We start from the raw sequence: 113,902 nt of genomic DNA on the forward strand, positions 1-113,902 counted from the left end.
GTCGTACAACAGTGGTGCGCACCTGAACCGTCGTACAACAGTGGTGCGCACCTGAACCCGGCCGTGACCCTGGGTCTGGTCGCGAATGGCGCGACCGAGTTCGGTTCCGGTGTACCCGTGAACATCGYGTCGATCCTCACCTACATCGCAGCKCAGCTGCTGGGTGCGATCATCGGTGCCGTGTTCGTGTGGCTCGCGTACAAGCAGCACTTCGACGAGGAACCCGACGCGGCGAACAAGCTCGGCGTGTTCTCGACGGGACCGGCGATCCGCTCCTACGGCTGGAACCTGGTCACGGAGATCATCGGAACGTTCGTGCTGGTGTTCGTGGTCATCGGTTTCGGCGGCGGACGTCAGGGCGAGGGCGGGCTTGCGGCGCTGGGTGCTCTTCCCGTGGCGATCCTCGTGATCGCGATCGGCGCATCCCTCGGTGGCCCGACCGGGTACGCCATCAACCCGGCCCGTGACCTCGGCCCCCGCATCGCGCACGCGCTTCTCCCGATCAAGGGCAAGGGGTCCTCCGACTGGTCCTACTCCTGGGTCCCCGTCGTCGGCCCCATCATCGGAGGCGTCCTCGCCGGCCTCGCCGCCGTGCCGCTTCTCCCCCCCATCCTCACGTAACCGGCCGTCTCGGCCGAAGCAGAACACATAACGAAGGAGTTAGTCATGAGCAAATACGTCATTGCGATCGATCAGGGAACCACGAGTTCCCGCGCGATCATCTTCAACCACGAGGGCGGAATCGTCTCGACCGGTCAGAAGGAGCACGAGCAGATCTTCCCGAAGGCGGGCTGGGTCGAGCACAACCCGAAGGAGATCTGGGACAACGTCCGCGAGGTCATCGGCCAGGCCCTCTCGAAGGCCAACCTGACGCGCCACGACATCGTCGCGGTCGGCATCACCAATCAGCGCGAGACCGCCGTGGTCTGGGACAAGAACACCGGCGAGCCCGTCTACAACGCCATCGTCTGGCAGGACACCCGCACCCAGTCCATCGTCGACCGACTGTCGGCAGACGGCGGCGGAGACCGCTTCAAGGACACCGTGGGTCTTCCCCTGTCGACGTACTTCGCCGGCACGAAGATCGTGTGGATCCTCGAGAACGTCGAGGGCGCCCGCGAGCGCGCCGAGGCCGGCGACCTCATCTTCGGAACGACCGACACGTGGGTTCTCTGGAACCTGACCGGCGGCGTCAACGGGGGAGTGCACGCGACCGACGTCACCAACGCCAGCCGCACGCTGTTCCTCGACCTCAAGACCCTCGAGTGGGACGACGAGATCCTCAAGGCGTTCGACGTTCCCAAGTCGATGCTCCCCGAGGTGCGCTCGTCCTCCGAGGTCTACGGCACCGTGTCCGACTCGAGTCTGCTGCGCGAGGTTCCCGTCGCGGGAATTCTGGGCGACCAGCAGGCCGCCACGTTCGGCCAGGCCGCCTTCGACAAGGGCGAGGCGAAGAACACCTACGGCACCGGCAACTTCTTGATCTTCAACACCGGAACCGACATCGTCAAAAGCGAGAACGGCCTCCTCACCACCATCGGCTACAAGCTCGGCGACGGCGAGACCCACTACGCCCTCGAAGGCTCCATCGCCGTCACCGGCTCCCTCGTGCAGTGGCTGCGCGACAATCTGGGCATCATCCAGAGCGCTCCCGACATCGAGGTCCTTGCGAAGACGGTCGACGACAACGGCGGCGCCTACTTCGTGCCGGCGTTCTCGGGCCTGTTCGCCCCGCACTGGCGATCGGATGCCCGTGGTGCACTGGTCGGACTGACCCGGTTCGTGAACAAGGGCCACATCGCCCGCGCAGCGCTGGAGTCCATCGCGTTCCAGACGCGCGAGGTGCTCGACGCGGTCAACGCCGACTCCGGCGTGCCGCTCACCGAGCTCAAGGTCGACGGCGGAGCCACGGCCAACGACACCCTGCTGCAGTTCCAGGCCGACATCCTGAACGTGCCCGTCGTGCGCCCGGTGGTCGCCGAGACCACGGCCCTCGGTGCCGCCTACGCGGCCGGCCTCGCCGTGGGCTACTGGGACAACCTCGACGACCTGCGCAAGAACTGGCAGGAAGACCAGCGTTGGACTCCCAACATGGACGACGCCGAGCGCGAGCGCCTCTACCGCAACTGGAAGAAGGCCGTCACGAAGACCCTCGACTGGGTCGACGAGGACGTCATCGAGTAACCACGGCTCGACAGCTCAGGCCGTTCCCTGAGCCCGTCGAAGGGCATCCCTTCGACAGGCTCAGGGAACGACTTTGTTAAGGGGGGGGAACGAGTCCGTTAACGGGGGAACGAGTTCGCTAGAGGGCGAAGATCGTCCAGCCGGCGGTGTGCTCCTCGCCGGGATCGAGCACGACGAGGTCTGTGCCCGTGTTGAACGCGTCGGGCGGGCACGTCATCGGCTCGACCGCGAGGCCGAGCCTGCTGATCGACGGCTCCGGCTGGTCGGCCGTGTGGATCTGAACCCACTGGCACTCCGTTCCCCAGCTGATGCCGACGCCCGACGAGCCGTCATGGGTGGTGACCCGCACGGTGGCGAGACCCGAGGCATCCCGCTCGAGCTCGGTGAATGCGTGGTCGATGAACGTCGAGTCGATGGGCCGGGATGCGACGAAGTCGAATGCCCCGTCGTCTTCGAGCTCGACGTCGGCCAGGTCGACGGGAATCAGGCGGTCGGGCGTGACGGTGAGAACGGCACGGGCGGGCAGCTCGAGCGACCAGTCGTCGACGCGGCCCGGTCCCGCGACGAGATACGGATGCGGGCCGGTTCCGTAAGGCGCGGCAGCGCGGCCCGAGTTCGTCGCGCGGATGGTCGTCGACAAGCCGTCGGCCGTGAGCTCGTAGCGAGCGATCAGGTCAATGCGGAACGGGTAACCCGACTGCGCCTCGACGCGGAACGCCAGTTCGACGAACGCCTCGCCGGCCTCCACGAGCGACCACTCCTGCCAGGCGGCAAGGCCGTGCAGCGCGTGGCCTCGCTTCGGCTCGGTGAGTGCCAGCTCGTACTCGGTGCCGTGGAAGGTGTATCGGCCGTCGACCACGCGGTTCGGCCAGGGGGCGAGCACGGCGCCGCGGAACGCAGGACGCACCTCGTCGGCATCGAACGGAACGACGAGGTCGCGGCCCCGGTATCGCAGCGTTCGCAGGCTGGCACCCACTCCCGCAATGTCTGCGGTGTAGTCGCCGAAGGTCAGTGTGTATTCGGTTCCGGACAGCGGGACGTCGGACCGGGTGGAGGCAGTGTTCATAGTGCCTCCACCGTAGCGGCTCGGGCTCAGCCCAGGTGAACCGCGTCGGGCACGTTCATCAGCTCGTCCTTCGACGGGCGCACGAGGAAGAACGAGATCGGCGCGGCCAGCAGAATGAGCCCCGCAGCCCAGAGGAACGCGGTGGAGTAGCCGCTCACGAAGGCCTCGAGCTGTGCCGTCTCAGATGGCGGATTCGCGGCCAGGTACGCGGAGATCGCCGCGGTGTAGAGCGCCGTGAACAGGGCCGTTCCGATCGATCCGCCGATCTGCTGGGTCGCCGACACGGCCGCGCTGGCGACACCGGCGTCGTGCTCGTCGATGCCGGAGAGCGCCACGTTCTGCAGCGGAACGAAGATGCAGGCGAGTCCGATACCGAGCAGGATGACGCCGGGCAGCACCTGGACGACATAGTCGCCCTCGACCGTGATGAACGACAGCCAGCCGAGGCCGGCCGCGGCGATGACCGGGCCGACCGTCATCGGAATGCGCACGCCGATCACGGGGAGGAACCTCGACAGAACGGTGGCGCCGATCATGATGGTGAACGTCATGGGCAGCGAGGCGAGTCCGGACTGCAGGGGAGAGAAGCCGAGAACGATCTGGAAGTAGAACGTGAGGAAGAGCAGGCCGCCGAGAAGCGCCGCCCCGGTGAGGAGTGATACGAGGAACGCCCCGCCGCGAACGCGGTTGAGGATGACGCGCAGGGGAAGCAGCGGGTTGGACGCCCGCGATTCGACCCAGACGAAGGCGGCGAGCAGAACGACGCCGAGGGCGAGGAAGCCGATGGTCTCCCAGCGGCCCCATCCGTTCTCGGCCTGCGAGAAGCCGTAGACGAGCGATGCGAGACCGCCCACGACCAGCACGGTTCCGGGCAGGTCGTAGCGGGTGTTGCCGTGTGCGCGGCTCTCGCGGATCAGGGGGAAGCCGGCGACGATCGCGATCACGGCGATCGGTACGTTGACCAGCAGGCACCAGCCCCAGCTCGCGTACTCGGTGAGCACGCCGCCGAGCAGCAGGCCTACGGCCGCGCCGCCTCCACCGATCGCACCGTAGACGGCGAAGGCCTTGATGCGGTCTTTGCCGTTGGGGAAGGTGATCGTGAGGATGGCGAGGGAGGCGGGGGCGAGCAGCGCTGCGAATGCGCCCTGCAGGCCGCGGGCGATCAGCAGCTGCTCGGTCGTCGCGGCGAATCCACCGATTCCCGAGGCAATGGCGAAGCCGACCATGCCGAGCATGAACGAGCGCTTGCGGCCCCAGTAGTCGGCGATGCGTCCGCCGAGCAGCAGGAGCGATCCGAAAGCGAGCGCATAGATCGTGACGACCCACGTTCGGTCTCCATCGCTCATGCCGAGCTCGACCTGCGCGTCGGGAAGGGCGATGTTCACGATCGTTCCGTCGAGCACGACCATGAGCTGCGCGAGTGCGAGGACGGCGAGCAGCCACCACCTGCGGGGGTGTGCGGCGTGATCGTGGACGGCCTCGGTCGAGGCGGTGGAGGGGGACGTCATAAAGAAGCGGGATCCTATTCGTACGAACTGGTTGGTTGGCTTAGCTATGCTATACCCATGAGAAGCGACGGCGAGGCGACCAGACAGCGAATTCTCGATGCCGCGCGCACGGAGTTCGCCGACTTCGGACTCGCGGGGGCGCGAGTCGACCGGATCGCCGCGGCGGCCAGCGCGAGCAAGGAGCGGCTGTACGCCTACTTCGGCGACAAAAAGGCCCTGTTCCAGGTGGTGCTGCAGTTGAATCAGCGCGAAGTCGCCGAGGCGAATCCGATCGATGTCGATGACCTGCCGGGCTTCGTGGGCGGGGTATTCGATCACACGATCTCGCACCCCGAGCACATACGCATGCTGCACTGGGCGCGACTGGAGGGTGTGTCTCCGTCGCTCTCCGACGATGACAGCTCTCGCCTCTTCCCCGAGCGGCAGCTGATCCTCGATGCACAGGCGGATGGAAAACTCGATGACGAGTGGGAGCCCGAGGATCTCATCACGATGCTCTTCGGACTCGCCTTCGCCTGGGCGAGTGCGCCGAGCACCTTCTCCGGTCCCGGCGACGCACGATCGACCGCCGTCACCGCGCGGAGACGGGCCTCAGCGGTTCGGGCAGCGCAGAAGCTGGTGCAGCCTTCTACGACACCCCGAAATGCCGATCGAGCGAGAAGTTGAAGACCCCCGAGTCGAACGAGTTGTACGCCTCGTAGTCGAGAACCTCGTAGAGCCTGGCGCGGGTCTGCATCTCGGGCAGCATCGAGGTCAGCGACCCCTCCCGCGTGATCGTGTCGAGCCCCCTCTCGGCCGCGCCCATGGCGAGCCGGAGCAGCGAGACGGGGAAGATCACCAGGTTGAGGCCGACGTCGGCGAGCTGCTGCGTGGTGAAGAGCTCGCTCTTGCCGAACTCGGTCATGTTCGCGAGGATTGGCACGTCGACGGCGGCGCGGACGGCCTCGAACTCCTCGAGCGAGGCCATGGCCTCCGGGAAGATCGCGTCCGCTCCCGCGTCGACGAGAGCCTTGGCGCGATCGACCGCGGCCTGCAGACCGTCGACCCCACGCGCATCCGTTCGGGCCATGATGAGGAAGTTCGGGTCGCGGCGCGCCTCGACGGCGGCCTTGATGCGTTTGAGGGCGGTATCGAGGTCGACGACCTGCTTGCCGTCGAGGTGACCGCAGCGCTTCGGGTTGACCTGGTCTTCGAGGTGGAGCCCTGCGACGCCGGCGTCTTCGAGCGTCTGGATGGTGCGGGCCACGTTCATGGGCTCGCCGAATCCGGTGTCGGCGTCGACGAGTGACGGCAGATCGGTCATGCGGGCGATCTGCTGGGAGCGGCCGGCGACCTCCGTGAGGGTGGTCAGCCCGATGTCGGGGAGGCCGAGGTCGGCGGAGAGCACGGCGCCCGAGATGTAGACCCCGTCCATGCCCTTTTCCTGGATCAGCTTCGCCGACAGGGGATTGAACGCGCCGGGGAAGAGCTGCAGCCTGCCGCTCGAGAGTCCCGCGCGGAGGGCGATGCGCTTGTCGGCCGCGGTGGTGGGGGCGTAGAGCATCAGAAGAGTCCCTTCGGGGTCGTGACGCCGTCGAACAGGCCGGGCCTCGCCGTGATCGTGAGCCCCCCCAGTTCATCGGCACCGAGTTCGGGCAGTCGCGCCGCGACCGAGAGGAAGCGCTCGATCTCGGCCTGCTCGAGCACGCCGTCGGCCAGGGTGCGGAATTTCGCGACGTACTGCTCGCGGGCGAAGGGACGAGCGCCGAGCGGGTGCGCGTCGGCGACGGCGATCTGGTCGGTGATGACCGTGCCGTCGGTGAGCAAGATCTCGACCCGGCCTCCGAACGCCTTCTCCTGCGGGTCGATCGAGTGGTACCGCCTCGTCCACTCCGAGTCCTCGACCGTGCGCACGGTCTTCCAGAGGCGCACGGTGTCCTCCCGGCCGGCCCGCTCCGGCGTGTAGGAGTCGACGTGGTGCCAGGCCCCGTCCTGCAGGGCCACCGTGAAGATGTAGGGGATCGAGTGGTCGAGGGTCTCCCGCGACGCGGTCGGGTCGTACTTCTGCGGGTCGCCGGCACCCGAGCCGATCACGAAGTGCGTGTGGTGGCTGGTGTGGATCGTGATGCTGCCGATCCGCTCGGGGTGCTCGACAAGAACCGGATGCTCGTTGTGCAGTCTGCGCGCCAGGTCGATCCAGGCCTGGGCCTGGTACTCGGCCGAGTGCTCCTTCGTGTAGGTGTCGAGGATTCCGCGCTTCCATTCGCCGGCGACGGGCAGCGGCACCTCGTAGGCGGCGTCGGGGCCGTCGAGCAGCCACGCGATCACCCCGTCTTCGCCCTCGTAGATGGGTGTCGGGCTGGTCTCGCCGCGCATGGCCCGGTCGACAGCCTCGACGGCCATCTTGCCGGCGAAGGCCGGCGCGTGGGCCTTCCATGACGAGATCTCGCCCTTGCGGGACTGCCGCGTCGCGGTGGTGGTGTGCAGCGCCTGGCCGACGGCCTGGAAGATCGTCTCGACGTCGAGACCCAGGAGGGTGCCGATGCCGGCCGCGGCCGACGGGCCGAGGTGCGCCACGTGGTCGATCTTGTGGGCGTGCAGGCTGATGGCGCGGACGAGATCGACCTGGATCTCGTAGCCGGTGGCGATGCCGCGCACCAGTTGCGCGCCGGTGCGACCGGCGTGCTGCGCCACGGCCAGGATCGGCGGGATGTTGTCGCCGGGGTGGGAGTACTCGGCCGCGAGGAACGTGTCGTGGAAGTCGAGCTCGCGAACGGCGACGCCGTTGGCCCAGGCCGCCCACTCGGGCGAGAATCGCGCATCCGATGCCAGGCCGAACACCGTCGAGCCGGGGGAGTAGGGGTGGCGTTCGGCCTGCGAGCGCGCCGACACGACCGGCCTGCGCGTGAGCGAGGCCGCGGCGACCGCGGCGTTGTCGATCACCCGGTTGATGATCATCTCGGTGACATCGGCGTCGACCGCCACCGGGTCGGCGGCGACCTCGGCGATGGCGTGCGCGAGCTGGTCTGCGCGCTCCAGGGAATCGGAACTGGGGTGGACGCGAACGGAGTGGAGCTTCACGGGGTGCGATGTCCTTTCGAGAAAACGGCGCGGCCGTGCGGCGGCTACAAACAGGCTAGGCCACCCTCCCTGCCGTCGAGTCTCCTCAGCGGCGGTAGACGCGCACCTCCCACGGCTCGAGGGTCGTGTCGTTCCATTCCGCGTAGTTGCCGATCGGGTGCTCGCCGGCATCGGCGGTCAACCCCGCGGGCAGGTTGAGCGGCTCGCCCGACCAGTTGCCCACAACGAGAAGCCGGTCGTCGCCGCGGGTGCGTGTGAATGCGTAGAGCGTCGGATGCTCGGGCTCGAGCAGGGCGAATTCGCCCAGCGCCACAACCGGCAGCTCGTGCCGCAGCGCGATGAGGCGCCGGTAGTAGTCGAAGATCGACCTGTCGCCGGCCTCCCGGTCCGTCTCGACGTTGATCCGGTCGGCATTGCCGGTGACCTCGATCCAGGGGCGTCCCGTGGTGAATCCGGCCTCCGCTCCCGGAGTCCACTGCACGGGGGTGCGGACGTTGTCGCGACTGCGGAACGCCAGCTGCTCGAGCACAGTGGCCGGGTCGGCGCCGGCGGCGACGACCTCGGCGTAGTGGTTCACGCTCTCGATGTCCTCGTACTGCTCGATGGCGGTGAAGCCTGCGTTCGTCATGCCGATCTCGTCGCCCTGGTAGATGTAGGGCGTTCCGCGGTGCAGGTGCAGGATCGTCGCCAGCAGCGTCGCGGACTCGTAGCGGTACCGTCCGTCGTCTCCGAAGCGGGACACGGAGCGCGGCTGGTCGTGGTTGCCGAAGTAGAGGCTGTTCCAGCCCGTCGACGCGAGGCCCGTCTGCCACCGGGCGAGAGACCGCTTGAGGGCGAGGAGATCGAACGGGAGGTTGTCGAACTTGCTCGTCTCGCTGTGGTCGAGCCCGACGTGCTCGAACTGGAACACCATGTCGAGCTCCTTCCTGTCGGCCCCGGTGAAGAGGGCGGCGTCGTCGACGGTGACGCCGGGCATCTCTCCCACCGTGATCAGCTCGGCGTCGCGGCCCGCGAACACCCGCCGGTGCATCTCCTGCAGGTACTCGTGGATCTGCGGCCCCATCGTCGGGCGGAGGCTGGTGCCGACCAGCTCCGACTCCGTCTTGGCGATGAAGTTGATCACGTCCATGCGGAAGCCGTCGACGCCGCGGTCGAGCCAGCGGTTCATCATTGCGAACACGGCGTCGCGCACCTCGGGGTTCTGCCAGTTGAGGTCGGGCTGCTTCGCGGCGAAGAGGTGGAGGTAGTACTGGCCCGTCTGCGGGTCGAGATCCCAGGCCGGACCGCTGAAGGCGCTCGTCCAGCCGTTGGGCTCCGCTCCGTCCTGCCCATCACGCCAGATGTACCAGTCGCGCTTCGGGTTGTCACGCGACGAACGCGACTCGACGAACCAGGGATGCTCGTCGCTGGTGTGGTTGACCACGAGGTCCATCACCAGCTTCATGCCGCGCTCGTGCACCTCGGCCAGCAGCAGGTCGAACTCCGCCAGCGTGCCGAAGAGCGGGTCGATGTCCTCATAGTCGCTGATGTCGTAGCCGTTGTCGGCCTGGGGCGAGCGATAGATCGGCGACAGCCAGATCACGTCGACGCCGAGCTCGGCGAGATGGTCGAGCTTCGAGCGGATCCCGCCCAGGTCGCCGACGCCGTCGCCGTTCGAATCGGCGAAGCTGCGCGGATAGATCTGGTAGACAACGGCGCGGGTCCACCAGGCGGTCGATTCGGGTGCAGTCTCTGTCATGGTCACTTGACCGATCCCCTCATCACGCCGGACACGACCCACTTCTGCGCGGTCACGTAGACCACGAGGAGGGGCGCCAGCGCCATCAGGTACGACGCGAAGGCGACGGTGTAGTTGGTGTTGAACTGTCCCTGGAAGACGAACTGGGCCAGCGGCAGGGTTCGCGCTGACGGATCCGACAGGATCACGAGCGGCAGGAGGAAGTCGTTCCACGCCCAGACGCAGGTCAGGATGCCGACGGTCGCGTTCATCGGGGTCAGCAACGGGAAGACGACCTTCCAGAAGACGCCCCAGGTGCTCGCGCCGTCCATACGCGCGGCCTCCTCCAGCTCGATCGGAATCGACTGGATGTAGGCCACGAAGATGAAGATGTTGAACGACAGCCCGTAGACCGTGTACAGCAGGATCAGACCGACGGGGGTGTCGAGGCCGAGCAGCGCGGTCTCCTTCACCACGGGGAGCATGATGATCGGGAACGGCACGAAGATCGCCGCGAGGAAGTAGAAGTACAGCCCCTTGAAGAACTTCTTGTGCATGTTGCGCGCGATGGCGTAGGCCACGAGCGAGTTCGTCAGCAAGGTCAGCACGACCGCGCCCACCGTGATGAGCGCCGTGTTCATCAGGGCCTGGGGGAAGTTCGTCAGCTGGTAGGCGTCGGCGAAGTTCTCCCAGCGCACGCTGGTGGGCCACTCGAACCCTGTTCCACCGAGCTGGTCGGGTGACTTCAGCGCCGTGACGATCGTGAAGTAGAGCGGAATCAGCACGGTCAGCGAGCAGACCGCGATGAGGGCCGTCACCCACCAGTTGGTTCCGCCGTTCACGCTGCTGCGGCGGCGCCGCCGACGCGGGCTCGGGGTGGGCACGGTGCGTAGGGCTTCGGTGCCCTGGATTGCTGCAGTCATCAGTAGCTCGCCTCCCTGCGCTGGAGGAAGCGCAGTTGAATGAATGACACGAGGATGATGACGAAGAGGTACACGACCGCGTTCGCCATCTGGTAGCCGTATTCGCCACCCTGGAAGCCGCCGCGGTAGATCACCATGGCGATGGATTCGGTGCTCGTTCCCGGTCCGCCGTTGGTGAGGGCGATGATCTGGTCGAAGACCTGCAGGAACGACTTGAACGACAGCACCATGTTGATGGTGAAGTAGGCGCCGATGAGCGGGAACGTCAGCGAGCGGAATCGCCGCCAGGCCGACGCACCGTCGATACCGGCAGCCTCGTAGATCTCACCGGGGATCGTCTGGAGCCCCGCGAGGTAGAGGATCACGTTGAACGCGGCCGCCTGCCAGACGGTCGTGATCACGATGCCGATCCAGGCGTAGTTCGGGTCGGCGAGGATGTTCCCCGACAGCCCGGAGAGCCCGAGGCTCTCGAAGATGGCCGGGAACGAGTTCGCGAACAGGTAGTTGAAGACGTAGCCGATGATCAGGATGGCGAGTACGTACGGAATGAAGAACACACCGCGGAAGGCGGTCTTGAACTTGATCCGGGCGTTCAGGCCGAGCGCGATCGCCAGGGCGATCACGTTCACGAGAACGGTCGAGACGATGGCGAAACCGAAGGTGAACCCGTAGGAGTTCAGCACGCGGCTGTCCTGGAACAGGTTGATGTAGTTCGACAGGCCCACGAGGTCCCACGTGCCGTAGCCCGCGTAGTTCGTGAGGCTGAAGAACATTCCGGTGAGCACGGGGATGGTGTGCAGGCCGAAGAAGATCACGACGGCGGGAACGACCATCCAGAAGAAGGCCCTGGGGGTCCGTTCGATCCGGCGCCTGGCCGGTGTGCGGGTGGTGCCGGATGCCGTGGGCGCGCTCATGACTTTCCCTTTCGCGAGGTTGCGGTGCGGGCCGCGACCTTGCTCCACTCGGAGTCGAGGTCTGACAGGAAGCGCTCGGTGTTGCCGGTGAGCACGAGGGTCTGGAGCAGGTTCACGAGCGGGATCGATGCGGGGATCTGGTGATCGATGAAGCCGATGATGCGCCCGTCGGTGAAGTACGGTTCGAGGCCGGCGAGGGCCGGGTCGGAGTTCGGCACGGCGTTCTTGAGAGGTGAGAACGTGCTCTGCGATTCGGAGTAGGCCTGCACGACGTCGGGTGACATGAGGTAGTCCACGAACCTCTGGGCCTCGGCGCGGTGCGGTGTGTCCCGGCCGATCGAGATGCCGACGTCGACGCCGGAGACGACGACGCGAGAGTCCGCGTCGTCGGTGACGGGGTACGGGAACGTGGCGATCTGCGCATCCGGGTTCGTCGCCCGGATCGCGGGGATCGCGTACGAGCCCTGCAGGTACATGGCCGATTCCCCGGCTGCGAACGCGGCGTTGCCGGCGTTGTAGTCGCGGCTGGCGAAGTCGTCCTGGCAGTAGCTGTAGAGCTCGACCTCCTTGTCGATGGCGTCGCCGAAGTCCTTCGAGAACGAGACCGTGTCGAGGTCGGAACCCTCGGCGCGGAGGTCGTCGAAGAAGCCCTCCGGCATGAGCGCGCCGCCCAGGTTCACGAATGCGGGGCCCGCGGTCCAGGCATCCTTCATCGTGCAATAGAAGGGCGTCACTCCGTTCTGCTGGAACGTCTGCGCCGCAGCGATCAGCTCGTCCCAGGTGGTCGGAACCTCGACGCCGTTCTCTGCGAAGATCGCCGGGTTGTAGATGATGCCGGACGCGTTGCTGGCGAACGGCAGGGCGTTGACCTCTGAGCCGTCGCCCTGGTCGCAGCTGCCGAGGTCCTGAACGATCTTCTGCACGGCCGGGTTCACCGTGTCGGCCGACCCCTCGCCGCTGAGATCCGCGAAGACGCAGGCTCGGGCCAGTTCGGCGAAGTTGCCGCTCACGTTGAGCGTCAGCACGTCGGGCACCTTGTTCTTCACGAGCAGGGTTCTGATGGCGGTGTCGGGATCGGGGACAGCGTTCTGCACGACGCGGATGTCGGGGTTCGCGGCCTCGAAGTCGTCGATGATGGCAGCGAAGTCCTTCACCGCCTCGGGCTTGAACTGGAAGAAGTCGAGGGTGACGACGCCGTCGTCGGAGCTCGAGCAGCCGACGAGCGCGGAGCCGGCGAGCACGAGCCCTATTCCTGCGGCCAGTACGCGCCTGATCGGGCGGCCGTTCCTCCTCGAGGAACGAGCGGGTGGTGGATGAAACACGAGAACGCCTCCTTGCGTCGTGCGTAACGCGGTCCGGGGTCAGATCGCGATGAATTCGATCAGCCGAAGCTGTTCGGGAAAGAGAACGGGCGCCTGGATGCCCGTGGTGCGGAGCGCTAGGCCGGTCAGGGCGACGGGATGCTCGGCCCACGCGAGCGCGGACTGTCCCGCTCCACCGAGGGGAGTCGTCGGCGACGCCAGCGAGACCCGGTAGACGCGAGAGTCGTCGAGCCCGGGGAACGCGAGGGGTCCCGGCGGGTAGCTCGTGCTGGTGGTGACCTGCGTGTAGGTGAAGACGGCGTGGGCGCGGTCGATGGACACCACGCCGCGCAGGTCTGCGGATGCGTCGGGCAGGTCGGCGTGCACGGCACGACCGGTGTGCACCAGGTCGCGCAGGCGCTTGTGGGCGGTGACCCACTCACCGAGCTCTACGAGCTCGGCGTCATCGAGCTCGGAGATGTCCCACTCGATGCCGAAGTGTGCGGGAAGCGCGACGCCTGCGCGCAGTGCCAGGTCGTGGCGGCGGCCTGTCGAGTGCGAGTGGGGACCGCTGACGTGCGCTCCCATGAGCTCGTAGGGCACGACGACGTTCGTGTACTTCTGGATGGTCAGGCGTTCGAGCGGGTCGATGCAGTCGCTCGTCCAGATGCGGTCGGTGTGCTCGAGGATTCCCAGGTCTACGCGGGCGCCGCCCGATGCGCAGCTCTCGATCTCGAGACCCGGGTGGCGAGCCTTGAGTTCGTCGAGCAGTCTGTAGAGCGCGAGAACGCCGGCGTGCACCGCCGCGCGGCCGGTGACCGTGCTGCCGGCGTCGAGCAGATCGCGATTGTGATCCCACTTGAGATAGGCGATGTCGTACTCGGTGAGCAGGGAGTCGAGTCGTTCGAGCAGGTAGTCGAAGACCGCGGGGTTCGAGAGGTCGAGAACCTGCTGCTGCCGGCCCTCGACGGGCAGGCTGCCGCCCGTCTGGAGCATCCAGTCGGGGTGCGCGCGAGCGAGGTCGGAGTCGGGATTCACCATCTCGGGCTCGACCCAGAGGCCGAACTGCATGCCCAGCGCGGTCACGTGGTCGACGATCGGTCCGAGGCCCTCCGGCCAGACCGAGTCGTCGACGAACCAGTCGCCAAGGCCGGCCGTGTCGTCGCGTCTGCCGCGGAACCAGCCGTCGTCGAGAACGAAACGTTCGGCGCCGACCCGCGCACCGGCATCCGCAAGCCGTGTCAGCCGGTCGAGATCGTGGTCGAAGTAGACGGCCTCCCACGTGTTGAGGGTCACGGGCCTGGATGCGACGGGATGGTTCGGCCGGGCACGGAGCGATTCGTGGAACCGTGCCGACAACGCGGTGAGACCGTCGCCCCACGAGCCGATCGCATCCGGGGTCGTGTAGCTCTCGCCCGATGCGAGGATCACCTCGCCGTTCGCGAGCAGCTCGCCGGCCTGCACGAGGGCGTGCGCCGCCACGGTGCGCTCCGCGGCGAGGCGCTGGTTGCCGCTCCACGCGAGGTGGACGGCGTGCACCAGTCCGCGCTCGAAACCGAAGCCGGGGGTGCCCGCGGCGATGAAGAGGGTGGAGTCGGCGCCGGGACGCCCGCGGCGGCTGTCGCGCACGTGCCGTCCTGTCGTGAACTCGTGGCGCTGGGGCGAGCGCTCGCGCAGGTGGCGACCTGTGGTGTCGAGGAGCTGCCTGGCTGTGTGTGGCACGGGGAAGGTGGCGACGAGCTGCTCGAGCGCGTAGTCGTCGGCGCCCAGGTTCGTGATCGTGTGGCGCTGGCGCAGCAGGCCGGCCTCATCGACGGAGAGTGTCGCGGTGAGGCGCAGCTGCGCGAGCTCGTCGTCGGCGATGAAGGTCACCGAGGTCGCGCTCAGGTCGTGTACGTCGGCAGCCGCGAAGCGTGGGGAGAAGTCGCGGCCACGGCGCGAACCGATGAGGCCGGGTTCGTTCTGCCAGCCGGCGGATTCGAGCGGGACGATGGTGAGGCGCGCCGGCGTATCGAGCGCCCCGGAGACGCGCTGCGGCCGTGCGGCGACGGCCAGGTCGGCGAGTCGCGATTCTGAGAGGGCCCCGAGGTCGTCGCCCCAGTGGATGATCGCGGGGAATCCCGGCGTGGCGAGGTCGATGACCACGCTCGTGCCCCCGGCTCGGAGGTGGATGACGTCGCTGCGGCTCTGCATGGATAATTTCTACCGCGAAACTAATTACGCTGTCAACTGCGAATTCGTGGGGACTCCGGCCGTGTTCTTCTCGCGCAACTGGCTGATTTCGTTGATAATCGAAACAAATGAACGAGACGATCCGAGAATTCGAGACCAGGGACCCCGCTCGCGAACTCGCGCGCGAAGTGCTGATCCACGGTCCGATCGCGCGCGGCGAGCTCGGGCGCAGGCTCGGGTTGTCGCCCGCGAGCCTCACGCGCCTCAGCCGTCCGTTCCTCGACCACGGCATTCTCGTCGAGGGGCAGGAGCGCCAGGACGGCGCCGTCGGCAGGCCCGTGAAACCCCTCGACGTGAGGGTCGACGCGCAGCGGATGCTCGGGGTCAAGATCACGGGCGAGTACGTCTTCGGCGTCGTCACCGACCTGCGCGCGACCGTTGGGGCGTCGGCGACCACACGACTGGCCGGACACGGCGTCGACGACGTGCTCGACGGCATCCAGAACCTGATCGACGACCTCGACGCCCACGACGTCGCGGCGATCGGCGCCAGTATCGGTGGCAAGGTGACCGGATCGTCGCTCGTCGTGCGCGCGCCGTTCCTCGACTGGCACGACGTCGCCCTCGGCACCGCGATCGAGGAGCGCTTCGGTCGGCCCGCAACCGTCGAGAACGACGTGGTGGCGCTCACGACGGCCGAGCAGTGGTTCGGGCACGCCCGCGGAATCGACAACTTCTCGGTGATCACCATCGGAGCGGGAGTCGGATACGGGCTCGTCGTGCACGGACGCCAGGTGATCACCTCGGATACGGGCCTCGGGCTCGGAGGACATTTTCCCCTCGACAACACCGGCCCGCTCTGCGTCGACGGGCATCGGGGCTGCTCGTCGGCCATGCTCTCGATCGGAAGCATGTGCTCGTCGGCCGGTGTCGGCCTCGGACGATCCGTGGAATACGACGAGCTGCTCGCGCTCGCGGCCGAGGGCAACGCCGTCGCCCGTCAGGTGGTCGACACCTCGGCCCGGGCCCTGGGAAGGCTTATCGCCGCCAGCGCGAACCTCGCCATGGTCGACATCGTGGTGCTCTCGGGGGAGGGCATCGGGCTGCTCGAGGTCGCAGACGGCGTCGTGCGCGCCGCCGTCGAAGCGGATCGCGACCCCGACGCGCTTCCCGTGCAGATCAGACGCACCGACGCGGACTTCACGTCGTGGGCCCGCGGCGCCGCCGCGGTCGCGATCCAGTCGGGCTTCGGCCTCATTCCAAGCGCGGCGGCGCTTCGCTAGGGTGAGGGGATGACCCTCACCTCCGGCCCGGTGCACGAGATCGACCAGGTCGCCGGTCTCGGTGTCGCGATCGCCCAATTCGCCCCCGGCGCAGACAAGGGTGCGAATCTGGCCGCCATCACGCGACTGGCCGAGCGCGCGGCGTCGCGCGGCGCATCCATCGTCGTGTTCCCCGAGTACTCGTCGTACTTCTCCGATCCGTTCGGCGACGGTTTTCTCGAGAACGCCGAACCGCTCGATGGCCCGTTCGTCACGGCGTTGGGCTCCTTGGCCGCCCGCCTGGGCATCCATGTGGTCGCGGGCATGATCGAGACGACAGACGCCGGCGAGCGGTTCTCGAACGCCGTCGTCGCCGTCTCGCCGACGGGCGGGCTCGTGGCCTCGTATCGCAAGCTCCACCTCTACGACGCGTTCGGGTCGCGTGAGAGCGACTTCGTCGAACCGGGCGTCATCGAGGCTCCAGAGACCTTCGCCGTCGGGCCGTTCACCGTGGGCCTGCAGACCTGTTACGACATCCGCTTTCCCGAGGTCTCGAGGCGCCTGGTCGACGCCGGAGCCGACCTCGTGCTCGTGCCCGCCGAGTGGGTCAGGGGAGTGCTGAAGGAACATCACTGGCGCACGCTCGTCACCGCGCGCGCCCTCGAGAACACGATCTATGTCGCCGCGGCCGATCACACGCCGCCGATCGGGGTCGGGGCCAGCCTCGTCGTCGATCCGATGGGAGTGACGATCGCCTCCCTCGCCGAGAACGAGGACGTCGCCGTCGCGTGGATCGACCGGGGTCGCGTCGACGAGGTGCGGCGCGTGAATCCTGCGCTGGCTCTCCGTCGCTTCGGAACGCGAGAGCTGTAGGAGGCGATCGAAGTGGCTGCGGAACGGGAGAGCCTGCAGTTCTCGTCGCGTGAGGAGTTCCGCGACTGGATGCTCGAGAACCAGGATCTCGAGGTCGGCATCTGGCTGATCGTGGCCAAGAAGGGCGCCCCCTTCACGACGGTCACCTATGCCGAGGCGCTCGACGTGGCCCTCGAGTTCGGATGGATCGACGGGCAGTCGCGCTCACGAGACGAGCACACGTCGTTCCGCGGCTTCACGCCGCGCAGGGCTGCCAGCCCGTGGTCGATGCGCAACCGCGTGGCTGCAGAAGCGATGATCGCCGACGGCCGGATGTCGCCCCGAGGCCTGGCCGAGATCGAGCGGGCGAGGGCGGATGGCCGGTGGGACAGGGCCTACGCGGCCTCGACCAATGCGCAGCCGCACCCGGATCTACTCAGCGCCCTCGAGCAGAACCCGGCCGCGAAGGCCTTCTACGCGACCCTCAATGCGCAGAACCGGTTCGCTGTGTACTACCGCATCCATGCGCTGAAGACGGAACAGGGCCGGGCCCTGGCCATCGAGCGCATGGTCGAGAAGCTCGCGCGCGAGGAGAAGCCCGCGGGTTGACGTCAGCGGCTCTCGCGGCCCGCGCGGGCGAGCTGGGCGGCGGCACGCTCGAGCACGTCGACCTTCTTGCAGTAGGCGAATCGCACGAGCGACGAGTACTCGCCCGCGAGCTGTTCGCCGCAGAAGGCGCTGATAGGGATGCCCACCACTCCGGCGAGCTCTGGCAGGTCTCGGCACAATGCTGCCGCATCCTTGTAGCCGAGCGGCGCGGCATCGGCCACCACGAAGTAGCCGGCCTGAGGGGTGAACACCTCGAAGCCCGCCTTGGCGAGACCGGTCGAGAGCAGGTCGCGTTTGCCCTGGAGCGTGCGCGCGATGCCCTCGAAGAAGTCGTCGCCCAGGCCGAGCCCCAGCGCGATCGCGGGCTGGAACGGGGCGCCGTTCACGAAGGTCAGGAACTGCTTGACCGCGAGGATCGCCGTGACCAGCTCGTGCGGCGCGGTCAGCCATCCGATCTTCCAGCCGGTCGTGTTGAACGTCTTGCCGCCCGACGAGATCGTGACCGTGCGCTCCCGTGCGCCAGCGAGCGTCGCCACCGGGATGTGCGGAACGCCGAAGGTGAGGTGCTCGTAGACCTCGTCGGTGACGATGATCGCGTCGTGCTCGTGGGCGAGCTCGACGATCAGTTCGAGGGTCTCGCGCGGCAGCACCGTTCCGGTGGGGTTGTTCGGGTTGTTGATCAGGATGACGCGGGTGCGGTCGGTCACGGCGGCGCGCAGGTCGTCGTGGTCGGGCAGGAATGCCGGCAGTCGCAGGGGAACGGTGCGGTGGATGCCTCGGGCGAGGGCGATCACGGCGCCGTACGCATCGTAGAAGGGCTCGAGGGTGACGACCTCGTCACCGTCGTCGACCAGCGCGAGGAGCGTTGCGGCGAGCGCCTCTGTCGCGCCGGCCGTGACAAGGACCTCGCGTTCGGCGTCGACCTCGAGCGCGTAGAACCGCTTCTGGTGCGCGGCGATCGCCTCGCGCAGCACGGGCATGCCGAGCCCTGGCGGGTACTGGTTCAGTCCGTCGCTGATCGCGCGGCGCGCAGCTTCGAGGATCTCGGCCGGGCCGTCCTCATCGGGAAAACCCTGCCCGAGGTTGATCGCGCCCGTCGACGTGGCGAGGGCACTCATCTCGGCGAAGATCGTCGACCGAATCGAGCCGTCGGGCGACAGCAGGCCCGCTCCGCGCGCTGTGCGCTGCCAGGAACCAGAGATAGTCACGAAGATCAAACCTACCGCCAGCCACCATGTGGATAACTTTCCGCGTCACGCGCCGACATCCTCTACGGTGTTCCCATGTTCCGTCAGAAGCGTGCGTTTGTAAGCGCGGTGTGCCTAATTGTGGTTTGCCCACTGATATTCGCTCTTGCCGGATGCGAGGCGAAGACACCTCGAATCTCCTCCTCACCCAAGCCATCAGTCAAGTCAAACGTGGCCGTGACTGATGATGAAGCGGCGCGTTTGGTAGAGAGTGCATACGCGGACTATCTGAGTGTCAGTGATCAGATCTATTCGGAGGGCGGAACGAACGCGAACCGGATCGATGAGGTAGCTCGCGGAGACGCGGCTGAGGAATTCAAGAGCGCTGCGTCCGACTTGTCGGCAAAACAATTCCGCACTCTGGGAAAAACAACTGCTGACTCCGTTCAGATTCAGACCATCGATAGCCACTCCGGCGGAGTCAGTTCAATTACCGCCTACTTATGCAGCGACGTTTCGGCAGTTGATGTGGTCGACGTCGACGGCGCCTCCATGGTGAGTCCCGATCGCAATGCGCGAACGCCGTACCAAATCGTCGTCGAGATTCAAGACTCGAAGGCTCTCATCTCATCAAGGGTCGTTTGGGTCGGAGACAACTTTTGTTAAGGCTGCTGACTTTACTGCTGTTCGGTGGAGTGTCGCTAACTGCTCCTGGAATCGCAACAACTTCGGGGTGCTCTGATATCGACGCCCTGCTGACAGGGTGTGGGGCGGTTTCCGGGGGTGGGGTCGATGTGGGGCTCGGTAGCGCCGAGGGCGGGGGAAGCGGCTCCGGCGGGGGATCGGGCGACGGAGGTAGCGTCGGTTCCGCGGAGGGCGGCTCCGGTGGCTCCGACGGCTCCGGCGAAGGCGCGGTGGAGGTGCCCTGTGCCTCCACGAACGTCGTTCTGTGCTCGGAGATGAGACGTGTCGCTCCGGATGAGCAGACCCCCAGGACGACGACGCCGGTCGTAACGACTCGGGAGATCGCCCATCTGGTTCCCGGGGCCGCCGGCCGGGGAATGGAGCCGAACGGCTGGATGGTCGTGGGGCTCCCGACGAACTTCTATGCCGACGCGGTTCCGAGCGTCGTGTCGACGACCCTGCTCGGGAGCCCGGCCGAGGTTCGATTCACTCCGGTCTCGTTCACGTGGGACCACGGAGACGGCACGTCGACGACGAGCGCGACGGGCGGAGCCCGGTGGGCCTCCCTCGGCGTTGCCGAGTTCTCCGAGACGGCGACAAGCCACGTCTATGACCGGCCAGGCGACTACACGATCACGCTCACGATCCTGTACGCGGCCGAGTACCGCATCGGCGGTGGTGAGTGGCGAGCCCTGGCAGGCACCGTGCCCTCGACGGCACCGCCGATCACCGCGTCGGCCAAGGCCGCGAAGACCATGCTCGTCGCTGACGACTGCGGTCGACGTCGCATATCTCCCGGGTGCTGACGGCGCGGAATACGGTTCCAGCGTCGGCGGTTGCCAACTCCAAGCTTCGCCCGAGCGATACGGCAGTTCGTTTCCAGCCCACGCATAGACAACGTCCAGCTTCGATGGCGATGCTTACTGAGCTTGGAAGGAGCACCCATTGTCTGAGAACACCGACAACCCGATCAACCCGGCGGCAGCCGAGGGCATTGACCGCGACGACACCACGAACACCGGTTCGAGCCCCGCCGCCAGCCAGAACGCCCCCGCCTTCCCCAACTACGCACCCGGCGTCTCCGCAGAGACCCCGCCCACGACATCCGCCCCCGAGGCCACCAACGAACCGCGCACCCCGCAGGTCCCGGAGCGGCAGCAGGCCACCCCGCAGGCAGTGCAGCCGACCGCACCTCAGCCGGCGGCCGTCCAGCCGACCGCACCGCAGCCGACCGCACCTCAGCCCATCGTCGCCCAGCCGTCCGCCGCGCCTCAGCCGGCCGCGACGCAGCCGACCGCGCCTCAGCCGTACAACCCGGCGTACTCTCAGGCCCCGGCACCGCACCAGTCGGCCGCCCCGACCCAGCCGCACCCCCACCAGACGCAGCCGACGCTTGCCTACGCCCCGGCCCAGGGCAACTACGGCAACGGCGCCTTCGGACAGCCGCCGCAGCAGCCCCCCGTCGCCGGCGGCGACACCGCGGGTTCGCGCGCCCCGAAGCGGCGCGGAGGCCCCGTGCTCATCGCCGCACTGGCCATCGCCGCTCTCGTGGGCGGTGGATCGGGCGCAGGCATCAGCGCGTGGGTGATCAGCCAGAACCAGCAGTCCAGCAGCACCACGGCCACCGGTCCGCAGACCATCACAGTCAACAATGCCGACGACGCCTCGCTTGCAACCGCCGTGGCCGCCAAGGCCTCGCCGTCGGTCGTCACGATCTCGGTCAACGACGGGTCGTCGGGCGGCACCGGTTCGGGTGTCATCCTGTCCGACGACGGCTACATCCTCACCAACACCCACGTCGTCACCCTCGATGGCGCGACCGCCACCCCCACCATCCAGGTCACGACCAACGACGGACGTCTCTTCACCGGCACGCTCGTCGGCACCGACCCTGTCGCCGACCTCGCGGTCATCAAGCTCGATAAGGCCAGCGACCTCACCCCGATCACCTGGGGCGACTCGACCAAGCTGAACGTCGGCGACTCCGTTGTGGCGATCGGTGCCCCGCTCGGCCTGTCCGGCACGGTCACCACCGGAATCGTCAGCGCCCTCAACCGCGCGATCACCGTCGCCTCCTCGGCCGCCCCGAAGGGCGACAACACCGACGAGACGGCCCCGGACAGCAACGGCGATTCCGGAGACGGCTCGCAGGACAACCCCTACGACTTCTGGAACTTCGACATCCCGGGCCAGGACGGCTCGCAGTCGCAGGGCCAGGCACAAGCCACGTCGAGCATCTCCCTGGCGGTCATCCAGACGGATGCGGCGATCAACCCGGGCAACTCCGGTGGCGCGCTGCTGAACGACAAGGGCGAGCTCATCGGAATCAACGTGGCCATCGCGAGCGCGGGCTCCACGAGCGCCGACAGCCAGTCCGGCTCGATCGGCGTGGGCTTCTCCATTCCCGCCTCGCTCGCACAGCGCATCGCGGAGGAGATCATCAAGGACGGCTCGGGAAGCCACGGTCTTCTCGGAGCCTCCGTCGGCGACGCCAGCGCGGACCAGGCGCTCGCGAGCGTCACAGCCGGAGCCCTCGTGAAAGAGGTCTCGTCGGGCGGCGCGGCCGAGAAGGCCGGTATCAAGGCCGGTGACGTCATCACCGCGTTCAACGGCATCGCCGTGGCCAGCGCCACCGATCTCACGGCGCAGGTGCGCAGCCTCGCCGCCGGATCCGATGCCAAGCTCACCGTCTACCGAGACGGCAAGAGCCAGGACATCGACGTGACTCTGGGAGAGCTGACCCAGTAGCGCGTCGAGCGACACACGATCCCCGGACGGCCTCGGCCGCCCGGGGATCGCTGCGTGCTCCACGTGGCGACCGATCGATGCCTCGAGACGGCCCTGCGATAGGCTCTATCGGCCAGCGTCGGCGCAGCAGTATCGAATCCCGCGTGCGACACGGCACCCGAACACAACGAGTGGATGCCATGACCCCGAACACCCCCGCGAGCTCCCTGCCCGGCGTCTCCTACGTCATGCCGGTGCTCAACGAGGTGACTCATGTCGAGGCCGCTATCGACAGCCTGCTCGCGCAGGACTACCGCGGCCCCTTCGATGTGATCGTCGCTCTCGGACCGAGCATCGACGGCACCACAGAACTGGTGGAGCGGCTCTCCCGGGTCGACCCGCGCATCCAGGTCATCGACAACCCGACCGGCTCGACCCCCAGCGGACTGAACGTGGCGATCAACGCCTCTCAGAACCCGATCGTGGTGCGGGTCGACGCCCACTCCGTTCTCCCCGCCGACTACACGCGCATCGCGGTCGAGACGATGGCGAGAACGAACGCGGCGAACGTCGGCGGAATCATGCAGGCCGAGGGCACGACGCCGTTCGAGAACGCGGTCGCCACAGCGTACGGCTCCGCGATCGGTCTCGGCGGAGGTCAGCACCACCTCGGAGGCGCCGAGGGCCCAGCAGAGACCGTGTACCTCGGGGTGTTCCGCCGCGAATGGATCCAGCGCGTGGGCCTGTTCAACGAGGAGATCCGCCGCGGCCAGGACTGGGAACTGAACCGGCGCCTGCGCGAGGCGGGGGGAGTCGTCTGGTTCACTCCGAAGCTCACCGTCACCTACCGCCCACGTCCGACGCCCGAGAAGCTCGCCCGGCAGTTCTTCTCCACCGGGCTCTGGCGCGGTGACCTGGCGCGGCGCTTCTTCAGCTCGAACGCACTCAAGTACTTCGTGCCGCCCGTCGCCGTGCTCTCGGTCGTGCTCGGCCTGCTGCTCGGATGCTTCGGCTACTTCGGGCTCGTCGGCAATGCCCAGGGGGCGGCGCTGGTGATCTCATGGATCTTCACCGCCCTGTTCGTCTTTCCGATCCTCTATGTGCTCCTCGTGATCGTGGCCTCGATCGTCGTGACCGCCCGCCGCGGTTTTCGCACGGGTGCCTGGTTTCTCGTAGTCTTGCCGTGCATTCACTTCAGTTGGGGAACGGGCTTCATCCTGGGGTTCCTGAAGCTCACGAGCAACATCACCGCGCACACCGGAAGGTAACCGTGTCACCCACGTCTTCGCGAGGACGACCGTCCTCGATCGCCGAGCTGCGCGCGGTCGCCCAGCCCCCCGAGGTTCGGGGACGCCGCAATGCCGAGCACTGGACCGCGTCGCTCTATCTCCGCAACATCTCTCCCTATCTCACGTGGCTTCTGCTCAAGACGTCGATCTCCGCCAACGGCGTCACCGGCCTGATGATCCTCGTCGGCTGGTCGACCGCGGCCGCGCTGCTGATTCCCGGCATCGGCGGAGCCTCCCTCGCCCTCGTGCTCGGCCAGCTGCAGATGCTCGTCGACTGCTGCGACGGCGAGGTCGCGCGGTGGCGGGGAACGTCGTCGCCCGCCGGGGTTTTCCTCGACAAGGTCGGTCACTACACGACGGAGTCCCTGATCCCGATCGCCCTCGGCATCCGCGCAGCCGGCTTCCCCTTCGACGCTCCGGCCGACTATCTCTGGACGACCCTCGGGTTCGCTCTGGCCCTCGTGATCGTACTGAACAAGGCCCTGAACGACATGGTCCATGTGGCACGCGCGAACGCAGGGCTCAGCAAGCTCGCCGACAAGCAGGGCGAGTCCGAGCCCTCGCAGCGCCTCGTGGCCCGTCTGCGCAGGCTCGCCCGATTCGTGCCGTTCCACCGGCTGTACCACTCCGTCGAGCTGACGATGCTCGCGTTCGCCTTCGCCGTTCTCGGCCTCTTCATCGGCGGGCCGCTGGCCGACCGCATCCTGCTCAGCGCGCTTCTGCCCCTCGCCGTGCTGGCGCTCATCGGCCATTTCGTGGCGATCATGGCGTCGAAGCGGGTGCGCTCATAGCCGACGACGCTCGCGCCACGGTCGGAGTCGTGGTGCTCACCCAGGGCACACGGCCCGACGATCTGCGCCGCGGGCTCGAGTCGATCCTGGCTCAGACGGGGGTGACCCTCGATGTGGTGTGCGTGGGAAACGGATGGGTGCCCACCGGCTTGCCCGAGGGCGTGGCGGCTCTCGCGCTGCCCGAGAACGTCGGCATCCCGGCGGGCCGGAACGCCGGCGTCGGCCAGGTCTCCGGCGAGTTCATCTTCTTCCTCGACGACGACGCGAGCATCCCGTCGCCCACCTTCCTGATCGACGCGATCGAGCTGATCCGAGCTGATCCGCGCATCGGACTGGTGCAGCCCCGGGTCGTCGACCCGACAGGCGTCACGAACCCTCGACGCTGGACCCCGCGCATCCGCAAGGGCGACCCGAGGGTGTCGTCGCCCGTCTTCTCCGTCTGGGAGGGGGCGGTGCTGCTGCCCCGTGCGGTGTTCGACGCCACCGGGGGATGGGCGGCCCCGTTCTTCTACGCCCATGAGGGCATCGAGCTCGCCTGGCGTGTCTGGAACGAGGGACTCGTGACCTGGTACGCGGGCAACCTGGTGGCGAACCACCCCGCGATCGAGCCCACCAGGCACTCCTACTATTTTCGGCTCAACGCGCGCAACCGCGTGTGGCTCGCTAAACGCAATCTGCCCGCGGTTCTCGTGCCGATCTATGTGGGCTCGTGGACCGGCATCCAGATTCTGCGCTGGGCACGGCGACCCGCCCAGCTGCGCGCCTGGTTCGGCGGCTGGATGGCCGGGTGGCGGGAGGATGCCGGCGAACGTCGGCCCATGCGGTGGCGCACGGTGCTCCGGATGACCATGGCCGGCCGGCCGCCGATCGTCTAGTCGCCGTCGCGCCAGCCGAGCCTCGGCGTCTTCATCACGATTGGCTACCGGAACGGCCCTCCGGTCGGGGGCCTTCGCAGACGCTGAGTACCCTTGAATCGTGGGAATTCTTCGTGACGCCAGACTCGGTCTCAAGGTCGGACTCGACCTCCTGAAGTCACGCCGCACGCGGGGCGAACTGGTCCACAAGCTCGCCGGTCGGCCGCCATTCGCCCCGGGCACCTTCGAGATCGCCGTGTACTTCGCCGACGGCGACGTGAACCTCTACCAGCTCCGCCAGTGGTACGAACCACTGGCCGAGCTCGCGAAGACCTGGCCAGTCGTCATTCTCAGTCGCAGCCCGTCGGCAATGAACACGCTTCTCGACGAGTCGCCCGTTCCCGCGGCGTACGTGCGCAAGGTCATCGACCTCGAGAACATGATCGAGGAGCAGCCGCTCAAGATCGTCTTCTATGTGAATCAGAACGCTCGCAACTTCCAGATGATGCGCTACGGGCGCCGCTGGCACGTTTTCATCAACCACGGTGAGAGCGACAAGATGTACATGACCACGAACCAGTTCAAGGCCTACGACTACAGCCTTGTCGCGGGCGAGGCGGCGGTCGCTCGGCTGAACCGTGTTCTGTGGGACTACGACTTCGATAAGCGGGCCATCCGCATCGGACGGCCGCAGGCCGACCACTATTCGGGTCCGGTGCCGTATACGCCCGATGAGCGACGCGTGGTGCTGTACGCGCCGACGTGGGAAGGCGACAGGCCGTCGGCTGCCTACGGCTCGATCGCGACGCACGGGGTCACCCTCGTGTCGCAGTTGCTCGCGACGGGACAGCACAGGGTGATCTACCGGCCCCATCCGCGGAGTGGCGTCGTCGACCCCAGCTATGCCGCGGCGAACCAGCAGATCATCAGAATGATCGCCCAGGCCAATGCCGCAGATCCGAGGGCGCAGCACGTCTTCGACGACGGACCCCAACTCGGATGGCAGCTCGCGGCCGCCGACATGGCGATCGTCGACATCTCGGCCATGGTCTACGACCGTCTCGCCAGCGGAAAGCCGCTCTTCGTCACCAGGCCGGCGAACGCGTTGGCCGAGATCGATTCGAGCGGGTACCTGTTCGAAGCCGAGTGGCTCGACGCCGACGAGTCCGCCGACATCGTGGCTCGGATAGACGCCTTGGAGCACGATCCCGAGGCGGAGGCGCGTCTCGCCTTCTGGGTAGAGCGCTATTTCGGAGACACGACGCCCGGTGCCACGACCCGCAGGTTCCACGAGGCTGTCGACGGACTCATGAGCCAGTGGCAGCGCAACGCCGACCTTCACGCCGACGACGGTCCTGTCGAAGAGCACGCTCCGGTCACTGACGAGTCGCTGTAGCGGCGGCTCAGGTCAGCGGCGCGGATTCAGCGGTCGACGCGGGCGAGGCGCATGCGCACGAGCACGACGGCGACACCGATCACGACGAGCACGACGGCCGCGGCGATGAGCATGGGAACGAACGCCACCCCCGTGTCGGCCAAGGTCGTGCTGACGGGAGTGATCTCCGCCGTCAATCGTGTGAACAGTGCTCTCACCTCGCCTTCTGCCTTCATGTAACGAATCGATAACTTCGTCACAGCTTAGCAGTCGACTCTCAGCGATTCACCATAGAGGTGTGCGAGTCGCGGATACGGCGCAGAATAGAGACCATGATCGACATCGCGGATACCGGCCATCGCTACGAGTTGAGTATCGACGGCGAGGTCGTCGGTCGGTGTTTCTATCGCGACGCAGGGCCGCGCAGGATCTTTCTCCACACCGAGGTCGACGCCCAGCACGCCGGACAGGGGCTGGCGACGAAACTGATCGAATACGCACTCGGCGACTGCCGCACACAGGGGATGCGCATCGTCTCGCGCTGCCCGATGGTCTCTGCGTACCTCGCGAAGCACGACGATTTCGATGACCTCATCGACACGCCCGCCGGAGTCGACAGGCCGACGCGCGGGCAGTGACGTCGGTTGACGCCGCCGAACAGCCTCGGTTAGTGTGTGCAGTCTGCGTCGACCGGCGCGGGCCCCGAGCGCGATGCGCGCCGAAGAGTCGAGAGGACGAGTGTCATGACGATCAACGTCAATTCAATGAAGTCGAACGCACGCTACCTGTCCTCGGCGACCCTCGAGCAGCGTCCGGCAGATCGACTCCAGTCGGAACAGCGCATCACCCTCGTTATGGCACACGTGCTGTAGACGCTTCTCGTCTTCAGCCCCGTGCCTCCTGAGGCGCGGGGCTATTTTTATGCCCTGCGGCCCGGGTATCACCAGCACACCACACAGAGAAATGGATCATGGAAACGCTTTCCAACCGGCTCATCTCGTGGGCGAGCATCCTCGATGAGAAGACCATCGAGCAGGCACGCACCGCGTCGACGATGCCGTTCATCTACCCGCACCTGGCCCTGATGCCCGACGCCCACCTGGGCCTCGGCGCAACGGTCGGTTCGGTCATTCCCACGCTCGGCGCCATCATTCCGGCGGCCGTCGGCGTCGACATCGGCTGCGGCATGATCGCCGTGAAGACCCAGTTCACTCGGCCCCAGCTGACCGGGGCTCTCCGCGAGCTCCGGGAGCAGATCGAGCGGGCCATCCCTCTGTCGGCGGGTCGCTACAACCGCACCGTCGTCGCCACCGCCGAACCGCGTGTGGCACAGCTCGAGGAGCTGGCCGAGGCTGCGGGGTTCGATCCCGCGTCCTACGCCGGGAACTGGCGACTGCAGCTCGGAACGCTCGGGTCAGGCAACCACTTCATCGAGGTCTCGCTCGACGAGCACGACGATGTGTGGCTCTTTCTGCACTCGGGCAGCCGCGGCGTCGGAAACAAGATCGCGCAGAAGCACATCAGGGTCGCCCAGCAGGTCGCCAAGAAATACTGGATCGACCTGCCGCATGCTGATCTCGCCTACCTCGTGGAGGGAACCCCGGAGTTCGACCGCTACATCGCCGAGCTGCGGTGGGCCCAGCACTTCGCCCTGCTCAACAGGGAGGAGATGATGGACAGGGTCATGCGCCAGATGTCGGAGTGGATCGGGACGCCGGTGATCGAAGAGGAGCGGATCAACTGCCACCACAACTTCACCGAGAGCGAGGTGCATTTCGGCAAGCGGGTGTGGCTATCGCGAAAAGGTGCCATCAAGGCCGATTCCGGTCGCCCCGGCATCATCCCCGGGTCGATGGGCACGGCGTCGTACATTGTGGAAGGCCTCGGCAACCCCGTCGCCCTCAACTCGTCGCCGCACGGCGCGGGCCGGGAGTACTCCCGGTCGGCGGCGCGCAAGACGTTCACCCACGAGCAGCTCCGCGAGGCGATGGTCGGCATCGAGTTCCGTGACACCGACGCGTTCATCGACGAGATCCCGCAGGCCTACAAGCCGATCGACAGGGTGATGCTCGACGCGGCCGACCTGGTGTCGGTGAAGCACACGCTTCGCCAGATCGTGAACGTCAAGGGCGACTGACCGGGTGGCCGGCGTTCGGATCCGATCAGATCCGAACGTCCGGCCACTCCGAGCCCGGCGCATCCGGAGCCAGCACCTCGGGCTCGGATGCTTTCTTCGAACGGGTGAGCATGCGCGGCAGCCGCGACGGCTTGCCCGTCGTGATCTCCTTCTGCTTCGGCGCCTTCTTCTCGCGGGGCACCACGACCTTCGGTTCCAGGCTCGCGGGGAAGAACGGCGGCGGAGGACCGAACGCGTAGCGGGCGCTATGCACGACCTTGCGGCCCAGGATGTGGTTTCCGGTTCCACCGATGACGGCGCCCACGCCGAAGGGCACGAGGCGCCCGACCGCTCCGGCGCCCGTGCGGGCGGCGAGGTGCTTGAGGAACGTGGTCTTCAGCCGGTCGGCGATCGGTCCGACGGCGAACTGCGGGAGGCTGCGTGTGACGAGGGTTCCCCAGTACTGGGTTCGCGGTGCACCCGTTCCCGCCACCTGGCCCGCGAGCTGCCTCACGAGGTCGGCGCCGGCGGTGCCCATCATCATCGACATCACGAGGGTGCGTGCTCGGTCGGGATCGTCGACGGCGATGCCGTGCACCTCGGTGATCGACTGGGCGAACAGGGCGCTCGCCTCGAGGAAGCCGGCTGTCTCGACGCCGGTCAGGGCCAGCGACACTCCCACGCCGATGCCCGGGATCACGGCACTGGCGCCGACCGCCGCGCCCCCGGTCGTCACCGCGGCCAGGTATCTGTTCTCGAGGATCTTGATGATCTGCTCGGTCGATGCGTTCGGGTGCATCTTTCGGATGGACTTGATGTGCGCGATCACCACGGGGCGGTGCACGCTGAGAAGCCCATCGATTCCGCGGGTGAACTGGGGGTGTAGGTCGGGATCGTAGACCGTGGGGCCGGGTTGCGGTTCGCCGATCTGCTTCTGCTTCTTCGCCACTGATGATCCTTCGTTCGGTCGGTGGGGTGATCATCCTACGATCCGTACCCGGGAGAGCGTAGTTTCGACACATGAGTCCACGACCCTCGAACGCCCAGACACCCGCCGACGGCCAGGAATCGGTGTGGGACTACCCGCGCCCACCTCGCGTCGAGAAATCGACCGAACGCATCCGGATCACCCTCGGCGGGGTCGTCATCGCCGACAGCGTCGACGCGGTGCGTGTTCTCGAGACGAGCCATCCGCCCGTCTACTACCTGCCTCGGGCCGACTTCGCCGACGGCGCACTCAGCCCGGCGCCCGGCAGCTCGTTCTGCGAGTTCAAAGGATCGGCGAAGTACGTCACGGTGCGCGGCGGCGATGTCGTCGCCGCCGGCGCGGGCTGGTTCTATCCTTCGCCGACCGCGGGCTTCGACGAGCTGCGAGACCGGGTCGCCGTCTACCCGGGGGCGATGGATGCCTGCACCGTCGCGGGCGAGACGGTCACGCCCCAGGAGGGCGACTTCTACGGCGGGTGGATCACGTCGCGCGTCGTCGGCCCGTTCAAGGGCGCGCCCGGCACTCTCGGATGGTGAGGCCTGCGGCTGCTCGGCGCTATTCTGCGGCTATTCGGCGGTGACGAAGTCGATGAGCTGCTCGACCCGGCCGAGCAGCTGCGGTTCGAGGTCGGTGTAGGTCGACACGCGCGACAGGATGCGCTGCCATGCGCGCGCGATGTCGGCCTGCTCGGCGTGCGGCCACCCGAAGGCTTCGCAGATGCCGTGCTTCCACTCGATCGACCGGGGGATCACGGGCCATTCGGTGAGGCCCAGCCGCTGCGGCTTGACCGACTGCCACACGTCGACATAGGGATGCCCCACCACGATCACGTTGGCGCTGTGCGGGCCGCGCGCCACCTTCTCCGCGATGCGGCTCTCCTTCGAGTTCGGCACCAGGTGATCGACCAGTACGCCCACGCGCCGACCGGGGCCGGGGCGGAACTCGGCGAGAACCTCCTCGAGGTGGTCGACGCCCTCGAGATATTCGACGACGACGCCCTCGGAGCGCAGGTCGGAACCCCAGACTTTCTCTACCAGCTCCGCGTCGTGGCGTCCTTCGACGAAGATGCGACTGGCGCGGGCCACGCGGGCGCGCTCCTGGGGCCCGGCGATCGATCCTGAGGCGGTGCGGCCGAGTCCGGTCTGCTTCGTGCGGGGCGCGCGCACGGCCACGGGTGTTCCCTCGAGGAGGAAACCCGGTCCGAGAGGGAACATGCGGCGACGGCCCTTGCGGTCCTCCAGCTCGACCATGCGACCCTCGATGCGCACGACGGAGCCGCAGAAGTCGCTGGCGACGTCTTCGAGCACGAGGTCGGTGACCGCCTCGACGACCGGGAGGTCGATCTTCGCCGGGCGTCGTGAGAAGTCGGCCAGCACATCGGAGCCGTAGCGGTCGTCGTTGTTCATCTGGTCGACGCTAGCAAGACGCGAGCCGCCGACCCGCGAGGCTCGCTGGGTGGGCTGCGGCGATCGCAACCAGACAGGCGCGTCGGCGCCGAGCGGATGCGCGGGGGCCGCGTAGTCGGCGAATTCCGCGAGGGCGGGTCGCGCCGTCGTGACATCGCCGTGCGTGACCACCACGTCGTCGCCCAGCGCCGGCCGCTCGGGAGCACTCGTGTACCGGTCACCCTGGAGGAGCTCCGCGGCCACTCCCGCGAGCGACACCGAGATTCGTCGACCCCGTGGGTCGTCGATCTGGTCGGTCAGCGCACGCACCACGGCCGCGGCGAGCATGTACCCGGCGGAGTGGTCGAGCGCCTGCACCGGCAGAGCGCCCGGAACGGACGGCCCGGGGCCGGTGGTCTTCGACTCGATCATCGAGATGCCCGTGACGGCCTGCACCAGGCTGTCGAAGCCTCGTCGGTCTTGCCATCCGGGCGTGTCGCCCCAGGCATCCACCGTGGCGTGCACCAGGCCCGGAGGCAGCTCGAGACCGAGCGCCTCTATCGATTGGGGTCGGTAGCCGCTGACGAGAACGTCGGCGTCGGCCAGCAGGGCGTTGATCGCCGCGAGCCCGGAGGCGGTCTTCGCGTCGAGGAGCGTGGACCTCTTGCCCTGGCCCGTGTCGACGTGCTGCACCGCGATCTCGGGCATCGTGGGCGGGTCGATGCGCAGCACGTCGGCGCCGAGCAGGGCGAGACTGCGGGTGGCCACGGGCCCGGCGATCACCCGGGTCAGATCGAGAACCCGGATGCCGGACAGGGGAGCCTCCTGCGGGGCGTGCGGTCGCCGAGGGCTCGAGCGCCGCCCGGTAATCGCTTCGCTGCCGGAGCGGGCCGCGGAGGGCGTCCACTCGCCGGGTTCGCGCACCCGAACGGCCAGGGCGCCGGCGGCCCAGGTTGCCTCCTCGATGGCGTGAGCGTCGAAGGCCGCGACGGTCGCCGCGAACTCGGCGGCGGCCGTGTCGTGCGGCAGACCCACGGCGCGACAGAGGCGCTGGCGGTGATGGGGATAGTTCGCGTGTGTCCTGATCCAGCCGTCGCGCGTGGGGAAGAATCCCGAGAGCTCGGCGAACATCGAGACGGGCTTACCGTGCAGCCGCAGGAGTCGATCGCTGCCGTAGGCAGCGGCGATGCGGTCGGCGTCGAGTACCCACCGTCGGGGTCGGCCACCCGAGGCGAGCAGATGGGCGGACACGGCGCCGGCGAAGTCTGTCACGCTGCGCGAAGCCAGCCCCGCGACATCCAGGGCCGACGGTAGAAGCCGGCGAAGTCGCGTCAGGTCGGGCGGGGTCACTCCGGTGTCTGGCGACGGCATGTCAGCACGCTACTCCGGTTCTTGCGATGCGTCGGCCAGCACACGGCCCCGCACGAGGGCAACCCCCGCCCGCGCTGCTCGGGCGGCTCGTAGCGTGGAGGGAAAGCGACGAGAAAACCCATGAGAAAGGCGCATCGATGACACGGTTCGGCTACACCCTGATGACAGAGCAGAGCGGCCCGAAGGAGCTGGTGGGCTACGCGGTCGACGCCGAGCGGGCCGGGTTCGACTTCGAGGTCTCGAGCGATCACTATTCTCCGTGGCTGACAGAGCAGGGGCACGCGCCCTACGCCTGGACGGTGCTCGGAGCCGTGGCGCAGGCCACCGAACGCGTCGAGCTCGCGACCTATGTGACCTGCCCCACGATGCGCTACCACCCGGCCGTGATCGCGCAGAAGGCGGCGACGATGCAGCTGTTGAGCGACGGCCGCTTCATCCTCGGACTCGGATCGGGCGAGAACCTCAACGAGCACGTCGTCGGCGAGGGCTGGCCGTCGGTGGCGCCACGCCAGGACATGCTCGAGGAGGCCGTCACGATCATCCGCGAACTGCACACCGGCGAGCTGGTCACCTGGGAGGGCGAGTACTTCAGGGTCGACTCCGCACGCATCTGGGACGCCCCCGACGGAGGCGTTCCGATCGGCATCGCGGTGTCGGGCGAGAAGTCGATCGAGAGGTTCGCCCCGCTCGGCGACCACCTCATCTCGACGGAGCCGTCGGCCGACCTGATCGCCGGCTGGACGAAGGCCCGATCGGGCGGAGCGCCGTCGCGCTCGATCGGCCAGATCCCCATCAGCTGGGCGCCCGACAAGCAGGATGCGATCGCCCGGGCACACGACCAGTTCCGCTGGTTCGCGGGCGGCTGGGCGGTGAACGCCGACCTGCCGACGCCGGCGGGCTTCGAGGGGGCGAGCCAATTCGTGCGGCCCGAGGACGTGGCCGAGCAGATCGCCTGCGGTCCCGACCTCGACGAGCTCGCCGAGAGCGCCCGACCGTTCCTCGACGCCGGATACACCGACCTGGCGATCGTGCAGATCGGCGACGAGCTGCAGCAGCGGTTCCTCGACGAGGTCGCCGAACCGTTGCTCGAGAAGCTCCGCGCACTCTGACCCGGCGGATCGGCGGAGGGGGCCATCGGGCATAAACTCCCGGTCGGAATGGTTGCGCCCACGTGGTTGCGAACCTGCACCCTCTTTTCGAAAGGCACCACCCGGCCTATGGCCCCCTCTACCGACGCCCCCGACGAATCCACCAACCAGACCGCACGAGAGCGACGGCAGCGCGCGAGACTCACGCGCACCCCGAGCGAGCGGGCGATCGTCTTCACCCTCGCGCTCACCGGCCTGACGGCCGCGGTCATGCAGACGCTGGTCACGCCGATCACCCCCGAACTCCCGACACTGCTCGACACGTCGAGCTCCAATGCCACGTGGGTGCTCACGGCCACCCTCCTGGCCGCGGCCATCACCACCCCCATCTCCGGTCGCCTCGGCGACATGTTCGGCAAGCGCCGCATCACCCTGCTCCTGCTGGCGATCACGGTGATCGGTTCGATCGTCTGCGCGCTCGCCCAAGACGTCACCGTGCTGATCGCGGGCCGCGCCCTGCAGGGTGTGGGACTCGGCGTCATCGCCCTCGGAATCAGCATTCTGCGCGACGTGCTGCACCCCAAGCGGCTCGGCGCCGCCGTGGCCCTGGTGAGCTCGACCCTGGGAATCGGGGGCGCGCTCGGACTGCCGCTGGCCGCCTTCGTCGCAGACACCTTCGACTGGCACGTGCTGTTCTGGATGGCGACCGCGCTGTCTGCTCTCGCCTTCGTCCTCGTGCTGTCGATCGTTCCCGTCTCCACCCTCCGCACCGGCGGCTCGTTCGACTACATCGGCGCCATCGGTTTCGGAATCGGGCTCGTGGCACTTCTGCTCGCGGTGTCGAAGGGCAACGAGTGGGGCTGGGCGACGCCGGGCACCATCGGCCTGTTCGTCGGGGGAGCCGCCGTGCTCGTCGTGTGGGGCGTCTACGAGCTCCGCGCATCCGATCCCCTGATCGATCTGCGGATCGCTGCGCGACGGCCAGTGCTTCTGACGAACCTGGCGTCGATCACCGTCGGATTCGCCTACTTCGCCAGCGTGGCCGTGCTGCCCCAGCTGCTCGAGGCCCCCACCGACACGGGAGTCGGCCTCGGCCAGACGCTGTTCATCGCCAGCCTCTGCCTGATGCCCAGCGGAATCGTGATGTTCTTCCTCTCGCCGATCGCGGCGCGTCTGTCGGCGAGCAAGGGGCCGCGCACGTCTCTCGTGCTGGGATCGGCAATCATCGCGGTGGGCTACGTCGTGGCCGTCGGCCTGATGACCGAGGTCTGGCACGCCGTGCTCGTCGCGACCGCGGTGGGATTCGGTGTCGGCTTCGCGTACGCCGCCATGCCGACGCTCATCATGCACGCGGTGCCCGCATCGGAGACGGCAGCGGCGAACGGATTCAACTCCGTGATGCGCACGCTGGGGTCGACGATCGCCGCGGCGGTCATCGGCGTGATCCTCTCGTCGCACGTCGACATCGTGGGGGAACGCGCCATCCCGACGGCGGCCGCCTTCCAGTGGTCGTTCGGGCTCGCCGCCGCGGTCGCCCTGGCCGGGGCCATCCTCGCGCTCTTCCTGCCGCGGCGAGAGACGGTGTATCAGACGGCGAGCATTCCCGTGGTCTCACCGGGCAAGGACTGATCACTCACTGCGCGCGGCGCGTGCGAGCCAGTCGTTGAGCTCGGCCGTCAGCTCCTCGTCGACCGGCATCGAACGACCGTCGAGGATGTGCACGGCAACCGCCTGGCGCACGCTCGACACCAGCCAGAGCGCGTCGTAGTCGGCGAGGTCTCGGGCGCGGATCGGCGCGAACCGCGTTCGCAGACCTCGTGACTCGAAGAACCGGAACGCCGTCGCCTGCGTCGTTCCGGCCAGGATCCCGCTCTCGACGCCGGGGCTCTCCACGACGTCGCCGCGTCGCACGACGAGGCTCGACGTGGGCCCCTCCAGGGCGAGTCCGTCGGTCGACGTGAAGATCACGTCGTCGGCACCGCGACGGGATGCCTCGCGCAGCGCCGCCGCATTCGTCGCGTACGACAGGTGCTTGGCCCCCAGCAGCAGCCAGGGCGCGCCGTCCGCCGCGTCGCTGGCATAGCCGCGATCGAGCGTGACGACCGAGACGCCGCTGCGCCGGATGCCGGTGAAATCGCGGGCGGGTCGGGCCAGCAGCCACGCCGTGGGCGTGCCGTCACCGCCTTCGATGCCCCGTGTCATGGCGAGAGTCACGGCCAGGCGCTCCACCGGATCGTGCTCCTCGATCGACATCGCCAGCGCCTCCGTCCAGCGGGCGCGATCGATGAGGGGCAGGTCGAGCGCCCTCGCCGACGCCTCGAGACGATCGAAGCGGGCGTCGAGCGGAGGCATCCGGCCGTCGATGATGCTGACGCTCTCGAAGACGCCGTCGCCCCGGGTCGCACCCCAGTCGGTCACGGCCAGCTGGGGCTCCCGGGGATCGACTTTCCTGATGCCCGACGGCTCGAGAAGAAGAACGACGGGTGAGCTCGTCATGACGGGTCCCTGTCGACGATGTGCAGTTCGACGTCTCGCAGCTCGCCGGAGTCGGCGACCGCGGTGAGGTAGGTGCAGTGGGGTTGTCGTCGACGATCGGTCGGCGATCCGGGATTGAGCAGGCGCAGGCCGGTGGCGGCCGTCGTGTCCCACGGAATGTGGCTGTGGCCGAAGACGAGCACGTCGGTATCGCCGAACATATCCGCCATGCGAGCCTCGCGGCCCGTCGCCGCCCCCGTCTCGTGGATCATCGCGAACCGCAGGCCCTCGACCTCGAGCCGTGCGATCTCGGGCAGACGCGATCTGAGGCCGTCGCCGTCGTTGTTTCCGTACACGCCCACGAATTGCTTCGATCGGGACTGCACATCGTCGAGGGTCGCCTCGTCGACCCAGTCGCCCGCGTGCAGCACGAGGTCGGCGTCGTCGATGGCCTGCCACACCGAGCGGGGGAGAGCCTTCGCCCGTCTGGGCAGGTGCGTGTCTGCGATCATCACGATGCGAGTGCTCATCCGTTCAGTCTGACAGTGCGAGTGGGATTGAATAAGGGGGTGACTCATCCCCAGCGCGACCTCATCGCGGCCCTCCGTTCCGATCTCACTGCCGCGGGGTTCACCGTCTCCGCCCTGTCCGGGCTCTGGGGTCCCGACGCCGATACCGCGCTGCACCGCAATCAGCGCGTACCAGCACTGCGTGCCCTCGCCCGCCTGCGCAGCACCCTGGGTCGCTCGACAGCGACGGCGACGCTCGCCGAACTGTTCGTTCTCGGTCTGCCGGTCGCGCCTGCCCTGCTCGCCGAGGCGCTGCCCAGCCTGGGTATCCAGGGCGCCGCGGAGCTCCGCCTGATCTCGTCAGTAGACGAGCACGACGAGAGCGTGCGACCCGTTGCAGACCTGCGCCCCTACAGCTTCATCGACCAGCTCGGCGTGGGCAGCTGGTGGATCATGTCCGATCTGGGAGAACTTTCGCTCGGGCATGCGGTCGGCGAGGATCACGTGCTCGGCGTCGGTGGTGCATCCCTGACTCTGAGCGGACTCATGATCCAGCGCACCGTCGACAGCGCCCTCGACCTGGGCACCGGCTGCGGCATCCAGGCCATGCACGCCGCACGTCACGCGCGCCGGGTCGTCGCGACGGACATCTCCGCCCGCGCCCTCGACATCGCCTCGCTGAACGCCGAGCTCAACGGCTTCGAGAACATCGAGTTCCGTCTGGGCAGCCTCTTCGAGCCCGTCGCCGACGAGACGTTCGACCAGATCGTCTCCAACCCGCCGTTCGTGATCACCCCGCGGGCAGAGGGAGTGCCGAGCTACGAGTACCGAGACGGAGGCATGGTCGGCGACGCCCTCGTGCAGCACGTCGTGCATCACGCGGGGGAGCATCTCGCACCCGGCGGAATCGCCCAATTCCTCGGCAACTGGGAGTACACGCACGCCGAGGCGGGGCTCGATCGCGTGCAGGGGTGGCTCGACGAGACGACGGATCCGGTCGTCGACGTCTGGGTGATCGAACGCGACGTTCAGCACATCGACGAGTACGCGGAGACCTGGATCCGAGACGGCGGCACGACGCCCGCCTCGCCGCAGTTCGATCGGCTCTACGGCGCGTGGCTGAACGACTTCGAGCACCGCGGTGTCGAGCAGGTCGGCTTCGGCTACGTGATGCTTAGGCGACCGGATGCGGCGTCGCCGGCGACGCCGTCGCCGCTCCGCCGTCTCGAGCAGCTGCATGGCCCGCTCGGAGGCTCCGGCTCCGGTCTCGGTGCACATCTGAGCGACTGCCTCGCCGGCCACGACTGGCAGACGAGGCGGAGCGACGCCGAGCTTGCGGCGTCGACGCTGGTCGTCGCATCCGATGTGACCGTCGAGCGGCACTACTGGCCGGGCGACGACGATCCCACCGCCATGATCCTCAGGCAGGGAGGCGGCTTCGGTCGTCAGACCCCGATCGATACAGGGCTCGCGGCCCTCGTGGGCGCCTGCGACGGCGAACTCACCATCGGCGCGATCTGCGGCGCACTGGCGCAGCTGCTGTCGGTCGATGAGACGGCTCTCCTCGACGAGCTGCTGCCACGGGTGCGCGCGCTTCTCGACGACGCCATCCTGCTTCCGACGGCCGAGGTCTGACGGGCCGAGAGACACGCCCCCGCATCAGGGGTGTCGAGCCTCAACCCTTGCCGCCGCGATCAGCCCGAAGGCGATGAGTGCCAGCACCGAGCCGGCGACAACGAGCAACGGTGCCGACCATCCGTCGGAGACCTCGTGCACGGCGCCCACGATCGTCGGTCCGGTCGCGGCGAGCAGGTATCCGCCGCCCTGAACGAACGCGGACATGCCCCGAGCCTGGTCGTCGCTGCGTGACATGCGCACGATGATGATGAAGACGATCGTGATGCCGCCGCCCTGAGCTGCGCCTCCGAGCACCGACCAGAGGGGCCACAGGCTCGGATTCACCAGCAGCCCCACCGGCATGGCGAGCCAGAGCACACCCACGAGCGCGACCACGGAGCCCGGGCGCCAGCGGCCAGCGAGCAGGGGAACCCCGAGCGCGCCGACCACGGCGAGGATCTGGAACACCGCGGAGCTGGCCCCCGCAGATCTCGCGTCGAGCCCCTGGAGGTCATGCAGGATCGTGGGAAGCCAGGTGGTGATTCCGTAATACGAGAACGCCTGCCCGCCGAACGCGAGCATCAGCAGCCACGCGGTGAGGCTCCGCCACGATGCGGAATGCGGGGTAGGGGCGTCGAGAACGTCCAGCGCCGGACCGCGGTCGCCGAGGATGGACCTGCGCCATCCGGCTGCCTGTCCCCACACGATGATGGCGACGACGATGAGCACGGCCCAGGCGGTGATTGCGGCCCGCCAGCCCAACCAGTCTGCGAGTGGAGCCGTGCCGAGGGAGGTCAGCATCGCGCCGACATTGAGGGTCGCGGTGTAGACACCCGTCACGATGCCGACCCGCGCGGGCGGGAAGTCTCGGCGCACGACCACGGGAACGACGACGTTGCCGATCGTGATCGCGACACCGATCACGACTGTGCCGATGACGGCGACGGCGAAGCCGCCCTGGGCGCGGATCAACGTTCCTACCAGGATTCCCGCGAGCGAGATCAGCACGGCGCGTTCCGGTCCGGCACGACCGATGAGAGCCGCGGCCACGGGTGTCGCCAGGGCGAAGCACAGCACGGGGAGACTCGTGAGCAGCCCGGCGGTCGCGGCAGAGAGGTGGAGGTCGTCGCGGATCTGGCCGATGACGGGCGCGATGGCCACGATCGGGCCTCGCAGGTTCAGTGCGAAGAGGACGACGCCCGCCAGGAGGAACCACGGCATCGCGCGGGAGGTGGACATGGAGCCGCGCGAACTGTTCACTCTCCATTATCTCGGATGCCGCCGGTTCAGCCGGGCCACAGGCTCGGTCGCAACAATGGATGCCTGAGTCGATCGAAAGGACATGTCGTGGGATTCATCGACAAGCTTCTCGGACGTGAGCCGGAGCAGCCCTCAGCTGCAGCTGCGCAGGCGGCGCCCGACTATGGAACGCCGCCCGGAGCGGTGCGCGATGCACAGGCGGGCGGCCGCTCCGAGGACGACATCGCCATCGAGCGCTACCGCTACCTGCTGCGTACGGCGCCGCCCGAGACCATCGAGCAGGTGCACGAAGAGGCCTTCGCTCGGCTGACGCCCGAGCAGCGTGCGCAGCTGTTCGCTCAGCTCAGTGCCGAGGCACCGACCGGCGAGGCTCCGCGCGATCAGAGCGCCCCGGCGCTCGCGCAGGCCGCAACCCGTTCCGAACTCCGTAACCCGGGCACCCTCGAGCGTTCCCTCTCAGCACCGGCCCAGGGCGGATTCGGAATGGGCATGGGTTCGATGTTCGCCGGTTCGCTGCTCGGCAGTGTGGCCGGCATCGTCGTCGGCTCCGCGATCGCGCAGGCGTTCATGCCCGACCTCGGTGGAGGCGAGGCATCGGGCGCGGATGCTGGCGGCGCGGACGCGAGTGGCGCCGATTCGGGCGGTGCGGATGCTGCCGGTGCCGATGCTGGCGGCGCGGATGCCGGTGGCTTTGATGGCGGTGGCTTCGGAGACGCCGGCGGGGGAGATTTCGGAGGCGGCGACTTGGGCGGGGGCTTCGACTTCTAGGCCTGCTTCTTCGGTGCGACCGAGACGGGGTAGTCGGCGGCGTACCGGGCGAGAACGTCCGACACCGGCGCATCCATGACCAGGGAACCCTTGTCGAGGTACAGCCCGCGGGTGCAGAAGCGCCGCAGGTCTTTCTCGTTGTGCGACACGAAGAACAGCGTGCGGCCGCCGGCGAGCAACTCCTCGATGCGTCGGTAGCACTTCTCGCGGAACGCCTTGTCACCGACGGCCAGCACCTCGTCGACGAGGATGATCGGCTCTTCGAGCTGCGAGATGACGGAGAAGGCGATCCGCACCTTCATGCCGCTGGAGAGGTGCTTGTAGGGCGTGTCGAGGAAGTCGCCGATCTCAGCGAAGTCGATGATGCGCGAGAACCGCTCGTCGATCTGCGCCTTGGTCATGCCGTGCAGGCCCGCGGTGAGGTAGACATTGTCGCGAACCGACAGGTCGTCGACGAAGCCGCCGGTGATCTCGATGAGCGGTGCGACCCCCTCGTGCACCCGAACCGAACCCTCGTCGGGCAGAACGACCTCGGCGACGAGTTTGAGCAGGGTCGACTTGCCCTGACCGTTGCGCCCGATGACACCGATCGCCTCGCCCTGCTGCACAGTGAAGCTCACGTTGCGGAGGGCCCAGAACTCGCCGGGGCGTGATCGGCGGAGCCTGCCGGCGAACAGGTCTTTGAAGTTGCGTCTCGAACGTCGGTTGCGTTTGAACCGGATGCCGGCGTCGGCCACGGTGATGACGGGGGAGTCGGTCATCAGATCTCCTTCAGCACGGCACGTTCGGTGCGTCGGAACACGAGGATGCCTACGAGAAGCAGAAGAACGGACATCGCCGCGCTCACACCGACGAGATACCAGTCGAGCTGCTCGGGAAAGAACGCGGCGCGGTACAACGAGAAGATTCCGCTCAGAGGGTTGAACGCGGCGACGACGTGCAGCTGCTCGGGCAGGTCGGCCGTGCTGTAGATGATCGGAGATCCGTAGAACAGGGCACGGAGGGCGAGCTTCACGGCGCGCTCCAGGTCGCGGAAGAACACCACGAGGGGGGCCACGATGAGGCCGACCCCGACCGTGAGGACTCCCTGGATCAGGATGGCGAGCGGGAAGAGGAGGACCTCGACGTGCAGGGTGGCGCCGGCGAAAATGGCGAATGCCGCAAGCACCGGCAGGCTGGCGACAAACTCGATGCCCTTGGAGAGCACGAGGCGGTTCACCCAGATCGTGCGGGGGATCTTGGTGGAACGAATGAGCTTCGCCTCGCGGAGGAATGCGCGCGTTGCGTCAGCGGTCGTGCCGTTGAACCACATCCACGGCAGCAGGGCGGCCAGCAGAAAGACGATGTACGGGTCTTCGCCCACCGACTTCTGGAACACCTGGGTGAAGACGAACCAGTAGATGAGCGCCATCACGAGGGGATCGAGGATCGACCACACGTATCCGAGCGCAGACGTCGAGTAACGAACTCGGAGATCGCGGCGGGTCAGCAGCCAGAGGGCGTTGCGATACCGCGCGAACGGGGTGCGCTGGTTCGGCCGCACCTCGCTGAGCGTCGTCGTCACGTGCCGTTTCTCATTTCTCTGGAAGAACAACGCTCCACTCTATCCCGCACACGAATCATGCCCCCTCGCTCCGATCGATGATCGGCGCGAAGGGGCATGGACTCGAAGCTGGTGCCCGAATGGATTCGGACGCTGGGACGCGTCAGACGAAGAGGTTGGCCCGCTCCAGGTCTTCGGCGAAGTCGACCTCGACTGCATAGAGGTCTGAGATGTCGACAGGCTCGACGAGAAGCCGGTTCTGCTCGATGGCGAGCTCGAGGCCCCGCTCGAAGTAGTCCTGGTCGCCGACGACCTTCAGCTGGCGCAGCAGCGTGGCCTTGTCTGCGGCGGAGATGTAGTTGATGCCGACGGCCTCGCCCAGACCGCCCTTGACGGTCTTCGACAGCTCCTTGATGTAGCCCTCGGCGCTGGTCGTGTACTTGACCTCTTCGTCGGAGACCTTCGATGTGTTGACCGTGACGAAGGACTGCTCGCGGGCGATCATCGCGGCGGCGCGATCGAGAACGGCCGGGTCGAAGACGACGTCGCCGTTCATCCACAGCACACCGCCGGGGCCCGACGCCTGCAGGGCGCGCATGAGGCTCTTCGACGTGTTGGTCTGGTCGTACTGCTCGTTGTAGACGAAGGATGCCTGCGGGAACGCCTCGATGATGTGCTCGAGCTTGTAGCCCACCACGATGGTGACCTTGGCGCTGTTGCCGAAGGCGTGGTGGATGTTGTCGAACTGCTGACCCATGATCGTGCGGCCATCGTTGAGTTCAGTGAGAGGCTTCGGAAGGCTGCGGCCGAGGCGGCTGCCCATTCCTGCGGCGAGGATGACTACCTGGGTGGTCATGATGATCTCCTTGATGGTGCGAAAGTAATGAGGACAAGACTGCGCATCGGCCCAGGAATCGAGTATTCAGAAACCGTTAAGCCGATTGAGAGGCGCTGGACACTCCGTTATGTCGCACTTCACTGTATCGTGTCCCTCTTTTCGGGTCACGTGAGGATCGACCATTGTTTCGTGTTCGTGATATAACCTCCAGCTGTTTCCCGGGGAGTGAAGTCGGGGATGAAAGCGCATCAGTGTGTGTCCTTCATGAATGCGAGTGTCGGTCTCGGCTGATACCTTAAGTTCGGTGAGCTCAGAGTCAGATATTTCAACGACCGGGGGCGAAGGCGACGACGAGTTGAACGAGGAGCTGAAATCCTCTGACGCAGAACCCGTGGCCGGTGCCCGCACCGCACGTTCTGAGACCACGAATGCATCGACATCAGCACGAAAGCCTTCATCTGCTCGAACAGCCAAGACTCGTTCGGCAGGTGCGGCAAAATCCACCACGACGGTTCGCCCGTCACGCACGGCGAAGCCGCGCAATCCAGTCCGACCGGTGAAGCCCGCCGACCCCGGCGTCGACGCGATCGGCGCAACCAGCGAAGAGGACGACGTGACACCCCAGTCTCCGACCGATGTGGCCGACAGCGACGTGGCCGACGACGCGCAGACGACCGGTCCGGGCAGCGCGTCCGAGCCGACCGGTGTCGATGACGCTTCTCCCGACGTGTCCGCCTCTCCCGATGAGACCGCCTCTCCTGACGACGCCGGCACCAAGCCGCGTCCTGCTTCTCCGCGATCTCCCCGTGCGCGAAGCGCCGCTGCCACGAAGGCCGCGTCCGGCTCGGCTCGCGTGCCCTCCGCCCCCCGTGCGCCGCGCAAGCCCGCAGCGCCCCGTTCGAAAGCCGCACCGTCGGCATCCGACGCGCCGATCGTGCTCGATCCGTCAGCGACTCCGATCAGCGCACCCGCGAAGAAGACGACACCCAAACCCGCGAGGATGACTGCGGCGCAGAAGAAGGCCGCAGCACTCGCCGAGGCCGAGGCCGCCGAGCGTGCCGCATTCCGCGCACAGCAGCCCGTCGTGCTCTCGATCGAGCGACTCATCAAGAAGTTCGGCAGCACGATCGCCGTCGACGGAATCGACCTCGAGGTGCGACAGGGCTCGTTCTACGGAATCGTGGGCCCGAACGGGGCGGGCAAGACGACGACGCTCTCGATGGTCACCGGACTCCTGCGACCCGATTCGGGAACCATCTCGATCAACGGCCTCGACGTCTGGGCGAATCCGGCCGAGGCCAAGAAGATCATCGGTGTCCTTCCCGACCGTCTCCGCCTGTTCGATCGCCTGACCGGGCGTCAGATGCTCTACTACGCCGGCACTCTCCGCGGCCTCGACAACAAGACCGTCAGAGAGCGCAGCGACGACCTTGCGGCGGCCTTCGGCCTCGAAGACGCACTCGGGCGCCTGGTCACCGACTATTCGGCCGGCATGACGAAGAAGATCGCTCTGGCCGCGGCCATGATCCACTCGCCTCGCATCCTCGTGCTCGACGAGCCCTTCGAATCGGTCGACCCGGTTTCGGCGGCGAACGTCATCGAGATCCTGCAGAAGTATGTGGAGACGGGCGGAACGGTTGTTCTGTCGAGCCACAGCATGGACATGATCCAGCGGGTGTGCGACGGCGTCGCCATCATCGTGCAGGGACAGGTTCTCGCACAGGGAACGGTCGATGAGGTCAGGCGCGACGGCACCTTGGAAGACCGCTTCGTCGAGCTCGCCGGTGGGCGCAAGGCAGCGGAAGGCATGGAATGGTTGCTGAATTCCTCAAACTGAAGTTCGCGCTTCTCGCCAACACCTTCAACCGCACCGCCAAGCAGAACGCAGGCATCGTCGTCGCGACCCTGGTGGGTCTTGCGCTGACGGTCGCGTGCGTGATCGCCCTCTCCTCGCTCGACGCGGGATCCGATGGGGCCCGCACCGCGGTGATCCTGGGCGGCTCGGTCGTCGTTCTGGCCTTCATCGTCGTGCCCCTCGTGTCGTCGGTTCCCGACCCGCTCGACCCCCGCAGATTCGCGCTGTTCGGCATCCCCGCGGCGACCCTGGCCAGGGGGCTGGCCATCGCCGGCGCGGTCAGCGTGCCCGTTGTTCTCACGCTCGTGGCAGCCGTCTTCACCGTGCCGGTCTGGTCTGAGAACGCCGCCACCACGCTTCTCGCCGTTCTGGCCGCACTGATCGCGGTTTCGACGATCGTGCTCGCTTCGCGCGTGGCCGCCCTCATCGCCGCAGTGGGTCTCTCTACTCGCCGATCGCGCGAGACCGCAGGCCTCATCACTGTTCTGCTGATCGTTCTCGCCTCTCCCGCCGTGGTGCTCTGGTTCAGCGTCAATTGGGGTCGAGACGGCTCGGGTCTCGTCGGCGCCGCGGCAGATGCCCTCAGCTGGAGCCCCTTGGGCGCCGCATGGGCTCTGCCGGCCGACGTCGCGACGGGCGTCTCCGGCGGCGAGGTGACGATCAAACTGCTGATCTCGCTCGCATTCCTCGCTCTGCTGTGGCTGTCGTGGCGTGCTCTCGTCGCGCGAGTTCTCGTCACGGCTCAACGATCCGTGCCCGAACGCGAACACGCGAACCTCGGCTGGTTCGCCCGCACGCCATCCACCCGGTCGGGCGCCGTCGCCGCCCGCAGCTTCACGTATTGGGCACGCGACGCCCGGTATCCGGTGCCCGTGATCGGAGTCTTCGGGTTCCTCGTGGTCGTCTTCCTCGCGTTCGTCATCGCAGGCATTCCGCTCACCTATCTTGTTCTCCTCACCGTGCCGGCGCTCTGCGCCACCCTGGCCTTCTCGGTGCACAACGATGTGGCGCTCGACAATTCGGCGATCTGGCTGCACGTGTCTGCAAGTCGTGTCGGTTTCGCCGACCGGCTCGGGCGCGTCGTGCCAGTTCTCGCGATGGGAGTCCCCCTCATTGCCGTGGGGTCGGTGGCGGCGGCCTTCTTCGCAGACGATTTCGAGGCGCTGCCGGCGCTCCTGGGCGTCAGCACGGTGCTGCTCCTGGCCGGGCTCGGTGTCGGAAACCTCCTCTCCGCCGTCTTCCCCTATCCGGCCGTGCGACCGGGCGACGGGCCGTTCTCGCAGCCGCAGGTCGGCGGCGGAACCGGATTCGTGGTGCAGATCGCGTTCGCTCTGTTCACCGCATTGTTCGCGGCCCCCTCCGTCTACTACGCCATCCTCGGCCTTCTCGGCGACGAGTCGGCGTTCTGGCCGTCGCTGTGGTGGGGCGCGGGCGCCGGCTTCGTCGTGCTCATCGCCGGCACCGTCATCGGCGGGGCGATCTTCGATCGACGCGGTCCCGACATTCTGGCCGCGGCGCTGCGCAACTGATCGGCTGCCGAACGACAGGGTCGTGAACGCATCCGGTGAAATTAGACTGGACGCATGAGTCACGTTTCGTCAGCCCGTCCGTCAGCCAGCATCGCCGAGCCGGGCGGTCCCCGCGAGGGCGGTGGAACCTCGACCCTCGATCGCGAGCTCGAAGAGCTGCTCGAGCAGGAGGCCATCGAGCCCGGCGATCACGAGCGCTTCTCGCACTACGTCAAGAAGGAGCAGATTCTCGAATCTGCGATGACCGGCAAGCCCGTCAAGGCTCTCTGCGGCAAAAAGTGGCTGCCGGGCCGCGACCCCGAGAAGTTTCCGGTGTGTCCTGACTGCAAGCGCATCTACGAGGGACTGAAGCCGGAGTAGTCCCGGCCGTTCCGGTCACACGTACAGCGTCGGGATCACCGGCTCGCCGCGGCCCAGACGGAACGCCTGGTCGGGGAGCTCGGCGATCGCATCCGCCCTGTGTGCCCGGGCGCGCTCGACGCCGCCGGGCCCGGTGAACTCCTCGTTCACGACTCCGTTGTCGATCAGGGTCACGAGCAGAGCGCGATCGGATGCCTCCGGCTGCGTGGTCTCTCCGACATGGATCGCTTCGGTTGTCGCGCGCCCGGACGAATTGATTCGACGAACCGGGTTCTTGCGACCCCCGACCGTGGCCTTCTCGGCCGACTTCTTGGCGACGGAGACCCACTCGCCCTCGGCATCGGTGTGCGCGACGAGCTTGTAGACCATGCCGGCCGCGGGGGAGCCCGACCCGGTCACGACCGAGGTTCCGACCCCGTACGAGTCGACCGGTGAAGCGGACAGCGCGGCGATCGTGTACTCGTCGAGGTCATTCGTGACCGTGATCTTCGTGTCGGGGTTGCCGAGCGAGTCGAGCTGTTCGCGCACGGCCTTGACGAGCGAGGGAAGATCTCCGGAGTCGAGTCGGACCGCCCCGAGGCGATCTCCGGCCACCTTGACGGCGAGCTCCACGCCGCGGTGCACGTCGAACGTGTCGACCAGGAGCGTGGTCGATGGGCCGAGCGCGTCGACCTGCGCCTGGAAGGCGGCCTCCTCGCTGTCGTGCAGGAGGGTGAACGCGTGGGCCGCCGTGCCCATCGTCGGGATGCCCCAGCTGCGGCCCGCTTCGAGGTTCGATGTGGCGCCGAAGCCCGCGATGTAGGCGGCGCGCGCAGCGGCGACGGCCGATCTCTCGCCCGTGCGCCGCGATCCCATCTCTGCCAAGGGTCGACCGGCCGCGGCCGACACCATGCGCGACGCCGCACTCGCCACGGACGAGTCGTAGTTGAGCACGCTCAGAATCAGGGTCTCGAGGATCACACCCTCGGCGAACGTGGAGTCGACGACGAGAATGGGGGAGTTCGGGAAGTAGACCTCGCCCTCGCGGTATCCCGAGATGGTGCCGCGAAAACGGTAGTCGGCGAGCCAGTCGAGTGCCGCCGTGCGCACGATGCCCTGCTCCGCGAGCCAGGTGAGTTCGGCATCGCCGAAACGGAAGGCCTCGATGAGCTCGAGGAGGCGCCCCGTGCCTGCCACGATGCCGTAGCGCCGGCCCTGCGGCAGGCGACGCGCGAAGGCCTCGAAGACGCATTCGCGCTCATGGGTGCCGGCCTGGATGGCCGCATCGAGCATCGTGAGTTCGTAGCGGTCGGTCAGAAGCGAGGATGCGGCGGTCACCGGGCAAGCATATCCGCGGCTCGTGCGCGCAGTAGTCTTGACGGGTGAGTGATGCGCCGATCGGAGTCTTCGATTCCGGTGTCGGCGGATTGTCCGTGGCTCGATCCATCCGCGATCAGCTGCCCAGGGAGTCCATCACCTACATCGGAGACACCGCCCGATCGCCGTACGGTCCCCGTCCCCTCGCCGAGGTGCGGGAGTTCGCGCTCGAGGCCCTCGACACCCTGGTCGACCAGGGCGTCAAGATGCTCGTCATCGCCTGCAATACGGCATCCGCCGCCATGCTGCGTGACGCCAGGGAGAGGTACTCCGTTCCCGTCGTCGAGGTCATCCAGCCCGCCGTCCGTGCTGCGGTGTCGTCGACGAAGAACCTCAGGGTCGGGGTGATCGGCACCGAAGGCACGATCCGGTCGAGGGCGTACAACGACGCGTTCGCCGCCGCTCCGCACCTCGAGCTGTTCACCCAGGCCTGCCCCCGCTTCGTCGAGTTCGTGGAATCCGGCGACACGACGAGCCGTGAACTCTTCGCCGTCGCCGAGCAGTACCTGGCCCCGCTTCGGGAGCACGACATCGACACCCTCGTGCTCGGGTGCACCCACTATCCCTTCCTTAAGGGCGCCATCTCCTACGTCATGGGCGATGGCGTCCGGCTGGTCTCCAGCGACACCGAGACGGCCAACGACGTCTACCGCGAGCTCGTGAGTCGTGGCATCGAGCGCACCTCAGCCGCGCCCGCCGTGCACAGATACGAGGCCACAGGAGACAGCGCCGACGAATTCATGCGCCTCGCCGATCTGATGCTCGGCCGACAGGTGTCGAGCGTCGAGCTGGTCGAGACCGGCGTCATCACACTTCCCCCCGCCCGCTGAACCACCAGGAGAACCCATGTCGAACGACACCCGCAAAGACGGCCGCACCGCGCAGCAGTTGCGCCCCATCACGATCGAGCGCGGATGGAGCGACCAGGCCGAGGGCTCGGCGTTGATCTCCTTCGGCAAGACCCGGGTGCTCTGCACCGCCTCGTTCACCAACGGCGTTCCCCGCTGGAAGCAGGGCAAGGGCCAGGGCTGGGTCACGGCCGAGTACTCGATGCTTCCCCGCTCCACGAACGACCGCATGGACCGCGAGGCCGTCAAGGGCAAGATCGGCGGTCGCACCCACGAGATCTCGCGACTGATCGGCCGCAGCCTGCGCGCGGTCGTCGACATGAAGGCTCTGGGCGAGAACACGATCGTGATCGACTGCGACGTGCTGCAGGCCGACGGCGGCACGCGCACGGCGGCCATCACGGGCGCCTACGTCGCCCTGGCCGACGCCATCGAGTGGGCTCGCACCAAGAAGTTCATCGGCCAGAAGTCGCAGCCCCTGATCGACAGCCTGTCGGCGGTCTCGGTGGGCATCATCGACGGCGCCCCCATGCTCGACCTGGCCTACGTCGAAGACGTGCGCGCCGAGACCGACATGAACGTGGTCGTCACCGGTCGCGGGCTGTTCGTCGAGGTCCAGGGCACGGCGGAGGGCGCTCCGTTCGACCGCTCCGAGCTCGACGCCCTGCTCGACCTCGCTCTCGCGGGCACGGCGGAGCTGGCGCAGATCCAGGCGACGGTCCTCGGGTCGGGCGAATGAGCATCCGGGTCGTTCTGGCGACGCACAACGCGCACAAGGTCGAGGAATTCCAGAAGATCCTGGCGGCCGAGATCCCCGAACTCGAGATCGTCGCCTACGACGGACCCGAGCCGGTGGAGGACGGTGTGTCGTTCGCCGACAACGCCCTGCTCAAGGCGCGTGCCGCAGCGGCCCACACCGGTCTGCCCGCCCTCGCAGACGACTCGGGCGTCTGCGTCGACGTGCTGGGCGGCGCCCCCGGAATCTTCTCCGCGCGCTGGGCCGGCCACGGCCGCGGTGCCCAGGCGAACCTCGACCTGCTGCTCGACCAGCTCGCCGATATCCGCGATCCGCATCGCACGGGCTGGTACGCGTGCACCATCGCCGTGGTCGTGCCCGAGCAGTCGGGTCGTCCGGCGAGCGAGCATCTCGCGGTGGGCGAATGGCGCGGCAGAATTCTGGATGCGCCGCGCGGCGAGAACGGGTTCGGTTACGACCCCGTGTTCATGCCCGAGGGGTTGGAGGTCTCGGCAGCAGAGCTGACGGCCGAGCAGAAGAACGCCGACAGCCACAGGAGCCGGGCCTTCCGTGAGCTGGTTCCCGTGTTGAGAATGAGCGTCATTCCTAACTAGCGGCGGCGCTAGGCGTATCGCGCCACGGGTGCCTACGCTGGAGGAACAATGGCTCAGACAGACGCGCACTCGCACGGATCGCACAATCATGCTTCGGCGACGACGAACCGCAAACGGCTCGGTTGGGCCATCGCGATCGTCGCGACCGTGCTGCTTGTGGAGGTCGTCGGAGCACTCGCGACAGGGTCGCTCGCCCTGTTCGCCGACGCGGGGCACATGGCATCCGATCTGATCGGACTGATCGTGGCGCTTGTGGCGACCGTCATCTCAGCGCGACCGGCCACCGAGAAGCACAGCTTCGGTTTTCAGCGGGTCGAGGTCTTCGCCGCCCTGTTCAACGGGCTGCTGCTGATCGGCGTGGCGGTCTTCGTCGCCGTCGAGGGCATCTCCCGCCTGATGTCTCCGCAGGAGGTGGACATACCGCCCCTGCCGCTGCTCGTCGTCGCAGTGATCGGCCTCGTCGCCAACTTCGGGGCCCTGATGCTGCTGCGCGGCGGAGCGGCCACGTCGCTGAACATGCGCGGCGCATACCTCGAGGTCTTCGGAGACCTGCTCGGATCGGTCACGGTCATCGTCGCGTCGATCGTGATCCTGACCACGGGCTTCGCCCCCGCCGACGCCATCGCATCGCTCGTGATCGCGGCCATGATCATTCCGCGGGCCGTCTCGCTGCTGAGCGACGTCATCCGGGTTCTGCTGCAACAGACGCCGGTCGACACCGACGTGGCGCAGATACGCAACCACATTCTCGAGGCCGAGGGCGTCGTCGACGTGCACGACGTTCACGTCTGGGCGGTGACCACCGGCAAGAACATCTTCTCGGCTCACGTGGTGGTCGACCAGCAGGTCTTCGAGGCGGGCGGATCGGGCCGCCTGCTCGACGAGCTGTCGTCGTGCCTGTCGTCTCACTTCGACGTCGAGCACTCGACGTTCCAGCTCGAGCCGGCGGAGCACGCCCGGCACGAGGAGCACCTGCACCCGTAGGCGCAGGCGTCCTCGTGACGAGGGGCTGCCTCTGAGGGCCGCTTTCGCGGACTACTTCTGGGGCAGCGCCTGAACGCCGAGGGTGCGATACAGCTCGACCTGCTGCACGGCCTCGAGCTCTGCCGGAGCGCCGGTGAGCGGGTCGTTGCCGCCGCCGGACTTGGGGAACGCGATCACGTCGCGGATCGAGTCCGTGGCCGCCAGCAGCGACACGACGCGGTCGAAGCCCATGGCGAATCCGCCGTGCGGCGGCGCGCCGAACGCGAAGGCCTGCAGCAGGAAGCCGAACTTCTCCTGCGCCTCCTCCTGGCTGATGCCCATGATCTTGAAGACGCGCTCCTGCAGCTCACGGGTGTGGATTCGGATGCTTCCGCCGCCGATCTCGTTGCCGTTGCAGACGATGTCGTAGGCATACGACAGGGCCGATTCGGGGTCGGAGTCGAAGGTGTCGATGAACTCGGGCTTGGGGGAGGTGAACGCGTGGTGCACCGCGGTCCACGCTCCGCCGCCGACGGCCACGTCTCCGCTCGCGACCGCGTCGCCAGCGGGCTCGAAGAGCGGGGCGTCGACCACCCAGGTGAAGGCCCAGGCGTTCGGGTCGATGAGGCCCTGGCGCGCAGCGATCTCGCCGCGGAGTGCGCCGAGGAGGGCGCGGGACGACTTCACGGCGCCCGCGGCGAAGAAGATGCAGTCGCCCGGCTGAGCTCCGGCGTGCGCGACGAGGCCGGCGCGCTCGTCTTCTGACAGGTTCTTGGCGACCGGGCCGCGGAGCTCTCCGTCTTCGCCGACGAGAACGTAGGCGAGGCCCTTGGCGCCGCGCTGCTTCGCCCATTCCTGCCACGCGTCGAGGGCGCGACGTGCCTGGCCCGCGCCGCCGGGCATCACGACGGCGCCCACGTAGGGAGCCTGGAAGATGGCGAAGTCGCTGCCGGCGAAGTAGTCGGTGAACTCGACGAGTTCGAGGCCGAATCGCAGGTCGGGCTTGTCGGAGCCGAAGCGACGCATCGCCTCGGCGTAGGTCATGCGAGGCAGGGGAGTGGGGAGCTCGACATCGATCGTGCGCCACATGGCCCGCAGCACCTTCTCGGCGAGCGCGATGACCTCGTCTTGATCGACGAAGCTCATCTCCACGTCGAGTTGGGTGAACTCGGGCTGCCGGTCGGCTCTGAAGTCCTCATCGCGGTAGCAGCGGGCGATCTGGAAGTACTTCTCGAATCCGCCGACCATGAGCAGCTGCTTGAACAGCTGCGGGCTCTGCGGGAGCGCATAGAAGGTGCCCGGCTTCAGGCGGGCGGGAACGAGGAAGTCACGGGCGCCCTCGGGCGTCGAGTGGGTGAGCGTGGGCGTCTCGACCTCGACGAAGTCCTCGTCGACGAGCACGGAGCGCACGGCCGCCGAGACCTTCGAGCGGAGCTTGAGCGGGTACGCGGCCTCCTCACGGCGAAGGTCGAGGTACCGGTAGGCCAGGCGAGTCTCCTCGCCCGGTTCGTCGTCGAGCTGGAAGGGCAGCACGTCGCTGGCGGCGAGCACCTCGAGGCTCGTGGCCTGAATCTCCACCTCTCCGGATGCGATGGCCGAGTTGACGTTGCCGGCGGGACGTTCGCGAACGATCCCCTTCACGGTGACGACGGACTCGACGCGCAGGCTCTCCGCCGTGGCCACGAGCTCGTCGCGGAAGGTGACCTGGGCGATTCCGGAGGAGTCGCGCAGATCGATGAAGGCGACGCCGCCGTGGTCGCGGATGCGGGCGACCCAGCCGGAGAGCATGACGTCGAGTCCCACGTCCTGGCGGGTGAGCGAGGACGCGTAGTTGGTTCTGTACATAGGGTGGTGTGGTGCTTTCTAGGCCTCGGGCTTGTGGTCGAAGACGTCGGGATCGAGCGCCAGGTCTGCGTGGGGCTGGGCAGCCTCCGCAGCGTTGGCCTTTCGAGCCTTCATCGTCGACTGCACGTAGTGCCAGATCGTGGGGATGAGCGTCGCCGCGACTGCGGCGAGCAGGATGATGTCGATGTAGCTGGTGACGAAGTCCCTGACAGGGGGGATGTTGCCGATCAGGTAGCCGGCGAACGTGACGCCGGCACCCCAGACGAGTGCGCCGATGAGGTTGTAGAGCGAGTACTTGCGGTAGTTCATGTGCCCGATGCCGGCCGCGATCGGAGCGAACGTGCGAACGATGGGAACGAAGCGGGCGAGGATCACCGCGAAGGCGCCGTACTTCGTGAAGAAGGCGTTCGTTCTCTCGACGTTCTTGATGCTGAACAGGCCGGATTCTTTGCGTTCGAAGATCCTCGGGCCGAACTTGTGGCCGATGAGATAGCCCACCTCGCCGCCCGCGAAGGCCGCGAAGCCGATGGCCAGACACACCCACCAGATGTCGACTCCGATACCCGGGCTGAAGGCGAGAACGCCGGTGATGATCAGCAGGGTGTCGCCGGGAAAGAGGAAGCCGATGAGGAGGCCCGTCTCGGCGAAGATGATCAGGCACACGCCGATGAGCGCGAACGGCCCGAAGCTCTGGATGAGCGTCTCCGGGTCGAGCCAGGGAATGAGTGCGGCGTGTGTCAAGTGGAGGCTCCAGTCGTCGGCGGGTCAGGTCTAGGCCGGTCGGCGGCGGACAAGGGGTATGTGTGCATCAAGAGTACCCCCGCGGCACACACAGGACATGGAGTACGGGAGAAGGGACTTGAACCCTCACGCTCGAAAGCACAGGAACCTAAATCCTGCGTGTCTACCAATTCCACCACTCCCGCAGAACACAAACAGTGTACCGGCGACGCGCTCGATCATGCTCTCCCGGGCACGAGCAGGCCGGACTCGTAGGCGATGATCACGAGCTGCGCCCGGTCGTGCGCGCCGAGCTTCGACATCATGCGGTTCACGTGCGTCTTCGCGGTCTGCGGAGAGATCACGAGACCGGCCGCGATCTCGCCGTTCGAGAGGCCGCCGCCCACGAGCAGCAAAATCTCTCGCTCGCGCTCGGTCAGTAGGGCCAGCTCGTCGGGCACGGGCCGTGCCGCGGGCTCGGAGGGAGACAGGTACCGGTCGATCAGCGCGCGCGTGGCCTTGGGTGAGAGCAGTGCCTCGCCGTCGTGCACGGTGCGGATCGCCGACATCAGTGCGTCGGCCTCCGTGCCTTTGCCGAGGAACCCGCTCGCGCCGGCCTGCAACGCGCGCAGCACGTACTCGTCGACTTCGAACGTGGTGAGGATCACGATGCGGGTGCCGGCGAGCAGGGGGTCGGCGCAGATCGCCTCGGTCGCCTGCAGGCCGTCCATCACGGGCATCCGGATGTCCATGAGCACGATGTCGGGGCGGGTCGCGCGAACGACATCCACGGCCTCACGACCATTCGACGCCTCTCCCACGACCGTGAAGCCCTCTTCGTGAGAGACGAGTTCGCTGACGGCGGTGCGGATCAGGGCCTGGTCGTCGGCGAGTACGACGGAGATCATGCGTGGCCCTTCGGGTCGGTGGTGGCGTGCGCGCTGCCGCGCACCCCCGGAGCGGGTTCGTCGAACGGAAGGTGCACGACGAAGCGATGCACCGGCCCCGGACCGAACGACGTCTCGAGGCTTCCACCGACCGACGACACGCGCTCGCGCACGCCGACGAGCCCGTGCCCGCTCTCGACGACGATCCAGTCGTCGCGGCGCGGCTTCGTCACGTTCGTGACCGTGATGCCGAGGCCGTCGGTGCTGTAGTCGAGCTGAACGAGGGCGGTGCCGTCGCCGCCGTGCTTGTGCGCGTTCGTCAGGCCCTCCTGCAGAACGCGGTGGGCCACGATGTCGCGCAGGGAGTCGAGCTCGACCGGTGTGCCGACCGTCCTCTGTTCCACGGTGAGCCCGGCCTTCGAGAACTCGTCGATCAGCTGGGGGAGATGGGAGAGGCCGGGCGTGGGCGCGAGCGTCGCCGAGTGCGCGCTGTCGCCCGAGCGGAGCACGGTGAGGAGGCTGCCTATTTCGCCGAGCACGGTGCGAGCCGCCTCACGCACGGTGGTGAGGGAGCGTTCCGCGTCATCCGGTCGCGTGCGGAGCGCCTGCGAGGCCGACGCGGCGTGCAGATTGATCACGGCGATCTGGTGGGCCATCACGTCGTGCAGGTCGCGCGCGATGGCGAGCCGCTCCTCGGCCACCCGCCTCTCGGCCTCGGACTCGCGGGTCTCCTCGGCTCGTCGTGCCCGCTCGGTGATGGCCTGGATGAAGGCCCGACCGTTGTACTGCGCGATTCCGCCGGTCGCTGCGAGACCGACGAGGGCCACGAGCGTGATCAGTGATTCGAGCCCGCGCGAGCCTTCAGGCCTCGCGACGATCACCGAGATTCCGATGGCGGCGACGGCGATACCGGCCAGGATGAGCCCCGGGGCGCGGCCCTGCCGGGATCCGACGCCGAAGACGGTGATCATCACCGTGAGGATCGAGGCGATGACGGGACCGGGACCGATCAGCTGCAGGCTCGACAGCACCACCGATGCGCATGTCGCAGCGATCGCGACCGCCGCGGTGCTGCGGGGATACCGCGTTCGCAGTACGAGAGCGGCGACCAGAACGATCGCCACCACGGCGGAGGTTGCCAGCACCTCGGTCGTCGAGCCGGCGAGCGGTGTTGCGCTGTGGGATGCGACGACGACGGGAATGCAGACGACGATGATCGCGAGGGCCGAGGGGATCCAGCGCAGCCGCGGGGGCAGAGGAGACTCGAAGGGCGCATGGAACGCTCGAGGATCGGATCTCATGGCGCTCCTCTCTTCGCTGCTTGTCTGCGTCTGCTCGCTGTCGTCCAGTCTCGCAGCACGCCCGGGCCTGGCGCGTCCCACGTTCGTGGTAGCCGAAGATGCCGTGCAGGGGTGACGACGGGCATCCTTCTCGCGGTCAGGCTGGAGTCATCGTGCACAGTGCACGTGACGACAACACAGGAGCATTCATGCCGGTCCCGGTTCTCGCGGCGCGAGACGTCAAGAAGTCCTATGGGCGAGGAGCAGCCCGCTTCGACGCGCTGAAGGGGGTGTCGCTCGACATCGAGGAGGGCGAGTCCATCTCGATCGTCGGCAAGAGCGGGTCGGGCAAGTCGACGCTCATGCACCTGCTCGCGCTGCTCGACAAGCCGTCGACCGGTGCTGTCGAGCTGAGCGGTCGAGACGCGGGCGCCCTCGGCGGCAGAGTCCTCAACCGCACACGCAACCAGACGTTCGGGTTCGTGTTCCAGCAGTTCTTTCTCACGCCCAACACCTCGGTGCTCGACAACGTGACGTTGCCGCTGCGCATCGCCGGGGTCGGTGGTTCCGAGAGGCGCCGGCGCGGAATGGAGGCGCTCGAACGCCTCGAACTCGCCGACAAGGCGAAGAACAAGGCGACCGACCTCTCGGGCGGCCAGAAGCAGCGCGTGGTCATCGCCCGCGCGCTGGTGAACGAGCCCCGCGTGATCTTCGCCGACGAGCCCACGGGCAACCTCGACACGGCCACGGGCGCGGTGGTCGAAGACATTCTCTTCGACCTCAATCGGCGCACGGGTATCACTCTGATCGTGGTGACCCACGATGAGGACCTGGCGGCGAAGACCGACCGCAGCGTCTTCATTCGCGACGGCCTCATCGTCGACCGCAACGGAGCGAGCGCATGAGCGGCCTCGATCTGATCCGTTCGGCGATCAGCAACACGTTCCGCAGCAAGACCCGCACAACTCTCACGGTGCTGGCCATCTTCATCGGCGCCTTCACGCTGGCGCTGACCAGCGGGGTGGGAACGGGCATCAACCGCTACATCGACACGACGGTCTCCTCCATCGGTGCGGACGACGTGATGACGGTCACGAAGACCGCGGAGGACACGTCGTCGGGGCCGGCGAAGTACGAGCCCGACACCACCAACGTCGAGAGCGCGACCGGAAGGCCGGGATCGACGGTGGAGGCCATCACGGCGGCGGAGCTCGACGATATCCGCGCCGTTCCCGGTGTCGAGTCGGTCGATCCGGTGCTGACGGCCCGGCCGAACTACGTGGAGTACGACGGGGGAACCCAGTACCAGGCGGCGATCGGCGGCTTCGTGTCGGGCATGAGCCTCGACCTGGCCGCGGGCTCGGAGCCCTCGAGTGACAGCGACACCTTCGAGGTCGCCCTGCCCGTGTCGTACGTCGAGCCGCTCGGCTTCTCGAGCGATTCGGATGCCGTGGGCAAGACGGTGACGTTCGGCGTCACCGACCAGACGGGCGCGTCGAGCACCATCGAGGCCACGATCACCGGCGTCGCCGAGGCGGGGCTGCTCGGATCGTCGAGCCTCACCGCGAACGACGCGCTGACCACAGCCCTCTACGATGCGCAGTCGGTGGGCCTCAGCTCGTCGAGCAAAGACAGCTACGCCTCGGTGAGCCTGCGCTTCGACCCCGCCTCGTCTGATGAGCAGGTGTCGACGATCAAGAGCGACCTCAAGGGGCTCGGCTACGACGCCACCACCGTGGAGGATCAGATCGGGTCGTTCAAGACCATCATCGACGCCATTGTGCTGGTGCTGAACGGCTTCGCCGTGATCGCCCTGATCGCGGCCGGCTTCGGCATCGTGAACACCCTTCTGATGAGCGTGCAGGAGCGCACCCGCGAGATCGGGCTCATGAAGGCGATGGGCATGGGCGCCGGCCGGGTATTCGGCCTGTTCAGCCTCGAGGCCGTGTTCATCGGGTTCCTCGGAAGCGCGATAGGAGCGCTCGGCGCGATCCTCGCGGGAACGGCGCTGAACGGCGTTCTGGCCAACGGCCTGTTGTCGGCGCTGCCGGGGCTCACGCTCATCGCGTTCGACCCCGCCTCGATCGCGGTCATCATCCTCGTGGTGATGGGCATCGCGTTCCTCGCCGGAACGATCCCGGCGCTGCGTGCGGCGCGGCAGGATCCGATCGAGTCGCTGCGGTACGAGTAGGCCGCTCGGTCGTAGCTCGTTCAACTGTTCGTCGGAGCCCTGTGGATAACTTCCACGGGGTTTCGGCGTTTCAGGGCACCATGTCGGTCGGGGGTGAGCGACAGGAGTATCGACTGTGACGAACGCCGTGCAGGTGATCACCGAGCGTGTGCGCGATAGGGTGCGCCGCGAGGGCGTCGACCTGGCTTCCGACCACACCCTGGCGAGGCGGTTCGTCGACGACGAGGTACGCAGTTACTCGGAGCGAGCATTGGGCGGCAGCGCTCCGTTGCTGGCCGACGAGGCGGTCGCGGCTCGCGAGGTCGTGGCCTCGCTCACGGGGTTCGGTGCGCTGCAGCCGCTGCTCGACGATCCGGGCATCGAAGAGATCTGGATCAACGCCCCCGACAAGGTCTTCGTCGCCCGTAACGGCGTGTCCGAGCTGTCGAACGTGGTGCTCTCCGATGGCGAGGTGCGCGAACTCGTGGAGCGCATGCTGCAGAGCTCGGGTCGGCGGGTCGATCTCAGTTCGCCTTTCGTCGACGCCTCGCTGCCCGATGGCAGCCGCCTCCACGTGGTGATACCCGACGTGACCCGCGCCCATCTTGCGGTCAACATCCGAAAGTTCGCCCGTCGCATCCGGGATCTGCATCAACTCGTCGCCCTCGGGGCGCTGACGCAGCAGTCCGCCGAGTTCCTGCGCATGTGCGTGCTCGCCCAGCAGAACATCCTTGTGTCGGGCGCCACGCAGAGCGGCAAGACCACTCTGCTCAATGCGCTGCTCTCGGTTGCGCGGCCGAGCGACAGGGTGGTCACCGTTGAGGAGACCTTCGAGCTCGACCTCGCCGCCCTCGACGTCGTCGCCATGCAGTGTCGCCAGGCCAGCCTCGAGGGCACGGGCGAGATCACCCTGCGTCGACTCATCAAGGAGGCCCTGCGCATGAGGCCCGATCGCATCGTCGTCGGCGAGGTGCGCGAGGCGGAGAGCCTCGACCTGCTCATCGCGCTGAACTCGGGGCTGCCCGGCGCGTGCAGCATCCACGCCAACAGCGCGCGCGATGCGCTGACCAAGCTGTGCACCCTGCCGTTGCTCGCGGGGCGCAACATCGACGCGTCCTTCGTCACGCCCACCGTGGCATCCTGCATCGACATCGTCGTGCACTGCGAGATGGACAAGCAAGGCTCGCGCCGCATCGTCGAGATCCTCGCGCCGAGCGGCCAGGTCACCGGCACGGCGGGCAACGGGGGAGTCATCGAGGCGAGCAGCATCTTCGCGCTCGAGGGGCGGGATCTCATCGCCACCGGGGGATACCCGATGAAACTGAGCAAGTTCCGCTCGGCCGGTCTTGATCCATCGATCGTGCTGTCGAGGGGTGCGCGATGAGCACGGCTCTGGGGCTCCTTCTAGGGCTCGGGCTCCTGCTCTGCGCGGCTCCCATTCTCTGGCCAGCAACGAGCGACTCCGAGCAGCCGGCGCGCAGCGGCCGCATCCGCACCCTCCTCGACGGTGCGGGGTTCGAGAGGATCCCTGTGGCGGCGTTCCTTGCCGCCAGCGGCTGCCTCGGGGTGATCGCCGCCGCGGTGGCCGAGGCGTCGCTGGCGATTCTCGTGCTCGACATCGCGGCGCTCGCGGTCGGAGCTCTTCTTCCCATCACCGTCGCGCGCCATAGGCGCCGAGCGCGCCGACGCAGCAATCTCACGGTGTGGCCGGATGCCGTGGATCACCTCGTCTCGGCCGTGCGCAGCGGGGTCGCCCTGCCCGACAGCGTCAGCACGCTCGCTCATGCCGGCCCCGCGGCCAGCCGCGCCGCGTTCGCCGAGTTCGAGTCCATGTACCGCACAACGGGAAACTTCGGCATCTGCCTCGACGCCCTCAAAGCGCGGCTCGCAGACCCGACGGCTGACCGCATCCTCGAGACACTGCGCATGTCTCGCGAGGTCGGCGGAACAGACCTCACGCGCGTGCTGCGAAGCCTCTCCGGCTACCTGCGGGAAGACGCCGCGATCCGCAGCGAGGTCGAGGCTCGGCAGTCGTGGGTGATGAACGCAGCGAGGCTCGGTGTCGCGGCGCCGTGGATCGTGCTGCTTCTGCTGTCCACCCGCCCCGAGGCGGCCGGGGCCTACAACAGCCCGGGCGGTGTCGTGCTCATCATCGGCGGCCTCTGCCTCAGCGTGATCGCGTATCGGGTGATGCTCCTCATCGCCCGCATCCCGGAAGAGCGGCGGTGGTTCGCGTGAGCTCGTCCGTCGCATGGGCGACCATCCTGGGCATACTGCTCGGTCTGGGGCTGTGGTCTCTCGTCAGCATGGCGCCCCGGTTGTCGAGGCCGTCGCTGGCCGAACGAACGGCACCGTATCTCGTTGACGTTTCGGCCGGTGCGCGGCAGTTCCTGGCGAAGAGATCGAGCGATCCGCTGCCGGTGTTCGGAGTGCTCTTGTCGCCGATGGCCCGCGTGGCGATCGACTTTCTCAACGGCGTTCTCGGGGGAACGGAACAGATCGAACGGCGACTCGCGCAGTCGCGCGCTTCTGTGTCGATGGAGTACTTCCGGGCGCAGCAGCTCGTCTTCGGTGTGGTCGGCGTGATAGCGGGAGCCGTTCTGGTCGTCGCCACATCGAGCACCATGGCGGTACCGGTGATGACACAGCTCGCCATTCCGGTCGTGCTCGCAGCGGTGGGAATCGTGGCCCGCGACCTCGTGCTGCGCTCGTCCGCGCGCAGGAGGATCGCTCGTATCGACAGTGAGCTGCCCACGGTGCTCGAGTTCTTGACACTCAGCCTGTCGGCGGGCGAGACAGTGCTCGACGGGCTGCGCAGAGTCGCTCGAGTCTCCAGCGGAGAGCTGGCTCGCGAATTCGCGGTCGTGGTGACCGAGGTCAACTCGGGTGTCGGCCTCGTGACGGCTCTCGAGTCCCGAGCGTCCGCCTTGGCCCTGCCCGCTTTCACCCGATGCGTCGAGCAGATGACGGGAGCGCTCGACAGGGGGACGCCCCTGTCGGACGTGCTTCGAGCCCAGGCCCAGGACTCCCGGGAGGACACGAAGCGCGCTCTGCTCGAGGCCGCCGGCAAGAAAGAGGTCACGATGCTTATCCCACTCGTGTTCCTGATCCTGCCCACCACCGTGCTATTCGCCGTGTGGCCCGGCATCGTCGTGCTGCAGACGGGCTTCTGACCCTTCGTCCTTCCTCATCCGATCCCGTTGAAAGAGAGACCGATGTTGTCCATCACCTCCCGAATTGCCCGCCGCCTGCGCGATGACCGGGGAGACGTACCCGGCTGGGTGCTCATCACCCTGATGACCGCCGGATTGGTCATCATCATCTGGGGACTCGCCGGGCCAGCACTCAGCCAGGTCTTCGAGCAGGCGATCGACCGAGTCACGGCCTTCTGACGCGGTCATGGCATCGCGCATCCGCGGCGTCGTGTGGAGACTCCGACAAGACGAGGGATCCGCCGCCGTCGAGTTCGTTCTCGTCGGAGTGCTGCTCACCGCACTCACGCTGGCGGTCATCCAGCTCGCGTTCGCGTTGCACGTGCGCAACACGCTCCTCGACTCGGCGGCAGAAGGCGCGCGCTTCGCCGCGCTCGCGGGCAACTCTCCCGACGATGGGGCGGATCGAACGAGGCAGCTCATCACGACTGCAATCGGGGCCACCTACGCCGATCATGTCTCGGCGGGCTACACCGAGTACCTCGGCATCGCGGCGACGCAGGTCACGGTGGATGCTCCACTCCCGCTGGTCGGCATGTTCGGCCCGCCGAGGTCGCTGGAGGTGACCGGACATGCAGCTGTGGAGACGATTGACGGCTGACGACGGATCCGCCTCGCTCGAGTTCATCACGGCGGGCGTCCTGCTTCTCGTGCCCCTCGTCTATCTGGTGAGCGCCCTGTCCGTTCTGCAAGGCGCGGCCTTCGCAACCGAGGGCGCAGCCCGCCAGGCTGCACGGGTCTTCGTGCAGTCCGACACGTTCGAGCAGGGCGCTGCAGCTGCCCAGCAGGCGGCCGCCATCGCATTCTCCGACTTCGGCATCACGGAGGGCGTCGAAGCGATCGAGTACTCGTGCGAGCCGGTTCCGGATGCCTGCCTCACCCGGGCGGGTCACGTTACCGTGACCGTGCGGGTCTCCGTTCGTCTTCCTCTGCTGCCCGAGTTCCTCGGCCGCGAGAACACCGGAGGCATTCCGTTCGTGGCCACGGCCACGCAGACCGTGTCTCGGTTTCACTCATGAGTGGGGTCGCGTTCAGGCCGATGGCCGCCGCGCGAGCACGACTCAACTCCGACGAGGGCTCGACCCTTCTGCTCACGATCTTCTACGCGGCCTTGGCCTTACTCGTGGTTCTCGTGGTGGTCGCCGCGTCGAGCCTCTACCTCGAGCGAACAAGGCTGTTCACCCTGGCCGACGGCGCCGCCCTCGAGGCGGCGGAGTCCTTCTCTCTCGACGACGTCGAACTCGTGGACTCCACGGTCGTGCCGAGGCTCGACCCCGCAGAAGTCGATGCTGCCGTCGACCGCTATCTCGCCGACACTCCGTCGTCAGCAGAGTTCGCCGACCTCACGGTCGTCGAGGCGACGACGCTCGATGGCCGAAGCGCCACGGTCGCTCTTTCCGCGTCGTGGCGGCCGGCCGTGCTGTCGCTCATCGTGCCGAACGGTTTTCCCATCGAGGTCACCTCTGTCGCTCGTTCGACATTCCGATGAAGACTGCGCAAGGCCCTCAGGTCGCGCACAGCATCCGTGTAGCGTACGTGTCCATGACTTCGAGTTCACCGGCACCTCAGATCGAACTCACCGAGCGGGCGAAGTGGCAGGCGTTTGCCGTGGCCGTCGGAGTCGCGGCCCTCACGATTCTCGACCTCTCGAAGGTCAATGTCGGGCTTCCCTCGATCGAGAAGGCGCTCGGCGCCGGGCCTACCGAGCTGCAGCTGATCGTCGCCGGCTACGCCCTCGCCTTCGGGCTCGCGCTCGTTCCCGCCGGGAGGCTGGGCGACATCTATTCGCGCAAACTGCTCTTCTCCATCGGACTCATCTCGTTCACCCTCGCCAGCCTCGCCTGCGCGCTCGCACCGACGGTCGAGACCCTGCTCATCGCGCGTATCCTGCAGGGCGTCGCCGCAGGCATCCAGATGCCGCAGGTGCTCGGGCTCGTGCAGCAGCTGTTCCAGGGGTCGGCGCGCGGGCGCGCCTTCGGCATCTTCGGGGCCACCATCGGCGTCGCCACCGCGTTCGGGCCGACGCTCGGCGGGCTTCTGATCGCCGTCGGGGGAGAGACCGACGGGTGGCGACTGCTGTTCTGGATGAACATTCCGCTCGGACTCATCGCGCTGTTCTTCGCGCTGCGCCTGCTGCCGACGAAGCCCAAGGGCACGACCATGAAGACGCAGCTCGACCTCGTCGGCATCCTGCTGCTCGGCTTGTCTGTCTTCAGCCTGATGGTGCCCTTCGTCTTCACCACCGGCGGCCCCGACGACGACCCGAAGCGCTGGTTCTGGCTCATCGGCTTCGCGCTCGGAACCACCGCGTTCCTCCTATGGGAACGCGACTACGGGCGCCGCGGCAAGTCTCCCGTGGTGCACTTCTCCCTGTTCCGCATTGCCTCGTACCGCAACGGAATCCTCGTAGCCACCGCGTACTTCGCGGCGATTCCTGGCACCTTCCTGCTGACGACGCTCTACCTGCAGCAGGGGCTCGGCGCGCTTCCCGTGTTCGCTGGCATGGTGAGCATCCCGTTCGCCCTCACCTCCGCCGCCAGCTCGCTCATCGGCGGCCGCATCGTGGAGCGCTACGGCCGCAAGCTCGTCGTGATCGGCACCGCCACGGTCATCGTGGGCTTCTCGCTGATCCTCGCCGCTGCCGTGCTCACCCCGCGCGACGAGACGATCTGGTGGATGGCCGCCGCCATGGCCGTCGCGGGAGCCGGAGGCGGCCTCGTGATCTCGCCCAACCAGACCCTGACGCTCGCCGAGGTTCCCGTGAGCGAGGGCGGGGTCGCCGGCTCACTCGCCCAGGTCGGACAGCGCGTCGGCACCGCGATCGGCGTCGCCGCCGTCAGCTCAACGTTCTTCGCCACTCTCTACCGTGACAAGGCCGACCCCGACCAGCTGATGGCCTACCACGAGGGCTTCCGCAACGGCATCCTCATCGCCATCTCGCTGATCACGGTGTCGCTCATCGTAGGGCTCGTCGACCTGAGGTCGCGTGCGAAAGCCGCGAAGCGCGAGACCGCCGCATCCGACGCCTGACGAGCAGCGCGCCTGATCAGGCCGATGGCCTGCCCGGCCGCCGAGGTACGTAACGGGGAACGTAGCGCAGCATCAAGCCGGCACCCAGCACGCCGATGACCCCCATGATCGCCGTCGAAAGCGACAGCGTGGCCACGGCCACGATGAGCGACACGAGCAGGGGAGCGGCGGCCGTTCCCGCGTCGCCGGTGAAGCGGAACGCGCCCAGGAACGGCGCGGGGTCGTCTTTCGGGGCGAGGTCGGCGCCGAGCGTCATGAGAATTCCGCTGCCGATGCCGTTCGCGAGGCCGGTGAGCGCCGTGACGCCGATGAACCACCCCACCGCGTGCTGCAGGTCGTGGGTGAAGGCCAGCACGAAGAGCCCGATGCCCATGCCGAGCATCGACGGCACCACGCTCCACAGTCGCCCGAACCGGTCGATGACCTGGCCGCTGGCATAGAAGAGGGCGAAGTCCATGGCGCCGCCGAGTCCGATGATGAGGGCGGTCGTGCTCTCCGACAGGCCGAGACTCACGGCCCACAGCGGCAGGATGACGGAGCGGCTCGCTCGCAGGGCGCCGACGATCGCCACGCCCGTTCCGAGGCGAACGAGCACCCCGCGGAAGTTCCAGACCGTGCGGAACAGCCCGTGCGACTCCTCGGCCACGAGGTGCTCGCCCTCGGTCTCGTGCGTGCCGTCGACCTGCGCGCGTGCCGCGGCCCCCGCGGTCGGATCGGGCATCACGAGGAGGAGCACGATCACCAGAACGGCACACGCGAGGTGCACCCAGAACACGATCTCGGCGTGCGAGGTGAGGGCGATGAGTCCGGCTGCGATGAACGGGCCGACGAACCAGCCCGCGCGGAAGGTTCCGCCCAGGGTCGAGAGGGCGCGCGCCCGATACTGCAGCGGCACGAAGGTGGTCATAAACGCGTGCCGGGCGAGGGCGAAGGTGGCGGTCGACAGGCCGAGCAGAAAGATGCCGACCCCGAGCATCCAGGGCCCGGATGCGACGATGCACGTCGTGACGCCGATGATCGACACGAGCGACGCACCCACCATGGCCCGCCGCTCGCCGATGCGGCTCACGATCCAGCCGCTCGGGATGTCGCCGATGAGCTCGCCGACCATGATCATGGCGGCGATGAATCCCGTCAGGGCGAGACCGGCACCGAGATCCTGCGCGATCGCCGGAATGATGGGGATGATCGAGCCCTCGCCGATGGCGAAGAGCAGCGACGGGAGGAGGGCGGGGAGGGCGATGGAGCGGAATCGGAACCCGGTCTCTGCGTCGCTCATATCGCATCCACTGTACGCCGGGGGAGCGACCACGCCCGCCCGGTAGGCTGGGGGCACCATGCAGGAACTAGATTTCAGCGAGCAGATCGCCGCCCTCCGCTCCACCTTTCGCGACATCCTCTCGGTCATCGACGTCGATGAGTTGAAGGCCCGCATCGACGACCTCAGCGCACAGGCCGGCGTTCCCGATCTGTGGGACGACACCGAGAAGGCGCAGAAGGTCACCAGCGCACTGTCGCACGCCCAGTCCGACCTCGCGAAGGTCACGAGCATCACCTCGCGTCTCGAAGACCTCGAGATCATGGTCGAGCTCATCAACTCCGAGGGCGACGAGGAGTCGGCCCAGGAGGCGCAGGGCGAGCTCGAGAGCCTCACGAAACTGCTCGGCGAGCTCGAGGTGCAGACCCTGCTCAACGGCGAGTACGATCCCCGCGCGGCCGTCATCACGATCCGCGCCGGAGCGGGCGGCGTCGACGCCGCCGACTTCGCCGAGATGCTGCTGCGCATGTACCTGCGCTACTCCGAGCAGCACGGCTACTCCGTCACGGTGCTCGACACGAGCTACGCAGAAGAGGCCGGCATCAAGAGCGCCACCTTCGAGGTCGACGCCCCCTACGCTTTCGGAACGCTCTCTGTCGAGGCCGGAACGCACCGCCTGGTGCGCATGAGCCCGTTCAATTCGGCCGGTAAGCGCCAGACGAGCTTCGCCGCGGTCGAGGTCATTCCGCTCATCGCCCAGACCGAGTCGGTCGACGTTCCCGAGAGCGACATCCGGGTGGATGTCTTCCGCTCGTCGGGCCCGGGCGGCCAGTCGGTCAACACCACAGACTCGGCCGTGCGCATCACCCACCTGCCCACGGGCATCGTGGTGAGCTGCCAGAACGAGAAGAGCCAGATCCAGAACAGGGCGGCGGCGCTCCGCGTGCTGCAGTCGCGCCTGCTGCTTCTGCAGCGCGACGAGGAGAACGCCAAGAAGAAAGAGCTGGCCGGCGTCATCACCGCCAGCTGGGGAGACCAGATGCGAAGCTACGTGCTCGCGCCGTACCAGATGGTCAAAGACCTGCGCACCGACTACGAATCGAACAACCCGTCGAACGTCTTCGACGGCGAGCTCGACGGCTTCATCTCGGCGGGCATCCGCTGGCGCAAGCAGAAGGTCGCATAGGCGATACAAGGCGTTCGTACAGACTGGCGCGCCAATCGGGCATCCGTGGCGAGTCGCGCGTCGAGTGGCTCGCAAGGCTGCTTAAGCTCAACCTGCCATGATTCGATTTGATCACGTATCCCAGATTTACCGGGGGACCAAGAAGCCGGCGCTGAACCGCGTCGACCTCGAGATCCTCCGCGGTGAATTCGTCTTTCTTGTTGGCGCCTCCGGCTCCGGCAAGTCGAGCTTCCTGCGCCTCGTGCTGAAGGAGGACAAGCCCACGAGCGGCAGCATCCACGTGCTCGGCCAAGACCTGGGCACGATCTCGTCGCGCAAGGTTCCTTACTTCCGGCGCAACCTCGGAGTCGTCTTCCAGGACTTCCGTCTGCTGCCGAACAAGAACGTCTTCGACAACGTGGCCTTCACGCTTCAGGTCATCGGCAAGTCGCGGGGTTTCATCCAGGAGGCCGTTCCCGACGTGCTCGCCATGGTGGGCCTCAACGAGAAGGCGAACCGCCTTCCGCACGAACTCTCCGGTGGTGAGCAGCAGCGCGTGGCCATCGCCCGCGCCGTCGTGAACAAGCCCGCCATCCTGCTCGCCGACGAGCCGACAGGAAACCTCGACCCGCTGACGAGTGGCGGAATCATGCAGGTTCTGCAGCGCATCAACGCGGGCGGAACCACCGTGATCATGGCGACGCACGACAACGCCATCGTCGACCAGATGCAGCGACGCGTGATCGAGCTCGTTCAGGGCGAGATCGTGCGCGACGAACTGCAGGGCGGCTACGGCATGACGGCCGAGATCGCGCTTCGCGACAGCGGAATGACGGCCGAGATCGGCATTCCCGGGCTGACGCGCGGCAGCAGGGGACCGGGTGCGAGTTCTCCCACATTCTCCACGCCCGTCGTGAATCCCCAGGGCCCGTCCGCGACCGAGGCGCCAGCGCCTGCGGCCGCGCCCGCGGCATCCCGTGTGCCCGCCGGCGAGCCCGCGCAGGCCGCGCCCGTCGCATCCACGACCCCCGCGCCGGTGTCGGCCCGCCCCGACGCCGCCGACCCCGTGACCGACCAGCTCGGACTCGCAGAGAAGCTCGGGCTGCGCGCCCCGGGCGAACGCATCGACCCCCAGGACCAGAACGTAGGACCCACCTCGTGAGACTCGGACTCATCTTCGGAGAGGTCGGCACCGGCCTCCGACGCAACGTCTCGATGGTCATCTCCGTCGTTCTCGTGACCTTCATCTCGCTCACCTTCGTGGGCACGGCCATTCTGCTGCAGATGCAGATCGGCCAGATGAAGAACTACTGGTACGACAAGGCCCAGGTCGCCGTCTACCTCTGCACGGCCACGGACGCGGGGGAGACCTGCGGAAACGGCGACGTGACCCAGGAGCAGATCGACGCCGTCGAGGCCCAGCTCGACGGACCGACGCTGTCGCCGTTCATCGACAAGTACTACTTCGAGAACCATGACCAGGCCTACGAGAACTTCCAGTCGCAGTTCAAAGGCAACCCGGTCACCGAGTACGTGACGCCCGACCTTCTTCCGCAGACGTTCTGGGTCAACCTGAAAGACCCGACGCAATCGGCGGTGCTCGTCGAGAGCCTCTCGGGCTTCGCAGGCGTCGAGAGCGTCACCGACCAACGCAGCTACCTCGAGCAGATCTTCACGGTACTCAACGCGGCGAGTTACACCGCCATCGCCGTGGCTGCGATCATGCTGATCGCGGCGGTTCTGCTCATCGCCACGACCATTCGACTGTCTGCCTTCTCGCGCCGTCGAGAACTCGGAATCATGCGCCTCGTCGGGGCGTCGAACCGCTTCATCCAGACGCCGTTCATCATCGAGGGTGTGATCGCATCGCTCATCGGATCGGCACTCGCGGGCGTGGCGATCTGGGCCATCGTAAAGTTCTTCGTGCAGGGATGGCTGCTGAACCAGCTGCCGTTCACGTCGTTCGTCTCCACGGGCGATGCGCTGCTGGTGGCGCCGATCCTGATCGTCGTCGGAGCCGTGCTCGCGGCGCTGTCGGCCAAGTTCGCGATTACGCGCTACCTCAAGGTCTGATCGCACAGGTCTGATCGCATCGGTCTGATCGCACAGGTGCGAGCGGCGCCGCCCACGCCCAGGTCGACCGGGCGTATACTGGACGGCTGCCGCACGCGAGGTGCGGCACCAAGAATCGTCAGGAGCGCAACGTGCCCAAGGAGAGCGGTCAGAAGGTCGTCGCGACCAACCGCAAGGCTCGGCACGACTACACCATCGAGTCGACGTACGAGGCCGGAATGGTCTTGAACGGCACCGAGGTGAAGTCGCTCCGCATGGGTCGAGCGTCGCTGGTCGACGGCTACGCCTTCATCGAGAACGGCGAGGCCTGGCTCGACGCCGTGCACATTCCCGAGTACACGCAGGGCACGTGGAACAACCACACGCCCAGGCGCAAGCGCAAGCTGCTGCTGCACAAGGAGCAGATCCTCAAGCTGCACAACAAGACCAAAGAGGGCGGCTACACGCTCATCCCACTGCAGCTGTACTTCAGCGACGGCCGTGCCAAGGTCGAACTGGCCGTGGCCAAGGGAAAGCGCGAGTACGACAAGCGGCAGACGCTGCGCGAGCGTCAAGACAAGCGCGAGTCCGACAGGGCCATGTCGGCGAGGCGCAACCTCGGCGACTGACGCCCGTCACAGACGAATGGATGCGCCGGTCAGCTCTTCGGACAGCGCCCACAGGCGGGCGGCCACGGCGGGATCGCGTGACCACGCCTTGGCCGGCACCACCCGCGGGCGGCCCTTCAGCTGTTGCCAGCCGGCCGGGCCCACGTATTCGCCGCCGCGCAGGTAGTCGTCGGTCGCGGCCATCACGATGGGCAGTGCGCCCGCGTCCTTGCCCTGGGCGAACGAGCCGAACACGGCCTGCACGATCGCAGCGGTGCTGCCATCCGGCGTGACTCTCGGGCGCTTTGGCGTCAGCTCGTCGACCGCGAACCCCGGATGAGCGACGATGCTGCGGGTGTCATGCCCGGCGGCGCGAAGCCGACGATCGAGCTCGAACGCGAACGTCATCACGGCCAGCTTCGACCGGCTGTAGCTGCGGAAACTGCGGAAACGCTCGGGGGTCTCGTGCTTCTCGAGATCGAGCGCGTAGAAGCGGTGGCTGATGCTGCCGAGATGCACGATCCGTGACGCGGGGGTCGCGAGAAGAGACGGCAGGAGCCCGGCGATCAGGGCGAAGTGGCCGAGGTGGTTGGTTCCGAACATGCTCTCGAACCCGTCGGCGGTCACGGAATCCGCGGTGCCCGAGGTGATGCCCCCGTTCGCGACCAGCACGTCGATGGCGGGCAGCCGCGAGAGTTCGGTGGATGCTCGAGCAACACTCGAGAGATCGGCCAGATCGAGCAGCACGAACGACGGCGCCTCGATGTGGGGCACCTCGCGCCGCAGGGACGCGACGGCGGCGCCGGCCTTGGCCTCGTTGCGGCCCGCGATGACGACGCGAGCACCCCTGCGGGCGAGCTGCTCGGCCGTGAAATAGCCGAGCCCGGCGTTGCCGCCCGTGATGACGACCGTGCGGTCGGTCAAGTCGCGGTTCATGCGGACGCGGCGAAACGGGCCTCGACCGACGCGCTGATGACGACGTCTGCGGGCGTGAGGTCGAGGGGGCCGGATGCGCTGGACTTGGCCATGTCGTGCGAGGCGAAGCGCGCGACGCCGACCGGCGAGGAGCCGCCTCCGCCGTCTCCGAGCATTCCGGGGTCGGCCACGGCGAGCGGCCGGAGTGCCGACAGCCCGAGGGCCTCGGCGTAGTTCTGCGCCTTCGACCGGGCGCTCACGATCGCGTCCTTCTGAACGTCGGACTCCAGGGCCGCCCGCGTCGCTGCGGTGAGAGCCCAGTCGACCGAGGTCACGGTCACGCCGTCGCGGAACGCGACGGAATCGATCCACGTCGCCAGCGCCGAGAAGTCGCGGAATCGGGCTCGCACGGTGGTGGTCGCGTGATAGACGGGTGGCAGCTGCACACCGTCCTGGTTCCAGGGGCGCTGGCCCCACACGCTCACCTGGTCGGCGCTCCACCGCGTTACCGCGTCGGCCACCGGATCGTGCAGAGCACGGAGGCTTTCCGAGGTCTCCGCGTGGAGCTGCCTCGTCTGTTCGAACACGCTCTGGCGTTCCGGTCCCTCGAACCCGAGTGCGAGCTGCACGACGGCCCGCTCGGGTGAGTGGTGCGTCTCTGCGTAGCCGGCGACGGTGATGATGGTCTCGCTCATGGGTCTCACCCTATCCGCGTCCCGACGAGGGCCCACGGTGGCCATTGCCGATTTTCTGTCGTAGAATTGGGGGCTGCATCCTTTCGGATGCTTGTGCGCAACATACAACTCAACAGTGCGTGATAGTGACCCGCTTGGGGATGATCGGTTTCGACATTGCCTGCGAAACTGCGAGAAGCGGGTCGAGGATTCAGGGTTATCTCGTTAACGATCTCTGAAAAACAATAAGTGCCAAATCAAACCGCACTGTCTCTGCTCAGGCAGACTTCGCCCTCGCGGCGTAGTTCTCTTCTAAGCACTAAATAGAGACCGTCAGTCCGGGAATGCTCTCTACCCGGGTTCTGGCGACATTCAGAGAGATTGCTTCCGCGTTACGCCTGAGGGCGCGGAGGGACTTGCACTCGGGCTGGGCCCGTCGAGCTAGATGCCTGTAGCAAAGCTCGGGGCCGAGTAGAACGACTCAACAGGATACGCCCGTAGAAGGCGCAGAATCACAGCAGTGGACCGGGGTTCAATTCCCCGCATCTCCACCATCTGAGGTCGCTGTCATGCACTGTTTGGTTGCCGCCCTTCGACGGGCTCAGGGAACGACAGGCTCAGGGAGCGGGGTCACCGCTCGCTGAGCCTGTCGAAGCGGCCTGGCCTACAGCACGAAGAGCATCTCCTGGTAGGTCGGCAGAGGCCACAGGTCGTCGGCCACGATGTCCTCGAGAGTGTCGGCTGCGGCGCGCACGGCGTCCATCGCCGGAAGCAGTGCGTCACGCGCGTGCTCCGCCTCGGCGAGCGCCTCATGACCGGTCTCGGCCGCCAGTGCCTTCTTGAGCGTGGCCAGGGCGCTGCGCAGCTCGGCAAGCGGAACCGATACCTCGTCGAGAGCCTCCGTGTCGGCCTCCACTCCGGCAGCCTTGAGCGCACCGATGTTCACGGCGAGCTCCGTCTGGTGGCGCACGGCCGCCGGCAGGATTGCGGTGGCACCGATCTCGAGGGCCAGGCGCGCCTCGACGCCGATGGTGAGGGCGTACTGCTCCAGCCCGATCTCATAGCGGCTGCGCATCTCACGGTGATTGAAGACCCGGTACTTCTCGAACAGCTCCATGGCCTCGTCGGTGATGAGCTCGGGAAGGGCGTCCAGGGTCGTGCGCAGATTGGCGAGGCCGCGCTTCTCGGCCTCGATCGGCCACGCATCGGCGTAGCCGTCGCCGTTGAAGACGACCGCCCCGTGCTCCGTGATGATCTGCGTGAGGAGGGTCTGAACGGCGGTGTCGAAGTCTTCTCCCGCAGCCGTGGCCGCCTCGAGCTCTGTGGCGATGAAGTCGAGCGAGTCGGCCATGATCGTGTTGATGGTGGTCATCGGTCCTGCGACCGACTGCATCGATCCCGGGGCGCGGAACTCGAAGCGGTTTCCGGTGAACGCGAACGGGCTCGTGCGGTTGCGGTCACCCGGGTCGGTGGGCAGCACCGGCAGGGTGTCGACACCGATCTGCATACGACCTTTGCCCTTCGACGATGTCGCAGGGCCCTTCGCCAGCTGCTCGAAGACGTCGGCCAATTGGTCGCCGAGGAAGATCGAGATGATCGCCGGGGGAGCTTCGTTCGCGCCGAGCCGGTGGTCGTTCGTGGCCGAGGCGACGGATGCGCGCAGCAGACCGGAGTACTTGTGCACGGCGCGGATGACCGCGGCGCAGAACACCAGGAACTGCGCGTTGTCGTGGGGCGTGTCGCCCGGAACGAGCAGACTGCCCAGCTCCGAGTTGCCGAGCGAGAAGTTGACGTGCTTGCCCGATCCGTTGACGCCCTGGAACGGCTTCTCGTGGAACAGGCACTCCATGCCGTGCTTCTTGGCTATCGTCTTGAAGGTCGTCATCAGGAGCTGCTGGTGGTCGGCGGCGATATTGCCCCGCTCGAACATGGGAGCGATCTCGAACTGGCCCGGGGCGACCTCGTTGTGGCGGGTCTTGGCGGGGATGCCGAGCTTGAACAGCTCGCGCTCCGTGTCCATCATGAATCCGAGCACGCGCTCGGGGATGGCGCCGAAGTAGTGGTCGTCGAACTCCTGGCCCTTCGGCGGCTTCGAGCCGAACAGGGTGCGACCGGCGTTGATCAGGTCGGGTCGGGCGAGGAAGAAGTGCCGGTCGACCAGGAAGTACTCCTGCTCGGGCCCGCAGAACGACACGACATGTTTCGGGTTCGTGTGCCCGAACAGCTTCAGGATGCGCTCGGCGTGTTCGCCCATCGCCTGCTGCGAGCGCAGGAGGGGCGTCTTGTGGTCGAGGGCCTCACCAGTCATCGAGACGAAAACAGTGGGAATACAGAGGGTGTTGCCATTGGGATTCTCGAGCACATACGCGGGGCTCGTGACGTCCCAGCCGGTGTAGCCGCGAGCCTCGAACGTGTTGCGCAAGCCGCCGTTCGGGAAGCTGGACGCATCCGGTTCGCCCTGGGTGAGCGTCTTGCCCGCGAACTCGGCAAGGGCCGTTCCGTCGCCGACCGGCTCGAGGAAGCTGTCGTGCTTCTCGGCGGTGAGACCGGTCAGCGGGTAGAAGACGTGCGCGTAGTGCGTCGCGCCCTTCTCGAGGGCCCAGTCCTTCATTGCCGAGGCCACGGCGTCGGCGACCAGCGGATCGAGCATGACACCGTGGTCGATGGTGGCCATGACCGACTTGTAGACCGACTTCGGGAGCCGCTTCTGCATCACGATCTGGTTGAACACGTTCTCGCCGAAGACCTCGCCGGGCGTCTCGGTCGGGGTGAAGCTGATGGCGGGCGGCACGTAGGCCTCGACATCCCTGATGGCCTGCAGACGGACAGTGTTTCCAGTCATTCTTACTCCCTCGTGACGGCGCCCGACCGCGGATCGATGCGGAACCCGGTGGCGCCACGATAGAAGACTCGTGTGGCGGGGGTGTTTCACCTGTGTGACACCCGTGGTTATTTTCGACGCGGCGTGAGGAGTAGTGCAGTCGCCCGGCCGCGGTGTCAGTGGTGGCGCAGCCCCATTGAGAGCGGTATCGCGTGTCGCTGCCCGCCCGAGTGCACGACATCGCCGTCGACGACGGTCAGCTGCGTGCGGTGCTGTTGGAGCGCCCGCGTCACCGCTGACAATCGGTGGTCGAGGTCGAACCACTCCACACCGGAGCCGGGTTCGGAGACGATCTCGGCGAACGGCGTGGCCGTCAGGCGGCTCGCCGCCAGCGTGGCCTCGTGCGTTCGCACGTGATCAGGATGTCCGTAGCCCCCGCCGTGGTCGTAGCTGACGACCAGCTCGGGATCGAGCAGCTCTATGAGTGCCACCACGTCGCCCACGACCTGCTCGAGGGGCGCGAGCGCCAGCGCTCCGGGCTCGACATCGGCCGCGGGACCGGCGAGTCCGGGCTCGATCCAGGACATTCCCGAATCGCGGTAGCGCACGGCCGGTTGCCCCACGGTTCGCGCCGGGGCGGTGCCCAGCCAGTACCTGTCGGAGATACCGAGCGAGTCTGCCGCTCGGCGCAGCTCGGTCTCGCGCAGCGCGCTCAGGCCCTCGGCATCCACCGCGTGATCGATCGATCCCTCGACGATCTCGCCGCGCTCTCCGCGGGTGGCGGTGAGCAGGCTCACCCGCACGCCGCGGTCGACCAGCTCGGCGATCAGGGCGCCGGTGGCGAGGGTCTCGTCGTCGGGGTGGGCGTGCACGAAGAGCACGCTGGGCACACCGTCGAGAAGACTCACGCGACGGCGACGGACGAGACGAGCCCCGTGTAGACGCCCAGGAGCGCGTCGGCGGAGCGCGCCCAGCTGAGGGTCTCCGCGCGTTCGCGGGCTCTCGACGACAGCTCGTCGGCCTCCTCGTCATGCGAGAGCAGGCGGGCGATCGCATCGGCCCATACGGCGGGGTCGCGCGAATCGAGCACGACGCCGGTCACGCCGTCGACAACGGCCTCCCGGAGACCACCCGAGGCGGCGGCGACGACGGGCACGCGGCTCGCGGCCGCCTCGAGCGCGACGAGGCCGTATGTCTCGGAGTGGGAGGGGATCAGGACGACGCGGGCGCTGCGCAGCAGTTCGGCCAGCGCCTGTCTCGATTGCGGACCGATGAAGTGCACGGAGTCTGCAATGCCGCGTCGGCTGGCGAGTTGCGAGAGCTCGTCGATGTATCCGTCGAAGTCGGCCGACGCATCGCCCGAGATCACCAGTTCGGGTCGGATGCTCTCAGGAACCGAGGCGATCGCCTCGATCGCGAGGTCGAGGCCCTTGAGCGGCTGCAACCGGGCGGCCACGACCGCGTAAGGCCTGCGGGACTCGTGCGACCCGAGAGCCGGTGCAGCCGGTGCGAACAGCTCGCTGTCGACGCCGGGGGAGACGACGGTGATGCGACCGGGCGATCCGCCGAGACGCGTCTCGATCGTGTGGGCTTCGGCCTCGCTGATCGCGATCAGTGCGTCGGATTCGCGTGCGAGCCACGATTCGCCGGCCATGCGCCCGGGCGACTCCGCGCGCTCTCCGTCGGAGAGGGGCGTCGAATCGTCGGCCGCGATGCTGTGGAAGCTCTGCACGTGGGGGATGCCCCGAGTGCGCGCGACGGGCAGGGCGGCCATGCCCGAGAACCAGTGGTGCGAGTGAAAGACGTCGTACGGGCCGAGCGCACTCAGGGCCTCGCTGAACTCGCCGATGTAGAGCTCGTGATCGCCCTTGGCGAGCGGATGCGCGGGGCCGGCATCCACGAACCGCAGGCGAAGTCGATCGCCGAAGTTCAGAACGGCCGGACCGGTGGGCGTGGACCGTCGCGTGATGATCTCGACGTCGTGTCCTTGTGAGGCGAGGGCCTGCGCCTGGTGCAGCACCACCACGTTCATGCCTCCGGCATCGCCGGAGCCCGGCTCGTCGACCGGCGATGTGTGGAGGCAGACGAGAGCTATTCGCAGCACTTAGACGAACACTCGGTAACCGTTGACGAACTTGTTGACCGGGGCGAGAAGGGCGACAAGCGGAACGAACATGCGCAGGAGATAGACGACCACCGTGACCTGGCCGAGGTCGGCGAGAGCGAAGAGGCCGAGCGCGACGGCGCCCCAGCCGACGGCGATCACAAGCGAGCGTCGGGTGGCGAGGAACGGAGCCGCGGTGCCGAGCGAGGCGAAGACGATGCCCGCATCGGCGACGAAGCCGCGCAGCCCGGGCTCCTCGAACTGGCCGACGAGCACCCACAGCACGATGGCGATGGCCCAGAAGAGAACGAACAGGCCGCCGCCGAGGGGCTTCGTCATGTCTTTGGCCGGGGCGGATGTCTTGGCCGGGGCGGATGTGGTGACCGGCGCGGAATGGGTCGTCATGACTCAAATTCTAGCCCGGGGCGTCGCACTCTGTGGACGATGTCAGGGGCCGGTGCGAAGCTCGATCCATGCGTTGCACGATTGTTCCCCCTTACCTGCTCTCCCGCCTCTCCCGCCTCGATGAGGCCGGTCTCGGAGGGGTCGCCGCCGCGGCCCACGAGACCCTGATGCAGACCGAGCCCCTGCGCGAGACGAGGCAGGCCGTTGCCCCGCGTGCCGCGACCCCGTCGACTGCCCCGCCTCGCCCTGATCGCACGATCAGCGATGCCGGAGGGCGCGAGGTGCTGCCCGGCTCCGTCGTTCGGCGCGAGGGCGGCGCCGAATCGGGCGATGCCGCGGTCGACGAGGCCTACGACGGCCTGGGGGCGACGCACGCGCTGTTCGCCGACGCGTTCGAACGTTCCTCGATCGACGGTCGCGGGCTCGGGCTCGACGCCACCGTGCACTACGGCTCGCGCTACGACAACGCCTTCTGGGACGGTGAGCGCATGGTGTTCGGCGACGGCGACGGCGAGGTCTTCCGCCGGTTCACGCTGTCGCTGAGCGTCATCGGGCACGAGCTCAGTCACGGAGTGACCCAGTACTCGAGCGCGCTCGAGTACCAGGGCCAGTCCGGGGCCCTCAACGAATCGGTGTCCGACGTGTTCGGAGCGCTGGTCGAGCAGCACAGCCGAGGGCAGTCAGCCTCGGAGGCAAGCTGGCTCATCGGCGAGGAGCTGTTCACCGACATGGTCGAAGGTGCCGCGCTCCGTTCGATGAAGGCACCGGGCACCGCCTACAACGACGACATCCTCGGCGTCGACCCCCAGCCCGCCCACATGCGTGATTTCGTCGACACCCGCGACGACAACGGAGGGGTGCACATCAACTCCGGCATCCCCAACCGGGCATTCTTCCTCGTGGCCGACGCCCTCGGCGGCTACGCGTGGCAGCGCGCCGGTCGCATCTGGTACGACACGATCACCGCAGGCGGGCTCGAGCCGCGAGCCACCTTCATGGAGTTCGCCCGTGCCACGGTCGAGGCCGCCCGAGCCCGCTACGGCGGCACCTCTGACGAGCTCGACGCGGTGCAGCGGGCGTGGGCGTCTGTCGGGGTCGAGTTGTGAACATCACCGTTGTGCGCAGCGGCGGGTTCGCAGGTCTGAGGCGAACCTGGCGGGTCGTCGTCGACGACGAGTCGCCGACCGCCGTCGACGAATGGCTCCACATCGTCGACGCGTGCCCGTGGTCCGACGCCGTCGATCTCGACGGCGACGGCGTTCCCGACCGTTTCGTCTTCGTCGTCACCGTCGAGGCGCTCCCCGTCGAATCGGCGTCGACGTCTCAGCTGCACGCGACCCTGCCCGAGTCGCGCGTCGTGGGGCCGTGGCGGCAGCTGATCGACCGGGTCCAGGCCTCCGATCGCGCCGACACATAACGACGCCGAAACATGCCGTCAACACTTCGGCGCTAGTTTAGGTCGGTGACGATTTCTGCTGACACGACCCCTGGCAACCCCGACCTCAGCCGTCGGAGTATTCGCGACGAGGTAGACGCCGCTCTGCGTGCCGACGTTCGACTGCTCGGCGCCCTGCTGGGCCGAATTCTGACCGAGGCAGGCGGCTCCGAGCTGCTCGACGATGTCGAGCGGCTGCGAGAGCTCACCATCGACGCCTATGAGAAGCAGAACGACGCCTCGATCGAAGACGCCGAGAAGCTCGTCGACTCGTTCACTCCCGTGAGGGCCGAGCAGGTTGCCCGGGCGTTCACCAGCTACTTCCACCTGGCCAACCTGGCAGAAGAGCACCACAGGGTGCGGGTGCTGCGAACCCGGTACGTGTCCGCGAGCGATCCCGCGCCCGCCGACTCCCTTCCCGCCGCCATCGAGCGGCTGGTCGGCGAGGTCGGGCGCGAGGAGACGGCCGCGCGACTGGCCGACCTGAGATTCCACCCCGTCTTGACGGCCCATCCCACCGAGGCTCGACGCCGCGCCGTCGCCTCGGCCATCCGCCGCATCAGCGATCTGCTCTCCGACAGGGACGCCGGGCAGCAGGGAGGCCTGGCCTCGGCCGAGATCGAGCGGCGCCTGCTCGAGCAGATCGATGTGCTCTGGCGCACCTCGCCGCTGCGCACGACGAGGCCGACGCCCCTCGACGAGGTCAGAACGGCGATGAACATCTTCGACCAGACGCTGTTCCAGGTCGTGCCGCAGGTGTACCGCCTGCTCGACGACTGGATGCTCGAGGGCGATGCGGGCAAGGCGCCCGTGGTCGCGCCGGCGTTCATGCGTCTCGGCAGCTGGATCGCCGCGGACCGCGACGGCAACCCCTTCGTCACGGCCGACGTCACCGAGGAGGCGGCCGCGATCGCGAGCGAGCACATCCTGTTCGGCCTCGAGCACGCCGCGACCCGTATCGGTCGCACGCTCACGCTCGACTCCGAGGACACTCCGGCCAGTGAGGCTCTGATGGCGCTGTGGGGGCGGCAGCAAGCCATCGCGCCGCAGGTGACGAGCCAGATCGGAACACGCTCGCCGCACGAGCCGCACCGCAGAGTGCTGATGGTGGTCGCCGCTCGAATCGTCGCCACCAGGCAGGGCACCGAGCTCGCCTACGGTCTGCCCGACGAACTCATCTCCGATCTGCGCGTCATTCAGCAATCCCTTCGGGAGGCCGGTGCCGATCGCAGCGCCAACGGCGAACTCCAGAACCTCATCTGGCAGGTCGAGACCTTCGGGTTCCACCTGGCAGAACTCGAGGTGCGGCAGCACTCCAAGGTGCACCGCCAGGCGCTCGAGGAGATCCGGGCCGGGGGTGCCTTGAGCGAGATGACCGTGGAGGTCTTGTCGGTCTATCGCACGATCGCGACACTGCAGAAGCGCTATGGACTCGCGGCGGCCCGTCGGTACATCGTGTCGTTCACGCAGTCCTCGGCCGACATCGCCACTGTATACGCGCTGGCGGAAGCCGCCCTGGGTTCTGCCGAGGCGGCCCCCGTGCTCGATGCCGTGCCGCTGTTCGAGACGTTCGCCGACCTCGAGGCGAGCACGACCATTCTCGACGAGATGCTGACTCTCCCGCAGGTGCAGGAGCGGCTGGCAGCAACCGGTCGGCGCCTCGAGGTGATGCTCGGCTACTCCGACTCCTCGAAAGACGTCGGGCCCGTCTCGGCGACGCTCGCCCTCTACTCGGCGCAGGAGCGCATCTCCCGCTGGGCGAAGGACAACGACATCGTCCTCACGCTGTTCCACGGCCGGGGCGGCGCACTGGGTCGTGGCGGCGGTCCGGCCAACGAGGCCGTGATGGCGCAGCCCGGCGGCTCCGTCGAGGGCCGGTTCAAGCTCACCGAGCAGGGCGAGGTGATCTTCGCCCAGTACGGCGACAAGGCGATCGCCGCGCGCCACATCGAGCAGATGGCAGCGGCCACCCTGCTCGCATCGAGCCCGTCGAACGAAGACGCCAACAACACGGCCACCCGTGACTTCGTCGACATGGCGCGCACGCTCGACCTGCGTTCACGAGAGCGCTTCTTCGAACTCATCAAGGCAGACGGCTTCGCTCCCTGGTTCGCCCAGGTCACCCCGATGGAGGAGGTGGGCCTGCTCGCGCTGGGTTCGAGGCCGGCCCGTCGCGGCCTGTCCGTGGAATCGCTCGAAGACCTCCGGGCCATCCCCTGGGTCTTCGCGTGGACGCAGGCGCGCATCAACCTCACCGGCTGGTTCGGGCTCGGCTCCGCCCTCGCGGCGGTCGGAGACATCGACGTGCTCCGAGACGCCTACGCCCGGTGGCCGCTGTTCACCGCCATGATCAACAACGTGGAGATGTCGCTCGCGAAGACCGACGACAGGCTCGCGGAGCGCTATCTCGCCCTGGGGGATCGCGACGACCTGGCCTCCCTCGTGCTCGACGAGATGGAGCTCACCCGCGAATGGGTGAGGCGCACGACGGGCCACGGCGAGATCCTCGAGGGTCGTCCCGTGCTGCAGCGCGCGGTCAGGCTCCGCAGTCCCTACGTCGACGCGCTGTCGCTCCTGCAGCTCCGGGCTCTCCGGGCCGTTCGCAGCTCGGGCAGCGTCGACCCGGCCGACGACACCCACCGGCTTCTGCTCCTCGCCGTCAACGGGGTCGCGGCCGGCCTGCAGAACACGGGATAGCCCGCGATGTCGGGGGCCCGGCGCTCCGTGTATCGGGTGCTGCTCGGCGATCAAGCTGATCGCCTGCAGCCCCAGCTGTCGGACTACGTCGACGGCGCGGTGCGCGGAGAGGCGGGCATCGGTCGAGGGGTCTACGAGTTCGCGGGACCCACGAGGGCCTGGCTCGCGCCGCTCTTCGCTCTGATTGTGCGCGCGAACGCCCTGTTCGGAGAACGCGGCGAGAACGTCGGCCTGACCGTCGTCAACGTTCCCCACGCCGACGGGCGGGGTCGAGTCTGCCTCAGCTCGACCCGCAGCTTCGCCTTCCCCGGCGTGACCCGCGCGATGGAGGACACGATGCTGGCCGGTCGTGACGGCCTGCTCCATGACTTCCTCGGCAGACGGCGATTCCTCGAAGTGTCACTGCGGCTGGGTGTCTCGTCAGAGGGGTGGCTCCGGATGCGATCGGTCGGCACCTGGCTCTGGCTCGGCCGTCTTCGCGTCCCCGTGCCCCGCATCTTCTCCGCACGGGTCGACCTCACGGAGCGCTGGGACTCCACGACCGCAAGCCAGAAGGTTGAGGTGACCCTCACGCATCCGGTGCTCGGCCGTGTCTTCGAATACCGGGGTTCCTTCACTTACGAGCCGAGGGGTGGACCGATCGACGCGGTCGACACCGCGGCCATCGATCGTCGGTTCTAACGCCCCGACTCGGGCTCGTCGACGACGTCACCGGGGGAGAGCACCTGGAGGGCCGCGTCGTGCAGGAGTCCGTTGGTGGCGAGGGCCGAACCCGACCAGGGGCCGGGTGTGCCGTCGACCGACGTGAACCGGCCTCCGGCCTCGTGGATCACGGGGATGAGCGCCGCCATGTCGTAGGGCTGAAGGTCGAATTCGCCGGCCATGTCGAGAGCGCCCTCGGCGACGAGCATGTACGACCACATCTCTCCGTAGGCCCGGGTGCGCCAGACGCTCCGGCTCAGGGCGAGCAGGCTGTCGAGCCGGCCCGCCTCGTCCCAGCCCTTCAGACTGTTGTAGCTGACGCTCGCGTCGTCGAGGCGTGCCACAGCGGAGACCGCGAGGCGGCGGGGGGCCGCCGACGGCGCGAGGGTGCTGTCCGTCGTCCACGCGCCCTGACCCAGGGCTCCCCACCAGCGGCGTCCGAGCGCGGGGGAGCTCACCACGCCGACGACGGGAACGCCGTCGACGACGAGGGAGATCAGCGTGGCCCAGACGGGAACTCCGCGCAGGTAGTTGGCCGTGCCGTCGATGGGATCGATGATCCACTGCCTGCTCGAGTCGCCGGCCGAGCCGTACTCCTCGCCCAGGATCGCGTCCTCCGGGCGGGCGGCTGCGAGCCGGTCTCTGATCTCGCGTTCGACGGCGCGGTCCGCATCCGTCACCGGTGTTCGATCGGGCTTGCTCTCGACGACCAGGTCGAGGGCCATGAATCGATCGAGCGAGATCGCGTCGGCCGCGTCGGCGATGTCGAGGGCGAGGGCGAGGTCGGCTGCATACGGCTCGGTCATGCCTCAAGCGTAGCCAGCCGCGACGGCGAGGCGTGCCCGGTCGTGCGTCTAGCTCAGCGAGCCCACGAGCTTCTGCAGCGACTCGATGCGTGCGATGCCGCTGGCACCCAGTTCTCCCGCCAGCACCCGGTCGACGATCTCCCAGTCGTGGGCCTGGCTGAGCGGGATGCCGTCGGCCGGCGGGATGGACGACGGGATCGCCATTCCGGCGAACGACTTCAGAACGTTCGCGGGGTCGACGTGGCCGAGACCGAACGAGCGCACGCCGGGGGTGTCGATGATCCAGCCCGAGTGGCCCGCGTCGTCGTGCACCCGCAGGCCCAGCGTCGACGACGATGTGTGGCGCCCGCGGCCGGTGACGTCGTTGACGCGCCCGATCGCCCGATCGGTGCCGGGAACGAGCGCATTCACCAGCGTGGACTTGCCGACACCCGAGTGGCCGACCGTGACGGTGGTGTGGCCCATCAGCAGCGACTTCAGTTCGTCGAGCGGCAGCTCGTCGCGCTGGCCGGTGACCACGGTGAGGTCGAGGCAGTCGAATTCGGAGAGGAATTCGCGCGGGTCGGCGAGGTCGGTCTTGGTGATGAAGAGGATCGGAGTGATGCCGGCGTCGAATGCGGCGACCAGATAGCGGTCGACGAGCCGGGCGCGCGGTTCGGGATTGGCCGCGGCCACGACGATCAGCATCTGGTCGGCGTTGGCGACGATCACCCGCTCGACGGCGTCTGTGTCGTCGGCGCTGCGGCGCAGAAGCGTGGTGCGCGGTGTGAGCTTGACCACCCGCGACAGGCTGCCCTCGGCTCCGGAGGTGTCTCCGACGAGTCCGACGCGATCGCCCGTGACGATGGCCGTCTTGCCGAGCTCGCGCGCCCGAGACGCCGTGATCGCGCGCTCGTCGGGCGTGTCCTCGTCGACGAGCACGCTGAAGCGGCCGCGGTCGACGGTGAGGATGCGACCGGGAACCGCGTTGGCGTACTCCGGCCGGATCTTGGTGCGGGGTTTGTTGCCCTTCGGGTTGGGCCGGATCCGAACGCTCGACTCGTCGTATTCCGACTCGTCGTCGTCATCGTCGTCGTTCGCCCACCAGGTCATGAGGTGCTCGCGGCCAACGCGCTCCAGAGCTCGGGGAATTCGGGGAGCGTCTTCGATGTGGTCGCGATGTCCTCGATCAGAACGTCGGGAACGACGAGGCCGATGATCGCGCCGGCATGCGCCATGCGGTGGTCGGCGTAGGTCTTCCACGTTCCGCCGTGCAGCGGGGCCGGCTCGATGCGCAGGCCGTCCTCCAGCTCTGTGACCGAGCCGCCGAGCCGGTTGATCTCCGACGCGAGGGCCGACAGTCTGTCTGTCTCGTGGTGACGGATGTGCCCGATGCCGGTGATCTCGCTGGGGGAGTCGGCAAGCGCTGCCAGGGCGACCAGGGCGGGGGCGAGCTCGCCGCCCTCGGAGAGATCGAGGGTGATTCCGTGGATCGACCCGTCGCCCTCCACGGTGAGCACGCCTTCGGCCTGGGTGACGGTGGCGCCGAACCGGGGCAGGAGCTCTGCGAGGTGTGCGCCCACCTGGGTGGTGCTCGACGGCCAGCCGCTCACGCTGACCCGACCGCCGGTCGCGACGGCCGCCGCGAGGAACGGTGCCGCATTCGACAGATCGGGTTCGATGTCGACGGTGAGGCCCTGGATGCGCGAGGGCGCGACGGTCCAGACACCCGGCTGCGGCTGCCCGACCTCGACGCCGCGGGCGGCCAATGCCTGGATCGTCATCTCGATGTGCGGCTGGCTCGGCACGCGCTCACCGGAGTGGCGCAGCACGAGTCCGTCGTCGAAGCGGCTTGCGCTCAGGAGGAGGCCCGACACGAACTGACTCGAGCTCGACGCATCGATGACGATCTCGCCACCGGCGACGCGACCGGTGCCGTGAACCGTGAAGGGGAGCGATCGCGCTCCGTCGTCGGCGATGTCGACGCCCAGGGAGCGGAGCGACGAGATGGTCGTGGACATAGGCCTGCGCCGCGCGGCCTCGTCTCCGTCGAACACGACGGGGCCGAGCGCCAGGGCGGCGACGGGCGGGATGAAGCGCATGACGGTTCCGGCGAGGCCGCAGTCGACCGTCGTGCTTCCGAGCAGCTCCTCCGCGGGTGTGATGAGCCAGTCGTCGCCGAAATCCCCGGCGCCGGAGACGGCCTCGATCGTCGTGCCCATCGATCGGAGGGCATCGACCATCAGAGAGGTGTCGCGCGAGTGGAGCGGAGCCCGAAGAGTGGAGGGCGACTCGGCAAGCGCCGACAGCACGAGTTCGCGGTTGGTCAGGCTCTTGGAGCCGGGGAGGACGACCGACGTGTCGATAGGACCGGTGGCGGTCGGCGACGGCCACGGCGAGTCCGCCGGCGGCACGGAGGCGACCCCTGGCGTCTCGTCATCGTAGGGGGAGAAACGCGGATCGAGTTGGCTGATGATTCCCATTGCCCTCAGATTACCGCGAGCACGGAATAAACCGCGTTCCCATCGCGGTTGTTGATGGTACGGGCACCGAGCGGGTGCATCGACGACGGAGAGGCACAGGAGGAGCACAGGTGGTGACTGAGCAGCTGGTGCGACCGACCGCAGTCCGCCCGGGCATGGCCTGGGCCGAACGCGCCCTCTCCGAAGTAGACTCAGGCTTGATGAGCACTCCCACACCTGACACCACTCCCGCGGCGACCCCGGATCCCCGGGACCTGTTCGAGGAACAGGCGATACCGTTCCTCGACCAGCTCTACGGCGCTGCCCTGCGCATGACCCGCAATCCGGCAGATGCGCAAGACCTCGTGCAGGAGACGTTCGTGAAGGCGTATGCGGCCTTCGCACAGTTCGAACAGGGCACGAACCTCAAGGCGTGGCTGTACCGAATCCTGACGAACACGTTCATCAACACCTATCGCAAGAAGCAGCGCGATCCCTACAAGGGCACCATCTCCGACATGGAGGACTGGCAGCTGGGCGAGGCCGAGTCGGCCACGGCGATGTCGAGCCGCTCGGCGGAGGCCGAGGCGATCGACCACCTGCCCGACAGCGCGGTCAAGGATGCGCTGCAGTCGATTCCCGAAGATTTTCGTCTGGCGGTCTATTTCGCCGACGTGGAAGGTTTCTCCTACCAGGAGATCGCCGACATCATGAAGACCCCTGTCGGCACGGTAATGAGTCGTCTGCATCGAGGCAGACGACTTCTGCGGGGACTTCTGACTGACTACGCAGCAGACCGCGGCATTCATGTCGCGGCGAAGACGGGGAGCACGAAGAAATGACCGATTGCGGTTGCGACAAGGCCAAGGCCGAACTCGAGGAGTATCTGCACAACGAGCTGTGCTCGACCGATGCAGAAGACATCCGTGAACACCTCGCCGGCTGCACGGACTGCGAGTCCGAGCTGCACGTCGGGCGCGTCCTCACCGAGGCAGTTCAGCGCGCGTGCCGCGAGACCGCGCCCGGCGATCTGCGCGACCAGGTTCTTCTCTCCATCCGCACCATTCAGGCCACGCACTAGCCAGCTGGCTCTCTGCCACATGAACGGCAGATTTCGGCGGCGTTAAACTCCGCCCCGACGATTGGCTTCGGCTCCGGTCAGTGCCATTATCGGCACGGTGACCCTCAGTAGCGATCTGCCCTCCCGCGTCAATCCCAGTGAACACACCACGCCCCACGTGGTCGTACTGTTCGGAGCAGTGGGCGATCTCGCCCGGCGCAAGCTCATCCCGGGCATGGCCCATCTCGCGCTCTCGTCGCTCGCACCCGACATCCGCATCGTCGGCACGTCGCTGGAGGAGCACGACGACGAGTCCTTCCGGGCCTTCGCCAAGATCGCCTACAACGAGTTCGGCAGCCGGGCGCTGACCCCGGATCAGTGGGACCGCTTCGAGTCCAAGCTGAGCTACGTTCCTCAGTCCGCCGGCCCGAAGGCGCTCGCCAAGGCGGTTCTGGATGCCGAGAAGTCGCTCGGCCCCGACGTGCGGCGGCTGCACTACCTGAGCGTGCCGCCTCGGGCCGCGCTCAGCGTGGTGCACATGCTCGGCGAGGCCGAGCTGGTCGACCGCAGCCGCATCATCATGGAGAAGCCTTTCGGCACCGACCTGGCATCGGCGGTGGCCCTGAACGCGGAGCTCCACGAGACCTTCGCCGAGGATCAGATCTTCCGCATCGACCACTTCCTCGGCAAGGAGCCCGCGCAGAACATCCTCGCCTTCCGATTCGCGAACGGCCTCTTCGAACCGATCTGGAACCGCAACTTCATCGACCACGTGCAGATCGACATCCCGGAGACCCTCGGGCTCGACCGGCGCGCCCAGTTCTACGAGTCGACCGGCGCCTACAAGGACATGGTGGTGACCCACCTCTTCCAGGTGCTCGCGTTCATGGCCATGGAACCGCCCACCGCGCTCGAGCCGATCGCCATCAGCGAGGAGAAGAACAAGGTCTTCCGATCGATGCGGCCGCTCATCCCCGACAACGTCGTGCGCGGACAGTACATCGGCTATCGCGACGAGGAGGGAGTCGCTCCCGAGTCGGACACAGACACCTTCGTCGCCCTCAAGTGCGAGATCGACAACTGGCGCTGGGCGGGTGTGCCGTTCTACCTGCGCACCGGTAAGAAACTGGCCGAGGGGCAGCGCATCATCTCGATCGCCTTCCGCGAGCCGCCGAAGAGCATGTTCCCGCAGGGCTCGGGCGTCGGGGCGCACGGCCCCGATCACCTGACATTCGACCTGGCCGACGCGTCGAAGGTCTCACTCTCGTTCTACGGCAAACGACCGGGCCCGGGCATGAAGCTCGACAAACTGAGCATGCAGTTCGCCCTGCACGAGACCGGCCGGGAGGGCGATGTGCTCGAGGCGTACGAGCGGCTCATCCTCGACGCGATGCGCGGCGACCACACATTGTTCACCACAGCGGAGGGCATCGAGAGGCTGTGGGAGGTGTCTGCCACCCTGCTGCAGGACCCACCGCCGGTGCGCCTGTACGCGCCCGGAACCTGGGGGCCCAACGCCATCCATCAGCTCATCGCGCCGCATGCATGGCGGCTGCCGTTCGAGCGGGCCTGGCGCGACAAGAAGAAGTAGCGTCAGGCCCGGCTCGAGGTCGGGCTACAGGGTCAGGGCCCGCTCGATCAGCTCGGCCTGCTCCACGGCGTGACGCTTGGCCGATCCCGCGGCGGGCGATGCCGCCGCCGGACGGGAGACGACACGAACGAAACGACCGAGGTGCGGAGCGACCTCGACGGCCACGAAGGGCCAGGCGCCCTGGTTCTCCGGCTCGTCCTGCACCCACACGACCTCGGCGTTGGGGTACTGGTCGAGAACGGCCTTCAGCTCGCCGATCGGAGCGGGGTAGTACTGCTCGAGCCGAACGAGGGCGATCGCCTCGTCGGGCTTCTTCTGCAGCTCGTTCAGCAGGTCGTAGTGGATCTTGCCCGAGTGCAGCAGCACGCGGGTGACGGCCGCCTTGTCGGCGACACGGGTGTCGTCGATCACGGGCTCGAAGGTTCCACCGGTGAGATCGGGCACATCGGACGTTGCACCCCGGAGGCGGAGCATCGCCTTCGGCGTGAACACGACGAGCGGCTTGCGCGGTCGTGCGTACGCCTGCCGGCGAAGCAGGTGGAAGTACGACGCGGGGGTCGAGGGGCGAGCGACCGTCATGTTGTTCTCGGCGCACAGCTGCAGATAGCGCTCGATGCGCGCCGACGAGTGGTCGGGGCCCTGGCCCTCGTAGCCGTGGGGGAGCAGGAGCACGAGCGACGAGCGCTGCGCCCACTTCTGCTCGGCCGACGAGATGAACTCGTCGATCACGATCTGGGCGCCGTTGGCGAAGTCGCCGAACTGGGCCTCCCAGAGCACGAGCGCGTCGGGCCGCTCGACCGAGTAGCCGTACTCGAAGCCCATGGCGGCGTATTCGCTGAGCAGCGAGTCGTAGATCCAGAAGCGGGCCTGGTTCTCGCCGAGGTTCGCGAGCGGGAGCCACTCCTGGCCGTTCTCGCGATCGTGCAGCACGGCGTGGCGCTGCACGAAGGTGCCGCGGCGCGTGTCCTGCCCTGCGAAGCGCACGGGAGTGCCCTCGAGCAGCAGCGAACCGAGGGCGAGGAGCTCGGCGAATGCCCAGTCGATGCCTCCCGATCGGCTCATCTCGAGGCGCTTGTTCAGAAGCTGCTGCAGTTTGGGGTGAACCGTGAAGCCTGCGGGCTTGTTCTGGAACGCGTCGCCGATCTGGTGGATCGTGGACTCGGACACCGCGGTCGAGAATGCGTCGGCCGAGGCCGAGTCGTTCTGCTGGGCGTCGGGCAGTTCGAGGTCGGCGACACTCGATCCGTCGGGCGTGATGATCGGAATAGACGAGGTCTGCGCCGCGTGCGTCTCGGCGAAGGCCCGCTCGAGGCGGTCCTGGAAGTCGCGGTGGGCGGCCTCGTACTCCTCTTCCGTGATGTCGCCACGACCGACGAGCGACTCGGTGTAGAGCCGACGAACGCTGCGCTTCGCCTCGATGAGGTTGTACATGAGCGGCTGGGTCATCGAGGGGTCGTCTCCCTCGTTGTGCCCGCGGCGGCGGTAGCAGATCAGGTCGATGAACACGTCGCGGTGGAACTGCTGGCGGTACTCGAACGCCAGCTGGGCGACGCGCACAACCGACTCTGGGTCGTCTCCATTGACATGGAAGATGGGGGCCTGGATCGTCTTGGCGACATCGGTCGAGTACACCGACGAGCGGGACTCGCCAGGAGGCGTCGTGAAGCCCACCTGGTTGTTGATGTTGATGTGGATCGTGCCGCCCGTGCGGTAGCCGCGGAGCTGGGACATCTGCAGCGTCTCGACCACGATGCCCTGGCCCGCGAGTGCCGCGTCGCCGTGGATCAGGATCGGAAGGGTCGAGAACGTGCCGATCGCCTTGCGGTCCTGCTTGGCGCGCACGATGCCCTCGAGCACGCCGTCGGCTGCCTCGAGGTGCGACGGGTTCGCCGCGAGGTAGACGGGGATCTCCGTTCCGTCGCTGCCGTGGAAGGTCCCCTCCGTTCCGAGGTGGTACTTCACGTCACCGGAGCCCTGGACGGTTCGCGGGTCTTGAGTGCCCTCGAACTCGCGGAAGATCTGGCCGTAGGTCTTGCCCGCGATGTTGGTGAGCACGTTGAGCCGGCCGCGGTGGGCCATTCCGATCGCGACCTCGTCGAGGCCCTCGTCGGCGGCACCCTGAATGACCGCGTCGAGCAGGGCGATGGTCGACTCTCCGCCCTCGAGGCTGAACCGCTTCTGGCCGACGTACTTGGTCTGCAGGAAGGTCTCGAAGGCCTCGGCCTCGTTGAGCTTGGCGAGGATGCGCATCTGCTCGTCGTGACCCGGCTTGGCATAGGGGCGCTCGATCTTGTCCTGGATCCACTTGCGCTGAGCCGGGTCCTGGATGTGCATGTACTCGATGCCGGTCTTGCGGCAGTAGGAATCGCGAAGCACACCGAGGATGTCGCGGAGCAGCGCGCTGCGCTTGGCACCGAACTCACCGGTCACGAACTCGCGGTCGAGGTCCCAGAGCGTGAGCCCGTGGTTCTCGATGTCGAGGTCGGGGTGCGTGCGCTGCCGGTACTCGAGCGGATCGATGTCGGCCATGAGGTGGCCGCGCACGCGGAACGCGTTGATCAGCTCCTGCACGCGGGCGGTCTTGTCGACGGCGTCGGAGAGGTCGACGCTGATGTCGGGGGCCCAGTGGATGGGAGCGTAGGGGATGCGCAGCTCGGCGAAGATGTTCTCGTAGAAGTTGCGCTCACCGATGAGCAGCTCGTGCACCTTGCGCAGGTACTCGCCCGATCCTGCGCCCTGGATGACACGGTGGTCGTAGGTGCTCGTGAGCGTGATGATCTTGCCGATGCCCAGGTCGTTCAGGGTCTTCGGGCTGGTTCCCTGGAACTCGGCGGGGTACTCGAGGGCGCCGGCGCCGATGATGCAGCCCTGGCCCTTCATCAGCCGCGGCACGGAGTGCACGGTGCCGATTCCGCCGGGGTTGGTGAGGGAGATCGTCGTTCCCTGGAAGTCGGCGGCGGTGAGCTTGTTGGCGCGTGCGCGGCTGACCAGCTCCTCGTAGGCGTGGAGGAACTCGTTGAAGCCCATGGTGTCGGCGCGCTTGATGCCGGGAACGAGGAGCGCCCGCGTTCCGTCGGGCTTGGGGATGTCGATCGCGATGCCCAGGCCGACGTGGGCGGGGGCCACGACCGAGGGCTTGCCGTCGACCTCGTCGTAATAGACGTTCTGGCTGCGGAACTCCTTCATCGCCTGCACGAGCGCCCAGCCGATGATGTGGGTGAACGACACCTTGCCGCCGCGGCTGCGCTTGAGGTTCGAGTTGATGACGATGCGGTTGTCGATGAGCAGCTTGGCCGGGATGGAGCGCACGCTGGTGGCCGTCGGCACGGTGAGGCTGGCGTCCATGTTGGTCGCCAGGGTCTTGGCCATGCCGCGCAGGGGAGTGACCGTGTCCTTCTCGGCCTCCTCCTCGGAGGTGGCCGATTCGGGGGTGGCCTCACGCTTCGGCGCCGAGACCGGCGCCTCTGCGGGGATGGGCGCCTGGCGGGCCTGGACGCTGGTGGTGCGGGCCTCGGGCTGCGTCTCGCGCTGGTCGGCCACGGATGCGCCGGACGGCGCCTCGGTCGACACGGTCGCAACGGGTGACGTCGGCGGGGTGGAGGCCCCGGATGCTTCGGCGATCTGCTCAGATTCGGTCGCTGCGGGAGGAGCCTGCTCGGCTGTCACAGCGGGAGCCGTCGGCGCCGCACCACCCTTGGAGACGACGGTCGAGTGGTAGCTCTCGAGGATCGGCCACCACGACTCGTCGACCGACTTCCTATCTACCTTGAACTGCTCGTAGAGCTCTTCGACGAGCCACTCGTTGGCTCCGAACTCCGACGATCCTTCGTCGTTTTCCACTCCGGTCGTTTGGCTAGACAAGCCCGATCGCCCACTCTCTTCATCGTGCATCGACATTTCGCCTGAAATCAGTACATTCGTCACAGTCGTCAGCGCCCTGCATCGTTGCCGGAGGGCGCCCGACACGTTCGGAGTCAAGCCTAATCCCCTCAGCCCTGAGCGCCACCCGAGCGGGGCCGCGCGGGCCGGAAGCGACTACCGTGGAGGACATGGAGTTCTATCACGCGACCGCGAGCCACGACCTCACGTATTCCGACGTCTTCCTCGTGCCCTCGCGCTCCCGGGTGACGAGCCGCCTCGATGTCTCCCTCGCCCCGAACGACGGCACCGGAGCCACGATCCCGATCGTCAGCGCCAACATGAATTCGGTCACCGGGCCCCGCCTCGCTGCCAGCCTCGCGCGGCGCGGAGGCCTCGGCGTGCTGCCGCAGGACATGCATCTGCAGGACCTCGACGCGGCGATCCGCTGGGTCAAGGCCCAGCCCGTCGACTTCGACACCCCCTTCGACTTCGCGCCCGGCGACACGGTCGAGCAGGCGCTGCAGCAGATCCCCGCCGTCGCGGGCCAGGGAATCGTCATCCACGACTCCGCTGGCGGCTACCTCGGCTGCATCCCGGCCGCCCGTCTCGCCTCTGCTCTGCCCGACGCGTTGCTCGGCGACCTCCTCCACGGCCCGCTCACCGCGCTGTCGGCCGATGACATCGACTCGCCCCGCCAGGCATTCGACGCGATGGTCGAGGCCGACCTCGATTTCGCACCCGTCATGCGGCACGGCTCCGTCATCGGAACGCTGAGCCGCACCAGCGCCCTCCGCTCCACCCTCTACACGCCGGCGCTCGATGGGCACGGCCGCCTTCGGGTCGCCGCAGCCGTCGGCATCAACGGCGACGTCGCATCCAAGGCCCGCGCGCTCGCCTCGGCCGGCGTCGACGTGCTGGTCATCGACACGGCCCACGGCCACCAGGAGGGAATGCTGCGCGCCATCGAGGCCGTGGCTAACGAGAACCTCGGGCTGCCCATCGTGGCGGGCAACATCGTGACGGCCGAGGCCGTGCGCGACCTCGTCTCCGCCGGAGCGACCATCCTCAAGGTCGGCGTCGGCCCCGGCGCGATGTGCACGACCCGCATGATGACGGCCGTCGGTCGCCCTCAGTTCTCGGCCGTGCTCGAGACCGCCGACACGGCTCGCGAGCTGGGTGCGCACGTGTGGGCAGACGGGGGAGTGCGCTACCCGCGCGACGTCGCGCTCGCCCTGGCCGCGGGCGCGTCGAGCGTCATGATCGGCTCGTGGTTCGCCGGCACGATCGAGGCGCCCGGCACACTGAAGACGGATGCGACGGGCCGGCTCTACAAGGAGAGCTGGGGCATGGCGTCGACAAAGGCCGTCAAAGACCGCTTCGGACGACTCGACGCCTACGAGCTGGCCCGCAAGACGCTCTTCGCCGAGGGCATCTCCTCGAGCAGCATCTACCTCGACCCGTTGCGCCCGTCGGTCGAGGACCTGCTCGACATGATCACGTCCGGCGTGCGCAGTTCGTTCACCTACGCGGGCGCGAGCGACGTCGCGGAGTTCCACGATCGCGCCCTGGTCGGAATCCAGTCGGCGGCGGGATATGAAGAAGGAAAAGCGCTTCCCGTCAGCTGGTAGTGCCGGGCGATCGGCGGTACCGAGCCGGTATACTGACGAGACAATGGACGACCCTCCCTCAGCCCATCCATCCCTTCTTCTGAGCAGTTCCGGTGGCACCCGTGCCTCTTGACTGGATCATGTTCGGCGTCGGTATCGTTCTCACCTTCGGTACCGGCATCTTCGTCGCCAGCGAGTTCGCGCTGGTCAACCTCGACCGCAGCGATCTCGAGGCGCGACAGAAGCGCGGCGACGCCGGGCTCGGCCCCACGATCTCCGCACTGAAGATCACCTCGACTCACCTCTCGAGCGCCCAGCTCGGCATCACGCTCACCACGCTGCTCACCGGCTACACGATGGAGCCGGCCATCTCGAATCTGCTCCGCGCGCCGCTGACGGGCGTCGGCATCCCCGAGGCCGTGGTGCCCGGGGTCTCGGCGACCGTGGCCATTGTGTTCGCCACGCTGCTGTCGATGATCGTCGGCGAGCTCGTGCCGAAGAGCTTCGCGCTGGCGCTTCCCCTGCAGACGGCGAAGCTGGTGATCCCGTTCCAGCGCCTCTTCACGCTGGTGTTCAAGCCGGCCGTCAGCCTGCTCAACAACAGCGCGAACGGACTTCTCCGTGCCATAGGAATCGAGCCGAAAGAGGAGCTCTCGGGTGCCCGCACCGCGGAGGAGCTCTCGTCGCTGGTCAGACGCTCCGCCCTGCAGGGCAGCCTCGACCTCGACATGGCGACCCTGCTCAACCGCACCCTTCTCTTCTCGGGACACACGGCATCCGACGCCATGACCCCGCGCCCGCGCATCGCCAGTGTCAAACGCACCGACAGCGCCGAAGACGTGATCATGCTGACGCGCACGACCGGACACAGCCGCTTTCCGGTGCTCGACGACGACATCGACGACATCGTCGGCGTCGTGCACGTGAAGCAGGCAGTAAGCGTTCCTCGATCGCGACGGCGCGACGTGCCCGCGGCTGCCCTGGCCTCCAACGTGATCCGCGTGCCCGAGACCATGAAGCTCGATTCGCTGCTGGGTGAACTGCGCGGACGCGGCTACCAGATGGCCATCGTCGTCGACGAGTACGGCGGAACGGCCGGCGTCGTCACGCTCGAAGACCTCGTCGAGGAGCTCGTGGGCGAACTCGACGACGAGCATGACCGTTCACGGGCCGGCGTCGTGAAGACGCTCAACTCCGTGTCGTTCCCCGGCATGCTCCGACCCGACGAGCTAGCCGACAGGGCGGGCATCAGCGTTCCCGACGACGGCCCCTACGAGACCGTGGGCGGTTTTATGATGAGCGAGCTGGGACGGCTTCCGGTCGCAGGCGACACGGTCGAGCTGCCCGCCGGGCAACTCGCCGTCGTGCGGCTCGACGGCCGCCGCATCGATCGCATCCGCTTCACCCCGACAGCCACAGACGAGACGGCCGCTCCGGTCGACGCGCCGGCGACCGACGATTCCACCCGGGAGGTGAACGATCGTGGCTGATTGGCTGGGTATCGTCTGGCTCGTTGTGCTTCTTCTGGCCAACGCATTCTTCGTCGGCGCCGAGTTCGCCGTCATCTCCGCGCGTCGCTCGCAGATCGAGCCCCTCGCCGAGCAGGGCAAGGCGAGCGCGAAGACGGCCCTCTGGGCCATGGAGCACGCGACGCTCATGCTGGCCATGTGCCAGTTGGGAATCACTGTGTGCTCCCTGCTGATCCTCAATGTGTCCGAACCCGCCATCCATCACCTGCTCGAGATCCCGCTGGAGTTGACCGGACTGCCCGAGGAGGTCATCGGCACGATCGCGTTCGTCATCGCGCTGCTGGTCGTCTCCTTCCTGCACGTCGTGTTCGGAGAGATGGTTCCCAAGAACCTGTCGTTCTCGCTGCCGGATCGCGCCGTTCTGCTGCTCGCGCCCCCGCTGGTCTGGCTCTCGCGCGTGTTCAAGTTCGTCATAGTCGCCCTCAATGCGACGGCGAACTCGATTCTGAGGCTGTTCGGGGTCGAGCCCAAAGACGAGGCGGCCAGCGCGTTCACTCTCGACGAGGTGTCGACGATCGTCTCGCAGTCGACCAGGGAGGGCATGTTGAGCGACACCACGGGTGCCCTCAACGCGGCTTTCGAGTTCACCTCGAAGACGGTGAAAGACGTGGCCGTGCCGTTGGAATCGCTCGTGAGCCTCTCGGATCACGTGACGCCCGCCGAGATCGAGCACGCCGTCGCCAAGCACGGCTTCTCGCGCTACATCGTGGTCGACGAGGAGGGTCGCCCTGACGGCTACCTGCACCTCAAAGACGTGATCGACCTCGACGAGGACGAGGTCGACCGACCGGTTCCCGCGAAGCGGATCCGGCAACTGGTCTCGATGTACGACGGCACGGAGCTCGAAGACGCCCTGGCGAGCATGCGGCGCACGAACGCGCATCTGGCCCGCACATTCTCCGAGTCGGGTCGCACGACAGGCGTGCTCTTCCTCGAGGACATCATCGAGGAGCTCGTCGGCGAGGTGCAGGACGCCACCAGGCGAATCTGAGGCCTAGGTCGTCGAACCGGTCGAGTCGTCGGATGTGCCTGAGTCGTCGCTCGTGCCTGAGTCGTCGCCCTGTCCGGGGAGGACGCCGTCGGGTGGAGCCTGACCCGGCGTGAAGCCGTCGGGGAACCGGCCGTCCTGCAGCTGACCGGGACCGTCGTCGCCCGGCAGGTTCGCGCCCACCGCGATGCCGCCGCCGAACGCGAGCGCGAGGATGACGATGCCGCCGGCGACGATCGCCACAATGCGGCCGGAGCGCCGACGCGGAGACTGCGCAGGCGGCTCGACGGTCTGGGGAGAAGAGGTGAAGAGTGTCATGGGAGACAGTGTTCACGCCGACTCTGACCAGCCGGTTCGACAGGCCTATGAGTCGAGTAAGAAGGCCACGGCCCTCACTCGGGCCAGCTCGCGCGGATGTACTGCGAGGGCCAGTAGTCGATGGCCACTCCCAGCTCGTGAGCCGCTCGCAGGGCGAAGTGCGGGTCGCGCAGCATCTCCCGGCCGAGCATCACCGCGTCGGCCCGACCCTCGTCGACGATCGCGGCCGCCTGCGCCGGGGTGGTGATGAGACCGACGGCGCTCACGGGAACGTCCCCGTTGGTCGCCACGAACTCGGCCAGCGGAACCTGGTAGCCCGGACCGACAGGGATCGTCACGCCCGCGGTGTTGCCGCCGCTCGAGATGTCGAAGACGTCGGCGCCGGCGTCACGTGCCCAGGCGGCCACGGTCGAGGTCTGCTGCTCGTCCCAGCCGTCGATCGCCCAGTCTGTCGCAGAGAACCTCACGAGCAGGGGTACGTCGTCTCCCACGGCCTGCCGCACCGCTGAGACGGCGCGCAGGAGGAGCCGCGCCCTGTTCTCGAGGCTGCCCCCGTATTCGTCGGTGCGCTCGTTGCTGAGGGGCGACAGGAACTGGTGCAGCAGGTAGCCGTGCGCCGCGTGGAGCTCGAGCACGTCGAAGCCCGCGTCGATGGCGCGCAGCGCCGACGCGACGAAGTCGTCGACGACTCCGTCGATTCCTGCGCGATCGAGCTCGACCGGGGCCGCGTAGCCGGGGAATGCGATAGGCGACGGGCCCACGGACTGCCAGCCACCGGCATCCACCGGCACTGTGCCCCGTTCGCTCGCCCACGGGCGGTACGTCGAGGCCTTTCGGCCCGCGTGTGCCAACTGGATGCCGGCCGCGGCGCCCTGGGAGTGCAGGAAGTCGGTGATGCGCCGGAAGCCCTCGGCCTGCTCGTCGTTCCACAGCCCGAGGTCCTGAGGCGAGATGCGCCCTTCGGGGCTCACAGCCGTGGCCTCGGTGATCACGAGCCCTGCTCCGCCCTGCCCGAACGACCCCAGGTGCACGAGGTGCCAGTCGGTGGTCATGCCGTCTTCGGCGTCGGCAGAGTACTGGCACATGGGTGCGACCCAGATGCGGTTGCGCAGGCTCACGCTGCGGATGGTCAGGGGAGTGAAGAGGGCGGTTCCGGTCATCGTGGTCTCTCTGGTCGTCATGCGGATGCGAGCTCGGCCTTCTCGTCGAGGTAGGAGCGCAGGAGTTCGGCCGTGGTGAAGACGTGACCGTCGATGCCGAGGGCGGCGGCCCCGTCGATGTTCACGGCCTTGTTGTCGATGAAGATCATGTCGCCCGCCTCGATACCCAATTCGTCGAGCACCTCCTGGTAGATGGCCTGCTCGGGCTTGAGCCTGCCCATCTCCGCGCTCACGAAGACGCGCTCGAACAGCGATCCCATAGGGCCGTGGCGGAAGTAGCCGCCGAAATCGAACCCGGCATTCGAGAGCAGGGCCATGCGGGTGCCGCCCTCGCGAAGGGCGAGCAGCACGTCGTAGGTGTCGGGGTTGACGCTGAGCCAGCTGCGATAGTCGGCGATCCACAGCTGCTGGATACGCGACTCGCTGAAGTCGACGCCCGCGTGCCGCGCGATCTCGAGCCAGTACTGCCGGATGCTCAGGGTGCCCGCGTCGAGGGCGTCACGATTCTGCCAGTAGGGAGGCCAGAACGACTCCTCGGGCACCCGGGCTATCGAGAGGATCGCCTGCCGGTCGCTGTCGGACGGCGAGAAGGAGATCACCTCGCCGTAGTCGAAGACCACGACCTTGCCGGGAATGCTGATGGGCATGGAGACTCCACGGGTCGTAGAAGCAGGGGGCTCATCCAATCTATCGTGGAGACGTGAGCGACCAGAGCGAGGACAACGCCGACCAGGCGAAAGCGGGCCGCGGGCCGACACGCGAGTGGACGGCGGCCGACGCCCGGCGCTATCTGCGGGTACCGCGGGCGACCGACGACAAGTACAGCCGAGGCGTGCTCGGAATGCGAACGGGATCGGACGCCTATCCCGGCGCCGCCGTGCTCGGTGTCGACGCCGCGTCGCGCACCGGGCTCGGCATGCTCCGCTACCTCGGTCCCGAGATTCCGACACGTCTGGTGCTGCAGCGCAGACCGGAGGTCGTGACGGCATCCGGCCGGGTGCAGGCCTGGCTCCTCGGATCGGGCATGGACGCCGGTGCGAGATCGGATGCGCAGACCGCGTCGCTGAGGGACGCCCTGGGGGAGGGCCTGCCGGTGGTTCTCGACGCCGGCGCGCTCGACCTCGTGCAGGATGCCGGGAACGACACGGTCATCACGCCGCACGCCGGCGAGCTGGCGTCGGTCTGGGCCCGCGTCGGTGTCGCCGTCGACAGAACGACGATCGCGGCGCATCCGGTTCACTGGGCGGTCGAGACGGCGGAACGATTCGGGGTCACCGTTTTGCTGAAAGGCGCCCGCACCGTCATCGCGGGCCCGTCGACCCCGACGATCACCGTGACCGCCTCGTCGAGCTGGGCCGCGACTGCCGGCTCCGGCGACGTGCTCGGCGGGATCCTCGGTGCTCTCCTCGCCACGAACGCCGAGTTCCTGCCCGAGGAAGGGCCCGGCATGCTGGCTCGAGTCGCGGCCACGGCCGCGTTCCTGCACCAGGCTGCGGGCGCCCGGGCATCGGGCGGGGGGCCGATCGTGGCTCTCGATATCGCGGAGGCCGTGGGCAGGACGATCGCCGAGCTGCTCGGACAACAGCCCGACTGACGATCAGCGCGGGGCGACCGCGAGGGTGAAGTCGATCGAGCCCGAGTCGTCGACCCGAACGAAACCGAGATCGATGGGGGAGATCCCGTAGTCGTCGAAGACGACGGGAACACTTCCGGAAACGACGAGGCGTCCGTTGTCCATGCGCGCGGTCAGGTCCACATCGACGGCGCGGCTCACGCCGTGAAGGCTCAGCTCGCCGGAGGCCGCAACGACGACGGGCTGGCCGTCGAGCAGGTCGCCATCGAGGGAGATCGGCGACGACAGCGTGAACAGCGCGGTCGGGTAGTCGGCTGCGTCGAGCGCCGGACCCCTGAAGTAGGCGTCGCGGGCCGCATTGTCGGTCGTGATGCTCGCCACCTCGACCACGATGGTGGCGCTCGTGAGCACGCTGTCGTCGACGGTCGCCGACCCGCTGACGTGGTCTGTGGTGCCGGAGACCGTCAACGGGGAGCCGTTGACCACGGCTCCGACCGTGTATCCCGCGCTCGAGCCGTCGGTGACGTCCCAGTCGCCCGAGAACTCCGCGACGTCGTCGAAAGCAACCCGGGGCGATGCCTCCCGCACGGTGGGCATCACGCTGGGAACCTGTGCCGCGGGGCTCGCCGCCGCGCTGCCGTAGATGATGGGACCAGCGACGGCCGCCATGGTGCCGAGGGCGAGCACCGACGCCGAGACGCCGATCGCAATGCTCACAAATCTCTTCATGGTCCGTCCGGGGTGTGTGGGTGAGACACCAGCAAAGCAGGCAGAGGTGACCCCTTGCTGGGAGCCGCCGGAGAGCACCCTGTGTGCCGGCGACAGACTCTGCGGAGAACGGTCGGCCTAGTATGGGCGTCGTGCGCATGATGCTGGAGACGACGGTGAGGCGACCCGTCGTGTTGTGGTCGGCCTTCCTGCTCGTGCACGCATGGCTCGGTTTCGTGGGACTCACCCATCCGACCCTGCCCTGGGGCGACGTGACCCTGCAGTACAGGCCGTGGGTGCAGAACGCCCTCGCGGGTGACATCGTCGGCGTCTCCCAGCCGTGGGTGTACCCGCTCGTCGCCCTCGTGCCGATGCTCGCCGCGATGGTGCTCGGACCGGGGCTCTACGGAATCGGATGGCTGCTGGTCGTCGTGGTCACGGATGCCGTCGTCCTCGCCTTCCTGCTCTCCCGCACGGGTCCGAGCTCACGGCTCTTCTCGCCGAGGATCATGGCCGCGTGGTGGTGGATCGGTTTTCTTCTGCTTCTCGGTCCCGTCGCGCTCGGTCGCATCGATGTGACGACCGTGGCCATCTCGATCATCGCGCTGCTCGTCGCCCAGCGTCGACCCGTGGTGGCGGGAGCCCTGCTCGCCGTCGCCACGTGGATCAAGGTCTGGCCGGCGGTTCTCGTGGCCGTGATCGTGGTGACGGTGCGCGGGCGCTGGCGTGCGCTGCTCGCCTTCACAGCGACGGCCGTCGCCATCGGCCTCATCGTGCTGGCCCTCGGAAGCGGGGCCAACAGTCTCGGATTCATCTCGCAGCAGTCCTCTCGCGGCCTCCAGATCGAAGCGCCGATCAGCACGGTCTGGATGTGGATCGCCTTCGTCGACCCGACCGCTGCGGCAGTGCAGTACATTCCTGCGATCAACACGTTCCAGGTCGTGGGATCGGGAGTCGACCAGGCCAGTGCCCTGATGACCCCGCTCCTCGTCGTGGTGTCGGCGGCGCTCCTGCTGCTGGGAGCGGTCGTCAGCCGCAGCGGAGCGCGAGCCGTGCACCTGCTGGCACCCCTCAGCCTCGCCATCGTCGTGGGCCTGCTCGTCTTCAACAAGGTCGGGTCCCCGCAGTTCGTCCTCTGGATCGCCGCTCCTGTCGTGCTGGGCATCGCGACGCAGGGCAGGAGATTCCGTGCACCCGCCGTCGTGGCCCTCGGCATTGCCGCCGTCACCCAGCTCATCTACCCGTTCGGCTACGACGCGTTGCTGGTCCTCGAGCCGGGGATGCTGGTGGTGCTGACCGCCCGCAACGTCGCGCTCGTCGTGCTGTTCGCGATGGCCGTGCGGATGGTCTGGCGACTGCGACGCGGCTCTGAGCCTCGTATCCCACTCCGCACCTCACCAGAAAGACAGGTCACCTGATGCTCGTCGCCTTCTCTGTAGCTCCCTCCGGCACCGGCCACGATGACGGTTCGGTGCACGACGCCGTCGCTGCCGCCGTGAAGGTCGTTCGCGACTCGGGCCTGCCCAACCAGACCGATTCGATGTTCACCACCATCGAGGGCGACTGGGACGAGGTCTTCGCCGTCGTCAAGCATGCGACGGAGGCCGTGGCGGCGTTCGGCAGCAGGGTGTCGCTCGTGCTGAAGGCGGATATCCGCCCCGGCTACAGCGGAGAGCTCACGGCCAAGGTGGAACGGCTCGAAGCCGCGCTCGACGAGCTCACTCCGTGAGGTCGGTCTCAGAGGTGCGGTGGAAGTCGACCTGCACCAGGAGCCCGTCCTGGATCGCCCTCTTACGCAGCGCGACCTTGGTTCCGACGTCGATGCCGGCGACCCGGTACTTCTCTCGAATGCGCTTGAGGTAGGACTTCGCGGTCTCCTCCGAGATGTCGAGGGCCTGCGCGACCTGCTTCACCGGTTCTCCACCGCCGTAGAGGGCCATGACCCGGCGCTCCTGCGCGGACAGCTTCGGCGCGCCTCCGACCTCGTCGGCCGAGAGCGCGAGGTCGAGTTCGCTCGAGATAAAGGGCCTTCCGGCGTGCGCCGCACGGATCGCCTCGACGATCATGCCCGCCTCTTCGCTCTTGACGAGGTAGCCCAGTGCGCCGGCGGCGATGGCCTCCCTGATGACCGCCGGTTCGGAATAGGTGCTCATGAGCACGGTCTTCACCCCGGTGGTCTTGAGGGTGCGGAGCTTGACCGAGATCGGAAGAGAGTCCTTGAGGTCGAGGTCGAGCAGCACCACGTCGACGGGGAACTGGGGATGGGTGAGCAGATCGGGCCAGGTCGTGACCGCGGCCACCATGTCGATGTCGTCCGCCGCGTTGCGGATCCACTCCGTCAGTGCTCCGAGAAGCATTCGGTGGTCGTCGACGATCGCGAGTCGGATCGGTGCTGCGGAGTCTGTCACGGTTGTCCTCCCGGCCGCCTACCCGGCGGCCTGCTGTGCCACTGTACGAACTGTCGTCACGATCGTCATGCTTCCCCCCGCGATCATCTCCGAATGATCACCGACGCGATCGAGCGCCGGCCACACGGCGGGATCGATGCGACGCCGCGGGACGCCGTCGACCGTGAGTGCAACCGGGAACCCAATCCTACTGGCAGCGGTCGCATCTGCCTCGACGTTCCGCGGACCTATCACGATCTGGAGCGTGGGCTGCACTCGAACGGACTCGGCGACAAGGAGCCAGACAGCGGAGAGCAGTCCCTCCCGTTCGCTGGCCTCGAGGAATCCGGCCAGTCCCTGGGGGTCGGTGAGGGTCACGACGGGGCCCAGAACCTCGGACTCCTCGATCGCGTGATGCAGCCACGTGTCGTGCCGCCCTGCCACGAGCAGCAGGCGGAGTTCGGTGGCGATCGACGACGCGTCGGCTGCGAGCTTCGGGTCGAGGGGGAGGTGGATGCTGCCGCTGGCGACCCCGTCGAGGATCCGTTCCGCGTCGAGGTCGAGACGGGCGAGCTCGTCGGACGCGCGCATGCCGAAGGCGAATCGTGGTGCGAGCAGCGTGCTCTCGACTGCGGAGCGATCCAGCTCCAGTTGCACGAGTGTGCCGAATCCTCGTACGACGACGGCTCCGATCAGCGGGGGCAGGAGGGCGGCCGCCGCCCTCTGCATCGATGGTCCGGACTCGAATGACCCGGATGCGATGCCCGAGGCCAGCATGGCCGCGATCACCACCGCGAACGCACCGTTGGCCAGGAGGAGCTCTCGCGCCGGGCGGGATCCCACCAGCGCGAGCAGGGTGGCCCCGACCCCGTAGATCGTCGAGGAGTGGAGGATCGGCTGCGGGGTGCCGAGGACGGCGATCGTCTCGATCAGCAGGGCAAGCGCGAGCAGAACCATGGCCGCGCTGAAGACGAGGGCCGGATGACGCCCGTGGTGGCGTCGGGCGAGCAGAGCCGACCCGACGAAAGCGATCGCGAGCAGCGCCCACGCGATCACGCGCAGGGGTGTCGAGCCCGCAGGAGACTCGGACACGGCGTCGAGGACGAACGCCGCGAGTCCGCGCAGGAACAGAAACGATCCGACCGCCACGGCGCCGATGCCGAGGTAGCCGTAGCCGAGTCGGGAGTCCTTGGCGAGGTCGTCCTTCAGGGCCGAGACCGCACGGGGACCGATCTGGCGAGCCCGCACGAGGCGGCTCAGAACGGTCGGATCCTCGCCGGGCAGGGGCGCGCCGGGCGCCGTCGCGTCACTCACAGCTTCGGCACCTCCAGCACGACGGTGGTGCCCGATCCTGGGGCTGAGAAGAGTCGCGTGCGTCCCCCGACATCGCGGATGCGGGCGATGACGGATTCGGCCAGGCCGAGCCTCGCCGAATCGACCTGATCGAGATCGAAGCCGACGCCGGTGTCGGTCACCATGGCGCGCACCGTCGTGTCGTCCTGCGTGATGGTGACCTCCGCATCGGCGACGCCGGAATGCCGCCGCACATTCTCGAGGCACTCGGCCAGCGACAGCAGGAACGCGTCGAGCACGTCGCTGGGCAGCAGCAGCCGGCCCGCGCCGTGCCAGGACACGGTGAGTCCCATGCGGTCGAAGCGCTGTTTCACGGACTCGAGGGTGTGCCCCAGATCGCTCGTCTCCGTCGCCTCCAGCGTGTATGCGCCGGAGGACTGCGGCATCGGGGTGCCCCCGAGTCGCAACTGCCTCAGCAGGCGTGCGTCTTCGGAGGCCTGGGCGCGCAGCGCGTCAGGACTCACGCCGACTCCGGAATGCGCCAGAAGCGTGAGCGTGGCCAGCACGGTGTCGTGCAGGAGCCGGGCTCCCTGTCGGCGTTGCGCCTCGGTCTCCGTCGCATGGCGCTCGGCCAGGTGCGCTCGTCCGAGCCGTGCGATCCGGTCGAGAGCACGGGAGATGCTCACCGACAACCAGATGGCCACACCCACGAGCGCAGACCAGCCGACGACGAGGGAGAACACGCTCCGAAGCGGCGTGACGGCATCCGCTGTGGCGACGATGGTCGTCGCCAGGGCGAGCACCGCGCCGAGGGAGAGGGTGACGATGCGAGCGGGGCTGTCGATGTTGCAGACCAGAAGTGCCGGAAGCGCACCCGATCCGAGCAGGATGGCGGCACTGGAGGTCGAGCCAGAGCCGCCGCCCAGGGCGTCGAGGCCCAGGAGCAGGATCGTCGCCGCACCCAGCACCAGGACGGACGCCGACCAGACGATGGACCGGGTTCTGCCGATGATCGTGAACGCGGCGGCCATCGCCACGTAGAGCGGCACGGTCACGGCGAGCACGTCGAGGTTGGCGGGAATGTCGAGCAGCAGGGCGAGGAGCGAGGCGGCGAGGAAGGAGAGTCCGATGAGCCGGGCTGTGCGGGCCAGGAATCGAGGCTGCCCGCCCGCGCTCAGCGGCACGGGAAAGGCAGGTCGAGAAGGGCAAGTCGGCGGTCGATCACGCTCGACATGCTAGCCGTTCTGTGCCCTGAAGTGGGGGACCTGCACATCTGGTATTGCACATGCCGTGAGCGTAGCCTGAGTGAACTGCTTGGGGGGAACCGCCGGGAGTGTCGTTGGCAAGGCGATGCTCCCGGCTTTTTTGCGCAACGCTTATCGACCGCCCGAGCTCGTCACGCATCCAGCAGTCGTCTGAGGTGTCGACCGACCGCCTCGCTCTCGATGAGGAACCCGTCGTGCCCGAACGGAGAAGAGAGCACGACGGCATCCGTGCCGTCGATGTTGCCGGGCACCTGGCGGGCGATCTCGAACTGGTCCTCGATCGGGAACAGTCGGTCGCTGTCGATGCCGATCACGACGGTGGGGATGGTGACCCTCGAGAGTGCGCTTGACAGACCTCCGCGCCCCCGGCCGACATCGTGCGAGTTCATGGCCTGCACGAGGGTGACGTAGGAGTTCGCGTCGAAGCGCCGGGTGAACTTGTTGCCGTGGAAGTCGAGGTAGGACTCGACGGCGAACCTGCCGTCGCGCCCGAGGGGGCTGATGCCCGACTGCCAGCTGCGCCCGAATCTGTCGTTCAGCTCCGACGGGCTCCGGTAGTTCAGAAGGGCCATGCGCCGGGCGAGGGCCAGGCCACGATGCGGCCCTTCGCCGTCGGCCGCGTCGTAGTACTGGCCGCCGGAGAAACGGGGGTCGATGTGGATCGCCTCGACCTGGACGGAGTTGAGCGCCACCTGGTCGGCGCTCGACCGCGCCGGGGCCGCGATGACGGCGAGCCGGTCGATGCGCTGCGGCTGCGCGACGCCCCACTCGATGGCGTGCATGCCTCCCATGGATCCGCCGACGACGGCCGCCCACCGATCGATCCCGATCGCATCCGAGAACGCGACCTGCGCCCGGACCTGGTCTGCGACGGTCGTGTACGGGAACGAGGCGCCCCACTCCGTTCCATCGGGGCCGAGCGATGCGGGACCCGTGCTTCCCTGGCACCCGCCCAGCATGTTGGGGCTCACCACGAACCACCGGTCGGTATCGATCGCGAGCCCGGGTCCGACGATGCCGCTCCACCAGCCGTCGGTGGGATGACCCGGTGACGCGGTGCCCACGAGGTGGCTGTCGCCGGTCAGCGCGTGCAGCACCAGCACCGCGTTGTCGCGGGCGGGCGACAGGGTTCCGAGGGTCTCGTAGGCGATGCGGACGTCGGGAAGGGTCGTTCCGATCTCGAAGTCGAACGATCCGATCGACACGAAGCGACGGCATCCCACGGGGTCGCCGTCGCGCCAGGCACCGGATGCGGGGGGCTTGCCGAGGATGGAGCGGATCTGCGCGTCGGTGATGAAGCCGCTCGGGACGGTGTCTTCGGGTGTCTGCCAGTCCATATCAGCTCATTCTCGCGTGCAGAAGGCGACCCGGCCCGAATGTTACGTCGGGCCGGGTCGCCGGTTGGATCGGAGCGGGGGACTAGACCGCGGCGTTCGCCCGAGCGACCTCGCGTGCTGCCGTGAGGCCCGCCTGCAGGTCGGCCTTGATGTCGTCGATGTTCTCGAGACCGACCGACAGGCGCACGAGACCGGGCGTGACGCCCGACGTGAGCTGCTGCTCGGGCGTCAGCTGAGAGTGCGTCGTCGACGCGGGGTGGATGACGAGACTGCGCACGTCGCCGATGTTGGCCAGGTGGCTGAACAGCGTGAGGTTGTCGACCAGCGCGCGCCCGGCATCCACCCCGCCCTTCAGCTCGAACGACAGCACGGCGCCGACGCCCTTGGGGGCGTAGGTGTTGGCGGCCGCGTACCAGGGGCTCGAGGGCAGGCCGGCGTAGTAGACCGTGGCGATGTCGTCGTGGGCGTCGAGCCACTCGGCGACTTCCTGCGCGTTCTGCACGTGGCGTTCGATGCGCAGGCTGAGCGTCTCGATGCCCTGGATGAGCTGCCACGCGCTGGCCGGCGCGATCGACGATCCGAGGTCGCGCAGCAGCTGCACGCGCGCCTTGATGATGTAGGCGATGCCGTTGCCGAGCGCCTCGGAGTAGTTGACCCCGTGGTAGGAGGGGTCGGGGGAGGTGAGGCCCGGGAAGCGGTCGGGGTGCTCGCTCCAAGCGAATTTCCCTCCGTCGACGATGACGCCGCCGATGACCGTGCCGTGGCCGCCGAGGAACTTCGTGGCGGAGTGCACGATGATGTCTGCGCCGTGCTCGAAGGGGCGGATCAGATAGGGCGTCGCGATGGTGTTGTCGACGATCAACGGCACGCCGGCCTTATGCGCGACATCGGCCACCAGGCGGATGTCGAGGATGTTGATCTTCGGGTTGCCGATGGTCTCGGCGAAGAAGAGCTTCGTGTTCGGGCGCACGGCACGACGCCACTCGTCGGCGTCGTCCTGGTTCTCGACGAACGTCGTCTCGATGCCGAGCTTCGCGAGGGTGTACTTGAAGAGGTTGTAGGTGCCGCCGTAGATCGACGCGCTCGAGACGATGTGATCGCCCGCCTCGGCGATGTTCAGCACGGCGAAGGTCTCCGCGGCCTGACCGGATGCAACGAGCAGCGCGGCCGTTCCTCCCTCGAGGGCGGCGACACGTTCCTCCACGACGTTCTGGGTGGGGTTCTGGATGCGCGTGTAGATGTTGCCGAACTCGGCCAGGGCGAAGAGGTTCTTCGCGTGGTCGGAGTTGTTGAAGACGTACGAGGTCGTCTGGTAGATCGGTGTCGCGCGGGCGTTGGTCACCGGGTCGGGTGCCGCGCCCGAGTGGATCTGCTTGGTCTCGAATTTCCAGCCGGCGTCGTTGTCGCTCATGAGTCCTGCCTCCTTGGGGCGAATGCGAGAGCTGATCGCTCCTGGGGCGAGCCTAGGAACCGGGCTCCTTCGCGTCAACGGAGGGGGACACACGGCGTAACAGCCACCGCGGCTTGGGCTCGACCAGGGGGCGGAAGATCCTCTGCACCGGCCTGGAGGCGAGGAGGAAGGTGACGACGATCGCGAACACGATCATGGCCGGCAGGTACCAGAAGGGAGTGTCTCCCTCGAGAATGCCCGACTCGCGGAACGGATAGAGCACGAAGGTGTGCAGCAGATAGATGTACAGCGTCGCCTGGCCCAGGTCGGTGAAGATCGTGCGACGTCGCGGCACCAGAACGAGAAAGGCGAAAGACAGGATGACGGCCACGACGATCACGGCGAGCCTCACCGCGCCGGCCCACCACGCGTCGTACCCCATCGCGTCGTAGGACTCGTCGAACAGGAGGAACCGGCGAATACCGATCTGCCGCCAGAAGTCGATGCCGGTGAAGACGACCAGGGCGACCGCTGCGAACAGCAGGACCGCCCCGGCACGCCACACGGCGACGGTTGCCGGCGACCACGACAGCCACCGACGGGTCAGGTCGCTGTTGCGCAGGCGCCAGCCCAGAACGAAGAAGGGAAGCAGGCCCAGCGTGCGCGAGATGGCGAACTCCGAGGTGATCGCGCCGAAGTACCCCGCCCACACCGAGATGACGACGCTGATCAGGAGCGGGTAGCGCAGCTGCGCAAGGTACGGCAGGGCTACGCGCCACGCGATCAGCGACAGGATGAACCACAGCGTCCACGATGGCTGGGCCAGGTCGAGGTTCAGAGTACCGACGACGGCCCAGCGCACCAGCGTCCAGATGGTCTCGAAGATGACATAGGGCAGAACCAGGTCGGTGACGAGGCGCTTGAGCTGCTTGACTCCGGGAGGGCTCGACTTCGCGAAATACCCGCTCACGAGCACGAACACGGGAACGTGGAACGCGTAGATGACGAGGTACACGCTGTACGACGTGTCGGAGGCGGAGATGAGACGCAGGATGGCGTGGCCGATCACCACGAGGGTGATGGCCAGGTAACGGGCGTTGTCCCAGAGCGGCAGACGCACCTTCGAGCCGGTGGCGGGGGCATCCCTGCCCGGGTGGCGGGGCACAGGCAGAGAAGTCACGGCGCCCAGCCTAGCTTTGGGCGGATTCGCTCCAGGACGCTTGCGGTCCGGGCCGTGGTCTGGGAAGGACTAGCGTTGACAGCCAGTGCTTACCGGGGTTGGGAGATGCAGGGAATGATTCGTCGCGCAGTGGTCACGGGTGCAAGCTCGGGCATCGGAGAGGCCACGGTCACCGCTTTGCGTGCCGGCGGGTGGGACGTCGTGGGCGTCGCCCGCCGCCGGGATCGACTCGAGGCGCTCGCGGCCCGCACGGGTGCCCGATTCTTCGTGGCCGATCTGACCGTGCAGAGCGACGTCGACGCGCTCGCCGCGTATCTCGCGGAGACAGGCGGCGTCGGCACGCTCGTCAACAACGCCGGGGGAGCTCGCGGGCTCGACTCCATCGAGAACGGCGATGCCGATGACTGGGCGTGGATGTTCGAGGTCAACGTGCTGGCCGTCAAGAGAGTGATCTCCGCGCTGCTTCCGCTGCTGCGCGAATCGACCGCTGACGGGGGCGTCGCCGACATCGTGACCGTCTCCTCGATCGCGGGTCACACGGCCTACGAAGGCGGCGGCGGATACAACGCGGCGAAGTTCGGCACCCACGCCATGCTCGAGGTGTTGAGGCTCGAAGTGAGCGGAGAACCGATCCGGGTGCTCGAGATCGCGCCCGGCATGGTCTACACCGAGGAGTTCTCGTTGAACCGTTTCGGCGGCGACAAGGAGCGGGCCGAGAGCGTGTACGCGAACGTTCCCGACCCGCTGGTTGCCGATGACGTGGCCCGCGTGATCGTCTCGATGGTCGAGCAGCCTCCGCACGTCTCGCTGGATCTCGTGGTGATCAAGCCGGTGGCGCAGTCCGCCGCGTACAAGGTTCACCGCGGAGCGCTGCAGGCACGGCCGCAGGATCACCGGGCCTGATCGGACGGCAGGCCTGATTCGGCTGCGCCGCCGCCGGGCACGGCGTCGTCGGGTGCCACGGGGTCGGCGAAGGCGAGGCGGGGAACGAAGAAGAGCAGCACCGCGGCCACCAGCGCACCGGTGCCGCAGATCGTCCACACCAGCATGTAGCCGAACAGGCTCGACGCGGTCGCCGTGACTGTCGACGCCCCGGCGAACAGGACAACGCCGAAGACCGCTGAGGCGAACGAGCCGCCGATCGTCTTCGTGGTGTTCGTCAGCGCCGCCGCGATGCCGGTCTGTCCGCGCGGCGCGGCAGCCGCGGCCGCAGCGGGCAGCGCACCGACGAGCGCGCCCGAGCCGAGGCCCGCCACGACCATGTTGGTGACCACCTGCACGGCTGAGTCGTGGAACGGCAGGAACAGGAGGTAGCCGATGGCGACGAGGAAGGCCCCGCCGAGGAGGGCGACCCGCGGAGTCGCCCACGACGACACGAGCGGGAAGAGGATCGCACCGACGATCATCGCCACGAGATAGGCGCCGATGAGGTTGGAGATGTCGCTCGCCGCGAGTCCGAGGCCGTAGCCGTTGACGGGGTCGGTGCCCGCGAAGGTGCTGAGCGGGGCCTGGGCGCCGAGCAGGCTGATTCCGATGAGCGCGGCCGTGAGCTGCACGGGCCACATGGCGGGCTGCGCCAGCACCCGCATGTCGATCGCGGGGTCGGGCTGCCGTCGTTCGTAGCGCACGAAGGGCACGAAGACCAGCGCGCCGACAGCGACGAGCGCCCAGACCCACCACGTGCCGGGTCCGTTGATTCGCAGGAAGGTGAGGCCCGAGGTGATCAGCAGGAGTCCCAGGGCGAGGATCGAGAAGCCGACGATGTCGAGGGATCGACCGGGCAGAGGGGTCGACTCCGGAACGCCGACGAGCACCACGAAGAAGACGAGCGTGACGGCGATGGCGGGAATCATCAGCGTGGGGGACACGCTGTCGCCGAATGCGGCGAACACCCGTCCGCCGGCCAGCGCACCGAGGATCGCTCCGGCCTCGAGGGCGACGACCAGGAGTCCCGCCGCCCGACGGGTCTGCGACGCAGCCCGGCCCGTGCGGCGTCCGCGGTCGAAGATGAGGGCCACCTCGAGCGGGAGCCAGACGACATAGAAGCCCTGCAGCGCCCAGGCGAGGAGGAAGGAGACGAAGTCGTCGGCGAAGACGAGCCACCAGCTCGCCGCCGCGGTCAGGACCGTCGTGATCAGGAGCATCCGCTTGTGGCCCCACATGTCGCCGAGCTTGGCGATGACGGGAACGACGAGGGCGGCCACCAGCAGCTGGGCTGCCTCGAACCAGTTGAAGTCGGCATCCACGATTCCGAGGTGACGCACGAGGTCCGGGATGAGGGGGATGTAGTAGCCCTGCAGGATTCCGCTCGTGATCTCGACGAGGAACAGGTAGCCGATGAGGCTCGCCGTGATGAAGCGTCTGCCGGTGGGTTCCGTCGTCATGACCGGATGCTACCCGCGTCAAGGCATCCGGGAAAACCGGTACCGTTGACGCATGGTTCGAAGTGACGAGACGACAACTGCCGACGAGGCCCCCGCGGCCGAACCCGAACGCGAAGTGCTGGGGTGGCTCGAATTCGGAGACGCCTCGCGCGACCTGGCCCGTGACGTGCTCGGGAGCGGTTTCGTTCCCGATTTCGTCATCGCCATCGCGCGCGGCGGACTGCTGCCGGCCGGCGCCCTCGCCTATGCACTCGGAACGAAGAGCTGTGGCAGCCTGAACGTCGAGTTCTACTCCGACATCGAGACGACCCTGCCCGAACCCATCCTGCTGCCTCCGATGCTCGACAACACCGCCCTCATCGGCAAGAACATCCTGCTGGTCGACGACGTGGCCGATTCCGGTCGCACGCTCGCCCTCGTGGTCGGGCTGCTCGAGAACGTCGGAGTCATCGTGAAGACGGCGACCCTCTACTCGAAGCCCCGTTCCGTGATCGAACCCGACTTCTTCTGGCGCAAGACCGACCGGTGGATCGTCTTCCCCTGGTCGGCGCACCCGCCGGTCAGCGTCTGATGTCGATCCATCTGGCCGGAGGCGGCTGGCCCTTCGACGACGACGGAGCCGTGTTCCGTCCGTTTCTCGACGAGGCCACCGAGCGGGCGACCGCCGCAGGCCGTCTCGACGGTCCGAGGCTCGCCATCGTGCTGGTGCGCGACGGCGACGGCCCGGAGAAGTTCGTCGAGCTCTCGACCGTGTTCGGCACCTTGGGCAAGATCGATCCGATCGCCGTGCTGGCCCCCGAGGGCGCCCCGATCGACGATGCGCTCCTCGAAGACCTCGATGGGCTAGTGGTCTGGGGCGGACTCGTTCCCGCCTATCGCGAGAGCCTGAAGGAATCGTTCGCCACGATCCGGGCGATCGTCGAATCAGGCGTTCCCTACTTCGGCATGTCGGCAGGCGCGGCCGTGGTCAGCGACGGCGCGCTCATCGGCGGCTGGAAGATCGGCGAGGTGCAGGTCTGCCCGGTCGAGGCGTCGCAGGAGATCGAGCAGGTCACGATCGCCGAGGGCATCGGACTCATCGACACGGCGATCGACGTGCACGCCGCCCAGTGGGGCACCGTCGCGCGCCTCATCGCGGCGACCGAGGCGTCGGTGGTCGACGGCGGACTCGCCATCGACGAGCACACGGCACTGATCGTCGGCGACGGGGGCCTGCGCGTGGTCGGCTCCGGCAGCGTCTGGACGGTCGCGCGCGACTCCGGCACGGTGCGGGTCTCCACGATCGGCGTCGGCTGACCCTCGTGCCCGACACGATCGACCTGATCTCGGAGTTGCAGCGGATCGGCCCCGCGTGGGCCGAGGCCTTTGCGGCCGAGTCGGGCACCCTCGAGCACATCGAGCGGTTCCTCTCCGAGGAGAGCGCCGCAGGTAAGGGCTTTCAGCCCGACGCCTCTCGCATACTGCGCGCGTTCCGGCTACCCCTCGCCGACGTGCGGGTCCTCATCGTTGGCCAGGACCCGTATCCGACACCGGGGCATCCGATCGGCCTCTCGTTCGCGACCGAGGCCCACGTACGCCCGCTTCCGCGAAGCCTGCAGAACATCTATCGCGAGCTGCGCGACGATCTCGGCGTTCCGACGCCGGAGCACGGCGATCTGTCGAGTTGGTCCCGCTCCGGTGTGATGCTCCTTAACCGTGTTCTCACGGTCAGGCCCGGAGATGCGGGCTCCCACCGCCGCGTGGGCTGGGAGCGCGTGACCGATCTCGCGGTGCGCACCCTGGCCGCCAGGGATGCGCCGCTGGTGTCCATCCTGTGGGGCCGGGACGCGGCCGCCGTCAAGCCGCTGCTCGGAACGACGCCCACGATCGAGTCCGCGCATCCGAGCCCGTTGTCGGCGAGCCGGGGGTTCTTCGGATCGCGCCCGTTCAGTCGCGCGAACGCCCTGTTGGAGGCCCAGGGCGCGCCGGGCGTCGACTGGTCGCTCGAGCCCCTGCCGCAATAGGCTTGCACAATGCTTGAAGAGGAGTACCAGCCGAGGCGCAGACTGCCGCCCGAGTTGCGCCCGAAGTCGCCGCCGCCACCGAAATTCGAATTCTCGATCCGCGACGCGACCACTCGCGACCTGCCCGACATCCGCGAGATCTACAACCACTACGTCGCGAACAGCACCGTCACGTTCGACGAGGACCCGATGTCGCTGAAGGCATGGCGATCGAAGTTCGCGTGGGTCTCGAAGCTCGGGTTCCCGTTCCTCGTTGCGGTGTCGCCCAGCGGTAACGTGCTCGGCTTCGCCTACGTGGCGCCCTGGAAGGAGAAGGCCGCCTACCGGCGCACCGTCGAGAACTCCATCTATCTCGGTCCGGCCGCGACGGGCAAGGGTCTCGGCAAGGCGCTGATGGGCGAACTGCTGACCCGCGCCAAGGCGGCGGGCATCAAGGAGGTTCTGGCCGTCATCGCCGACCAGGGCGCGGAGGCGTCGCTCAAGATGCACGAGGGCTTCGGCTTCAAGGAGGTCGGACGCCTCGGCCGGGTCGGTTTCAAGTTCAATCGGTGGCTGGGAACGGTCATGCTGCAGAAGTCGCTCAAGTAGCGCCCCGCCGGCGCGTGCGTTCTACTCGCCCGTCGCCCCGTCGAGCATCTCCCGCAGGATGTCGATGTGACCGATGTGGCGTGCCGTCTCCTCGATGAGATGCACCGTGATCCAGCGGAGTGTGAATCTGTTCTCGCGCCCGTGGCACAGATCGTCGAAGGTGTACCTCTGCTGAACCGCCCGTGACTCCGCGACCGCGTCGAGGTAGTCGGCGATGATCGCGTCGAGGGAGTCCGCCTCCGTGACTCGGAACTCCGCGTCGGGATCCTCCTCGCTCCAGCGGTAGGGGATGCCCTGTTCGCCGTCCATGACCTCGCGAAACCACGAGCGCTCGACGTCGGCCAGGTGCCGGATGAGCCCCGACACCGTGGTGAGCGACGGGAGAAGCCGGCGCGCGGCATCCGAGTCGCTGAGGCCCGTGGCCTTGTAGACGACCGTGGCGCGCTGGAGTTCGAGGAACCCGTCGATCGTCGCACGCTCGTCGCCGTCGCCGGGCGGCTCCGGCCTGTCGTCGGGGGGAAGGATGCCGGTGCTTGTCGAGGTCACGACACCCAGCCTAGAACTAGGCTCGAATCATGACGTCGCCGCACGAGCTCTCCGCCCTCGACCAGTACCGGCTCCTGCAGCGCCGCGAGCTCGGGGTCGTGGAGCTGACCCGGCACTATCTCGACCGAATCTCCTCGGGCAACGCGCAGCTCGGGGCGTTCTTCACGGTGACCCCCGAGCTGGCCCTGCAGCGGGCCCAGCAGGTCGAAGAAGCCGTTCCCCGGTCGACGAGGCTATGGGGACTTCCGTTCGCGGACAAGGATTTGTGGCGGCGACAGGGGGTGCGCACCACGTTCGGCTCGCGCGCGTTCGCCGATCACGTGCCCGAAACGACCGACGAGATTCCCCGCGTGCTCGACGAGGCCGGCGCAATCAGCCTCGGCAAGACGGCGACGCCCGAGTTCGGCATGACGAGCCACTCCGAGACGGCCATCGCTCCACCGGCGCGCAACCCCTGGAACATCGAGCTCTCGCCGGGCGGTTCGAGCGGGGGAGCCGCAGCGGCGGTGGCCGCGGGCCTGCTGCCGTTCGCGCCGGGTTCGGATGGCGGCGGGTCGATCCGTATCCCCGCAGCGGCCTGCGGTCTCGTCGGTCTCAAGCCCTCGCGCGGCCGGGTGCCCGGTCTTTCGGGAATCGACGCGCTGGGCGGCCTGCCGGTGGCGGGGCCGATCGCGCGCAGCGTCGGGGATGCCGCGTTTCTGCTCGACGGCATGATCGGTCGCCGGGGTTCCGTCGTCGACGACCACTACGCCCTGCGGGCACCGGCCCAGGACGACGGCGATTTCCTCGGCTTCGCGATCCGGGGAGAGGGACGGTTCCAGATCGGCGTGTCCACCGACTCGCCCTGGTCGGCGTCGCACGACATCGTCATCGACCCCGAGATCACGGCCGCGCTGAACGACACGGTCGCGCTTCTCTCCGACCTCGGTCACGGAATCGACGACGCGAGCCTCGAGCCGATGCCCGGGTACGGCTCCGCCTTCACCGCCGTGTGGCAGGCGGGGGCGGCGCAGATCCGGCTCGGTGCGGGAGACATCGGTGCGGGAGACATCGCCGCGGGCGACGAGGGTGAGCAGGATGCCGATGGCGGGCTGGAGCCCCTGACCTCCTGGCTGCGTCGACGCGGCCGCCGACTCACCGCCGTTCAGCTCGCCGGCGCCCTTGCCGAGCTGTTTCGGGTGGAACGGGCCGTCATCGCCGGATTCGCCGGGTT

Annotated in this window: 108 protein-coding genes, 1 tRNA gene, 1 other RNA gene and 1 pseudogene (1 of these 111 cut by a window edge); 62 read left to right on the top strand and 49 right to left on the bottom strand. The window is 67.7% G+C overall.

The annotated features are described in order from the left end of the window. Window positions 1-621: MIP/aquaporin family protein (locus tag ASF06_RS14300; RefSeq protein ID WP_055949617.1), on the top strand; the 621-nt coding region annotated here is incomplete at its 5' end. Between the two features lie 45 nt (window positions 622-666). Further along, a complete protein-coding gene (glpK, locus tag ASF06_RS14305) occupies window positions 667-2,184 on the top strand; it encodes a glycerol kinase GlpK (RefSeq protein ID WP_055948597.1) in 1,518 nt (505 codons plus the stop codon). A gap of 118 nt (window positions 2,185-2,302) precedes the next feature. Here glpK and ASF06_RS14310 read toward each other — a convergent pair whose 3' ends face one another. Together ASF06_RS14310 and ASF06_RS14315 are read right to left on the bottom strand one after the other, a co-directional pair. After that, a complete protein-coding gene (locus tag ASF06_RS14310) occupies window positions 2,303-3,250 on the bottom strand; it encodes an aldose 1-epimerase family protein (protein ID WP_055948600.1) in 948 nt (315 codons plus the stop codon). Window positions 3,251-3,276: 26 nt separating this feature from the next. Continuing rightward, window positions 3,277-4,758: an MFS transporter gene (locus ASF06_RS14315; RefSeq protein ID WP_055948602.1), complete on the bottom strand. Its 1,482-nt coding sequence runs from the start codon at window positions 4,756-4,758 to the stop codon at window positions 3,277-3,279. A 57-nt stretch (window positions 4,759-4,815) separates the two neighbouring features. Here ASF06_RS14315 and ASF06_RS14320 point away from each other — a divergent pair, with 57 nt between their 5' ends. Continuing rightward, window positions 4,816-5,424: a TetR family transcriptional regulator gene (locus ASF06_RS14320; protein ID WP_055948605.1), complete on the top strand. Its 609-nt coding sequence runs from the start codon at window positions 4,816-4,818 to the stop codon at window positions 5,422-5,424. On the opposite strand, the gene prpB is transcribed toward ASF06_RS14320, so the two are convergent. The 7 genes from prpB to ASF06_RS14355 all read right to left on the bottom strand — a co-directional run bounded on the left by prpB (window position 5,387) and on the right by ASF06_RS14355 (window position 14,866). Beyond that, the gene (gene prpB / locus ASF06_RS14325) at window positions 5,387-6,301 is read right to left on the bottom strand and encodes a methylisocitrate lyase (RefSeq protein ID WP_055948607.1); all 915 of its coding nucleotides are present in this window, start codon (window positions 6,299-6,301) and stop codon (window positions 5,387-5,389) included. The two genes, ASF06_RS14320 and prpB, sit on opposite strands and share 38 nt — an antisense overlap. Continuing rightward, window positions 6,301-7,818, bottom strand: a complete 1,518-nt coding sequence (locus ASF06_RS14330) for an MmgE/PrpD family protein (protein ID WP_055948609.1) — start codon at window positions 7,816-7,818, stop codon at window positions 6,301-6,303. The genes prpB and ASF06_RS14330 overlap by 1 nt, the downstream gene beginning before the upstream one ends. Before the next feature lie 85 nt (window positions 7,819-7,903). Beyond that, the gene (locus ASF06_RS14335) at window positions 7,904-9,556 is read right to left on the bottom strand and encodes a glycoside hydrolase family 13 protein (protein WP_055948613.1); all 1,653 of its coding nucleotides are present in this window, start codon (window positions 9,554-9,556) and stop codon (window positions 7,904-7,906) included. Between the two features lie 2 nt (window positions 9,557-9,558). Next, window positions 9,559-10,458, bottom strand: coding sequence for a carbohydrate ABC transporter permease (locus ASF06_RS14340; protein ID WP_055948616.1), 900 nt, complete (start codon window positions 10,456-10,458; stop codon window positions 9,559-9,561). Further along, window positions 10,458-11,372 carry a carbohydrate ABC transporter permease gene (locus tag ASF06_RS14345; protein WP_082479770.1) on the bottom strand — a complete coding sequence of 305 codons (915 nt, stop codon included), beginning with the start codon at window positions 11,370-11,372 and terminating at the stop codon, window positions 10,458-10,460. Before ASF06_RS14345 ends, ASF06_RS14340 begins: the two co-directional genes overlap by 1 nt. After that, the gene (locus tag ASF06_RS14350; protein WP_055948621.1) at window positions 11,369-12,613 is read right to left on the bottom strand and encodes an ABC transporter substrate-binding protein; all 1,245 of its coding nucleotides are present in this window, start codon (window positions 12,611-12,613) and stop codon (window positions 11,369-11,371) included. Before ASF06_RS14350 ends, ASF06_RS14345 begins: the two co-directional genes overlap by 4 nt. A 120-nt stretch (window positions 12,614-12,733) precedes the next feature. Continuing rightward, entirely contained in the window at window positions 12,734-14,866 is a 2,133-nt protein-coding gene (locus tag ASF06_RS14355) for an alpha-galactosidase (RefSeq protein ID WP_055948623.1), read from the bottom strand. Window positions 14,867-14,973: 107 nt separating this feature from the next. Between ASF06_RS14355 and ASF06_RS14360 the strand changes: the two genes are divergently transcribed. From ASF06_RS14360 to ASF06_RS14370, 3 genes are read left to right on the top strand one after another with little or no spacing between them, the layout of a single operon-like run. Further along, window positions 14,974-16,128, top strand: coding sequence for an ROK family protein (locus tag ASF06_RS14360; RefSeq protein WP_055948625.1), 1,155 nt, complete (start codon window positions 14,974-14,976; stop codon window positions 16,126-16,128). Window positions 16,129-16,137: 9 nt separating this feature from the next. Continuing rightward, window positions 16,138-16,980 carry a carbon-nitrogen hydrolase family protein gene (locus ASF06_RS14365; protein ID WP_055948630.1) on the top strand — a complete coding sequence of 281 codons (843 nt, stop codon included), beginning with the start codon at window positions 16,138-16,140 and terminating at the stop codon, window positions 16,978-16,980. Between the two features lie 12 nt (window positions 16,981-16,992). Further along, window positions 16,993-17,568: a YdeI/OmpD-associated family protein gene (locus tag ASF06_RS14370; protein WP_200920388.1), complete on the top strand. Its 576-nt coding sequence runs from the start codon at window positions 16,993-16,995 to the stop codon at window positions 17,566-17,568. 2 nt (window positions 17,569-17,570) lie between these two features. Here the strand turns inward: ASF06_RS14370 and ASF06_RS14375 are convergent, their stop codons facing one another. Continuing rightward, on the bottom strand, window positions 17,571-18,776 hold the full coding sequence (locus ASF06_RS14375; protein WP_055949622.1) for an aminotransferase class I/II-fold pyridoxal phosphate-dependent enzyme: 1,206 nt from the start codon (window positions 18,774-18,776) through the stop codon (window positions 17,571-17,573). Between the two features lie 75 nt (window positions 18,777-18,851). Between ASF06_RS14375 and ASF06_RS14380 the strand changes: the two genes are divergently transcribed. The 7 genes from ASF06_RS14380 to ASF06_RS14410 all read left to right on the top strand — a co-directional run bounded on the left by ASF06_RS14380 (window position 18,852) and on the right by ASF06_RS14410 (window position 26,496). Continuing rightward, window positions 18,852-19,421: a hypothetical protein gene (locus ASF06_RS14380; RefSeq protein ID WP_157439224.1), complete on the top strand. Its 570-nt coding sequence runs from the start codon at window positions 18,852-18,854 to the stop codon at window positions 19,419-19,421. Window positions 19,422-19,549: 128 nt separating this feature from the next. Further along, on the top strand, window positions 19,550-20,245 hold the full coding sequence (locus tag ASF06_RS19590; RefSeq protein ID WP_157439225.1) for a PKD domain-containing protein: 696 nt from the start codon (window positions 19,550-19,552) through the stop codon (window positions 20,243-20,245). Between the two features lie 139 nt (window positions 20,246-20,384). After that, window positions 20,385-22,187 (top strand): S1C family serine protease, encoded by a 1,803-nt coding sequence (locus tag ASF06_RS14390; RefSeq protein WP_235501028.1) that lies wholly within the window; start codon window positions 20,385-20,387, stop codon window positions 22,185-22,187. 179 nt (window positions 22,188-22,366) lie between these two features. Further along, on the top strand, window positions 22,367-23,434 hold the full coding sequence (locus ASF06_RS14395; protein ID WP_055949628.1) for a glycosyltransferase family 2 protein: 1,068 nt from the start codon (window positions 22,367-22,369) through the stop codon (window positions 23,432-23,434). 2 nt (window positions 23,435-23,436) lie between these two features. Continuing rightward, entirely contained in the window at window positions 23,437-24,246 is an 810-nt protein-coding gene (locus ASF06_RS14400; protein WP_055929715.1) for a CDP-alcohol phosphatidyltransferase family protein, read from the top strand. A 29-nt stretch (window positions 24,247-24,275) separates the two neighbouring features. Beyond that, window positions 24,276-25,121 (top strand): glycosyltransferase family 2 protein, encoded by an 846-nt coding sequence (locus ASF06_RS14405; RefSeq protein WP_235501029.1) that lies wholly within the window; start codon window positions 24,276-24,278, stop codon window positions 25,119-25,121. A 100-nt stretch (window positions 25,122-25,221) separates the two neighbouring features. Further along, window positions 25,222-26,496 carry a hypothetical protein gene (locus ASF06_RS14410; RefSeq protein ID WP_055948641.1) on the top strand — a complete coding sequence of 425 codons (1,275 nt, stop codon included), beginning with the start codon at window positions 25,222-25,224 and terminating at the stop codon, window positions 26,494-26,496. A 26-nt stretch (window positions 26,497-26,522) separates the two neighbouring features. On the opposite strand, the gene ASF06_RS14415 is transcribed toward ASF06_RS14410, so the two are convergent. Further along, window positions 26,523-26,711, bottom strand: coding sequence for a hypothetical protein (locus tag ASF06_RS14415; protein ID WP_055948645.1), 189 nt, complete (start codon window positions 26,709-26,711; stop codon window positions 26,523-26,525). A 96-nt stretch (window positions 26,712-26,807) separates the two neighbouring features. Between ASF06_RS14415 and ASF06_RS14420 the strand changes: the two genes are divergently transcribed. From ASF06_RS14420 to ASF06_RS14425, 3 genes are all read left to right on the top strand, one after another. Next, on the top strand, window positions 26,808-27,113 hold the full coding sequence (locus ASF06_RS14420) for a GNAT family N-acetyltransferase (protein ID WP_055948648.1): 306 nt from the start codon (window positions 26,808-26,810) through the stop codon (window positions 27,111-27,113). Window positions 27,114-27,218: 105 nt separating this feature from the next. Beyond that, window positions 27,219-27,347, top strand: coding sequence for a hypothetical protein (locus tag ASF06_RS20125; protein WP_255354430.1), 129 nt, complete (start codon window positions 27,219-27,221; stop codon window positions 27,345-27,347). Window positions 27,348-27,445: 98 nt separating this feature from the next. After that, window positions 27,446-28,612 carry an RtcB family protein gene (locus ASF06_RS14425; protein WP_055948651.1) on the top strand — a complete coding sequence of 389 codons (1,167 nt, stop codon included), beginning with the start codon at window positions 27,446-27,448 and terminating at the stop codon, window positions 28,610-28,612. A 25-nt stretch (window positions 28,613-28,637) separates the two neighbouring features. On the opposite strand, the gene ASF06_RS14430 is transcribed toward ASF06_RS14425, so the two are convergent. Beyond that, window positions 28,638-29,540, bottom strand: a complete 903-nt coding sequence (locus tag ASF06_RS14430) for a hypothetical protein (RefSeq protein WP_326942010.1) — start codon at window positions 29,538-29,540, stop codon at window positions 28,638-28,640. Window positions 29,541-29,611: 71 nt separating this feature from the next. Between ASF06_RS14430 and ASF06_RS14435 the strand changes: the two genes are divergently transcribed. Then, on the top strand, window positions 29,612-30,115 hold the full coding sequence (locus ASF06_RS14435; protein WP_055948653.1) for a DUF427 domain-containing protein: 504 nt from the start codon (window positions 29,612-29,614) through the stop codon (window positions 30,113-30,115). A 30-nt stretch (window positions 30,116-30,145) separates the two neighbouring features. Here the strand turns inward: ASF06_RS14435 and ASF06_RS20055 are convergent, their stop codons facing one another. Next, entirely contained in the window at window positions 30,146-30,985 is an 840-nt protein-coding gene (locus ASF06_RS20055) for a DUF3097 domain-containing protein (RefSeq protein ID WP_055949634.1), read from the bottom strand. A gap of 225 nt (window positions 30,986-31,210) precedes the next feature. After that, window positions 31,211-32,335, bottom strand: a pseudogene (locus ASF06_RS20060) (CoA transferase); the annotation flags it as partial. Window positions 32,336-32,472: 137 nt separating this feature from the next. On the opposite strand from ASF06_RS20060, the gene ASF06_RS14450 reads away from it, so the two are divergent. Further along, window positions 32,473-33,444, top strand: coding sequence for an LLM class F420-dependent oxidoreductase (locus ASF06_RS14450; protein WP_055948656.1), 972 nt, complete (start codon window positions 32,473-32,475; stop codon window positions 33,442-33,444). A gap of 108 nt (window positions 33,445-33,552) precedes the next feature. Continuing rightward, a complete protein-coding gene (locus tag ASF06_RS14455; RefSeq protein ID WP_082500979.1) occupies window positions 33,553-35,052 on the top strand; it encodes an MFS transporter in 1,500 nt (499 codons plus the stop codon). Here ASF06_RS14455 and ASF06_RS14460 read toward each other — a convergent pair whose 3' ends face one another. Continuing rightward, entirely contained in the window at window positions 35,053-35,919 is an 867-nt protein-coding gene (locus ASF06_RS14460) for an aminotransferase class IV (protein WP_055948659.1), read from the bottom strand. It lies immediately after the preceding gene. Beyond that, window positions 35,916-36,428 (bottom strand): metallophosphoesterase family protein, encoded by a 513-nt coding sequence (locus ASF06_RS14465; RefSeq protein ID WP_055948662.1) that lies wholly within the window; start codon window positions 36,426-36,428, stop codon window positions 35,916-35,918. The genes ASF06_RS14460 and ASF06_RS14465 overlap by 4 nt, the downstream gene beginning before the upstream one ends. 39 nt (window positions 36,429-36,467) lie before the next feature. Between ASF06_RS14465 and ASF06_RS14470 the strand changes: the two genes are divergently transcribed. Beyond that, the gene (locus ASF06_RS14470) at window positions 36,468-38,042 is read left to right on the top strand and encodes a DUF7059 domain-containing protein (RefSeq protein WP_055948665.1); all 1,575 of its coding nucleotides are present in this window, start codon (window positions 36,468-36,470) and stop codon (window positions 38,040-38,042) included. A 24-nt stretch (window positions 38,043-38,066) separates the two neighbouring features. Here the strand turns inward: ASF06_RS14470 and ASF06_RS14475 are convergent, their stop codons facing one another. Then, window positions 38,067-39,263 carry an MFS transporter gene (locus ASF06_RS14475; RefSeq protein ID WP_055948668.1) on the bottom strand — a complete coding sequence of 399 codons (1,197 nt, stop codon included), beginning with the start codon at window positions 39,261-39,263 and terminating at the stop codon, window positions 38,067-38,069. A gap of 108 nt (window positions 39,264-39,371) precedes the next feature. On the opposite strand from ASF06_RS14475, the gene ASF06_RS14480 reads away from it, so the two are divergent. Beyond that, window positions 39,372-40,052: a hypothetical protein gene (locus tag ASF06_RS14480; protein ID WP_055948671.1), complete on the top strand. Its 681-nt coding sequence runs from the start codon at window positions 39,372-39,374 to the stop codon at window positions 40,050-40,052. On the opposite strand, the gene ASF06_RS14485 is transcribed toward ASF06_RS14480, so the two are convergent. The 3 genes from ASF06_RS14485 to ASF06_RS14495 all read right to left on the bottom strand — a co-directional run bounded on the left by ASF06_RS14485 (window position 40,049) and on the right by ASF06_RS14495 (window position 42,451). Further along, window positions 40,049-40,813, bottom strand: a complete 765-nt coding sequence (locus ASF06_RS14485; RefSeq protein ID WP_055929675.1) for an ABC transporter ATP-binding protein — start codon at window positions 40,811-40,813, stop codon at window positions 40,049-40,051. The genes ASF06_RS14480 and ASF06_RS14485 overlap by 4 nt on opposite strands. Beyond that, window positions 40,813-41,616 carry an ABC transporter permease gene (locus tag ASF06_RS14490; RefSeq protein ID WP_235501030.1) on the bottom strand — a complete coding sequence of 268 codons (804 nt, stop codon included), beginning with the start codon at window positions 41,614-41,616 and terminating at the stop codon, window positions 40,813-40,815. The genes ASF06_RS14485 and ASF06_RS14490 overlap by 1 nt, the downstream gene beginning before the upstream one ends. Before the next feature lie 142 nt (window positions 41,617-41,758). After that, window positions 41,759-42,451, bottom strand: coding sequence for a phosphocholine cytidylyltransferase family protein (locus tag ASF06_RS14495; protein ID WP_055929672.1), 693 nt, complete (start codon window positions 42,449-42,451; stop codon window positions 41,759-41,761). A gap of 538 nt (window positions 42,452-42,989) precedes the next feature. Here ASF06_RS14495 and ASF06_RS19235 point away from each other — a divergent pair. Genes ASF06_RS19235 through ASF06_RS14510 form a run of 3 tightly spaced genes read left to right on the top strand, consistent with a single transcriptional unit; the run spans window position 42,990 to window position 46,177 of the window. Then, complete coding sequence (locus ASF06_RS19235) at window positions 42,990-44,270, top strand: ABC transporter ATP-binding protein (protein ID WP_235501031.1); 1,281 nt, start codon at window positions 42,990-42,992, stop codon at window positions 44,268-44,270. Further along, window positions 44,246-45,817 carry a hypothetical protein gene (locus ASF06_RS14505; protein ID WP_157439226.1) on the top strand — a complete coding sequence of 524 codons (1,572 nt, stop codon included), beginning with the start codon at window positions 44,246-44,248 and terminating at the stop codon, window positions 45,815-45,817. The genes ASF06_RS19235 and ASF06_RS14505 overlap by 25 nt, the downstream gene beginning before the upstream one ends. A gap of 54 nt (window positions 45,818-45,871) precedes the next feature. Then, complete coding sequence (locus ASF06_RS14510) at window positions 45,872-46,177, top strand: DUF3039 domain-containing protein (RefSeq protein ID WP_055948677.1); 306 nt, start codon at window positions 45,872-45,874, stop codon at window positions 46,175-46,177. A 15-nt stretch (window positions 46,178-46,192) separates the two neighbouring features. Here ASF06_RS14510 and ASF06_RS14515 read toward each other — a convergent pair whose 3' ends face one another. Beyond that, entirely contained in the window at window positions 46,193-47,494 is a 1,302-nt protein-coding gene (locus ASF06_RS14515; RefSeq protein WP_082500981.1) for a nicotinate phosphoribosyltransferase, read from the bottom strand. Between the two features lie 44 nt (window positions 47,495-47,538). Between ASF06_RS14515 and murI the strand changes: the two genes are divergently transcribed. The 4 genes from murI to ASF06_RS14535 are packed head-to-tail and all read left to right on the top strand — an operon-like array spanning window position 47,539 to window position 50,715. After that, window positions 47,539-48,363 (top strand): glutamate racemase, encoded by an 825-nt coding sequence (murI, locus tag ASF06_RS14520; RefSeq protein WP_055929662.1) that lies wholly within the window; start codon window positions 47,539-47,541, stop codon window positions 48,361-48,363. 16 nt (window positions 48,364-48,379) lie between these two features. Next, window positions 48,380-49,120, top strand: coding sequence for a ribonuclease PH (gene rph, locus ASF06_RS14525; RefSeq protein ID WP_055948679.1), 741 nt, complete (start codon window positions 48,380-48,382; stop codon window positions 49,118-49,120). Continuing rightward, complete coding sequence (rdgB, locus tag ASF06_RS14530) at window positions 49,117-49,731, top strand: RdgB/HAM1 family non-canonical purine NTP pyrophosphatase (RefSeq protein WP_055948682.1); 615 nt, start codon at window positions 49,117-49,119, stop codon at window positions 49,729-49,731. The genes rph and rdgB overlap by 4 nt, the downstream gene beginning before the upstream one ends. 48 nt (window positions 49,732-49,779) lie before the next feature. Then, window positions 49,780-50,715 (top strand): cation diffusion facilitator family transporter, encoded by a 936-nt coding sequence (locus tag ASF06_RS14535; protein ID WP_055948686.1) that lies wholly within the window; start codon window positions 49,780-49,782, stop codon window positions 50,713-50,715. A gap of 51 nt (window positions 50,716-50,766) precedes the next feature. Here the strand turns inward: ASF06_RS14535 and aspS are convergent, their stop codons facing one another. The 5 genes from aspS to ASF06_RS14560 form a co-directional block, all read right to left on the bottom strand. After that, window positions 50,767-52,539: an aspartate--tRNA ligase gene (aspS, locus tag ASF06_RS14540; RefSeq protein WP_055948689.1), complete on the bottom strand. Its 1,773-nt coding sequence runs from the start codon at window positions 52,537-52,539 to the stop codon at window positions 50,767-50,769. A gap of 18 nt (window positions 52,540-52,557) precedes the next feature. Continuing rightward, window positions 52,558-53,280, bottom strand: a complete 723-nt coding sequence (locus ASF06_RS14545) for a DedA family protein (RefSeq protein WP_055948692.1) — start codon at window positions 53,278-53,280, stop codon at window positions 52,558-52,560. 103 nt (window positions 53,281-53,383) lie between these two features. Continuing rightward, window positions 53,384-53,465: transfer RNA gene (locus ASF06_RS14550), tRNA-Leu, on the bottom strand. Between the two features lie 33 nt (window positions 53,466-53,498). Beyond that, complete coding sequence (locus tag ASF06_RS14555; protein ID WP_055948695.1) at window positions 53,499-54,167, bottom strand: response regulator transcription factor; 669 nt, start codon at window positions 54,165-54,167, stop codon at window positions 53,499-53,501. Then, window positions 54,164-55,447, bottom strand: a complete 1,284-nt coding sequence (locus ASF06_RS14560) for a sensor histidine kinase (protein ID WP_055948697.1) — start codon at window positions 55,445-55,447, stop codon at window positions 54,164-54,166. The genes ASF06_RS14555 and ASF06_RS14560 overlap by 4 nt, the downstream gene beginning before the upstream one ends. A 188-nt stretch (window positions 55,448-55,635) precedes the next feature. Between ASF06_RS14560 and ASF06_RS14565 the strand changes: the two genes are divergently transcribed. The 10 genes from ASF06_RS14565 (at window position 55,636) to ASF06_RS14605 (ending at window position 63,838) form a co-directional block, all read left to right on the top strand. Then, window positions 55,636-56,331 carry an ABC transporter ATP-binding protein gene (locus tag ASF06_RS14565; RefSeq protein ID WP_055948700.1) on the top strand — a complete coding sequence of 232 codons (696 nt, stop codon included), beginning with the start codon at window positions 55,636-55,638 and terminating at the stop codon, window positions 56,329-56,331. Then, a complete protein-coding gene (locus ASF06_RS14570) occupies window positions 56,328-57,617 on the top strand; it encodes an ABC transporter permease (protein WP_055948703.1) in 1,290 nt (429 codons plus the stop codon). Before ASF06_RS14565 ends, ASF06_RS14570 begins: the two co-directional genes overlap by 4 nt. Window positions 57,618-57,732: 115 nt before the next feature. Beyond that, window positions 57,733-58,980 carry a CpaF family protein gene (locus ASF06_RS14575; RefSeq protein ID WP_055948706.1) on the top strand — a complete coding sequence of 416 codons (1,248 nt, stop codon included), beginning with the start codon at window positions 57,733-57,735 and terminating at the stop codon, window positions 58,978-58,980. Next, window positions 58,977-59,834, top strand: coding sequence for a type II secretion system F family protein (locus ASF06_RS14580; protein ID WP_055948710.1), 858 nt, complete (start codon window positions 58,977-58,979; stop codon window positions 59,832-59,834). The genes ASF06_RS14575 and ASF06_RS14580 overlap by 4 nt, the downstream gene beginning before the upstream one ends. Beyond that, window positions 59,831-60,769: a type II secretion system F family protein gene (locus tag ASF06_RS14585; protein WP_055949649.1), complete on the top strand. Its 939-nt coding sequence runs from the start codon at window positions 59,831-59,833 to the stop codon at window positions 60,767-60,769. The genes ASF06_RS14580 and ASF06_RS14585 overlap by 4 nt, the downstream gene beginning before the upstream one ends. Before the next feature lie 42 nt (window positions 60,770-60,811). Further along, window positions 60,812-60,988, top strand: coding sequence for a hypothetical protein (locus ASF06_RS19895; protein WP_200920390.1), 177 nt, complete (start codon window positions 60,812-60,814; stop codon window positions 60,986-60,988). Window positions 60,989-60,995: 7 nt separating this feature from the next. Continuing rightward, a complete protein-coding gene (locus ASF06_RS14590; protein ID WP_055948713.1) occupies window positions 60,996-61,409 on the top strand; it encodes a TadE family protein in 414 nt (137 codons plus the stop codon). Then, complete coding sequence (locus ASF06_RS14595) at window positions 61,399-61,827, top strand: hypothetical protein (protein WP_235501032.1); 429 nt, start codon at window positions 61,399-61,401, stop codon at window positions 61,825-61,827. Before ASF06_RS14590 ends, ASF06_RS14595 begins: the two co-directional genes overlap by 11 nt. Continuing rightward, window positions 61,824-62,297 (top strand): pilus assembly protein TadG-related protein, encoded by a 474-nt coding sequence (locus ASF06_RS14600; protein WP_082500982.1) that lies wholly within the window; start codon window positions 61,824-61,826, stop codon window positions 62,295-62,297. Before ASF06_RS14595 ends, ASF06_RS14600 begins: the two co-directional genes overlap by 4 nt. Before the next feature lie 53 nt (window positions 62,298-62,350). Further along, on the top strand, window positions 62,351-63,838 hold the full coding sequence (locus tag ASF06_RS14605; protein ID WP_055949655.1) for an MFS transporter: 1,488 nt from the start codon (window positions 62,351-62,353) through the stop codon (window positions 63,836-63,838). 16 nt (window positions 63,839-63,854) lie between these two features. On the opposite strand, the gene ASF06_RS14610 is transcribed toward ASF06_RS14605, so the two are convergent. Beyond that, window positions 63,855-65,117, bottom strand: a complete 1,263-nt coding sequence (locus ASF06_RS14610; protein WP_055948719.1) for an MFS transporter — start codon at window positions 65,115-65,117, stop codon at window positions 63,855-63,857. Between the two features lie 58 nt (window positions 65,118-65,175). Between ASF06_RS14610 and prfB the strand changes: the two genes are divergently transcribed. The 4 genes from prfB (at window position 65,176) to smpB (ending at window position 68,942) form a co-directional block, all read left to right on the top strand. Then, window positions 65,176-66,282, top strand: coding sequence for a peptide chain release factor 2 (gene prfB / locus ASF06_RS14615; RefSeq protein ID WP_055929605.1), 1,107 nt, complete (start codon window positions 65,176-65,178; stop codon window positions 66,280-66,282). A gap of 97 nt (window positions 66,283-66,379) precedes the next feature. Further along, window positions 66,380-67,423, top strand: a complete 1,044-nt coding sequence (ftsE, locus tag ASF06_RS19240; RefSeq protein WP_082500983.1) for a cell division ATP-binding protein FtsE — start codon at window positions 66,380-66,382, stop codon at window positions 67,421-67,423. After that, the gene (ftsX, locus tag ASF06_RS14625) at window positions 67,420-68,334 is read left to right on the top strand and encodes a permease-like cell division protein FtsX (RefSeq protein ID WP_055948723.1); all 915 of its coding nucleotides are present in this window, start codon (window positions 67,420-67,422) and stop codon (window positions 68,332-68,334) included. The genes ftsE and ftsX overlap by 4 nt, the downstream gene beginning before the upstream one ends. A gap of 131 nt (window positions 68,335-68,465) precedes the next feature. After that, the gene (gene smpB, locus ASF06_RS14630; RefSeq protein WP_055780595.1) at window positions 68,466-68,942 is read left to right on the top strand and encodes an SsrA-binding protein SmpB; all 477 of its coding nucleotides are present in this window, start codon (window positions 68,466-68,468) and stop codon (window positions 68,940-68,942) included. Window positions 68,943-68,948: 6 nt separating this feature from the next. Here the strand turns inward: smpB and ASF06_RS14635 are convergent, their stop codons facing one another. Together ASF06_RS14635 and ASF06_RS14640 are read right to left on the bottom strand one after the other, a co-directional pair. Beyond that, window positions 68,949-69,845 (bottom strand): SDR family NAD(P)-dependent oxidoreductase, encoded by an 897-nt coding sequence (locus ASF06_RS14635; RefSeq protein ID WP_200920391.1) that lies wholly within the window; start codon window positions 69,843-69,845, stop codon window positions 68,949-68,951. Window positions 69,846-69,853: 8 nt separating this feature from the next. Continuing rightward, window positions 69,854-70,531 (bottom strand): SIMPL domain-containing protein, encoded by a 678-nt coding sequence (locus ASF06_RS14640; RefSeq protein WP_055948729.1) that lies wholly within the window; start codon window positions 70,529-70,531, stop codon window positions 69,854-69,856. 136 nt (window positions 70,532-70,667) lie between these two features. On the opposite strand from ASF06_RS14640, the gene ssrA reads away from it, so the two are divergent. Next, window positions 70,668-71,064: a transfer-messenger RNA gene (gene ssrA / locus ASF06_RS19245) on the top strand. A gap of 110 nt (window positions 71,065-71,174) precedes the next feature. Here the strand turns inward: ssrA and ASF06_RS14645 are convergent. From ASF06_RS14645 to ASF06_RS14660, 4 genes are all read right to left on the bottom strand, one after another. Further along, window positions 71,175-73,352 (bottom strand): glutamine synthetase III family protein, encoded by a 2,178-nt coding sequence (locus ASF06_RS14645; RefSeq protein ID WP_055948733.1) that lies wholly within the window; start codon window positions 73,350-73,352, stop codon window positions 71,175-71,177. A 155-nt stretch (window positions 73,353-73,507) separates the two neighbouring features. Then, the gene (locus ASF06_RS14650; protein ID WP_055948735.1) at window positions 73,508-74,239 is read right to left on the bottom strand and encodes a PIG-L deacetylase family protein; all 732 of its coding nucleotides are present in this window, start codon (window positions 74,237-74,239) and stop codon (window positions 73,508-73,510) included. Continuing rightward, window positions 74,236-75,435, bottom strand: coding sequence for a glycosyltransferase (locus tag ASF06_RS14655; protein ID WP_055948738.1), 1,200 nt, complete (start codon window positions 75,433-75,435; stop codon window positions 74,236-74,238). The genes ASF06_RS14650 and ASF06_RS14655 overlap by 4 nt, the downstream gene beginning before the upstream one ends. Beyond that, window positions 75,436-75,840 (bottom strand): hypothetical protein, encoded by a 405-nt coding sequence (locus ASF06_RS14660; protein ID WP_055929582.1) that lies wholly within the window; start codon window positions 75,838-75,840, stop codon window positions 75,436-75,438. A 68-nt stretch (window positions 75,841-75,908) separates the two neighbouring features. Here ASF06_RS14660 and ASF06_RS14665 point away from each other — a divergent pair, with 68 nt between their 5' ends. From ASF06_RS14665 to ASF06_RS14680, 4 genes are read left to right on the top strand one after another with little or no spacing between them, the layout of a single operon-like run. After that, window positions 75,909-76,946 (top strand): M4 family metallopeptidase, encoded by a 1,038-nt coding sequence (locus ASF06_RS14665; protein WP_055948741.1) that lies wholly within the window; start codon window positions 75,909-75,911, stop codon window positions 76,944-76,946. Next, window positions 76,943-77,257, top strand: coding sequence for a protealysin inhibitor emfourin (locus ASF06_RS14670; RefSeq protein ID WP_055948744.1), 315 nt, complete (start codon window positions 76,943-76,945; stop codon window positions 77,255-77,257). Before ASF06_RS14665 ends, ASF06_RS14670 begins: the two co-directional genes overlap by 4 nt. A 51-nt stretch (window positions 77,258-77,308) precedes the next feature. Then, window positions 77,309-79,972: a phosphoenolpyruvate carboxylase gene (locus ASF06_RS14675; RefSeq protein WP_055949659.1), complete on the top strand. Its 2,664-nt coding sequence runs from the start codon at window positions 77,309-77,311 to the stop codon at window positions 79,970-79,972. A gap of 6 nt (window positions 79,973-79,978) precedes the next feature. Next, on the top strand, window positions 79,979-80,653 hold the full coding sequence (locus tag ASF06_RS14680) for a DUF4166 domain-containing protein (protein ID WP_055948747.1): 675 nt from the start codon (window positions 79,979-79,981) through the stop codon (window positions 80,651-80,653). Here ASF06_RS14680 and hisN read toward each other — a convergent pair. Genes hisN through aroA form a run of 3 tightly spaced genes read right to left on the bottom strand, consistent with a single transcriptional unit; the run spans window position 80,650 to window position 83,942 of the window. Continuing rightward, window positions 80,650-81,480: a histidinol-phosphatase gene (gene hisN / locus ASF06_RS14685; protein ID WP_055948749.1), complete on the bottom strand. Its 831-nt coding sequence runs from the start codon at window positions 81,478-81,480 to the stop codon at window positions 80,650-80,652. The genes ASF06_RS14680 and hisN overlap by 4 nt on opposite strands. A 48-nt stretch (window positions 81,481-81,528) precedes the next feature. Then, entirely contained in the window at window positions 81,529-82,572 is a 1,044-nt protein-coding gene (rsgA, locus tag ASF06_RS14690; protein WP_055948752.1) for a ribosome small subunit-dependent GTPase A, read from the bottom strand. Next, window positions 82,569-83,942 (bottom strand): 3-phosphoshikimate 1-carboxyvinyltransferase, encoded by a 1,374-nt coding sequence (gene aroA, locus ASF06_RS14695; RefSeq protein ID WP_055948755.1) that lies wholly within the window; start codon window positions 83,940-83,942, stop codon window positions 82,569-82,571. Before aroA ends, rsgA begins: the two co-directional genes overlap by 4 nt. Before the next feature lie 200 nt (window positions 83,943-84,142). Here aroA and ASF06_RS14700 point away from each other — a divergent pair, with 200 nt between their 5' ends. The 3 genes from ASF06_RS14700 to zwf all read left to right on the top strand — a co-directional run bounded on the left by ASF06_RS14700 (window position 84,143) and on the right by zwf (window position 86,572). After that, window positions 84,143-84,763: a sigma-70 family RNA polymerase sigma factor gene (locus tag ASF06_RS14700; protein ID WP_055949662.1), complete on the top strand. Its 621-nt coding sequence runs from the start codon at window positions 84,143-84,145 to the stop codon at window positions 84,761-84,763. After that, entirely contained in the window at window positions 84,760-85,002 is a 243-nt protein-coding gene (locus tag ASF06_RS14705; protein ID WP_055948758.1) for a zf-HC2 domain-containing protein, read from the top strand. Before ASF06_RS14700 ends, ASF06_RS14705 begins: the two co-directional genes overlap by 4 nt. A gap of 97 nt (window positions 85,003-85,099) precedes the next feature. Then, the gene (gene zwf, locus ASF06_RS14710; protein ID WP_442853932.1) at window positions 85,100-86,572 is read left to right on the top strand and encodes a glucose-6-phosphate dehydrogenase; all 1,473 of its coding nucleotides are present in this window, start codon (window positions 85,100-85,102) and stop codon (window positions 86,570-86,572) included. Window positions 86,573-86,596: 24 nt separating this feature from the next. On the opposite strand, the gene ASF06_RS14715 is transcribed toward zwf, so the two are convergent. Next, window positions 86,597-90,433: a multifunctional oxoglutarate decarboxylase/oxoglutarate dehydrogenase thiamine pyrophosphate-binding subunit/dihydrolipoyllysine-residue succinyltransferase subunit gene (locus ASF06_RS14715; RefSeq protein WP_200920392.1), complete on the bottom strand. Its 3,837-nt coding sequence runs from the start codon at window positions 90,431-90,433 to the stop codon at window positions 86,597-86,599. Between the two features lie 188 nt (window positions 90,434-90,621). Between ASF06_RS14715 and ASF06_RS14720 the strand changes: the two genes are divergently transcribed. From ASF06_RS14720 to ASF06_RS14730, 3 genes are all read left to right on the top strand, one after another. Beyond that, a complete protein-coding gene (locus ASF06_RS14720) occupies window positions 90,622-92,061 on the top strand; it encodes a GuaB1 family IMP dehydrogenase-related protein (RefSeq protein ID WP_055948764.1) in 1,440 nt (479 codons plus the stop codon). 119 nt (window positions 92,062-92,180) lie between these two features. Continuing rightward, the gene (locus tag ASF06_RS14725) at window positions 92,181-93,530 is read left to right on the top strand and encodes a hemolysin family protein (protein WP_055948767.1); all 1,350 of its coding nucleotides are present in this window, start codon (window positions 92,181-92,183) and stop codon (window positions 93,528-93,530) included. After that, window positions 93,523-94,560 (top strand): hemolysin family protein, encoded by a 1,038-nt coding sequence (locus ASF06_RS14730; RefSeq protein ID WP_055948770.1) that lies wholly within the window; start codon window positions 93,523-93,525, stop codon window positions 94,558-94,560. The genes ASF06_RS14725 and ASF06_RS14730 overlap by 8 nt, the downstream gene beginning before the upstream one ends. A gap of 3 nt (window positions 94,561-94,563) precedes the next feature. Here the strand turns inward: ASF06_RS14730 and ASF06_RS14735 are convergent, their stop codons facing one another. The 3 genes from ASF06_RS14735 to ASF06_RS14745 form a co-directional block, all read right to left on the bottom strand. Further along, window positions 94,564-94,875, bottom strand: a complete 312-nt coding sequence (locus ASF06_RS14735) for a hypothetical protein (protein ID WP_055948773.1) — start codon at window positions 94,873-94,875, stop codon at window positions 94,564-94,566. A 74-nt stretch (window positions 94,876-94,949) separates the two neighbouring features. Next, window positions 94,950-96,035: an NADH:flavin oxidoreductase/NADH oxidase gene (locus tag ASF06_RS14740; RefSeq protein WP_055949670.1), complete on the bottom strand. Its 1,086-nt coding sequence runs from the start codon at window positions 96,033-96,035 to the stop codon at window positions 94,950-94,952. A gap of 17 nt (window positions 96,036-96,052) precedes the next feature. Next, complete coding sequence (locus ASF06_RS14745; RefSeq protein WP_055948776.1) at window positions 96,053-96,682, bottom strand: HAD family hydrolase; 630 nt, start codon at window positions 96,680-96,682, stop codon at window positions 96,053-96,055. Window positions 96,683-96,735: 53 nt separating this feature from the next. Here ASF06_RS14745 and ASF06_RS14750 point away from each other — a divergent pair, with 53 nt between their 5' ends. Continuing rightward, the gene (locus ASF06_RS14750; RefSeq protein ID WP_235501033.1) at window positions 96,736-97,629 is read left to right on the top strand and encodes an ADP-dependent NAD(P)H-hydrate dehydratase; all 894 of its coding nucleotides are present in this window, start codon (window positions 96,736-96,738) and stop codon (window positions 97,627-97,629) included. A gap of 3 nt (window positions 97,630-97,632) precedes the next feature. On the opposite strand, the gene ASF06_RS14755 is transcribed toward ASF06_RS14750, so the two are convergent. After that, on the bottom strand, window positions 97,633-98,325 hold the full coding sequence (locus ASF06_RS14755; protein ID WP_055948778.1) for a YceI family protein: 693 nt from the start codon (window positions 98,323-98,325) through the stop codon (window positions 97,633-97,635). A 149-nt stretch (window positions 98,326-98,474) separates the two neighbouring features. Here ASF06_RS14755 and ASF06_RS14760 point away from each other — a divergent pair, with 149 nt between their 5' ends. Continuing rightward, entirely contained in the window at window positions 98,475-99,734 is a 1,260-nt protein-coding gene (locus ASF06_RS14760; protein WP_235501048.1) for a glycosyltransferase 87 family protein, read from the top strand. Beyond that, a complete protein-coding gene (locus tag ASF06_RS14765) occupies window positions 99,734-100,045 on the top strand; it encodes a thiamine-binding protein (protein WP_055948783.1) in 312 nt (103 codons plus the stop codon). Before ASF06_RS14760 ends, ASF06_RS14765 begins: the two co-directional genes overlap by 1 nt. Here ASF06_RS14765 and ASF06_RS14770 read toward each other — a convergent pair. From ASF06_RS14770 to ASF06_RS14795, 6 genes are all read right to left on the bottom strand, one after another. Next, window positions 100,035-100,724, bottom strand: coding sequence for a response regulator transcription factor (locus tag ASF06_RS14770; protein ID WP_055948787.1), 690 nt, complete (start codon window positions 100,722-100,724; stop codon window positions 100,035-100,037). The genes ASF06_RS14765 and ASF06_RS14770 overlap by 11 nt on opposite strands. Window positions 100,725-100,742: 18 nt before the next feature. Further along, window positions 100,743-102,017: a hypothetical protein gene (locus ASF06_RS14775; RefSeq protein WP_055948790.1), complete on the bottom strand. Its 1,275-nt coding sequence runs from the start codon at window positions 102,015-102,017 to the stop codon at window positions 100,743-100,745. Continuing rightward, entirely contained in the window at window positions 102,014-103,180 is a 1,167-nt protein-coding gene (locus tag ASF06_RS14780; RefSeq protein ID WP_055948793.1) for a sensor histidine kinase, read from the bottom strand. Before ASF06_RS14780 ends, ASF06_RS14775 begins: the two co-directional genes overlap by 4 nt. 212 nt (window positions 103,181-103,392) lie before the next feature. Beyond that, window positions 103,393-104,598, bottom strand: coding sequence for a homoserine O-acetyltransferase MetX (gene metX / locus ASF06_RS14785; protein WP_055948795.1), 1,206 nt, complete (start codon window positions 104,596-104,598; stop codon window positions 103,393-103,395). An 82-nt stretch (window positions 104,599-104,680) separates the two neighbouring features. Then, window positions 104,681-106,009 carry a bifunctional o-acetylhomoserine/o-acetylserine sulfhydrylase gene (locus ASF06_RS14790; RefSeq protein ID WP_055948797.1) on the bottom strand — a complete coding sequence of 443 codons (1,329 nt, stop codon included), beginning with the start codon at window positions 106,007-106,009 and terminating at the stop codon, window positions 104,681-104,683. 52 nt (window positions 106,010-106,061) lie between these two features. Further along, window positions 106,062-107,168: an acyltransferase family protein gene (locus ASF06_RS14795; RefSeq protein ID WP_235501034.1), complete on the bottom strand. Its 1,107-nt coding sequence runs from the start codon at window positions 107,166-107,168 to the stop codon at window positions 106,062-106,064. Between the two features lie 114 nt (window positions 107,169-107,282). On the opposite strand from ASF06_RS14795, the gene ASF06_RS14800 reads away from it, so the two are divergent. Further along, a complete protein-coding gene (locus ASF06_RS14800) occupies window positions 107,283-108,071 on the top strand; it encodes an SDR family oxidoreductase (protein WP_055949681.1) in 789 nt (262 codons plus the stop codon). On the opposite strand, the gene ASF06_RS14805 is transcribed toward ASF06_RS14800, so the two are convergent. Beyond that, entirely contained in the window at window positions 108,059-109,552 is a 1,494-nt protein-coding gene (locus ASF06_RS14805; protein ID WP_055948799.1) for an MFS transporter, read from the bottom strand. The genes ASF06_RS14800 and ASF06_RS14805 overlap by 13 nt on opposite strands. Window positions 109,553-109,604: 52 nt before the next feature. Here ASF06_RS14805 and ASF06_RS14810 point away from each other — a divergent pair, with 52 nt between their 5' ends. From ASF06_RS14810 to ASF06_RS14825, 4 genes are read left to right on the top strand one after another with little or no spacing between them, the layout of a single operon-like run. Further along, window positions 109,605-110,123, top strand: coding sequence for a phosphoribosyltransferase (locus ASF06_RS14810; RefSeq protein ID WP_055929504.1), 519 nt, complete (start codon window positions 109,605-109,607; stop codon window positions 110,121-110,123). Next, entirely contained in the window at window positions 110,078-110,848 is a 771-nt protein-coding gene (locus ASF06_RS14815) for a peptidase S51 (RefSeq protein WP_235501035.1), read from the top strand. Before ASF06_RS14810 ends, ASF06_RS14815 begins: the two co-directional genes overlap by 46 nt. Before the next feature lie 5 nt (window positions 110,849-110,853). Next, window positions 110,854-111,555: a uracil-DNA glycosylase gene (locus tag ASF06_RS14820; RefSeq protein WP_055948801.1), complete on the top strand. Its 702-nt coding sequence runs from the start codon at window positions 110,854-110,856 to the stop codon at window positions 111,553-111,555. Between the two features lie 9 nt (window positions 111,556-111,564). After that, window positions 111,565-112,143 (top strand): GNAT family N-acetyltransferase, encoded by a 579-nt coding sequence (locus ASF06_RS14825; protein WP_055929499.1) that lies wholly within the window; start codon window positions 111,565-111,567, stop codon window positions 112,141-112,143. Window positions 112,144-112,164: 21 nt separating this feature from the next. Here the strand turns inward: ASF06_RS14825 and ASF06_RS14830 are convergent, their stop codons facing one another. Next, a complete protein-coding gene (locus tag ASF06_RS14830; RefSeq protein WP_200920393.1) occupies window positions 112,165-112,689 on the bottom strand; it encodes a DinB family protein in 525 nt (174 codons plus the stop codon). A 29-nt stretch (window positions 112,690-112,718) separates the two neighbouring features. Here ASF06_RS14830 and ASF06_RS14835 point away from each other — a divergent pair, with 29 nt between their 5' ends. After that, window positions 112,719-113,902: the 5' portion of an amidase gene (locus ASF06_RS14835; protein WP_055948804.1), read on the top strand. It continues 295 nt past the right edge of the window; 1,184 of the gene's 1,479 nt are visible here — the first part of the coding sequence; its start codon is at window positions 112,719-112,721; its stop codon lies beyond the right edge, outside the window.

Source organism: Agreia sp. Leaf244 (genome assembly GCF_001422695.1).
Taxonomy (GTDB): domain Bacteria; phylum Actinomycetota; class Actinomycetes; order Actinomycetales; family Microbacteriaceae; genus Agreia.

Coding starts and splice junctions, on each gene's coding strand:
- glpK (WP_055948597.1), top strand. CDS start 667: ATGAGCAAATACGTCATTGCGATCGATCAGGGAACCACGAGTTCCCGC.
- ASF06_RS14310 (WP_055948600.1), bottom strand. CDS start 3,250: ATGAACACTGCCTCCACCCGGTCCGACGTCCCGCTGTCCGGAACCGAA.
- ASF06_RS14315 (WP_055948602.1), bottom strand. CDS start 4,758: ATGACGTCCCCCTCCACCGCCTCGACCGAGGCCGTCCACGATCACGCC.
- ASF06_RS14320 (WP_055948605.1), top strand. CDS start 4,816: ATGAGAAGCGACGGCGAGGCGACCAGACAGCGAATTCTCGATGCCGCG.
- prpB (WP_055948607.1), bottom strand. CDS start 6,301: ATGCTCTACGCCCCCACCACCGCGGCCGACAAGCGCATCGCCCTCCGC.
- ASF06_RS14335 (WP_055948613.1), bottom strand. CDS start 9,556: ATGACAGAGACTGCACCCGAATCGACCGCCTGGTGGACCCGCGCCGTT.
- ASF06_RS14340 (WP_055948616.1), bottom strand. CDS start 10,458: ATGACTGCAGCAATCCAGGGCACCGAAGCCCTACGCACCGTGCCCACC.
- ASF06_RS14345 (WP_082479770.1), bottom strand. CDS start 11,372: ATGAGCGCGCCCACGGCATCCGGCACCACCCGCACACCGGCCAGGCGC.
- ASF06_RS14355 (WP_055948623.1), bottom strand. CDS start 14,866: ATGCAGAGCCGCAGCGACGTCATCCACCTCCGAGCCGGGGGCACGAGC.
- ASF06_RS14360 (WP_055948625.1), top strand. CDS start 14,974: ATGAACGAGACGATCCGAGAATTCGAGACCAGGGACCCCGCTCGCGAA.
- ASF06_RS14365 (WP_055948630.1), top strand. CDS start 16,138: ATGACCCTCACCTCCGGCCCGGTGCACGAGATCGACCAGGTCGCCGGT.
- ASF06_RS14380 (WP_157439224.1), top strand. CDS start 18,852: ATGTTCCGTCAGAAGCGTGCGTTTGTAAGCGCGGTGTGCCTAATTGTG.
- ASF06_RS14395 (WP_055949628.1), top strand. CDS start 22,367: ATGACCCCGAACACCCCCGCGAGCTCCCTGCCCGGCGTCTCCTACGTC.
- ASF06_RS14415 (WP_055948645.1), bottom strand. CDS start 26,711: ATGAAGGCAGAAGGCGAGGTGAGAGCACTGTTCACACGATTGACGGCG.
- ASF06_RS14420 (WP_055948648.1), top strand. CDS start 26,808: ATGATCGACATCGCGGATACCGGCCATCGCTACGAGTTGAGTATCGAC.
- ASF06_RS20125 (WP_255354430.1), top strand. CDS start 27,219: ATGACGATCAACGTCAATTCAATGAAGTCGAACGCACGCTACCTGTCC.
- ASF06_RS14425 (WP_055948651.1), top strand. CDS start 27,446: ATGGAAACGCTTTCCAACCGGCTCATCTCGTGGGCGAGCATCCTCGAT.
- ASF06_RS14435 (WP_055948653.1), top strand. CDS start 29,612: ATGAGTCCACGACCCTCGAACGCCCAGACACCCGCCGACGGCCAGGAA.
- ASF06_RS20055 (WP_055949634.1), bottom strand. CDS start 30,985: ATGAACAACGACGACCGCTACGGCTCCGATGTGCTGGCCGACTTCTCA.
- ASF06_RS14450 (WP_055948656.1), top strand. CDS start 32,473: ATGACACGGTTCGGCTACACCCTGATGACAGAGCAGAGCGGCCCGAAG.
- ASF06_RS14455 (WP_082500979.1), top strand. CDS start 33,553: ATGGCCCCCTCTACCGACGCCCCCGACGAATCCACCAACCAGACCGCA.
- ASF06_RS14460 (WP_055948659.1), bottom strand. CDS start 35,919: ATGACGAGCTCACCCGTCGTTCTTCTTCTCGAGCCGTCGGGCATCAGG.
- ASF06_RS14465 (WP_055948662.1), bottom strand. CDS start 36,428: ATGAGCACTCGCATCGTGATGATCGCAGACACGCACCTGCCCAGACGG.
- ASF06_RS14475 (WP_055948668.1), bottom strand. CDS start 39,263: ATGTCCACCTCCCGCGCGATGCCGTGGTTCCTCCTGGCGGGCGTCGTC.
- ASF06_RS14485 (WP_055929675.1), bottom strand. CDS start 40,813: ATGACCGACTCCCCCGTCATCACCGTGGCCGACGCCGGCATCCGGTTC.
- ASF06_RS14495 (WP_055929672.1), bottom strand. CDS start 42,451: ATGACCACCCAGGTAGTCATCCTCGCCGCAGGAATGGGCAGCCGCCTC.
- ASF06_RS14505 (WP_157439226.1), top strand. CDS start 44,246: ATGGTTGCTGAATTCCTCAAACTGAAGTTCGCGCTTCTCGCCAACACC.
- ASF06_RS14510 (WP_055948677.1), top strand. CDS start 45,872: ATGAGTCACGTTTCGTCAGCCCGTCCGTCAGCCAGCATCGCCGAGCCG.
- rph (WP_055948679.1), top strand. CDS start 48,380: ATGTCGAACGACACCCGCAAAGACGGCCGCACCGCGCAGCAGTTGCGC.
- rdgB (WP_055948682.1), top strand. CDS start 49,117: ATGAGCATCCGGGTCGTTCTGGCGACGCACAACGCGCACAAGGTCGAG.
- ASF06_RS14535 (WP_055948686.1), top strand. CDS start 49,780: ATGGCTCAGACAGACGCGCACTCGCACGGATCGCACAATCATGCTTCG.
- aspS (WP_055948689.1), bottom strand. CDS start 52,539: ATGTACAGAACCAACTACGCGTCCTCGCTCACCCGCCAGGACGTGGGA.
- ASF06_RS14555 (WP_055948695.1), bottom strand. CDS start 54,167: ATGATCTCCGTCGTACTCGCCGACGACCAGGCCCTGATCCGCACCGCC.
- ASF06_RS14560 (WP_055948697.1), bottom strand. CDS start 55,447: ATGAGATCCGATCCTCGAGCGTTCCATGCGCCCTTCGAGTCTCCTCTG.
- ASF06_RS14565 (WP_055948700.1), top strand. CDS start 55,636: ATGCCGGTCCCGGTTCTCGCGGCGCGAGACGTCAAGAAGTCCTATGGG.
- ASF06_RS14570 (WP_055948703.1), top strand. CDS start 56,328: ATGAGCGGCCTCGATCTGATCCGTTCGGCGATCAGCAACACGTTCCGC.
- ASF06_RS14580 (WP_055948710.1), top strand. CDS start 58,977: ATGAGCACGGCTCTGGGGCTCCTTCTAGGGCTCGGGCTCCTGCTCTGC.
- ASF06_RS19895 (WP_200920390.1), top strand. CDS start 60,812: ATGTTGTCCATCACCTCCCGAATTGCCCGCCGCCTGCGCGATGACCGG.
- ASF06_RS14590 (WP_055948713.1), top strand. CDS start 60,996: ATGGCATCGCGCATCCGCGGCGTCGTGTGGAGACTCCGACAAGACGAG.
- ASF06_RS14600 (WP_082500982.1), top strand. CDS start 61,824: ATGAGTGGGGTCGCGTTCAGGCCGATGGCCGCCGCGCGAGCACGACTC.
- ASF06_RS14605 (WP_055949655.1), top strand. CDS start 62,351: ATGACTTCGAGTTCACCGGCACCTCAGATCGAACTCACCGAGCGGGCG.
- ASF06_RS14610 (WP_055948719.1), bottom strand. CDS start 65,117: ATGAGCGACGCAGAGACCGGGTTCCGATTCCGCTCCATCGCCCTCCCC.
- prfB (WP_055929605.1), top strand. CDS start 65,176: ATGCAGGAACTAGATTTCAGCGAGCAGATCGCCGCCCTCCGCTCCACC.
- ftsE (WP_082500983.1), top strand. CDS start 66,380: ATGATTCGATTTGATCACGTATCCCAGATTTACCGGGGGACCAAGAAG.
- ASF06_RS14640 (WP_055948729.1), bottom strand. CDS start 70,531: ATGAGCGAGACCATCATCACCGTCGCCGGCTACGCAGAGACGCACCAC.
- ASF06_RS14645 (WP_055948733.1), bottom strand. CDS start 73,352: ATGACTGGAAACACTGTCCGTCTGCAGGCCATCAGGGATGTCGAGGCC.
- ASF06_RS14660 (WP_055929582.1), bottom strand. CDS start 75,840: ATGACGACCCATTCCGCGCCGGTCACCACATCCGCCCCGGCCAAGACA.
- ASF06_RS14665 (WP_055948741.1), top strand. CDS start 75,909: ATGCGTTGCACGATTGTTCCCCCTTACCTGCTCTCCCGCCTCTCCCGC.
- ASF06_RS14680 (WP_055948747.1), top strand. CDS start 79,979: ATGTCGGGGGCCCGGCGCTCCGTGTATCGGGTGCTGCTCGGCGATCAA.
- hisN (WP_055948749.1), bottom strand. CDS start 81,480: ATGACCGAGCCGTATGCAGCCGACCTCGCCCTCGCCCTCGACATCGCC.
- rsgA (WP_055948752.1), bottom strand. CDS start 82,572: ATGACCTGGTGGGCGAACGACGACGATGACGACGACGAGTCGGAATAC.
- aroA (WP_055948755.1), bottom strand. CDS start 83,942: ATGGGAATCATCAGCCAACTCGATCCGCGTTTCTCCCCCTACGATGAC.
- ASF06_RS14700 (WP_055949662.1), top strand. CDS start 84,143: ATGAGCACTCCCACACCTGACACCACTCCCGCGGCGACCCCGGATCCC.
- ASF06_RS14705 (WP_055948758.1), top strand. CDS start 84,760: ATGACCGATTGCGGTTGCGACAAGGCCAAGGCCGAACTCGAGGAGTAT.
- ASF06_RS14720 (WP_055948764.1), top strand. CDS start 90,622: ATGGAGTTCTATCACGCGACCGCGAGCCACGACCTCACGTATTCCGAC.
- ASF06_RS14725 (WP_055948767.1), top strand. CDS start 92,181: ATGTTCGGCGTCGGTATCGTTCTCACCTTCGGTACCGGCATCTTCGTC.
- ASF06_RS14735 (WP_055948773.1), bottom strand. CDS start 94,875: ATGACACTCTTCACCTCTTCTCCCCAGACCGTCGAGCCGCCTGCGCAG.
- ASF06_RS14740 (WP_055949670.1), bottom strand. CDS start 96,035: ATGACCGGAACCGCCCTCTTCACTCCCCTGACCATCCGCAGCGTGAGC.
- ASF06_RS14745 (WP_055948776.1), bottom strand. CDS start 96,682: ATGCCCATCAGCATTCCCGGCAAGGTCGTGGTCTTCGACTACGGCGAG.
- ASF06_RS14760 (WP_235501048.1), top strand. CDS start 98,475: ATGATGCTGGAGACGACGGTGAGGCGACCCGTCGTGTTGTGGTCGGCC.
- ASF06_RS14765 (WP_055948783.1), top strand. CDS start 99,734: ATGCTCGTCGCCTTCTCTGTAGCTCCCTCCGGCACCGGCCACGATGAC.
- metX (WP_055948795.1), bottom strand. CDS start 104,598: ATGGACTGGCAGACACCCGAAGACACCGTCCCGAGCGGCTTCATCACC.
- ASF06_RS14790 (WP_055948797.1), bottom strand. CDS start 106,009: ATGAGCGACAACGACGCCGGCTGGAAATTCGAGACCAAGCAGATCCAC.
- ASF06_RS14800 (WP_055949681.1), top strand. CDS start 107,283: ATGATTCGTCGCGCAGTGGTCACGGGTGCAAGCTCGGGCATCGGAGAG.
- ASF06_RS14805 (WP_055948799.1), bottom strand. CDS start 109,552: ATGACGACGGAACCCACCGGCAGACGCTTCATCACGGCGAGCCTCATC.
- ASF06_RS14810 (WP_055929504.1), top strand. CDS start 109,605: ATGGTTCGAAGTGACGAGACGACAACTGCCGACGAGGCCCCCGCGGCC.
- ASF06_RS14825 (WP_055929499.1), top strand. CDS start 111,565: ATGCTTGAAGAGGAGTACCAGCCGAGGCGCAGACTGCCGCCCGAGTTG.